Source organism: Flavobacterium pisciphilum, from assembly GCF_020905345.1.
Classification (GTDB): Bacteria; Bacteroidota; Bacteroidia; order Flavobacteriales; family Flavobacteriaceae; genus Flavobacterium; species Flavobacterium pisciphilum.
The window spans coordinates 1,095,757-1,211,099 of sequence record NZ_JAJJMO010000001.1; the positions used below are offsets into that span (position 1 = coordinate 1,095,757).

At 32.5% G+C, this 115,343-nt stretch carries 84 protein-coding genes, 2 other RNA genes and 1 pseudogene (2 of these 87 only partly in view); 30 read left to right on the forward strand and 57 right to left on the reverse strand.

Going from position 1 to position 115,343, the window contains the following annotated elements; translation table 11 throughout:
* From LNQ49_RS04130 to LNQ49_RS04160, 7 genes are all read left to right on the forward strand, one after another.
* Positions 1–508, forward strand: partial view of an acyl carrier protein phosphodiesterase gene (locus tag LNQ49_RS04130; RefSeq protein ID WP_229987454.1) — the 3' portion only. It extends 77 nt beyond the left edge of the window; the window shows 508 of its 585 coding nt (coding positions 78–585); the start codon falls outside the window, past its left edge; its stop codon occupies positions 506–508.
* Entirely contained in the window at positions 505–2,190 is a 1,686-nt protein-coding gene (ggt, locus tag LNQ49_RS04135; RefSeq protein ID WP_229987455.1) for a gamma-glutamyltransferase, read from the forward strand. The genes LNQ49_RS04130 and ggt overlap by 4 nt, the downstream gene beginning before the upstream one ends.
* Before the next feature lie 129 nt (positions 2,191–2,319).
* Positions 2,320–4,104: a chloride channel protein gene (locus LNQ49_RS04140; RefSeq protein WP_229987456.1), complete on the forward strand. Its 1,785-nt coding sequence runs from the start codon at positions 2,320–2,322 to the stop codon at positions 4,102–4,104.
* Between the two features lie 116 nt (positions 4,105–4,220).
* Entirely contained in the window at positions 4,221–7,052 is a 2,832-nt protein-coding gene (uvrA, locus tag LNQ49_RS04145; RefSeq protein ID WP_229987457.1) for an excinuclease ABC subunit UvrA, read from the forward strand.
* Between the two features lie 154 nt (positions 7,053–7,206).
* Complete coding sequence (locus LNQ49_RS04150; protein WP_229987458.1) at positions 7,207–7,935, forward strand: LOG family protein; 729 nt, start codon at positions 7,207–7,209, stop codon at positions 7,933–7,935.
* Between the two features lie 195 nt (positions 7,936–8,130).
* Positions 8,131–10,878 (forward strand): gluzincin family metallopeptidase, encoded by a 2,748-nt coding sequence (locus tag LNQ49_RS04155; RefSeq protein WP_229987459.1) that lies wholly within the window; start codon positions 8,131–8,133, stop codon positions 10,876–10,878.
* 187 nt (positions 10,879–11,065) lie between these two features.
* Positions 11,066–13,471, forward strand: coding sequence for an alpha-ketoacid dehydrogenase subunit alpha/beta (locus LNQ49_RS04160; RefSeq protein WP_229987460.1), 2,406 nt, complete (start codon positions 11,066–11,068; stop codon positions 13,469–13,471).
* Positions 13,472–13,628: 157 nt separating this feature from the next.
* Here the strand turns inward: LNQ49_RS04160 and kdsB are convergent, their stop codons facing one another.
* Positions 13,629–14,363, reverse strand: coding sequence for a 3-deoxy-manno-octulosonate cytidylyltransferase (gene kdsB, locus LNQ49_RS04165; RefSeq protein ID WP_229987461.1), 735 nt, complete (start codon positions 14,361–14,363; stop codon positions 13,629–13,631).
* A 146-nt stretch (positions 14,364–14,509) separates the two neighbouring features.
* Between kdsB and LNQ49_RS04170 the strand changes: the two genes are divergently transcribed.
* Entirely contained in the window at positions 14,510–15,829 is a 1,320-nt protein-coding gene (locus LNQ49_RS04170) for an outer membrane protein assembly factor BamB family protein (RefSeq protein ID WP_229987462.1), read from the forward strand.
* Positions 15,830–16,102: 273 nt separating this feature from the next.
* Here the strand turns inward: LNQ49_RS04170 and LNQ49_RS04175 are convergent.
* Both LNQ49_RS04175 and LNQ49_RS04180 read right to left on the reverse strand, forming a co-directional pair.
* Positions 16,103–16,303, reverse strand: a pseudogene (locus tag LNQ49_RS04175) (4,5-DOPA-extradiol-dioxygenase); the annotation flags it as partial.
* Between the two features lie 26 nt (positions 16,304–16,329).
* The gene (locus LNQ49_RS04180; protein WP_229987463.1) at positions 16,330–17,754 is read right to left on the reverse strand and encodes an ATP-dependent DNA helicase; all 1,425 of its coding nucleotides are present in this window, start codon (positions 17,752–17,754) and stop codon (positions 16,330–16,332) included.
* Between the two features lie 153 nt (positions 17,755–17,907).
* Between LNQ49_RS04180 and LNQ49_RS04185 the strand changes: the two genes are divergently transcribed.
* Complete coding sequence (locus LNQ49_RS04185) at positions 17,908–18,729, forward strand: DUF3822 family protein (RefSeq protein WP_229987464.1); 822 nt, start codon at positions 17,908–17,910, stop codon at positions 18,727–18,729.
* A complete protein-coding gene (locus LNQ49_RS04190) occupies positions 18,726–19,328 on the forward strand; it encodes an RsmD family RNA methyltransferase (RefSeq protein ID WP_229987465.1) in 603 nt (200 codons plus the stop codon). Before LNQ49_RS04185 ends, LNQ49_RS04190 begins: the two co-directional genes overlap by 4 nt.
* 84 nt (positions 19,329–19,412) lie before the next feature.
* Here the strand turns inward: LNQ49_RS04190 and LNQ49_RS04195 are convergent, their stop codons facing one another.
* On the reverse strand, positions 19,413–21,524 hold the full coding sequence (locus LNQ49_RS04195) for an outer membrane beta-barrel family protein (protein WP_229987466.1): 2,112 nt from the start codon (positions 21,522–21,524) through the stop codon (positions 19,413–19,415).
* 139 nt (positions 21,525–21,663) lie between these two features.
* Between LNQ49_RS04195 and LNQ49_RS04200 the strand changes: the two genes are divergently transcribed.
* Together LNQ49_RS04200 and LNQ49_RS04205 are read left to right on the forward strand one after the other, a co-directional pair.
* Positions 21,664–23,025, forward strand: a complete 1,362-nt coding sequence (locus LNQ49_RS04200) for a sensor histidine kinase (RefSeq protein WP_229987467.1) — start codon at positions 21,664–21,666, stop codon at positions 23,023–23,025.
* Positions 23,026–23,218: 193 nt separating this feature from the next.
* Positions 23,219–23,908 (forward strand): response regulator transcription factor, encoded by a 690-nt coding sequence (locus LNQ49_RS04205; protein WP_229987468.1) that lies wholly within the window; start codon positions 23,219–23,221, stop codon positions 23,906–23,908.
* Here LNQ49_RS04205 and LNQ49_RS04210 read toward each other — a convergent pair.
* Together LNQ49_RS04210 and rnpB are read right to left on the reverse strand one after the other, a co-directional pair.
* Entirely contained in the window at positions 23,905–24,837 is a 933-nt protein-coding gene (locus tag LNQ49_RS04210) for a ketopantoate reductase family protein (RefSeq protein ID WP_229987469.1), read from the reverse strand. The genes LNQ49_RS04205 and LNQ49_RS04210 overlap by 4 nt on opposite strands.
* Before the next feature lie 202 nt (positions 24,838–25,039).
* Positions 25,040–25,365: RNase P RNA component class A (gene rnpB / locus LNQ49_RS04215), an RNA gene on the reverse strand.
* A 122-nt stretch (positions 25,366–25,487) separates the two neighbouring features.
* On the opposite strand from rnpB, the gene LNQ49_RS04220 reads away from it, so the two are divergent.
* Positions 25,488–25,781, forward strand: a complete 294-nt coding sequence (locus LNQ49_RS04220; protein WP_229987470.1) for an SH3 domain-containing protein — start codon at positions 25,488–25,490, stop codon at positions 25,779–25,781.
* Positions 25,782–26,136: 355 nt separating this feature from the next.
* Here LNQ49_RS04220 and LNQ49_RS04225 read toward each other — a convergent pair whose 3' ends face one another.
* From LNQ49_RS04225 to LNQ49_RS04255, 7 genes are all read right to left on the reverse strand, one after another.
* Positions 26,137–26,481: a hypothetical protein gene (locus LNQ49_RS04225; RefSeq protein ID WP_229987471.1), complete on the reverse strand. Its 345-nt coding sequence runs from the start codon at positions 26,479–26,481 to the stop codon at positions 26,137–26,139.
* A gap of 683 nt (positions 26,482–27,164) precedes the next feature.
* The gene (locus tag LNQ49_RS04230) at positions 27,165–27,536 is read right to left on the reverse strand and encodes a LysM peptidoglycan-binding domain-containing protein (protein WP_229987472.1); all 372 of its coding nucleotides are present in this window, start codon (positions 27,534–27,536) and stop codon (positions 27,165–27,167) included.
* An 8-nt stretch (positions 27,537–27,544) separates the two neighbouring features.
* Positions 27,545–28,024 (reverse strand): BON domain-containing protein, encoded by a 480-nt coding sequence (locus tag LNQ49_RS04235; RefSeq protein ID WP_229987473.1) that lies wholly within the window; start codon positions 28,022–28,024, stop codon positions 27,545–27,547.
* A 266-nt stretch (positions 28,025–28,290) separates the two neighbouring features.
* Positions 28,291–29,004 (reverse strand): endonuclease/exonuclease/phosphatase family protein, encoded by a 714-nt coding sequence (locus LNQ49_RS04240; RefSeq protein WP_229987474.1) that lies wholly within the window; start codon positions 29,002–29,004, stop codon positions 28,291–28,293.
* 7 nt (positions 29,005–29,011) lie between these two features.
* Positions 29,012–29,455: a GNAT family N-acetyltransferase gene (locus LNQ49_RS04245; protein WP_229987475.1), complete on the reverse strand. Its 444-nt coding sequence runs from the start codon at positions 29,453–29,455 to the stop codon at positions 29,012–29,014.
* Positions 29,456–29,466: 11 nt separating this feature from the next.
* Complete coding sequence (locus LNQ49_RS04250) at positions 29,467–29,883, reverse strand: NIPSNAP family protein (protein WP_229987476.1); 417 nt, start codon at positions 29,881–29,883, stop codon at positions 29,467–29,469.
* 11 nt (positions 29,884–29,894) lie between these two features.
* Positions 29,895–30,461, reverse strand: a complete 567-nt coding sequence (locus tag LNQ49_RS04255) for a DUF4256 domain-containing protein (RefSeq protein ID WP_229987477.1) — start codon at positions 30,459–30,461, stop codon at positions 29,895–29,897.
* A 295-nt stretch (positions 30,462–30,756) separates the two neighbouring features.
* On the opposite strand from LNQ49_RS04255, the gene dnaX reads away from it, so the two are divergent.
* Positions 30,757–31,842 (forward strand): DNA polymerase III subunit gamma/tau, encoded by a 1,086-nt coding sequence (dnaX, locus tag LNQ49_RS04260; protein WP_229987478.1) that lies wholly within the window; start codon positions 30,757–30,759, stop codon positions 31,840–31,842.
* A gap of 13 nt (positions 31,843–31,855) precedes the next feature.
* Here the strand turns inward: dnaX and LNQ49_RS04265 are convergent, their stop codons facing one another.
* Positions 31,856–32,056: a hypothetical protein gene (locus tag LNQ49_RS04265; RefSeq protein WP_229987479.1), complete on the reverse strand. Its 201-nt coding sequence runs from the start codon at positions 32,054–32,056 to the stop codon at positions 31,856–31,858.
* Positions 32,057–32,135: 79 nt separating this feature from the next.
* On the opposite strand from LNQ49_RS04265, the gene LNQ49_RS04270 reads away from it, so the two are divergent.
* Entirely contained in the window at positions 32,136–32,480 is a 345-nt protein-coding gene (locus LNQ49_RS04270; protein ID WP_229987480.1) for a DNA polymerase III, read from the forward strand.
* A 2-nt stretch (positions 32,481–32,482) separates the two neighbouring features.
* Here LNQ49_RS04270 and LNQ49_RS04275 read toward each other — a convergent pair whose 3' ends face one another.
* The 7 genes from LNQ49_RS04275 to LNQ49_RS04305 all read right to left on the reverse strand — a co-directional run bounded on the left by LNQ49_RS04275 (position 32,483) and on the right by LNQ49_RS04305 (position 38,889).
* A complete protein-coding gene (locus LNQ49_RS04275; protein ID WP_229987481.1) occupies positions 32,483–33,061 on the reverse strand; it encodes an NAD(P)H-dependent oxidoreductase in 579 nt (192 codons plus the stop codon).
* A 6-nt stretch (positions 33,062–33,067) separates the two neighbouring features.
* Positions 33,068–34,096, reverse strand: coding sequence for a saccharopine dehydrogenase family protein (locus LNQ49_RS04280; protein WP_229987482.1), 1,029 nt, complete (start codon positions 34,094–34,096; stop codon positions 33,068–33,070).
* A 62-nt stretch (positions 34,097–34,158) separates the two neighbouring features.
* Entirely contained in the window at positions 34,159–34,719 is a 561-nt protein-coding gene (locus LNQ49_RS04285) for a Crp/Fnr family transcriptional regulator (protein ID WP_229987483.1), read from the reverse strand.
* A 43-nt stretch (positions 34,720–34,762) separates the two neighbouring features.
* Positions 34,763–35,359 (reverse strand): TMEM175 family protein, encoded by a 597-nt coding sequence (locus LNQ49_RS04290; RefSeq protein ID WP_229987484.1) that lies wholly within the window; start codon positions 35,357–35,359, stop codon positions 34,763–34,765.
* Positions 35,360–35,381: 22 nt separating this feature from the next.
* Positions 35,382–36,272 (reverse strand): Ppx/GppA phosphatase family protein, encoded by an 891-nt coding sequence (locus LNQ49_RS04295; protein WP_229987485.1) that lies wholly within the window; start codon positions 36,270–36,272, stop codon positions 35,382–35,384.
* A 56-nt stretch (positions 36,273–36,328) separates the two neighbouring features.
* On the reverse strand, positions 36,329–38,407 hold the full coding sequence (gene ppk1, locus LNQ49_RS04300; RefSeq protein ID WP_229987486.1) for a polyphosphate kinase 1: 2,079 nt from the start codon (positions 38,405–38,407) through the stop codon (positions 36,329–36,331).
* On the reverse strand, positions 38,404–38,889 hold the full coding sequence (locus tag LNQ49_RS04305; protein ID WP_229987487.1) for a SixA phosphatase family protein: 486 nt from the start codon (positions 38,887–38,889) through the stop codon (positions 38,404–38,406). Before LNQ49_RS04305 ends, ppk1 begins: the two co-directional genes overlap by 4 nt.
* A gap of 796 nt (positions 38,890–39,685) precedes the next feature.
* On the opposite strand from LNQ49_RS04305, the gene LNQ49_RS04310 reads away from it, so the two are divergent.
* From LNQ49_RS04310 to LNQ49_RS04320, 3 genes are all read left to right on the forward strand, one after another.
* A complete protein-coding gene (locus LNQ49_RS04310) occupies positions 39,686–47,026 on the forward strand; it encodes an HYR-like domain-containing protein (protein ID WP_229987488.1) in 7,341 nt (2,446 codons plus the stop codon).
* A 157-nt stretch (positions 47,027–47,183) separates the two neighbouring features.
* Positions 47,184–48,101, forward strand: coding sequence for a PorP/SprF family type IX secretion system membrane protein (locus tag LNQ49_RS04315; RefSeq protein ID WP_229987242.1), 918 nt, complete (start codon positions 47,184–47,186; stop codon positions 48,099–48,101).
* 11 nt (positions 48,102–48,112) lie between these two features.
* Entirely contained in the window at positions 48,113–50,050 is a 1,938-nt protein-coding gene (locus tag LNQ49_RS04320) for an OmpA family protein (protein WP_229987489.1), read from the forward strand.
* A 308-nt stretch (positions 50,051–50,358) separates the two neighbouring features.
* On the opposite strand, the gene LNQ49_RS04325 is transcribed toward LNQ49_RS04320, so the two are convergent.
* From LNQ49_RS04325 to LNQ49_RS04360, 8 genes are all read right to left on the reverse strand, one after another.
* Positions 50,359–50,868, reverse strand: a complete 510-nt coding sequence (locus LNQ49_RS04325) for a CAP domain-containing protein (RefSeq protein ID WP_229987490.1) — start codon at positions 50,866–50,868, stop codon at positions 50,359–50,361.
* Between the two features lie 171 nt (positions 50,869–51,039).
* The gene (pdxH, locus tag LNQ49_RS04330; RefSeq protein ID WP_229987491.1) at positions 51,040–51,684 is read right to left on the reverse strand and encodes a pyridoxamine 5'-phosphate oxidase; all 645 of its coding nucleotides are present in this window, start codon (positions 51,682–51,684) and stop codon (positions 51,040–51,042) included.
* A gap of 103 nt (positions 51,685–51,787) precedes the next feature.
* Positions 51,788–52,693: a ribonuclease Z gene (locus LNQ49_RS04335; RefSeq protein WP_229987492.1), complete on the reverse strand. Its 906-nt coding sequence runs from the start codon at positions 52,691–52,693 to the stop codon at positions 51,788–51,790.
* Positions 52,694–52,792: 99 nt separating this feature from the next.
* Entirely contained in the window at positions 52,793–53,125 is a 333-nt protein-coding gene (locus tag LNQ49_RS04340) for a ribonuclease Z (protein ID WP_229987493.1), read from the reverse strand.
* Between the two features lie 73 nt (positions 53,126–53,198).
* Entirely contained in the window at positions 53,199–54,125 is a 927-nt protein-coding gene (locus LNQ49_RS04345) for an aspartate carbamoyltransferase catalytic subunit (RefSeq protein ID WP_039112741.1), read from the reverse strand.
* Between the two features lie 53 nt (positions 54,126–54,178).
* Positions 54,179–54,718 (reverse strand): bifunctional pyr operon transcriptional regulator/uracil phosphoribosyltransferase PyrR, encoded by a 540-nt coding sequence (pyrR, locus tag LNQ49_RS04350; protein WP_229987494.1) that lies wholly within the window; start codon positions 54,716–54,718, stop codon positions 54,179–54,181.
* A 187-nt stretch (positions 54,719–54,905) separates the two neighbouring features.
* Positions 54,906–57,650: a fibronectin type III domain-containing protein gene (locus tag LNQ49_RS04355; protein WP_229987495.1), complete on the reverse strand. Its 2,745-nt coding sequence runs from the start codon at positions 57,648–57,650 to the stop codon at positions 54,906–54,908.
* 141 nt (positions 57,651–57,791) lie between these two features.
* On the reverse strand, positions 57,792–58,997 hold the full coding sequence (locus tag LNQ49_RS04360; RefSeq protein WP_229987496.1) for a DUF418 domain-containing protein: 1,206 nt from the start codon (positions 58,995–58,997) through the stop codon (positions 57,792–57,794).
* A 257-nt stretch (positions 58,998–59,254) separates the two neighbouring features.
* Between LNQ49_RS04360 and LNQ49_RS04365 the strand changes: the two genes are divergently transcribed.
* The gene (locus tag LNQ49_RS04365; RefSeq protein WP_229987497.1) at positions 59,255–59,428 is read left to right on the forward strand and encodes a hypothetical protein; all 174 of its coding nucleotides are present in this window, start codon (positions 59,255–59,257) and stop codon (positions 59,426–59,428) included.
* A gap of 61 nt (positions 59,429–59,489) precedes the next feature.
* On the opposite strand, the gene LNQ49_RS04370 is transcribed toward LNQ49_RS04365, so the two are convergent.
* The 9 genes from LNQ49_RS04370 to LNQ49_RS04410 form a co-directional block, all read right to left on the reverse strand.
* The gene (locus LNQ49_RS04370) at positions 59,490–61,106 is read right to left on the reverse strand and encodes an ABC-F family ATP-binding cassette domain-containing protein (RefSeq protein WP_229987498.1); all 1,617 of its coding nucleotides are present in this window, start codon (positions 61,104–61,106) and stop codon (positions 59,490–59,492) included.
* Positions 61,107–61,372: 266 nt separating this feature from the next.
* Positions 61,373–62,146, reverse strand: a complete 774-nt coding sequence (locus tag LNQ49_RS04375; protein WP_229987499.1) for a TlpA family protein disulfide reductase — start codon at positions 62,144–62,146, stop codon at positions 61,373–61,375.
* A 224-nt stretch (positions 62,147–62,370) separates the two neighbouring features.
* The gene (gene chiA, locus LNQ49_RS04380) at positions 62,371–67,203 is read right to left on the reverse strand and encodes a T9SS-translocated chitinase ChiA (RefSeq protein ID WP_229987500.1); all 4,833 of its coding nucleotides are present in this window, start codon (positions 67,201–67,203) and stop codon (positions 62,371–62,373) included.
* A 393-nt stretch (positions 67,204–67,596) separates the two neighbouring features.
* Positions 67,597–69,663, reverse strand: coding sequence for a beta-N-acetylhexosaminidase (locus tag LNQ49_RS04385; protein ID WP_229987501.1), 2,067 nt, complete (start codon positions 69,661–69,663; stop codon positions 67,597–67,599).
* Positions 69,664–69,823: 160 nt separating this feature from the next.
* Complete coding sequence (gene nagB, locus LNQ49_RS04390) at positions 69,824–71,761, reverse strand: glucosamine-6-phosphate deaminase (RefSeq protein ID WP_229987502.1); 1,938 nt, start codon at positions 71,759–71,761, stop codon at positions 69,824–69,826.
* 107 nt (positions 71,762–71,868) lie between these two features.
* On the reverse strand, positions 71,869–73,446 hold the full coding sequence (locus tag LNQ49_RS04395) for a RagB/SusD family nutrient uptake outer membrane protein (RefSeq protein ID WP_229987503.1): 1,578 nt from the start codon (positions 73,444–73,446) through the stop codon (positions 71,869–71,871).
* Between the two features lie 10 nt (positions 73,447–73,456).
* A complete protein-coding gene (locus tag LNQ49_RS04400; RefSeq protein WP_229987504.1) occupies positions 73,457–76,474 on the reverse strand; it encodes a SusC/RagA family TonB-linked outer membrane protein in 3,018 nt (1,005 codons plus the stop codon).
* A 325-nt stretch (positions 76,475–76,799) separates the two neighbouring features.
* On the reverse strand, positions 76,800–78,383 hold the full coding sequence (locus LNQ49_RS04405) for a RagB/SusD family nutrient uptake outer membrane protein (RefSeq protein WP_229987505.1): 1,584 nt from the start codon (positions 78,381–78,383) through the stop codon (positions 76,800–76,802).
* A gap of 151 nt (positions 78,384–78,534) precedes the next feature.
* A complete protein-coding gene (locus LNQ49_RS04410) occupies positions 78,535–81,567 on the reverse strand; it encodes a SusC/RagA family TonB-linked outer membrane protein (protein ID WP_229987506.1) in 3,033 nt (1,010 codons plus the stop codon).
* Positions 81,568–81,844: 277 nt separating this feature from the next.
* Between LNQ49_RS04410 and LNQ49_RS04415 the strand changes: the two genes are divergently transcribed.
* The 3 genes from LNQ49_RS04415 (at position 81,845) to LNQ49_RS04425 (ending at position 85,188) form a co-directional block, all read left to right on the forward strand.
* Positions 81,845–82,879: a sensor histidine kinase gene (locus LNQ49_RS04415; protein ID WP_229987507.1), complete on the forward strand. Its 1,035-nt coding sequence runs from the start codon at positions 81,845–81,847 to the stop codon at positions 82,877–82,879.
* Positions 82,869–83,570, forward strand: a complete 702-nt coding sequence (locus LNQ49_RS04420) for a LytR/AlgR family response regulator transcription factor (protein ID WP_229987508.1) — start codon at positions 82,869–82,871, stop codon at positions 83,568–83,570. The genes LNQ49_RS04415 and LNQ49_RS04420 overlap by 11 nt, the downstream gene beginning before the upstream one ends.
* Before the next feature lie 178 nt (positions 83,571–83,748).
* Positions 83,749–85,188, forward strand: a complete 1,440-nt coding sequence (locus LNQ49_RS04425) for an MFS transporter (RefSeq protein WP_229987509.1) — start codon at positions 83,749–83,751, stop codon at positions 85,186–85,188.
* A 178-nt stretch (positions 85,189–85,366) separates the two neighbouring features.
* Here LNQ49_RS04425 and fsa read toward each other — a convergent pair whose 3' ends face one another.
* From fsa to ffs, 3 genes are all read right to left on the reverse strand, one after another.
* Complete coding sequence (gene fsa, locus LNQ49_RS04430; protein ID WP_039112761.1) at positions 85,367–86,023, reverse strand: fructose-6-phosphate aldolase; 657 nt, start codon at positions 86,021–86,023, stop codon at positions 85,367–85,369.
* Positions 86,024–86,182: 159 nt separating this feature from the next.
* On the reverse strand, positions 86,183–86,986 hold the full coding sequence (locus tag LNQ49_RS04435) for an SDR family oxidoreductase (protein ID WP_229987510.1): 804 nt from the start codon (positions 86,984–86,986) through the stop codon (positions 86,183–86,185).
* Between the two features lie 177 nt (positions 86,987–87,163).
* An RNA gene (gene ffs / locus LNQ49_RS04440) (signal recognition particle sRNA small type) lies at positions 87,164–87,261 on the reverse strand.
* A gap of 88 nt (positions 87,262–87,349) precedes the next feature.
* Between ffs and LNQ49_RS04445 the strand changes: the two genes are divergently transcribed.
* Complete coding sequence (locus tag LNQ49_RS04445; RefSeq protein WP_229987511.1) at positions 87,350–88,405, forward strand: glutaminyl-peptide cyclotransferase; 1,056 nt, start codon at positions 87,350–87,352, stop codon at positions 88,403–88,405.
* Between the two features lie 15 nt (positions 88,406–88,420).
* Positions 88,421–89,659, forward strand: a complete 1,239-nt coding sequence (gene hutI / locus LNQ49_RS04450; RefSeq protein WP_229987512.1) for an imidazolonepropionase — start codon at positions 88,421–88,423, stop codon at positions 89,657–89,659.
* A 599-nt stretch (positions 89,660–90,258) separates the two neighbouring features.
* Here the strand turns inward: hutI and LNQ49_RS04455 are convergent.
* Positions 90,259–91,137 (reverse strand): hypothetical protein, encoded by an 879-nt coding sequence (locus tag LNQ49_RS04455; protein WP_229987513.1) that lies wholly within the window; start codon positions 91,135–91,137, stop codon positions 90,259–90,261.
* Between the two features lie 94 nt (positions 91,138–91,231).
* On the opposite strand from LNQ49_RS04455, the gene LNQ49_RS04460 reads away from it, so the two are divergent.
* Together LNQ49_RS04460 and LNQ49_RS04465 are read left to right on the forward strand one after the other, a co-directional pair.
* Entirely contained in the window at positions 91,232–92,293 is a 1,062-nt protein-coding gene (locus tag LNQ49_RS04460; RefSeq protein WP_229987514.1) for a formimidoylglutamase, read from the forward strand.
* A gap of 87 nt (positions 92,294–92,380) precedes the next feature.
* Positions 92,381–93,634 carry a DEAD/DEAH box helicase gene (locus LNQ49_RS04465; protein ID WP_229987515.1) on the forward strand — a complete coding sequence of 418 codons (1,254 nt, stop codon included), beginning with the start codon at positions 92,381–92,383 and terminating at the stop codon, positions 93,632–93,634.
* Here LNQ49_RS04465 and LNQ49_RS04470 read toward each other — a convergent pair.
* The 3 genes from LNQ49_RS04470 to aroC form a co-directional block, all read right to left on the reverse strand.
* On the reverse strand, positions 93,631–95,853 hold the full coding sequence (locus LNQ49_RS04470; RefSeq protein WP_229987516.1) for a response regulator: 2,223 nt from the start codon (positions 95,851–95,853) through the stop codon (positions 93,631–93,633). The genes LNQ49_RS04465 and LNQ49_RS04470 overlap by 4 nt on opposite strands.
* 131 nt (positions 95,854–95,984) lie before the next feature.
* Entirely contained in the window at positions 95,985–97,280 is a 1,296-nt protein-coding gene (locus LNQ49_RS04475) for a dicarboxylate/amino acid:cation symporter (RefSeq protein ID WP_229987517.1), read from the reverse strand.
* A gap of 58 nt (positions 97,281–97,338) precedes the next feature.
* On the reverse strand, positions 97,339–98,397 hold the full coding sequence (gene aroC / locus LNQ49_RS04480; RefSeq protein WP_229987518.1) for a chorismate synthase: 1,059 nt from the start codon (positions 98,395–98,397) through the stop codon (positions 97,339–97,341).
* 189 nt (positions 98,398–98,586) lie between these two features.
* Between aroC and LNQ49_RS04485 the strand changes: the two genes are divergently transcribed.
* Complete coding sequence (locus LNQ49_RS04485; protein ID WP_229987519.1) at positions 98,587–99,411, forward strand: UDP-2,3-diacylglucosamine diphosphatase; 825 nt, start codon at positions 98,587–98,589, stop codon at positions 99,409–99,411.
* Between the two features lie 128 nt (positions 99,412–99,539).
* Positions 99,540–100,025 (forward strand): hypothetical protein, encoded by a 486-nt coding sequence (locus tag LNQ49_RS04490; RefSeq protein ID WP_229987520.1) that lies wholly within the window; start codon positions 99,540–99,542, stop codon positions 100,023–100,025.
* 48 nt (positions 100,026–100,073) lie between these two features.
* Here the strand turns inward: LNQ49_RS04490 and LNQ49_RS04495 are convergent, their stop codons facing one another.
* From LNQ49_RS04495 to LNQ49_RS04525, 7 genes are all read right to left on the reverse strand, one after another.
* The gene (locus LNQ49_RS04495; protein WP_229987521.1) at positions 100,074–100,499 is read right to left on the reverse strand and encodes a protease complex subunit PrcB family protein; all 426 of its coding nucleotides are present in this window, start codon (positions 100,497–100,499) and stop codon (positions 100,074–100,076) included.
* 22 nt (positions 100,500–100,521) lie between these two features.
* Positions 100,522–101,664, reverse strand: a complete 1,143-nt coding sequence (bshA, locus tag LNQ49_RS04500) for an N-acetyl-alpha-D-glucosaminyl L-malate synthase BshA (RefSeq protein ID WP_229987522.1) — start codon at positions 101,662–101,664, stop codon at positions 100,522–100,524.
* A 381-nt stretch (positions 101,665–102,045) separates the two neighbouring features.
* Positions 102,046–102,528, reverse strand: a complete 483-nt coding sequence (locus LNQ49_RS04505; RefSeq protein WP_229987523.1) for an ABC transporter ATPase — start codon at positions 102,526–102,528, stop codon at positions 102,046–102,048.
* A gap of 95 nt (positions 102,529–102,623) precedes the next feature.
* Positions 102,624–103,415, reverse strand: coding sequence for a (Fe-S)-binding protein (locus tag LNQ49_RS04510; protein WP_229987524.1), 792 nt, complete (start codon positions 103,413–103,415; stop codon positions 102,624–102,626).
* Between the two features lie 139 nt (positions 103,416–103,554).
* Positions 103,555–104,892: a 4Fe-4S dicluster domain-containing protein gene (locus LNQ49_RS04515; protein WP_229987525.1), complete on the reverse strand. Its 1,338-nt coding sequence runs from the start codon at positions 104,890–104,892 to the stop codon at positions 103,555–103,557.
* 9 nt (positions 104,893–104,901) lie between these two features.
* Positions 104,902–105,861, reverse strand: a complete 960-nt coding sequence (locus LNQ49_RS04520) for an MlaD family protein (protein ID WP_229987526.1) — start codon at positions 105,859–105,861, stop codon at positions 104,902–104,904.
* Between the two features lie 50 nt (positions 105,862–105,911).
* Positions 105,912–107,066, reverse strand: a complete 1,155-nt coding sequence (locus tag LNQ49_RS04525; protein WP_229987527.1) for an N-acetylmuramoyl-L-alanine amidase family protein — start codon at positions 107,064–107,066, stop codon at positions 105,912–105,914.
* 83 nt (positions 107,067–107,149) lie between these two features.
* Between LNQ49_RS04525 and LNQ49_RS04530 the strand changes: the two genes are divergently transcribed.
* Together LNQ49_RS04530 and LNQ49_RS04535 are read left to right on the forward strand one after the other, a co-directional pair.
* The gene (locus LNQ49_RS04530; RefSeq protein WP_229987528.1) at positions 107,150–109,867 is read left to right on the forward strand and encodes a putative LPS assembly protein LptD; all 2,718 of its coding nucleotides are present in this window, start codon (positions 107,150–107,152) and stop codon (positions 109,865–109,867) included.
* Positions 109,868–109,913: 46 nt separating this feature from the next.
* Positions 109,914–110,294, forward strand: a complete 381-nt coding sequence (locus LNQ49_RS04535; protein ID WP_229987529.1) for a RidA family protein — start codon at positions 109,914–109,916, stop codon at positions 110,292–110,294.
* Between the two features lie 402 nt (positions 110,295–110,696).
* Here LNQ49_RS04535 and LNQ49_RS04540 read toward each other — a convergent pair whose 3' ends face one another.
* From LNQ49_RS04540 to LNQ49_RS04560, 5 genes are all read right to left on the reverse strand, one after another.
* Positions 110,697–111,071: a methylglyoxal synthase gene (locus LNQ49_RS04540; protein WP_229991314.1), complete on the reverse strand. Its 375-nt coding sequence runs from the start codon at positions 111,069–111,071 to the stop codon at positions 110,697–110,699.
* Between the two features lie 15 nt (positions 111,072–111,086).
* Entirely contained in the window at positions 111,087–111,938 is an 852-nt protein-coding gene (locus tag LNQ49_RS04545; RefSeq protein WP_229987530.1) for an N-acetylglucosamine kinase, read from the reverse strand.
* Between the two features lie 136 nt (positions 111,939–112,074).
* Positions 112,075–113,079, reverse strand: a complete 1,005-nt coding sequence (gene gap, locus LNQ49_RS04550) for a type I glyceraldehyde-3-phosphate dehydrogenase (protein ID WP_195737250.1) — start codon at positions 113,077–113,079, stop codon at positions 112,075–112,077.
* 94 nt (positions 113,080–113,173) lie between these two features.
* A complete protein-coding gene (gene pfkA / locus LNQ49_RS04555) occupies positions 113,174–114,160 on the reverse strand; it encodes a 6-phosphofructokinase (protein ID WP_229987531.1) in 987 nt (328 codons plus the stop codon).
* A 291-nt stretch (positions 114,161–114,451) separates the two neighbouring features.
* Positions 114,452–115,343, reverse strand: partial view of a translocation/assembly module TamB domain-containing protein gene (locus LNQ49_RS04560; protein ID WP_229987532.1) — the 3' end only. The gene runs 3,569 nt beyond the window's last position; the window shows 892 of its 4,461 coding nt (coding positions 3,570–4,461); its start codon lies beyond the right edge, outside the window — the gene reads right to left on this strand; it ends in the stop codon at positions 114,452–114,454.

Consider the following 115,343-nt stretch of genomic DNA (forward strand, 5'->3'; position numbering starts at 1 on the left):
TCGAGGAAAACAATTTGAAAGTTTCCCTTCAGAAATTCAAAAAGGCATAATTTTGCACCGTGCCATAGATACTTATACAGACGCTCACCCTATATTTAGGCAAAGCACCAAAAAGCTTCATGAAAAATACCATCATTATGCTGGTGTTATTATTGATGTGTTTTACGATCATTTCCTAGCCAAAAACTGGAAAGCCTATTCAGATGAAAATCTTGATGATTTCGTTAAAAAATTTTATGATTCTTTAACTGAAAATCACAGTGTTTTAACTGAGAGAACGCAACATCTGATGCCTATTATGTTTAGGGAAAATTGGCTGGTAAGTTATCAAACCATTGAAGGGATTCATCATATCCTGACCCAAATGGATCGCAGAACAAAAAACACTTCAAAAATGCAGTTTGCTAGTACCGAGCTAAAAGAATACTATACCGAATTTGAAACTGAATTCACTGCCTTTTTTGAAGAATTAAAACAACATGTTAATCACAAATTACTTTCATTATGAAAAAGATTGCCTTTTTATGCTACTTTATTTCTCTAACCTCTTTTGCCCAGAGCACAACCAATCAACCAACTGGATTGGTCACCAACAAAGCAATGGTTGTCTCGGCACGAGAAGAAGCATCAAAAATTGGTGCTGATATTATGAAAAAAGGAGGAAATGCATTTGATGCAATGGTTGCTACCGAACTAGCTTTGGCAGTAGCTTTCCCTTATGCTGGAAATATTGGTGGCGGTGGCTTTATGGTATACAGAAAAGCAAATGGCGAAGTTGGTTCTCTTGATTACAGAGAAAGAGCTCCTTTGGCAGCTACTAAAGATATGTTTTTAGACAAAAACGGAAATGTAATTAAAGGAAAGAGTACTGAAACCCCACTAGCAATTGGAGTTCCCGGAACTATTGCAGGAGTTTTTGCAGTACATAAAAAGTTTGGTTCTCTACCAATGAAAACAATTCTTGAGCCTGTTATTGCTCTTGCTGAAAGAGGGGTAATTGTAACCAAAAAACAAGAAGCTAGATTGGATAGTCATCGTGACGCTATTATAGAAAGAAATGGCAAGAACACTTTATTAGCTACTGTATACAAAGAAAATGACACTATCAAATATCCTGCATTAGCTGAAACTCTAAAAAGAATTCAAAAGAATGGCCGTAATGAGTTTTACAAAGGTAAAACTGCTAAAATGCTAGTTGATTATCTTAATAAAAAGGGTGGAATTATCACCATGAAAGATTTAGCATTGTATGAAGCTAAATGGAGAGATCCATTAACTTTTAATTACAAAGATTTAAAAATCACCTCAATGTCTCCTCCTAGTAGTGGCGGAATCTGTTTGGCACAAATTTTAAAAATGATTGAGCCTTATGATATCGAAAAAATGGGACACAACTCTGCTGAGGCTATTCAGGTTATTGTAGAAGCTGAAAGAAGAGCTTATGCTGATAGAAGTTATTATTTAGGTGATCCTGATTTTGTAAAAATCCCATTAAAAGGATTACTTGCTGATAATTATTTAAAACAAAGAATGTCTAGTTTTAGTTTTGACAAAGCCTCTTTATCATCAGACATAAAGCAAGGAGAAGTAAAATATAGCGAAAGTACTGAAACAACACATTATTCGATTGTTGATCAATTTGGAAATGCTATTGCTGCAACAACAACACTTAATGATGGATACGGTTCTAAGTATTACTGTGATGAACTTGGTTTTTTCCTAAACAATGAAATGGACGATTTTAGTGTAAAACCGGGTGAGCCAAATATGTTTGGACTAGTAGGAAACGAAGCTAATAGTATTGCTCCTAAAAAAAGAATGTTAAGTTCTATGACGCCTACAATTGTTGAAAAAAATGGCAGCTTATATATGGTAGTAGGAACTCCTGGAGGATCTACAATTATCACATCGGTTTTGCAAACTATCTTAAATGTACATGAATATAATTTCAGTATGCAAGAAGCAGTAAATGCTCCTCGTTTTCATCACCAATGGTTACCTGACAATGTTATTTTTGAACCGAATGCATTTGACACAAAAACACTTGATTATTTAAAATCTAAAAATTATATCATCAACGAAAAAAATCCTCCTGTAATAGGAAAAGTAGATGCAATTTTAGTTTTACCAAACAAAAAACTAGAAGGTGGCGCTGATTATCGTGGAGATGATGCTGCTGTTGGTTTTTAAATTAAACAACATATAGAACCCTGTTTTTTAAAGCTGTTAATTTCTTTAAGGAGATTAACAGCTTTAAAATTGCTTAGTCTGGGTTCTAAAGGTTAAATTTGCACTATCATATAACTTTTTTAAAACATAATGTTAAAAAAATACTTCAGGAGATTCGAATCAATTATTGCTATGCTGCAATCAATATTGACGCAAAAGCAATTCATATTCATGTCCAGTGTTTTGGTTGGTATTTCCTGTGCCTTTGCTGTAATTGTCTTAAAGACCTTTGCACATAGTGTATTCTCGTTTGCCACTTACATTAATGGAATTTTAAAACTAAGCTTCATCAATAGTATCTTGCCTATCATTGGTATCTTACTTACTGTTTTTGTTGTAAAAAGAGTCTTGGGTGGTACCATTGAAAAAGGGACTTCTCAAATTTTATATACTGTTGCCAAGAAAGCGAGTATTATTCCTAAAAAACAAATGTACGCGCAAATTATCACCAGTTCCCTTACTGTTGGTCTTGGTGGTTCTGCAGGTTTAGAAAGCCCAATTGTGGTTACAGGAGCTGCTTTTGGTTCTAATTATGCACAGAACTATAAATTGCCTTATAAAGACCGAACATTACTTATAGGTTGTGGTGTTGCTGCCGGAATTGCCGCTGCATTTAATGCCCCAATTGCTGGAGTTCTTTTTGCTATCGAAGTTTTATTGGTTGATGTAAGTATTTCTGCATTTACCCCAATTATGATTTCGGCTGCTACTGGTGCTTTGGTTTCTGCAATTGTTTTGGACGAGAATGTTTTATTGTCTTTTAAGCAACAACAAACATTTGATTATCATAATATTTTCTTCTACGTACTTCTAGGGGTATTGACTGGTTTTATAGCTATCTATTACTCTAGAAATTTCCAAAGAGTAGAACATTATTTTTCTAAATTGAAAATGAGTGCTTATAAAAAAGCGCTGTTCGGATCTTCAATGTTAGCAATTCTTATTTTCATCTTTCCAACTCTTTTTGGAGAGGGATACGAAAGTATAAAAACTTTATCAGAAAGTGATCCGGGGAAATTATTAGACAATACCTTATTTGAAAGTTTTAGAAACAATCAGTGGGTTTTATTACTTTTTGTTGGATGTACGATGATGGTTAAAGTTTTTGCATCTGGTTTAACAATTGGTAGTGGTGGAAATGGAGGGAATTTTGCTCCTTCCCTATTTCTGGGTTCTTACATAGGTTATTTCTTTTCAAAATTAATTAGCCTAACTGGTCTTACTCAATTGCCTATTAGTAATTTTACTATGGTAGGAATGGCAGGAATTCTAAGCGGACTATTTCATGCTCCCCTTACTGCGATTTTCCTTATTGCAGAAATTACAGGTGGTTACAGCTTAATGATTCCACTTATGATAGTATCTTCAATTAGTTTTGCTATTTCTAAGCGTTTTGAAAAGTATTCTCTTGATGTAAAAGGATTGGCACAAAAAGGACATGCTTTTACAAGCAATAAAGATTCGAATATTTTATCGACTCTAGAAATTGACTCTATCATTCAAACGGATTATTTAACTGTTTCTCCAGATGAACATCTGAGTAAATTAGTTGATTACATTTCGCACTCCAACCAAGTTGTTTTTGCAGTAATCAATTCAGATTCTGAGTTGGTAGGAATAGTACACTTTAATGACATTAGAGAAATTATATTTAATGTTTACAGGGTAAAATATACCTTGATAAAAGATGTCATGAAGACGCCACCAGCAACTATTTCTTCGATAGATAGCATGGAAACAGTAATGAATAAATTCGAAGCATCTAAAGTGGCATTTTTACCAGTTATAAAAAACGGAAAATATTACGGGTTCATTTCCAAATCTATAGCACTAGAAGCCTATAGAACCAAATTAAAATCGATGACGATAGAATAATTTTAATTTATAATATCTGAATATCCCATTTTTTGTATTTCTTTTTAACACAAACTTCTATAGTGTTGTATCAAAAGAACAAATCAAAATGGTAACTTTGCTTTTTTGCAAAAATTATGTCGGATACAAATAATACTATTGAAGTTCTTGGCGCAAGAGTTCACAATCTAAAAAATATCGATATTTCTATTCCTCGTGAACAACTGGTAGTAATTACCGGTTTATCTGGTTCGGGGAAATCTTCTTTGGCATTTGATACCATCTATGCTGAAGGACAACGTCGTTATGTAGAAACTTTTTCTGCTTATGCCAGACAATTTTTAGGTGGCTTGGAACGCCCTGACGTTGATAAAATCGACGGACTTTCGCCTGTAATTGCTATTGAACAAAAAACAACCAGTAAGAGTCCTCGTTCTACTGTAGGAACAATTACTGAAATATACGATTTTCTTCGTCTATTATTTGCTAGAGGTGCTGATGCCTATAGTTATAATACGGGCGAAAAAATGGTTAGCTATAGTGATGAGCAAATTAAAGATTTGATTATTCATGACTTTAGTGGCAAGCGTATAAATATTCTTGCTCCTGTAATTAAGGCACGTAAAGGGCATTATGCAGAACTTTTTCAACAAATAACAAAACAAGGTTTTATAAAAGTTCGCGTTAATGGCGAGGTTCAAGATTTGGTTTCAGGAATGAAACTAGATCGTTATAAAACACATGATATTGAGATTGTAGTAGACAGAATGGTTATTGAAGATACGCCTGACAATCAAAAGCGATTATCAGAAAGTATTAATACTGCAATGCACCACGGTGAAAATGTATTAATGATTTTAGACCAAGACACCAATGAAGTACGTTATTTTAGTCGTAACCTAATGTGTCCGTCTACTGGAATATCTTATCAAAATCCGGAACCAAATTTATTTTCGTTCAACTCACCAAAAGGGGCTTGCCCTCATTGTAACGGATTGGGAACTGTACATGAAATCAATATCAAGAAAATAATACCTAACCCTAAATTATCTATTAAAGCGGGTGGATTTGTTCCGCTTGGTGAATATAAGTCATCTTGGATTTTTAAGCAATTGGAAGTTATTGGAGAGAAGTTTGGTTTTAAAATCACTGATCCTATCGAGAAAATTTCTGAAGAAGCTATGAGCATGATTTTGCATGGTGGTAAAGACAAATTCACAGTAAATTCAAAAGATCTTGGTGTTGCTAGAGATTATAAAATAGATTTTGAAGGAATATCAAATTTTATCAAGAATCAACACGATGAAAGCGCTTCGACTACAATAAAACGTTGGGCAAAAGACTTCATGGATGAAATAAAATGTCCAGAATGTCATGGTTCTAGATTAAAAAAAGAGGCTTTATTCTTTAAAATAAATGAAAAAAATATCACCGAACTGTGTGATATGGATATATCGGATTTGACTGTATGGTTTATGGATCTACAAAGTCATTTAACCGACAAACAACTTTTGATTGCTTCTGAGGTTGTCAAAGAAATAAAAGACCGTTTGAACTTCTTAATGAATGTTGGTTTGAATTATTTGGCTTTAAGCCGAAGTTCAAAATCACTATCTGGTGGAGAAGCACAACGTATTCGATTAGCAACTCAAATTGGTTCACAATTAGTGGGTGTATTATACATTCTTGATGAGCCTAGTATTGGTTTACATCAGAGAGACAATGAAAAACTAATTCATTCTTTGGAACAATTGCGTGATATCGGAAACTCTGTTATTGTGGTTGAACACGATAAAGATATGATTGAACGTGCTGATTATGTAATTGACATTGGTCCGAAAGCAGGGAAATTTGGTGGTGAGATTATCAGTAAAGGAACTCCTAAAGAAATTTTAGACCAACATACCACAACGGCAATGTACTTGAATGGCGAAATGAAAATTGAAATTCCAGCAAAACGTCGTGAAGGAAACGGAAAGTTTTTGAAACTTACTGGTGCTACTGGAAACAATCTAAAAAATGTTTCGATAGAATTGCCATTAGGAAAAATGATTTGCGTTACGGGTGTCTCTGGAAGTGGAAAATCGACATTGATTAACGAAACGCTCTATCCTATCTTAAATGCTTATTATTTTAATGGCGTTAAGAAACCGCAACCATACAAAAAAATTGAAGGTTTAGAACATATTGATAAAGTTATTGATATTGACCAAAGTCCGATTGGAAGAACGCCACGTTCTAATCCTGCCACATATACTGAGGTTTTTACAGAAATAAGAAATCTGTTTACGATGACTTCCGAAAGTATGATTCGTGGTTACAAGGCTGGTCGTTTTAGCTTTAATGTAAAAGGTGGTCGTTGTGAAACCTGCGAAGGTTCGGGTGTGAGAACTATCGAAATGAACTTCTTACCTGATGTTTACGTTGAATGTGAAACTTGTCAAGGAAAACGTTTTAATCGCGAAACTCTTGAAATACGTTATAAAGGGAAATCTATCTCAGATGTTTTGAATATGACTGTAGATGAAGCGGTTCCGTTTTTTGAAAATATCCCTAAGATTTACAGAAAAGTAAAAACAATTCAAGATGTTGGTTTAGGATATATTACTCTTGGACAGCAAAGCACAACCCTTTCTGGTGGTGAAGCGCAACGTATTAAATTGGCTGGTGAATTATCTAAAAAAGATACTGGAAACACTTTCTATATTCTTGACGAACCTACAACAGGATTGCATTTTGAAGATATTCGAGTTCTTATGGATGTAATTAACAAACTAGTCGACAAAGGAAATACAATCTTGATTATCGAGCATAATATGGATGTCATAAAACTAGCCGATTATATTATAGACATTGGTCCTGAAGGTGGAAAAGGTGGCGGACAGCTAGTTGCAAAAGGTACTCCTGAGGAAATAATTAAAAATAAAAAAAGCTATACGGCGCAGTTTTTGAAAAAAGAATTATCTTAGTATATTGCACCCCGCTTTAAAAAAACAAACACAAATTTTAAGACGAAACCCTAGCCCAGATAGTAGCGGCATCCTTTTGGTTTTTCTTTAAAACCAAAAGATAAAGCGGATAGCTGGAAGGTGCTTCTGAAAAAATAAATTAATACAAAAGAAAATGAGATTAGAAGATTTTGACAATGACGAGGATAAAGTAATCCAAGATAGATTAAAACAAAAAACATGGAATGAAATCAGAACCAATGATAGTTGGGCGATTTTTAAAATCATGGCTGAATTTGTAAATGGATATGAAAATATGGGACGCATTGGTCCATGTGTATCTATTTTTGGATCAGCAAGAACAAAACCGGATGATAAATATTATTTATTGGCTGAGAAAATTGCTTATAAAATCAGTAAAGCTGGCTATGGTGTAATTACTGGTGGTGGTCCTGGAATTATGGAAGCTGGTAATAAAGGTGCTCACTTAGGAGGAGGAACTTCGGTAGGATTAAATATTGAATTGCCTTTTGAACAACACTTTAACCCTTATATTGACCGTGATAAAAACTTAAACTTTGACTACTTTTTTGTACGTAAAGTAATGTTTGTAAAATATTCTCAAGGTTTTGTGGTTATGCCTGGTGGTTTTGGAACTCTTGATGAAATGTTTGAAGCAATCACTTTGATTCAGACTAAAAAAATTGGAAAATTCCCTATTATTTTGGTTGGAACCGAATTCTGGTCAGGATTAATTGATTGGGTAAAAACTGTTTTGGTTGAGAAAGAACATACTGTAAGTCCTGATGATTTAGACCTATTTAAAATCGTTGATTCTGAGGATGAAGTGGTTGAAGCACTGGATAAATTCTACAAAAAATATGATTTAAGTCCAAATTTCTAAAATTTAAAAGCTGTGTAATAACAGCTTTTTTTTTACTTTTTTATATCTATTGGGTTTTATAACTCCACAATTAATAGTATATTTATTTCGTTATTAAACCTTTAAAGATAATCATTGAAGTTACTTTCTAAACTTATTATTTATACTCTTGTTTTATTTAGTTCAATAAAACTATGCGCTCAGCATCATTCTAAAATGACAGTTGCAGTAAATCTCGAGCTAAAAACATTGAACATCAGACAGGATATTACTTTTAACAACGTATCGAATGATACTTTAATTTCGGTTGTTCTTAATGATTGGAACAATTCATTCTCTGATAAAAATACTCCTCTTGCCAAACGTTTTTCGGATGAGTTTTACAGAGGATTTCATTTAGCCAAACCCGAAGAGCGAGGAAATACAACAATTATTAGCTTAACCGATACTCAAGACGGAGCTCTTGCTTGGGAAAGATCTGCTAAAAACCCAGATTATATTATTGTCAAGCTAAACCAGAAACTAGCTCCTAACGAAACAATCTCTCTGCATCTTACTTATATCGTTAAAATCCCTAGTGATAAATTTACGAGATATGGATTTTCACAAAACGGAAGTCTAAACCTAAAAAACTGGTTTTTGAGCCCTGCGCGATTTGAAAACCACCGTTTCATAAAATACAACAATTATAATCTAGATGATATTGCAAATGCAACTACCGATTATGAGGTTGAAATAAAAGTTCCTAATAATTACACTATAACAACCGATTTAGACAAGGTCTCGCAAGAGCAGTTTGAAAAATATAGCAATACCAACTATTCTGGCAATAAAAGAACTGATTTCAGCATGTTTATTGAGCCTAAAAATAGTTTTAAAAATTATAAAATTGGCACATTAGAAGTTGCTACAAATTTAAAGAACAACAATTTAAACGAAATACAGAAGGCACTTGCTATCAACAAAATTGTAGATTACACGAATACCTATATTGGTAAATACCCACATGATAAAATTACTATTTCGCAAATAGATTATGAAAGGAATCCGTTTTATGGCTTGAACCAATTACCTTCATTTATAAATCCGTTTCCTGATACATTTATGTTTGAGATTAAGTTCCTAAAGACTTACTTGAATACCTATCTAAAGAATAGTTTACGTCTTGACCCAAGAAAGGACAACTGGATTTATGATGGCATACAGATCTATGTCATGATGAAATACATTGAAGAAAACTATCCTGACCAAAAAATGATGGGAAGCCTTTCTAAGCTGAAAATTTTAAAAAGCTACAAAATAACAAACCTGAGTTTTAACGAACAGTACAGTTATTTCTATATGCTTATGGCTCGTAAAAACCTAGACCAACCATTGGGCGACCCAAAAAACACGCTAATAAAGTTTAACGAACAAATTGCGAGCAAATACCGAGCTGGACTAAGCCTTAGTTATCTAGATGATTATTTGGGTAACAATAGCGTAAAAACAAGTATTCAGGATTTTTATGAACTTAATAAAATAGAGCAAGTTAGTCGCACCAATTTTGAAAGTTTAATGAGTTATAACGCCAATAAGAATATCGATTGGTTCTTTGATGTTATAATAAATTCAAGAAAAATAATAGATTACAAATTTCACAATGTCTCTAAAACAAAAGACAGCATTACATTTTCTATAAGAAACAAAACCGATACTTACCTTCCTATTCCTGTGTATGGAGTAAAGAAAAAGGACGTAATGTTTAAACAATGGATTGACACAAAAAGCACCGACACTACATTTACTGTAGAGAGAAAAAATGCTGATAAAATTGTTTTGAATTACGAGAATGAGGTTCCTGAGTACAATTTGAGAAACAACTGGAAATCCTTAAAAGGATTTTATCCTACCAATCGTCCTATAAAATTTAATTTTGCTAAAGATTTAGAAGATCCATATTACAATCAGATAATCTATATTCCAACGCTTAACTATAATTATTATGACGGAATTACTCCGGGAATGCGCTTTCATAATAAAACAATATTAGACAAACCGTTTACTTTTGATATTAACCCTGCTTATTCTATAAAAGCAAAAACGATATCTGGCTCGTCTTCTTTCTCTTTTGTTCAAAATTATAGAAATAGCACTTTATATAATGTGAAGTATTCCTTTTCTGAAGCCTATTTTCATTATGCTCCCGACGCAACGTACCTAAAATTAAATCCAATGGTACAGTTACGAATTAGAGCAGAAAATTTTCGTGACAATAGAAAACAGCTTATTACAATGCGACAGGTCATTGTAAATCGTGAGAAAAGCAATTATATTACGGACAATTCTAGTCCGAATTATTCTGTATTCAATGCTCGTTATTTTAATACAAAAACTGAGATTACGAATCATTTTAATTTTATGTCGGAAGTACAATTTGCTAGCGAATTTGGGAAACTTGCCAGTGAAATAGAATTCAGAAAACTGTTTGAAAACAATCGACAAATTAATCTTAGAATGTACGCTGGAGCGTTTTTATACAACAACACCAATTCTGATTATTTTAGTTTCGGTATTGATCGCCCAACTGATTATTTGTTTGACTATAATTATTATGGTCGATCTGAAAGTACTGGTATTTTTAGTCAGCAATATATAATGGCTGAAGGGGGCTTTAAATCCAAATTAATTCCTCAATTTGCCAATCAATGGATAACAACATTAAATGCAAGTTACTCTCTTTGGAACTGGATTGAAGCTTATGGTGATGTTGGTTTTATTAAAAGTAAAGGTCGTTCGGAAACATTTATATATGACAGTGGTATTCGATTAAATTTTGTGCCAGATTACTTTGAATTGTATTTTCCTGTGTATTCTAATAATGGATGGGAAATTTCTCAAGATAAATATGGCGAAAAAATACGATTTGTAGTTACTTTATCCCCTAAAACATTAACCAATCTTTTTACAAGAAAGTGGTTTTAATCAAACATAAATTAAATAAAACATAAATTATTATCACAAAATTACACAAAACAATAAAAATACCATAAAAAAAGCATCCTGTAATACCCATTTAAATACAGATAATTAAATTATATTTTTTTTAACGAATTATGATAATTGCTACTTTTTAAGTAATTTTGTGACCTAACATGACCCTTTCCAGATTATGATAAAAGAAAAAAACAATACTACACTTACTTTCGAAGATTTCAAAACCGAAGTCTTGAACGACTACAGAATCGCTATAATCAGCAGGGAATGTAGCTTAATAGGTCGTAAAGAAGTATTGACAGGAAAAGCCAAATTTGGAATTTTTGGCGATGGAAAAGAAGTCCCTCAATTAGCGATGGCTAAGGCTTTCAAGAATGGTGACTTCCGCTCAGGATACTACCGCGATCAAACTTTTATGATGGCAATTGGAGAATTAACTCCTAAACAATTTTTTGCTGGTTTATACGGGCATACCGATTTAGATTTTGATCCAATGTCGGCAGGAAGACAAATGGGTGGACACTTTGTTACTCATAGTTTAAATGAAGATGGTTCTTGGAAAGATCTAACTAAACAAAAAAATTCTAGTGCCGATATCTCTCCTACTGCTGGGCAAATGCCAAGATTATTAGGACTTGCTCAGGCATCTAAAATATATAGAAATGTTGATGATATAAAAATCAAAGATAATTTCTCGGTTAATGGTAACGAAATTGCTTGGGGAACTATCGGAAACGCTAGTACATCTGAAGGTTTATTTTTTGAAACCATAAACGCTGCTGGAGTACTTCAAGTACCAATGGTAATGAGTGTTTGGGATGATGAATACGGAATTTCGGTTCACGCAAGACATCAAACTACTAAAGAAAATATTTCTGAAATATTAAAAGGATACCAACGCGACGAAAACTCTAACGGATATGAAATCTTTAGAGTAAAAGGTTGGGATTACGCTGAATTAATAGCTACTTATGAAGAGGCAGCTGCTATTGCACGCGAAAAACATATTCCTGTATTAATTCACGTTAATGAATTAACACAACCTCAAGGACACTCTACTTCTGGTTCTCACGAACGTTATAAGAATGCAGCTCGTCTGGCTTGGGAAAAAGATTTTGACTGTATTCGTCAAATGAAATTATGGATGATTGCTATTAATATTGCATCTCCTGAAGAATTGGATGAAATGGAACTTGAATTGAAAAAAGAAGTTCTTGATGCTAAAAAAGAAGCATGGAGTTCTTTTATAGATCCTATTATTCAAGATCAAAAAGAATTACTTTCTTTATTAGAAAGTATTGCTCCAAAAAGCGCAAACAAAGACCTAATATTAAAACTTACAGCTGACTTAAGCGCTATAAAATCACCACTTAAAAAGGAGATGCTTGCTGTTGCACGTAAAGTATTGCGTTTAATTGTAAATGAAGACTGCAGAACCGAGCTATCAAGCTGGATTACTTCTTACATTGCTACAACTCAAGAAAAATTTAGCAGTAATTTATTCTCTGACTCTGATTTAAATGTTTTCTCTGTTGAGAAGGTACTACCTAAATACGAAGCAAATAGCTTAGACGTTGATGGAAGAATGATTGTAAGAGATAATTTTGATGCTTTGTTTACAAAATATCCTGAAACATTAATCTTTGGAGAAGATGTAGGAAACATTGGTGACGTTAACCAAGGTCTAGAAGGTATGCAAGAAAAATATGGAGAACTTCGTGTTGCCGATGTAGGTATTCGTGAAGCAACCATAATTGGTCAAGGAATCGGAATGGCTTTGAGAGGATTGCGTCCTATTGCTGAAATTCAGTATTTAGATTATTTACTATATGCAATCCAAATCATGAGTGATGATTTGGCTACTTTACAATATAGAACTGTAGGTAAACAAAAAGCACCATTAATCGTTAGAACACGTGGTCACCGTTTAGAGGGTATCTGGCATTCGGGTTCACCGATGGGAATGATTATAAATGCTATCCGCGGAATTCATGTATTAGTACCAAGAAACATGACTCAAGCAGCTGGATTCTACAATACTTTATTAGAATGTGACGAGCCTGCTCTTGTAATCGAATGTTTAAACGGATATAGATTAAAAGAAAAAGCACCAAGCAACTATGGAGAATTCAAAACTCCGATTGGGGTTATTGAAACGCTAAGAGAAGGTAAAGATATTACCCTTGTTTCATACGGTTCAACGTTACGATTAGTAGAACAAGCAGCTACTGAATTATTACAAGCTGGTATCGATTGTGAAGTTATCGATTTACAATCTCTACTTCCTTTTGATGTTAATCAAGACATTGTAAAAAGTATCGCAAAAACTAATCGCTTATTAGTAATCGACGAAGATTTACCAGGTGGGGCTTCTGCTTTTATCTTGCAACAAATTGTTGAGCAACAAGACGCCTATTTACATTTAGATAGCAAACCACAAACATTAACTGCTAAAGCTCACAGACCTGCTTATGGTACTGATGGAGATTACTTTTCTAAGCCTTCTACTGAAGATATTTATGAAAAAGTATACAGCATGATGAATGAGGTAAATCCATCGAAATATCCTAATTTATACTAAGAATTTAGTTTCGATTTAAATATAAAAAAAGCTCCAAATTTGGAGCTTTTTTATTTTTTATCAATTTATATTTTTCATTTGTCCGCAAAAGCTACTATAACTTCTTCTTCGTTTAAACAATAAAAAAGAATTCAAAAACAGTAACTAAATCAGTTTGCTACTTCGAATTCAATAATACTTTTGCTCTTTCTAAATCTTCTGGAGTGTCTATACCTATTCCCACATGAGTAGTTTCAACCATTCTAATACGCTTTCCAAACTCAAGGTAACGCAATTGTTCCAACTTCTCTGAAGCTTCAAGAGATTTCATAGGAAGGCTGTAAAAATCTAATAAAGCCTGTTTTCTAAAAGCATAAATTCCGATATGCTGAAAATAACGAACACCTACATCTTTATCTCTAGGATATGGGATTACTGAACGAGAAAAATACAAAGCAAATCCGCTTTGATCTACCACAACTTTTACATTATTTGGGTTATTTATTTCTGCTTCATCTTTGATTTCACGCATTAAAGATGCCAAATCAACTTTTTTATCCAAGTCATTTCTAAACACTTCAATAACCTTTGCCAATGGTTCTGCATCAATAAAAGGCTCGTCACCTTGAACATTAACTACAATATCAACATCTAAACTTTGTATCGCCTCGGCAATCCTATCACTTCCCGATTCATGCTCTTTGACACTCATTATAGCTTTTCCTCCATTCGAGACAATTTCATCGAATATAATATCAGAATCAGTCACAACAAATACATCATCAAACAAGTTGGTTTGCATTGCAGCTTGATACGTTCTTAAGATTACTGTTTTGCCTCCCAAATCTTGCATCAATTTCGCTGGAAATCTTGTAGAAGCGTAACGTGCGGGAATAACTGCTATTATTTTCATTTTTGATAGTATTATTAAAGTTCAATCCTAAAAACAAATATACCTATTCACAATCAGGTTTTAAAAAATTATTTATAACATATTTCCTAAATAATTAAACTTTAATGTATTATAAAATATTTATTTTTATAAGAAAAAATAAATACATGAAAAGATCATTAGCACTTCTCCCTCTCTATTTCTTTTTAGCTATACATAGCTCATTTGCACAAAAAAATGAAGCATCAATTATAAACTCTTTCTCAGATAGAATTTTTCCCGGTCATGGTTATCTGCCATTAGGAGATATAAAATGGAAATTTAAAACTGATGGAAAAATCTTTTCTTCGCCAATAGCAAAAAATGGAATTATATTTATTGGCAGTGAAGATGGATATCTGTATGCTATTGAGGAAAAGTCTGGAAATCTAAAATGGAAGTTTAAAACTAATGGAGCTGTTCATAGCTCACCAAGTATCTACGAAAACACAATCTATTTTGGTAGTTTTGATGGTTATTATTATGCCGTAAATACTAAAACAGGAAAACAAATTTGGAAATTCAAAACTGGAGGCGAAAACTGGTACAGAGAGACTGGAGTTGAGGGGGAAATGGACAATTTATGGGATTATTTTTTATCATCACCTGTAATTTACAAAGACGACAAACAAGCCTCAATTCTTTTTGGAAGTAGCGATGGGAACGTATATTCACTTGATGCAAAAAAAGGAAGCCTAAACTGGAAATTTAAAACCGATGGCCCGATTCATAGCACACCAGTTATAGATAAAAACATATTGTATATTGGCGGATGGGATGCTAATTTATATGCTATCAATTGCACTACAGGAAAAGAAAAATGGAAGTTTTCAACAAGTACTAAAATAGGATTCAAAGGAATTCAATCGTCTGTTGCTGTTGCTGATGGAATGGTCTATTTTGGAGCTAGAGACCCTTACCTTTTTGCTTTAGACTCAGAAACAGGAAAGGAAATTTGGAGATATGATGCCGAAAATTCATGGATTCTTAGCTCGGCAGTACTATTAAACAACATTCTATATGTAGGTACTTCAGACACCTATGCGTTACTTGCATTAGATTCTAAAACTGGAAAAGAACTCTATCGCTTTAAAACCAATGGATACGTATATTCATCGCCTGCAATTGCTGGAAACACTATTTATTTTGGAGACTTTACAGGTAACTTCTTTTCTCTAGATATCCTTTCGGCGGGCAAAATATCAAAGCTTATAAGTACAGATGCAAGAAAAAAACATGCTGGCGAAATACTAAAAAACGATGAGCTAGATTTTATTTACGCAGCCAAAGGCTCAGATTTATCCCAATATAAGGAGAGCAAAAAAGTGATGGATGAATTCTATAAACTTGGACCGATTGTTTCTTCTCCATTCATTAGCAACAATACTGTTTATTTTGGAAGTGCCGATGGGTATTTTTATGCAATTGGCTTAACTTCTTCATATTAAAATTATTTTAGCATGGAATTAAAATCAACCGTAAAGGATGAAAATATTGTGAGATGTAAATTGTGAGATGTCAGATGGAAACTGAGACTGCAAACTGGAAACTAAAATCAACCGCAAAGAACGCAAAGATTTACGCAAGGGACGCAAATACTGTTTTAACAGCAAGATGTAAACTGAGATGAAGACTGGGACTGGAAACTGGAAACTAAAATCAACCGCAAAGAACGCAAAGATTTACGCAAGGGACGCAAATACTGTTTTAACAGCAAGATCCCCTTTGGTATACCAATGTGCCGAAATACACGAAATTGCATTGGGTTGCGGCAATGTCTTCGCTAAGTTTCTAAATCCAGCTACAAACTCATTTTCTTCGATAGCATTCATGGGACTTCCATGCCCTAAAAACAAAACTGGCATTCTATCAGTATTCGAAAAAGTTTGCGAAATAGTATGTAAGTCGTTTAATGTATTCATAATCTAAGCTAAATTTTTCTTATTGATTACTCAACAAAATGTTCATCTTTAAAGCCTATCAGATACAACTTATTTTTTGCTCTTGTCATAGCTGTGTACAGCCAGCGAATGTAATCCCTGTCGATTCCGTTTGGCAAATAAGGCTGCTCAATAAATACCGTATCCCATTGTCCTCCTTGTGATTTATGACAAGTTATTGCATAAGAGAATTTCACTTGTAAACCATTAAAATATTCATTGGCTTTTACTTTTTGGAACTTCTTATACTTTGTAGTTTCACTTTCGTAATCCTTCATTACCTCTTCATACAATCGATTCGATTCTTCGTAGGTCAATGATGGAGACTCGCTTTTAATAGTATCCAACAACAAAACTGTTTCAAAAGGTTTTTGGTTTGGATAATCGACCATTCGTATTTTTACTTTAGCAAATTTAAAACCATATAACTCCTGAATACTGAAGATTTCCAAGATCTCAATAATATCTCCATTGGCAATAAAACCTGCTTCATCTGAATCTTTTAACCAGAAATAATTATTCTTAACCACCATCAAGAAATCTCCCGTAGAAAGATCACTCTCCTTAAATAAGATTTTGGTTCTAATTTGCTCATTGTACTGATTGGCTCTTTTATTAGAACGTACAATAAATGCGGTATCTTCTATACTATAATTACTATAAGCTGAGTTAATCGCATCCTGAATATCGTAACCATCTGTTAATCGTACAATATCCTTGAATTTTTTCACATCAAATCTAAACTCGGTAATAAAGCTCTCTTTTAGCAATTCACGCAATTCAGTAGCATTAAATAATATTCCAGAGTTTTCTTCCTGACGCATTACCTCATCAAGTTCGATATGCTCAATTTCTTTATTATAATGTACACTCAGTGTGTGAATATCAAGGGCTGGACTAATGTCTAAATTTACTGGAGGCAACTGGGCTGTATCTCCCAAAAGAATCATTTTGCAATTGGTTCCCGAATACACATACGAAATCAAATCATCTAATAAAGATCCGTTTTCATATAATTTAGAATCTGAGTTACTATCTGAAATCATCGATGCCTCATCGACGATAAAAATGGTGTTTTTATGTTTATTTTGCTGAATGGTAAACGAAACGCCGCCACCTGAAGCTTTTTTAGGAAAATATATTTTTTTATGAATCGTAAAAGCTGGTTTACTCGAATAATTTGCAATTACCTTAGCTGCGCGACCTGTTGGTGCAAGCAATACATATTTCTTATCAATGTCGATTAAATTATTTACAATCGTCGAAATTACTGTAGTTTTTCCTGTTCCTGCATACCCTTTAAGTACAAAAATAGTCTCATTTGCTGTATCGGTTAAAAATATAGCAATCTTTTGAAAAAAAATATCCTGTTTATATGTAGGAGAAAAAGGAAACTTTCTTTGTAAAAGACTATAAAACAGGGAAGAACTCATAACGATTATTTTAATGTAAAATTATCATCAAATATAGGTATCAAACGCGAGGGAACCACATAAAATCCCAAATGAATAAAAAAAAATTGTAAGTTTGTCATCACGTATAATTCTATCTTGATTCTTAACAAGAATTGAATTCTAAAACCATTTATGCAGTTACAAAATACAAATATAACATCAAAAAAATACAAAAAACTTTCCATTCAGGTTTCCCTGACTGGGCTTTCATTTTGTTGTTTTGATACTTTAAACGATACTATCTTATCTTTGAGTGAGGTTACTTTTGATACGTTTCATAAAACGACCAAAATTGAAGATTTATTTGCTGATGCTTTTAACAAACATCCTGAGCTTAAAGATACTTATGATGAAATAACGGTTATTCATAACAACAATTTGTCAACATTTGTTCCTACTGCCCTTTTTGATGAAAATTTTCTAGGCAGTTATTTACAATATAACACCAAGGTTTTTGAAACCGATTTTTTTGCTTTCGATGTAATTTCTAATTACCAAATGAATGCTGTTTACATTCCGTATGTAAATATCAATAACTTTTTTATTGATCAGTTCGGTTCATTCGAATACAAACATGCTAATAGTATTCTTGCCGAAAAGCTTTTGGATGTATCCAAAAACAATGATGAAAAAACAATGATTGTCAATTTTAATTTTGGCCATTTTGAAATCATTGTAGTGCAAAACAAAAAACTATTATTATTTAATTCTTTTGAATATCAAACTCCTGAGGATTTTATTTATTACTTACTGTTTACCGCAGAACAGCTTAATATGAATCCTGAAATTTTTAAACTTGAATTACTAGGAACGATTTCTGAAGAAGATGATTTTTTTGCAATCGCTTATAAGTATATCCGAAATGTATCCTTGTTTGACGTATCTAATTTAAAAAGAAAAAATTCTTTTACAACAGCTCAAAATCAACAACATTTTATACTTTTTCAATCATGAGAATCATTTCAGGAAAACACAAAGGAAGACGCATTTTTCCACCAAAAAACCTTCCCGTAAGACCTACAACTGACATGTCTAAAGAAGCATTATTTAATGTTTTGAATAACCATTTTAGTTTTGAAGGCTTAAAAATATTAGATTTATTTGCAGGAACTGGTAACATCAGTTATGAGTTTGCTTCTCGTGGATGCACTCCGATTACATCTGTAGATGGTGATTTTGGATGTGTGAAATTCATCAAGCAAATTGCTGCAGAATACGACTTTAATATTGCTGCTACAAAAAGCGATGTTTTTAAATTCTTAGAAAGTAGTAAAACATCTTACGATATTATTTTTGCTGATCCTCCATACGCTATGGATCAAGCTACATTTGAGAAAATTGTAATGCTTGTTTTCGAAAGAGAACTATTGCAAGAAGATGGAATGATGATTATTGAACATTCTAAATACACTAAATTAGATCATTTAAGTAATTTTTCATTCAAGAAAAGTTATGGTGGTTCGTTTTTTAGTTTCTTCGAATTTGATTCATTAGAAGATGAAGAAATAAATAATGAAATCTCTACAAAAAACACTGAAGACGACGAAGGATAATTAAGGAATTAATTACCACAATATAATAAGCCCTCTTGAAATTCAAGAGGGCTTTCTTTTTATTAACTCTTTTCTAGATAAACATTACCTAACTCTATCAGAATCATTTAAGTTTTTTCCTTTAAACTGAGAGTCTTTCATTTTACCAAAAACATACTTCACAGCAATAGAAATTTCATGCCAATCTACTAAATACCTAGCTTTAGAATTTACATGATTAACAACAAACTCTTCTTGCTCAATATTATCATTAAAAATATTATTGCAACTCAATGTACAATCCCAGTTTTTGAAAAAAGTTTTAGAAAGTGCCATGTCTAGGACAAATTTAGTATTTCGTTCAAAGACACCTTTATTCTGTTTTGTCAATCCCCAACCAGTTACAGAAAGTGTAAATCCTTTTGGAAGTTTAAATTGGTTACTTGAATAATAATACAAATAAGGTTTTGAGGCTAGAAACAGAGCGGAGTCCTCTTCTATTTTTTCTAAAATAAAAACCAATGAATTTGTCGTTGTCCAAAATCTATAACTAAAAGGTAGCGTGAAGTCAGCTGAAATTCCTGATTCTCTATCAAAATTGACATCTTTAAAAGTCATTATATTTTGATCTTTATCATAAGTAAAACTATTATAAACGGGATTTGTATTTTGATAATAACTTAACTTTACTGATTTGTCATGATACTGAAAAACTGATGAAATTTCATTGTTTATTGTAGGTTCTAAATTTATATTTCGGGCATATAAAAAGTAAGGATTAATATAGGTTGTTCCCTGACTTAAAGAAGAATAATTAGGCCTAGAAATACTTTTAGAATAATTAAAACTAATGCTTCTTGTACTATCTATCGGAAACGAAAATTCTACTTTTGGAAAAAAATCTGTGTAGTTTTTATCAATTAAAGACTTTAAATCAGTTTTAAATTTCCCATTCACATTAGTATTCTCAACCCTAACTCCAACCGAAAAATCTACTTTGCTAATCTTACCTGACAACTGGCTATATCCAGCTAAATTTTGCTCTTTAAAATCATAATGGCTCAATATGTTTTCATTTTTATCATGATAAAATATATCAAAATCTGACTTTGAATTTGCAGAAGAATATAATCCACCGATTTCAAATTTCATTTCGTTTTTAAACTTTTTCTCAATATCAATTCTTCCTAAAAAAACATCGACTTTGAACTTTTGATCTCGAATTTGTGTCAATCCGAACTCAGTATCATTATAATTATCTTCAACGTTACTGAACAACCCTTGATTAAAAATTGAATGTTGTAAGCCAGTAAAAATCTGTGTATCAATCGACTTTATTTTCTTGGAGTAATTTAAAAATGAATTTACAAAGTCCTTTTTACTACTATTATCACTTAAGGTCAAAACGTAGTTTTCTACCTCGTCTTTTTTATTAAATGTACTTGTATTAATATCAAAAGTATCTTTTTGCAACCTACTATTAATTGTAAACGATAAATAATCATCCTCATTAATTTTATAAAACATGCCACCTCCAAAAACAAATTGTTTCCGCTTTGTATAAGCCTCAACATCATAATCCGAAACAATATTGACATTGGTAATCTGATAATCGATACTATGATTCTCCCAGGGTTGCAGCTGATTATAATTAAAATTAGCTTTCCACTCTAGTTTGTTTTTCTTAAAACTAGAATTAAATCCAAGATAATTATTGTAATCTTTCTTAAAGGAAGCTGTTTCAGACAAAATCGTTTTAAAACCTTCTTTCTTACTAAACTTTCTCGTAATTAAAATTACAGCTCTACCTTCTGCTTCATATTTAGCAGATGGATTCTGAATGATTTCGATATTCTTAATATCATCAACTGAAATAGCATTTAAATCATTCATTCCTACCTTTTGATTATCAATATAAATAAGTGGCGTTCCTTTACCAACAATCGAAATAGTCTCTTTATCAGAACCTATAATGATTCTAGGTAATTTAGATAATAAATCTAGTGTGTTTGGAATAGAATTATAAATAGAATTGGCAACATCAATTTTAATATTACCGTTTTTATTGGTAAATGTTTTTGTCTTAACATCAATAACTACTACTTCTAATTCATTCGGAATGCTATCCTTTGGGGACTTAACTTGTGAATACCCAACTAGAGAGATACAAAAAAACAACACTATGAGAATGATTTTTAAAAGCAAATAAATTTTCATTGTAAACTATAATTTTAGATTGATAGTTTGCAAATGTGCCTCTAAAAAATACCATCGTAAGTTAATCGAAGGTTAATGCAGCGTTAATGCAGAAATTAAAAAATAAAAAACTTATTTTTGAAATGTATTTTTAATAAAAATGAAACAGAGAATCAATCTATTAATCTTTTTTTCGGCTGTCGCTTTAGTGGTCTTGTCTGTTGTACAATGCTATCTGGTAAAAACAACTTATGACTATAAGGTGGCACAATTTCATGCAGAAATCAAGAATGAAATTGCTAATATTACCAATAATTATAGTGATATCGATTCTACCATTGTCAATAAAAAAGAACAGCTTTATAAGCAATTAGCAGAAAACTATATACATGATAAAAAGACAAAATCAGATATTAAAACGGCTTTGCTTCAAAACAAATTTCACAGTGAACTAACTCAAAAATTACAGCAGAAGTTTGAAAGAGACATCCCTAATTTATCCATTGATTTTGCCATAGTACTCAACAAATTCATCATTTATAACAGCTCCAAAAAAGCAGACACCATTTTCTCCGAAAAGCCATTTATAAAAAATAAATTATATGGCAATCTGGCTTCATTAGACAATGCCTTTTTAGTTCGAAATTACGCAAGCACAGCAAGTGTAACAACACAAATGCAAGAGTACAATTTGCTCACTGAAGATTCTATGTATGTTTCTGTCATTGATTGGGAAATGATAATACTAAAAAGAATGAGTATGATTTTATTCTTGTCCTTAGTATCTATTTTAACCTTGATAACTCTTTTTGTAATTGCCCTAAAAGCATTAATAAAGCAAAAAAAAGTAAGTGATATCAAAACAGATTTTATCAATAATATTACACATGAGCTCAAAACTCCGCTCACAACTCTTGCTATATCTACCAAAATACTAGAGCGAAAAGATATTCGTGACAACGAAATTCATTTCACGTCAATTCTTAACACTATTTCACGTCAAAACAACCGTTTACAGAGTTTAATTGACCAAGTGCTGGCTAATTCTCTAGATGAGAATGAAATGGAAATGCAAAAAGAAACCATTATCACCGAGCCATTCTTAAAGGCAATTATTGAAGATTTTAAGATTGCATACCCAAAGGTTACCATTGAAACTCATTTTGCGACAAATGAAACTGTTTTGATATTAGACAAATTTCACCTTACTACTGCTATTTTAAATGTACTCGAAAATGCGGTAAAATATGGTTCAACTACAATTACCATTAAAACAATATTAGACAAAAATCAATTCAATTTAAGCATTCAAGACAACGGAATCGGAATATCTAAAAACAAACATTCCTTACTTTTTGATAAATTCTACCGAGTAGAACAAGGCAATCTACACAATTCAAAAGGACTAGGATTGGGACTTTATTATGTAGACCAAATCATCAAAGCACATCAAGGTTCGATTGCAGTAATGAGCGATTTAGGAAAAGGAGCCAAATTTCACATTAGTTTTCCGTTGAATTAAGTTTTCAGTCACTGTTTCAGTTTTCAGTCGCAAATCTTATAGTCATAAAATATACTTGTCAGTTATGTCGCCTTTAAGCAAAAAAACAGATTTATACGAATCAAACATATTGACACAGCTTTTTTAGATTATTCCATATAAGATTAATGCCAATTCGTGTAATTCGTGGCAAAAAAATATTACAGAAAAAAAAATGAAAAAAATACTTTTAGCCGAAGATGATTCCGATTTTGCAAACGTACTCAAACAGTATCTTGAATTGTATGATTATGAGGTAACTTGGGCAGAGAATGGTCAGGAAGCCTTAATGTTTTTTCAAACGACAACATTCGATATTTGTGTATTTGATGTCATGATGCCTCTTATTGATGGATTTACACTTGCTGAAAAAATCATTAAAATCAATCCCGAAATTCCATTTATCTTCCTGACAGCCAGAAAGCTAAAAGAAGACAAAATTATTGGTTTAAAACTCGGAGCAGACGATTATATCGTAAAACCATTTGAAGCCGAAGAACTTATCTTACGACTAAATAACATATTGAAAAGAAGCCAACAAAAAACGTTTCATTTTGACACATCTGCTGAATTACAAATTGGCACTTATTTGTTCGACACCAAGCGCTTATGTTTAAAAAAAGACAGCATAACACAACAACTTACCGAAAAGGAAGCTGCCCTTATTCATTTCTTCTACACTCATAAAAACCAAATGCTAAAAAGGGAACAAATTCTAAAATCGATTTGGAATAACGATGACTTTTTTTCAGGCAGAAGCATGGACGTTTACATCAGTAAAATTAGGAAATACTTTAAAGACGATTCCCGAATTAGTATTGATAGCATTCGTCATATTGGATTAGAATTTAAAATAACCGATTAGTTACTTTCGTGTTTCGCCAATTTATCCAAAACCATTTGATACGTAGGAGTATCGATTTCATATTTTACCCCTTCATTTACAACAAACGCTGTAAGTGATGAAAGTTCAATTTTTCTTCCAGCCAATACATCACGATGCATAGACGAAGTCGCATCACGAGGTGATTTCTCTAGTTTAATGATTGTTTGCATCACAATATCATTTGGCAAATTCAATCCTTTTACTGCGGCAATCATTGTTATTTCATTTAGCAACGAAACATATAAATTTCTACCAGAGGCACTTTCTAAAATTTCACCAATATTCTGATTTAAATAAGAAGTAGCCGAAGCCAAAGACGAAATAAAAACAAATTTCTCCCAAACTGTATCTTCGATAGCATCTACCAGATAACTTTCGATTTTAGCATTCTGGAAAATAGTTTGTAACGCTTTCATTTTATAAACCGAAGCGCTGTCTGATCCAAAAAACAACTTTTCGTAAATACCTATTTTTTTAATAACTCCAGGTGAAACAATCATTGAAACAATATAAACGCAACCTTGCAGAACTTCGTTGTCAGGAAAAAGGGTGCTAATGCGTTCAGGAGCATCAACGCCATTATATAAAGGCAGAATAACAGTATTCTTAGTAATACACTTTTTTATAGCATCAAGACTTTCTTCAATGTCATAGGTTTTTGTAGCACAAATAAGAAAATCAAGTTTTCCGATTACTTCAGGATCATTTGATACTACACTCGGAAAAACAGTCGTTTCCCCTTCATCAGTACTTATTTTCAAACCAGCTTCAGCAATAACTTCCATTGCTTTTCCACGAGCAATAAAAACAACTTCTACTGCATCAGATCCAGCGTAAGCTTTTGCCAAAAGTCCTCCAAAATAACCACCTACTCCACCCAATCCTAAAATCCCGATTCTTGTTTTCATCCTAATATGTTTTATGCCATAATCAGCTTAATCTACTGCTATTGCACATTATTAATTACCTTTAAAATATGCCATCTGTAATAACAAGTACCAAGAAAAATGAAATTGATAAATAAAACGAAACAAACTTCATTTTGAGTTTTCTGAAATAACTAGAGAAGATACTTTCATGAAAATAAATTGGATACTCTCACAAATATAAAAAAAATGCAGACCTGTAAGCCGGATTCTGTTCTTGTTATTACTAACAATACCTTATCATTTATCTAGACTTACAATTACTCATAAGTTCAAGCTATCTACCCTTCAGCAACGAACGAGAAGCTCTTAAATGCTGATATACTTGATATTTCACCGCATAGAGTTTACCTGGTTTCACTACAGCATTACCTGTACATACTTTCTGTTGCACTTGTCCTAATCCCGATAGTTGTCGGAACCGACGGGTGTTACCCGCTATGCTTCTCTTTGGTGTCCGGACTTTCCTCCCTTTTGATTTCTCAAAACGACGATAAGGCGGTCTGCGTGGCAAATTTAGCGTTTTTATAGGATACTTTCGAACATTACAAAATTTACTTTAACACTCTTTTACAACCTCTTAATTTTAAAATAGTTATCTTTAAACGTTAACCAGTAAAATTTCATTTATCATGATTAGAATGTATCATTACGCAACTGTATCCAAAGCTTTGGATCAATTAAACGAAAAAGGATTTACATATGATTTTAATCTAAATGAAGATGTAATTAAAAAAAATCCCGAAAAATTTGAAATCGTACATGTGTATCGATACGAAGGTGACTCCGATCCTGGAGATGAAGCTGTGGTTTATGGAATAAAATCCACATCTGGCAAAAAAGGTGTTTATGTAGCAGGATTCTCAGCCAATTCTGATTCTGAAACAGCCAAAATATTAAGTGACTTGAGCATAAAAGGAAGATGATTCTCAGGAGCTATTCCTGCTGTCCGCTGTATCTTTTTCTGTTCGTTAAGGCGAACAGAAAAAGATACAGCGGACAGCAGGGCTAAGGTCTTCGTTTTCATAAAAAACTATGGTTAACACAGTATTTCTAAAAGATAAAAACTTCTTAATCCCAAACTATCTTAAGCTACTTTATGTGACACTTCCTTCGTCAGTGTGACAAGATTGAGGTTAAAAATCTGCTTAATCTTCTAAATCTGCGTGCAAAATAACTTTGAACTAATCATTCAAATAAAGAAAAATTATCAAACCACATTGAATCACTTTATGTGACACTTCCTCCGTCAGTGTGACAAGATTGAGAATAAAAATTTGTTTATATTTTATAATCCCTCAACATTTCTTCAGGCACATCATAGCTTGCAGCATACAGAAGTTCTTTATTTTGCTTTTTGAATTCTGAAAACGCTCCCCTGTACCATTTTGGATCAGTTGCTATTGAATTAAACTCTTCAGTAGACATTACATCATAAAACTCACCATGCAACCAAGGTTCAATTCCATTAACTCCAATCTTGAGATTCTCTATTCTATCCAAAACTATTTCAAATTCTGATTCTGAAAAATATTTAATTAATTCAGAATCAAAACCATTACTACGATTTTCGAGCCCATAAAAAACACACTCCTCTAAAAATTTTAATTTTTCAATATGATCCATATTTATTTTTAATTTATCTAATTATTTCATGAGACTTAATCTATTTTTATGTTTTCTGATTACTCTCTTCACATTGACACTTTCATCGTCAAGATAACATAATAAAAAACAAAATCTACTCAATCTCCAAAATCTGCGTGAAAAATAACTTTGAATTAATCATTCAAATAAAGAAAAATTATCAAACCACATTGAATCACTTTATGTGACACTTCCTCCGTCAGTGTGACAAGGTTGAGGATAAAAATCTGCTTAATCTCCTAAATCTGCGTGAAAAATAACTTTGAACTAATCATTCAAATAAAGAAAAATCATCAAACCACATTGAATCACTTTATGTGACACTTCCTTCGTCAGTGTGACAAGATTGAGAATAAAAATCTGCTTAATCTCCTAAATCTGCGTGAAAAATAACTTTGAATTAATCATTCAAATAAAGAAAAATTATCAAACCACATTGAATCACTTTATGTGACACTTCCTTCGTCAGTGTGACAAGATTGAGAATAAAAATCTGCTTAATCTCCTAAATCTGCGTGAAAATTAATTCTGTATCTAATCTTTTATACGAATACCAAATCTCCAAAATATATTAAGACACTTCCTTCGTCAGTGTGGCAAGATTGAGCATAAAAAAAGTCCATCATAAAATGACGGACTTTTAAAACAGCTTATATATTAAATTATGCTGTTGGTATTTTTAATTTCCATCCCACTTGAATCAAGTCAGGATTTTTAATAACATCTTTATTGGCCTCATAGATTGCTTGCCATGAAACACCATGAGCTTTCCCTATTTTTGATAAAGAATCGCCACCTACAACTGTATAATCAGTTGTTGCACCCTCTACAACAGCAATATTCATAACCACATCAGCTGATCTAAAATCAGGGTCTATTTTTCCATAAACAGCCCAAAGTTTTTCTTTATCCTCTGCCGATTTAGCCATACCATCTACATAAAGAACATTATCTTGTTCTCTTACTTGCAAATTAGCAATTCCTAAATTTATTGCTAGATCTGTTAACTCTTTGTATTTATCTTGTAAACTCATAGCATCAATTATTTAATAGTTAACTTATTTTCAACTTTTTTAGGTTTCAATTCTTGTACGCTTTTTATTAAAGCAGGCAATTGGTCTCTTTTAATATTTCCTGAAAGTGTTACCACTCCATCCAAAACTGTAGCACTCACGCCACTATACGTTTTTACTACCTCATTTACAGAAGTATTTAAAACACTATCCGTATTAATTTCTACAGCTGCTGGAGCAACAGTAGGTTCTGGCACGGCAATTTCGCAGTTATTCACCACTGATTTAACCCCTTTAATTCCTTTAATAAGACTTTCAACACTTTGTTTAAAAGCATCATCTTTACATACACCCGAAATAGTAGCTACACCATCCTTCACTGTAACCTCTACTCCTGGAAAGGCACTCACTTTTGCAGCAATCTCTTTTTGAATGTCTGCATCTTTAGGACCACAAGCCACTAATAAAAAAACAAGACCCATTCCTAATAAAATTGATTTAATTTTCATAATACTATTTTTTAAAATTAATTAATCATCTAATTTAACGAATAAATCAATTAAATACTTAAAAAAAAATCCTACAAATTTAATTATTGTTAATTTCTTAAAATTAGTACATAAAAAAAGTCTTGAATTTAAAACTCAAAACTTCATTCATATTTGATAGATTCATACGTACTATGTTTATTAAGAATAAAATTTACTAAATCCATCTTCTCATTGAAATGCATAGAAAAATTTATTTTTCTTTAATACAAATACAACATAACAACTTATATCCTAAACTTAACAATCAAAGGTTTATGATCGCTATACATTTTCCAATCTTCATAACTTCCAACTTCAACGCTTTCTAAAACTTCTATAAAATCATTAGAAGCGAAACAATAGTCAAGATGAAACGGCTTATTTTCATGTCGATACAAAAATAAAGTTGGATGCATTTCTTTTCCTTGTTCTTGATTATAGAATTTATGGTAAACACTAAATATGTTTTTCTCAGCCAATTTACTTACAACTTCAGAATGATTTCCAACTCTTCGAGGTTTGTCCCAAATAGTATTACTATTAAAATCTCCAATTAAAATAGTTTTAGTATTCGAAAGCAATTTTCCGTAGTAATTAATCGCTTTCCAAACCTGCGTTACATACTGTCCGTCTTTATCCTGAGGATTATTTGCCCAGATAGCAAACAAAGTAAAATCAATTTTTCCTTTAGTCACAGTAATTGGCAATACGTTTTTAAAATCAGGATTATGACAATCAATAAGCTCAAAACGGTAATCGCTATAAGAAAAAACTCCAAGTCCTTTATTTTGGTTTGTCCCATACCAAAGCATATCTGTAGGCACTGGAACATCTTTACCAAATTTCAATCGTTCAATATTCTCACATTCAGGAATTACGAGAATATCTGGTTGATGCACCAGTATAAACTCCGCTTTTTTTCTGAAAGCCATATTACAATTCCAAGTTATGATTTTCATTTTACTATTATTCTATTTCCTTATTCAGTTCAAACAAAATATAAGTTCCATTTTCATTATCATTTCTCGCTTTCTCGATAAAACCCATTTTCTTATAAAATTCTACTGCGCCAATATTTTTCTCCACACACTTTAGCATAACAGGAAATGTTGTTTTTTCTAAAGCAGCTTTCAAAAGTTTTTTTCCAATTCCGTGTTTATGAAATGATTCATCAATATATAAATGGTGAATAAAATTATCCCGCATCCAAACGGAAATAAATCCGATTACTTTTTCATTATTCAAAGCTGTCAGGATATATTCGCCTTTAGTTTCTTTATCAAAATCCAATAAATCAAATGTTGCTGGGTTTGCCCAGACGAACGTATCTTTACGAACTTTCAAGAATAATTCACGCAAAGAATCTAAATCACTCTTTCTGAATTCGATAATCTTTATTTTGTCAATCATATTCTAAATTACTAATTTGGAGAATAACTCATTTTTGTCATAACACGGTCTTCAATGTTACCAACTAACTCTCCAAATTTTGCACTGGTCTGCTTTTTAATTTCTATCCATTCTTTATCCGCTCGCAATTGCTCCCAAGCTTTTTTCATTGTAGCCTCATCAGCCCACTCTAGAGTATAAACGAATTCCGTTTTCTTATCTGATTTTGATTCCCAAATAGAGCAAATTTTAAAATTATATTTTTTCATAATACGCATGGCATGCTCACGAAACCTATCATGAAACGCATTCTTGTTATTTTCAAATATTTCATAAACACGTAACTCATAAATAATTTTCACTTTCTCATTACCTGTTTCATTTATAGCTGTTTGTGCTTTCATAGCAAATGTTGTAAATAATAATAAAATCAGAAATTTCAGTTTCATAAATAATAATTTTAAATCCTTAAAGACCCACGAAATCCTCTAACAGCATAATAAGAATCTGCGCCGTTGTGATACACAAAAACAGTATTATAACGAAAATCTGAAAAAAGAGCTCCTCCTAGTTTTCTTATATCTGATGGTGTTATTATCCAACTTGATGTCTTTGTGTCAAATTTCCCAAGTTGCTGTAGCTCTCGATATTCTTTTTCAGTCAAAAGCTCAACTCCCATACTAGCAGCCATATTAATAGCACTGTCTTTTGGCTTATTTTCTTTCCTTTTTTCTAGTGCTTCATGGTCATAACAAATACTTCTACGCCCTTTAGGACTTTCAGCTGAACAATCATAAAAAATATATTCATCTGTTATCTTATCATAACCAACAACATCTGGTTCTCCTTCTGTTATTTCCATTTCATTGAGTGACCATAATTTTTCGGGATTAGCTTCTAATTTCGCTTGTACTTTCCCCCATTCAATAGCTTCATGACGACTCTTATTTTTCTCAAAACGAGTTTTCAATATCTGGAGCAGTGACGAAATTTGTTCTGGTGATAACTCTTTTTTATTATTTTTCATTTTATCTGTTTTTATAAAATTACTATTAAACGGTTCTTCTAAACGACTCAATTAAACAACCTTATAAAAGAATCTATTTATTTTTAGCTAAAATAATTATTTTTTTCATTACAAATTAACATTCTAAAAGTGAATAATTAATTACAAGAATGGAGTTATGTTACAAAAGCTAAACGCAACTATTAAATAGTAATTATTTAAAAATCAATAACTATTAAAACACACGAAATCTTTCAATCTTTAAATTTTTAAATCTTTAAATTATAATCTATCTTTGCTATCCAATAAACAATCTATGGAACAATTTGTAGTATCGGCTCGTAAGTATCGTCCGCAGACATTTAAAGATGTTGTGGGACAAAAAGCCATTACCAACACTTTACTAAATGCCATAGAAAGTAACCACCTTGCTTCGGCTTTATTATTTACTGGACCTCGTGGAGTTGGAAAAACTACTTGTGCACGTATTCTTGCTCGAAAAATAAATCAGCCTGGATATGATGATCCTAATGAAGATTTTGCTTTTAACGTTTTTGAACTTGATGCTGCTTCTAACAACTCTGTAGATGATATTCGTAACTTGATTGACCAAGTTCGAATTCCACCACAAACCGGACAATACAAAGTATATATTATTGACGAGGTGCATATGTTATCATCGGCAGCTTTTAATGCTTTCTTAAAGACATTAGAAGAACCGCCTAAGCATGCCATCTTTATATTAGCAACGACAGAGAAACATAAAATCATTCCAACGATTTTATCTCGTTGTCAAATTTTTGATTTTAAAAGAATCACTGTAAAAGATGCCAAAGAACATTTAGCGGACGTTGCAACAAGTCAAGGTGTCGTTTATGAAGACGATGCACTACACATTATTGCTCAAAAAGCGGATGGTGCAATGCGTGATGCTTTGTCTATTTTTGACCGAGTGGTTTCCTATTGTGGTACTAATTTAACACGTCAGGCAGTTACTGAAAACCTAAACGTTTTAGATTACGAAACATACATATCTATCACCGATTTTATCCTTGAGAATAAAATTCCAGAACTATTAATGGCGTACAATGACATTCTTTCTAAAGGATTTGATGGACATCATTTTATAGCTGGTTTAGCATCACATTTTAGAGATTTATTAGTTAGTAAAACTCCTGCAACATTATCACTTCTTGAAGTTGGTGAACAAGCGCAACAAATGTATGCTGTACAATCTCAAAAAGCGAGTCAAGAATTTCTTTTAAAAGGAATTGAAATTGCCAATGATTGTGATTTAAAATACAAACTAAGTCAGAATCAGCGCCTATTGGTTGAACTTAGTTTAATGCAATTAGCCTCTATCAACTTTGATGGAGAAAAAAAAAAGTTGACCAATACATAATACCGCCTACTTATTATAGAAATCCTACTTTCTCTATCACAGAAGTTAAAGCTCCTGCTGAAAAGAAAGAAGATACTATTGCCCCTACAGCAACTCCTAATACTGCTTCAGAACCAGTAAAACCTGAGGCTCTAGTAACTGAGGCAAAACCAGTAATTCCTAATACAGTAAAACCGGGGATTTCTGCATTTTCATTATCTAGTATTCGTGCCAAAAAAGCTTTAGAAGAAAGCAGTAAATCTTATGTAAAACCTACAACGCATTTACCTACTGAAGATTTTACTGAAACTGAAATGTTACTACAGTGGAATAAATACGCACAACGCTTAGGTGAGAAAGGATTCAAGATAATGGAATCTATATTACTTATAAACGACCCTGTTTTAAATGGAACTGCCATCACTATCGAATTACCAAATGAAGGTTCTAAACTAGATTTTGAAAAAGAACTTAATGGTTTATTAGGGCATTTAAAAGGGCATTTACACAATCATGATATTACAATTGAAGTAATTGTAAATGAGGCTATCGAAAGTAAAAGAAGCTTAAACGACCAAGATCGTTACAACCGTTTATTAGAAATAAATCCAAACATTGAACTTTTAAGAACAACATTTGGATTAGATTTACATACTTAAGCCTACTTATTTTTTAATCCAAAATTATAAACTTTCGTCAGCCATTTTTCTCTTTGGTCGCTCTTAGCTGTTTTAATAACACCAATATAACTGACTTTTACTGGCTTTACACCACAAAATTCCAAAGTTGACTTACGCAATTGATTAACACTTGGTCTTCCAAAAAACAATCTATAATACCAACCTGGTTGATCTAAAGTGGTAATAATATGAGCTGTTTTACCCTTTAGTAGTTTATCCCAAAAAATTGAATTTTCACGATATTGAAATGCCATTCCTGGCAAAAAAAGACGATCTAAAAATCCTTTGGTAATTGCGGGTAAACCTCCCCACCAAACGGGATGAATCCAAACCAAATGGTCTGCTCTTTTTATTTTTTCCCAAGATTCTAATAAATCTGGTTCTAATTCAGTTCTTTTTTGGTAACCAAATTGCAAATTAGGATTGAACTTTAAATCGGCTATTGTAATTGTCTCTACTTTTGCATTTGTTGCTAAAGCTCCTTTTTTATAAGCTTCTGCTAAAGCAAAATTAAAACTTGCGGGGTTAGGGTGTCCGTTGATTATGAGAATCTTTTTCATGTTTAATTAGCTTATTTTTAGATTAATTGTGCTATAACTATTTAATGCTTCATAAACTTCTTTTGAAGAATGCATTTGATGGCTAAAATAAATTCCACTTGCCAAGGTATCATCCAACATCTTTTCAATATGTAAAACTGTAGAAAATGCTGTCAATTCAGCTTGGCCTTTACTACTTTGCAGACTAATTTTTTTTGTTTTATTCTGAGTTTTAATAACGATTTCAAAAACAGCTTGATCTCCATTTCCACTTCCTCCAAACAATAACTTTCTTTCTCTTAAAAACATGATATTAAAAATCTTTAGCGACTGAAAATACCCCATTAAACTAGTAACAAATTTAGAATTATAGGTCATTTTAACCGAAACAGTTGGTATCTTTTCTATCTGATTTAAAATAAACAACTCTGGAACATCAAGGTTATAAACTTGACGTTTTCCTATTCCGAATGAGAAATCAAATTTTTCAGAATTTAGAAAATGCTTGGCATTTTGTGGTTTGTTATTTTTATAGACGATAAATGGCTTACACACATTTTCTGCCAAAAAATCAGCTGAGCTTTTCCCTGCCAGATCTTTTATAGAATAATAAATGAAAAGATTTGCTTCTTGAATTTTATGCTTATCTGGTTCAGCAAAATCCATCAAACTCCCTACAATTCCTCCCATCCAACCTGAACCAAAAACAATATGACTCTTTACATTTTTCTCATTTGCCTTAGCTAAATCATAAGCAGCCGTTAAATCTGGGGTAGGTTTTGTAATATCAATATAATCTATCTTGTTTTGTATTGCAAATTGTAAAACTTCATTATTACTATCTTTTGTGCACAATACAATTAGATCAATTTTATTATGTTTGATACTATCAAAAGTTTGTGGATTAGTAACATCAATAACCAAATCATTGGCAGTATTCCCTAATTGGCGACTACCAACAAACAAATTATAGTTAGGGTTTCTTCCTTGAAATATGCGCAGTATAACCTTACCTACTAATCCTGTCCCTCCGATTACTAAAATATTTTTTCTCATTATTATATATTGTTTTTAGCAAATATAACAACGAGATATCCCTCAGGAACTAGACAAATGTCCTATAAAATGGCTTTTCGAATACGGCTTAGATGCCTTGGAGTAACTCCTAGAAAAGAAGCTAAATATTGCAACGGAATTAGCTGAATATAGTTGGGGTGATTTTTAAAAAGTGTTTCATAACGTTCTTTACCTGTAAATTTCTGAAAAGATAAAATTCGTTGTTCTAAATTAATATATTGTAGTTCTGCTAATACTCGCCCTACTTTTTGCCAATAAATATTGTTTTCATATAGACTCTCAATACTAGCATGGCTTATTACTTCGAGTTCTGTATCAAATAATGCTTGAATATTTTCTTGAGTCGGTTTTTGAGTAATAAAGCTAGCAAAAGCGGCCATAAATTCATCCTCAAATGTAATGCAGTTTGTAATTTCCTCTCCTTCATTGTTGATATAAAATGAGCGTAAGGCACCCGATTTTATCAAAACAATTTCTTTGGATATTTGTGTCTCCTGAATTAAAAAATCTCCCTTTCTTAGTTTCTTTTTGGTGATTAAACTATCCAGTTTATCTAATTCATCTAGAGGCAAAATCTGAAGAGATTGGAATATTGATTTCATTGTATTTTATTATAAATAAAGCCCACATTACAAGAGATCTATCTTAAGAATCAATTGCTTTTTCGGCAGAATTAAAAATTTTCTCTATTCTTTTATCTGGAATTAACCATAAGAAAGCCACTATCAAATAGCAAGCACCTGAAATCCATTCAGTATAAAAAGAAGAAACTATTCCTATAAAGTATAAAACTATTGACACTTTCCCTTTCAAATCTTTTCCTAATGCTTTGGTTAAAGCTGAGTCTTTCCCTTCGTTTAAGGTAATATACTTTTGAAGTATATTATAGGCAATTGCACAAAGCATTAAAATAATTCCATATAATGCCAGTGAAGCTTTTGCAAAATTATGCTCTCCCATCCATCCTGTTGAAACTGGAATAAGCGATAACCAAAAAAGCAAATGCAAATTAGCCCAAAGAATTTTCCCATTTACTTTTGACAATCCATGTAATAAATAATGGTGGTTGTTCCAGTAAATCCCAACGTAAATAAAACTTAATATATAACTTAAAAACTTAGGGATTAGAGGAATTAAGTCTCTAAAACTTTCTTTCTCCGGAACTTTTATTTCAAGAATCATTATGGTAATTATAATTGCCAAAACGCCATCACTGAATGCCTCTAATCTCGTTTTATTCATAAATTATTTAGTTTTAAGTTTATTATATCTTTCCATAATACATTGCTTTCACAATACCATCAGAAAGACCTATTTTGGGAACATAAATTTGTCGTGCTCCACTCCATTTCATTGCATTAAGATAAATTCTCGTTGCTGGAATAATAACATCGGCACGATCGGGATTAAGTCCTAATTCAGCAATTCTCTGATCGTATGTTAGAGAATTTAAAAAAGCGTATTGTGAGTTCACATAAATGTATGACAATGGCTTTTCCTGTTGCTTACCCGACATTTTAAACAATTTATTAATGTTTCCTCCTGATCCTATAAGCGTTACTTCTTCGTATTCTTCTGTATTTGTTTTAATCCATTTTTCAATTTCATCCCATACAACATCGCAAACCATACCATTTAACAATCGTACTGTTCCTGCTTTGAATGACCTTGAAGTAACCATTTTTCCATTAGAGAATAGAGTAAATTCAGTACTTCCACCACCAACATCTACGAAAAGATACGTCTGATCTGTTTTTAATAAATGATGTAAATCTGTTGAAGCAATGATAGCAGCTTCTTTTTTACCATCAATGATTTCAATTTTTATATCTGCTTTCTTCTTAATCAACGCTACTACTTCCTTACCGTTATAAGCTTCTCTCATTGCCGAAGTAGCAAATGCCATATAACGCTCTACTTTATGTACTTTCATCAAAAGATTAAATGCTTTCATTGCATCACACATTCTTTCGATATTTTCTTCAGATATTTCACCAACTGTAAAGGCATCCTGACCTAAACGAATTGGCACACGTACTAGGGAACTTTTATTAAATTGAGGTTCCTTACCCTCTTGTTCTACAACATTGGAAATTAACAATCGCATGGCATTTGATCCAATATCGATTGCTCCATATTTTTTTATTTTAATCATTCTCGCTTATGATTTGAAATTAAGTCTCTTGATATAAAAGGCCATTCATGTATGCTTTAAACAACCTCTTCTATAGCATTTACTTTGTTTTGATAATATTTGTATGTTTCTAATTGTGCTCTAAATACAGCATGGTGATTTCTAGCTTTGTATTTATTATCTAATTTATAAGAATGGAAACGCACTTTTACATTTCCTTTCCAAGCAATATTAAAGTTATCTATTAACTCATTTTTAATTGCTTGATCATAAATTGGACAAGTTACTTCAACTCTTCCATCAAGATTTCTTGTCATAAAATCTGCTGATGATATATATACCTCACTCAACCCTGCATTACCAAAAATATAAACTCTTGAATGCTCCAGATAGTTGTCGACTATACTTATAGCTTCTATATTTTCGCTCATTCCTGGAATTCCTGGAATCAGAGAACAAATTCCTCTTACTTGCAATTGTATTTTCACTCCTGCATTACTAGCTTCATATAGTTTATCTATCATCTTAAAATCTGACAAACTATTCATTTTAAGCTTTATGTATGTTTTACGACCTGCCAAAGCATGTAAAATTTCTCGATCTATTAACTTTACAAATTTGGATCTTGTATAATGTGGCGATACAATTAAATGCTTGTAACGATGAACTCTATAATTGATATCAAAGAATTCAAATATCTTGGATATATCTTTTAGGATTTGCTGATGACTGGTAAACAATGTAACATCTGTATAAATCTTAGCCGTTGATTCATTGAAATTTCCTGTTGAAATAAACCCATATCTTTTGGTTTTCCCCTCATCAACTCTTTCGATTACACATATTTTGCTATGTACTTTTAGCCCTTTAATTCCAAAAATAAGCTCTATCCCTTCCATTTGCATTTGCTCTGCATATGAAATATTTGAAGCTTCATCAAATCGAGCTTGTAACTCTATTTGTACTATTACTTTTTTTCCGTTTTTAGCAGCATTTATTAATGAACTAATAATTTGGGAATTTTTAGCCAAACGGTATAATGTAATCTTGATTGATGCAACTTTTGGATCCAAAGCTGCTTCTCGCAAAAACTTTGTTACGTATGAAAATGACTGATATGGTGCATTTAACAAATAATCTTTTTTACCAATTTTTTCCAAAATACTTCCTTCCATACTCAATCCTGGAATTGGCAATGGTAAATTGGTTTTATACAATAAATCGTATCTCCCCAGATTAGGGAAATTCATATAATCGCGTCGATTATGATATCTTCCTCCTGGAATAATACTATCTGTTGAAATAATTTTCATTTTTTCGAGAAAAAACTGCAAGGTATCTGGCTCTATCAATTGATCGTAAATAAAACGAACTGGCTCTCCTATTCGTCTATCCTTAACTGAGGATGCTATTTTCTCGAGCATACTTTTACTCAAATCACTATCGATATCCAATTGTGCATCACGAGTAATCTTTATCATATGTGCAGAAACACTCTTGTAATCAAAAATGGTAAAGATGCTGCTCAGATTATGCCTAATGACATCATCTATTAAAATAATATAGTTCTTATCATCATTGGATGGCAAGACTACAAATCGATTGATCGTTTTAGGAATTTCAATAACAGCATATCGAACTTCACCAGTATGATTCATCTCTAAACGTACTGCCAAATAACCTAACGTATCTTTTAAAACTGGAAATTCGGCTAAATCATTTAATATGATTGTAACCAATTCTGGACTTAGTTTCTCAATGAAGAAATTCTTTAAATATTCTTCTTGATCTTTTGTAATCTCGTTTTCGGTAATAATAAAGATATTCTCTGTTTCTAACTCAGCTTCTATATTGCTTAATATTCTCAAACTTTCTGATTGCTGTTGAATTACTATTTCAGTAATGTCTTTAACTAATTGTTGAGCAGATATCCCTCCTAAATATTTTTCACCTGAAATCCCTGAAAGACTTAATCTACGGATAGCGGCATAACGAACTCTAAAAAACTCATCTAAATTATTCGAAAAAATTCCTAAAAATCTTAATCTGTCTAAAAGTGGTACTGTAATATCGGCTGCTTCTTGTAATACTCTTGCGTTAAATGCCAGCCAACTTTTTTCTCTATCTATATATTTTTGTTCGTACACTGTATTCATTTTAAATCTTTAGGGAAAATGGTTTTTTGAGTTCTGCCTTTATCAATTTTGTCCCAACTTTCTGTATCAAATTGTAGTGATACAAAACCTGATGTAGGTACATTATCGATGAAAACATCCCCAAATTTATTAACAAAATTTGTAATAGCCTCGTTATGTCCAAAAAGAATAACACTTTCGAAAGCATTATTACACGATTTGATAACCTTTTCTAATTGTTTCTCATCAAAGGTATAAAGATCGTCTTTGTAAATGATACTTTCTATTGGATATGAAATATTTTGTGCAAAAATAAGTGCCGTTTCTACTGCCCTAGCAGCTGTACTACTCCACATCAAAAAAGTCTTAGGTAGAAATTTTGAAATACTAGCTGAAACGTTATGCGCATCATGAATTCCTTTTTTCATCAAAGGTCTATCAAAATCTTTCAAAGGTGCTTCCCAACTTGATTTTGCATGTCTGATTAATATTAAATTTTTCATATTACGGATACTATTTGTTTTACAAGGAATATATTTTCAATTTTCTGACTTGTATATACTTGTTTTTTTGATCTCTTGTAGTTTCAAAAAATTAAACTTTATGATAAAATCGCAAAAACAGTCTTGAAAATTTAGCTACAATTTACAAAAGAATTTCATAAAGACATCTCTTTTATAGAGTTTTTATATTTCAACTTTTATAGTAACAAAATATTTGCGACAAGAAATCATCATAATAAATTCTTAAAAAAACACCTACCCAATTTTGAGATCAATTTTCTCAATTATGAATATTCTTAAAATTTAACTTTTTAAGAGGTTCTAAAAATAATTACACAAAAAAACATGTACTTAATCTATGATAAATGTATTTCGTCGGGATTTTAATTTCAAAAACAAAATAGTCTAATCATCTAAATACCAAGTAGTTGAATTTATTTTTAAAAATTATTTTGAGTGAAAATTTTAAAAAAATTGCTCTAAAAAAAATAAAATTCAAAAAAAAGAGTACTCTTTTTTCAGCTTTTTTTCTTAAAAAAATACATTTCAACGAGTATTTGGGTTGTTTAAAGGAAAAAAAAATCAATTAAAAACAGACTATATAATTTTGATTATGTTAAAAAATTAAAACTTTCACAAAATATAAAGTTAAATATATGAAGGCTAGAAAAAGGAAAAACAAACAGAAGAAATCTATTCGATAGATCTTATTTCGAAACGTCCCAAAATTATATTTAAATAAAATCACAATAGGTTATCACTTTAGAGAAACAATTAATTTTTGAAATTAAAGATTATGAAAAAAATTACTTTATTAACCATTTTAGGATTATTCTTTTTTTCCGCAGGGCTATTTGCTCAAGAAAAAATTATTCCAATTAGAATTGGAAATACACCTAACCAAAGTAAATTCACTGCTAAAAAAAGTGCAAGTGTAAGCGCAGACGCTGTGCAAGCATTGGCAGTAGCAGGATCTATAGATGTTGCCAATCCAGCTGCTGGAAACAATGGATATACAGCAGATCAGCTAGTAAGAAACATATTAACTTCTGGATGTTTGATTGTTAATAATGTTAGGTTTGGATATTACCTAAAAAGTGGAAGTAACTGGAACTGGAATAATCATACTTGGTCAGCAACTGCTGGCGATAGACAACTAGGATATTATAGTAAAGGGACTTCTACATTTGCTATTGATGAAGGTCTTTTAATCTCAACAGGAAAAATAAATTCTGCTATGGGACCTAATTCTTTTACAAATAAGTCTGATGCAATGGTTAATAATGCAAGTGATCCAGATTTGACAAATATTTCTGGAGAAACAATGCATGATGCTGCCATTCTTGAATTTGATTTTATTCCAGATGGAAATCTTGTTGAATTTCAATTTGTATTTGCTTCAGAAGAATATCTTGAATATGTTAATACTGATTTTAATGATGCTTTCGGATTTTTCCTAAGTGGCCCTGGAATCACAGGTACATACACTAATAACGCAGTAAACCTTGCTCAATTACCAAACAATGATGCAGTTACAATAAACAATATACATTCTGCTGGAACTAACGTAAATAATAATGCATTTCCAGCAAAAAATGCAGCTTACTACATAAATAATCCAGCTGGAACAACAGTTATGGAATATGATGGTTTTACAACTGTTCTTACAGCTACTTATGCAGTTACTCCAGGACAAACCTATAAAATTAAAATGGCTATTGCCGATGCATCTGATCAACTTTATGATGCTGGTGTATTTTTAAAAGCAAAAAGTTTTGCAACAAACACTTTAGTAATTACAAATCCTGCTCCAGTATGTTTTCCTAATACAGTAAACCTTACTGCACCAGCTGTTACTGCTGGTAGTACTGCTGGATTAACATATACCTATTGGCAAGATGCCGCAGCTACAATTCCTTACAATACACCAACAGCAGCAACCGCTGGTACATATTACATTAAAGGAAAAAATCTTAGCTCTGGTTGTTCTGACACTAAACCAGTTGTTGTAACAGTGAGTAATGTTGTTGTGACAGAAGCTGTTGCATCACATCTTAATGTGAAATGCTTTGGAGCTGCGACGGGAGCAATTACTGTTAATAACGCTACTGGCGGAGTTGCACCTTACACTTATTCATGGAAGAAAAACGGAAGTCCATATGCAACTACTCAAAATTTAACCAACCTAACATCAGGAAGTTATGAAGTTACTGCAACTGATGCAAATGGCTGTAAAGGAACTAGCACTATTGTTATTACACAACCCTCAACTGCTCTAAGTGTTACTTTAGGCTCTAAAACAGATGTACAGTGTAACAATGATGCCACTGGCGCAATAGACATAAACGTAACAGGTGGTACTGGCGCTTATACTTATAGTTGGACAAAAGATGGAAATCCATTTGCACCAACAACACAAGATTTAACAAACATCTCCTCTGGAGCTTACAATGTAACTGTGACTGACGCTAATGGTTGTCAACAACAATTACCTATAACAATTAATAGTGGGGATTCTACTAAACCAATAGTTAATCCTTTGCCTGCTGCTTCAACTATTAATTGTCCAAATACACCAGTATTTACTCAAGCAACTGCTACCGACAATAGTGGCACTGTAACTTCTCTTACGTTTATTGATGTAAATACTCCTGGTCAATGTCCTGGCACTTACTCAATAACCAGAACATGGACAGCTAAAGATGCTTGTAATAACACCTCACTACCAGTGAGTCAAACAATTACTGTTGTAGACAATACACCTCCAACTTGGACAACTGCTTCTACTGCACTTAATGTAACATTACAATGTAGTGATGCAGCAGGATTAACAGCTGCTCAAAACCAAGCTCCTGTAGCAACTGATGCATGCTCTACTGTAACGTACACTAAAACTAGCGGAACTTTCGCAGTTTCTCCAACTTGTGCCAATGCAGGAACTTATACTAATACTTGGATTGCTAAAGATGTATGTAACAACTCTTCTACCACTTTTACTCAAGTAATCACTATACAAGATACTACACCTCCTACTTGGACTACTGCACCAACAGCGCTTAATGTAACATTACAATGTAGTGATACTGCTGGTTTAACAGCTGCCCAAGCTAGTACACCTGTAGCTACTGATTCTTGTAGTGGAACTGTAACCTATACTAAAACTAGTGGAACTTTCGCGGTTTCTCCAACTTGTGCTAATGCAGGGACTTATACTAATACTTGGATTGCTAAAGATGTATGTAACAACTCTTCTTCAATTTTTACTCAAGTAATCACAATTCAAGATACTACACCTCCTACTTGGACTACTGCACCAACAGCTCTTAATGTAACATTACAATGTAGTGATGCTGCTGGTTTAACAGCTGCCCAAGCAAGTACGCCTGTAGCTACTGATTCTTGTAGTGGAACTGTAACCTACACTAAAACTAGCGGAACTTTCGCAGTTTCTCCAACTTGTGCCAATGCAGGAACTTATACTAATACTTGGATTGCTAAAGATGTATGTAACAACTCTTCTTCAATTTTCACTCAAGTAATCACAATTCAAGATACTACACCTCCTACTTGGACTACTGCACCAACAGCTCTTAATGTAACATTACAATGTAGTGATACTGCTGGTTTAACAGCTGCTCAAGCAAGTACACCTGTAGCTACTGATTCTTGTAGTGGAACTGTAACCTATACTAAAACTAGCGGAACTTTCGCAGTTTCTCCAACTTGTGCCAATGCAGGAACTTATACTAATACTTGGATTGCTAAAGATGTATGCAACAACTCTTCTACAATTTTCACTCAAGTAATCACTATACAAGATACTACACCTCCTACTTGGACTACTGCACCAACAGCGCTTAATGTAACATTACAATGTAGTGATGCTGCTGGTTTAACAGCTGCTCAAGCTAGTACACCTGTAGCTACTGATTCTTGTAGTGGAACTGTAACATACACTAAAACTAGCGGAACTTTCGCAGTTTCTCCAACTTGTGCCAATGCAGGAACTTATACTAATACTTGGATTGCTAAAGATGTATGTAACAACTCTTCTACAATTTTTACTCAAGTAATCACTATACAAGATACCACACCTCCTACTTGGACTACTGCACCAACAGCGCTTAATGTAACATTACAATGTAGTGATACTGCTGGTTTAACAGCTGCCCAAGCAAGTACGCCTGTAGCTACTGATTCTTGTAGTGGAACTGTAACCTATACTAAAACTAGCGGAACTTTCGCAGTTTCTCCAACTTGTGCCAATGCAGGAACTTATACTAATACTTGGATTGCTAAAGATGTATGTAACAACTCTTCTTCAATTTTTACTCAAGTAATCACAATTCAAGATACTACACCTCCTACTTGGACTACTGCACCAACAGCGCTTAATGTAACATTACAATGTAGTGATACTGCTGGTTTAACAGCTGCTCAAGCTAGTACGCCTGTAGCTACTGATTCTTGTAGTGGAACTGTAACCTATACTAAAACTAGCGGAACTTTCGCAGTTTCTCCAACTTGTGCCAATGCAGGAACTTATACTAATACTTGGATTGCTAAAGATGTATGTAACAACTCTTCTACAATTTTTACTCAAGTAATCACTATACAAGATACTACACCTCCTACTTGGACTACTGCACCAACAGCGCTTAATGTAACATTACAATGTAGTGATACTGCTGGTTTAACTGCTGCTCAAGCTAGTACGCCTGTAGCTACTGATTCTTGTAGTGGAACTGTAACCTATACTAAAACTAGTGGAACTTTCGCAGTTTCTCCAACTTGTGCCAATGCAGGAACTTATACTAATACTTGGATTGCTAAAGATGTATGTAACAACTCTTCTACAATTTTTACTCAAGTAATCACTATACAAGATACTACACCTCCTACTTGGACTACTGCGCCAACAGCGCTTAATGTAACATTACAATGTAGTGATACTGCTGGTTTAAATACTGCTCAAGCTAGTGCGCCTGTAGCAACTGATAATTGTAGTGGAACCGTTACTTATACTAAAACTAGTGGTGTTTTCCAAAGAGGAGCATGTGGAAGCACAGGTACCTATACTAATACTTGGATTGCTAAAGATGTATGTAACAATACTTCATCAATCTTTACACAAGTAATAACTGTTCAAGATACTGCTATTCCTACTTGGATTACAGCGCCAACAGCGCTTAATGTAACATTACAATGTAGTGATACTGCTGGTTTAACAGCTGCGCAAAATCAAGCACCAACTGCAACTGCAAATTGTTCAATAGTAACTTACACTAAAACAAGTGGTCAATTTTTGCCATCACAATCATGTTCTAATGCAGGTACTTATACTAATACTTGGGTTGCTAAAGATGATTGTGGAAATACTACAGCTACTTTCACTCAAGTGATTACTATCGAAGATACTACTAAACCAACTTGGACAACTGCTCCAACTGCTCTTAATGTAACTTTACAATGTAGTGATGCTTCTGGTTTGACTACTGCACAAACTAGCACTCCTATTGCAACTGATAATTGTGATAGTGATGTAACCAATATTGTGAAAGTAAGTGGTCAGTTTGTAGCTTCTCAATCTTGCGGCAACTCTGGAACATATACTAACACATGGACTGTTACTGATAATTGTGGTAACCTATCTGATACCTTCACACAAGTGATAACTATCGAAGATACTACTAAACCAACTTGGACAACTGCTCCAACTGCTCTTAATGTAACTTTACAATGTAGTGATGCTTCTGGTTTGACTACTGCACAAACTAGCACTCCTATTGCAACTGATAATTGCGATAGTGATGTAACCAATATTGTGAAAGTAAGTGGTCAGTTTGTAGCTTCTGAGTCTTGCGGCAACTCTGGAACATATACTAACACATGGACTGTTACTGATAATTGTGGTAACCTATCTGATACCTTCACACAAGTGATTACTATCGAAGATACTACTAAACCAACTTGGACAACTGCTCCAACTGCTCTTAATGTAACTTTACAATGTAGCGATGCTTCAGGTTTGACTACCGCACAAGCTAGCACTCCTATTGCAACTGATAATTGTGATAGTGATGTAGCCAATATTGTGAAAATAAGCGGTCAGTTTGTAGCTTCTGAGTCTTGCGGCAACTCTGGAACATATACTAACACATGGACTGTTACTGATAATTGTGGTAACCTATCTGATACCTTCACACAAGTGATAACTATCGAAGATACTACTAAACCAACTTGGACAACTGCTCCAACTGCTCTTAATGTAACTTTACAATGTAGTGATGCTTCTGGTTTGACTACTGCACAAACTAGCACTCCTATTGCAACTGATAATTGCGATAGTGATGTAGCCAATATTGTTAAAGTAAGTGGTCAGTTTGTAGCTTCTGAGTCTTGTGGTAATTCTGGTACATACACTAACACATGGACTGTTACTGATAATTGTGGTAACCTATCTGATACGTTCACTCAGGTGATTACTATCGAAGATACTACTAAACCAACTTGGACAACGGCTCCAACTGCTCTTAATGTAACTTTACAATGTAGTGATGCTTCTGGTTTGACTACTGCACAAACTAGCACTCCTATTGCAACTGATAATTGTGATAGTGATGTAGCCAATATTGTGAAAGTAAGCGGTCAGTTTGTAGCTTCTGAGTCTTGTGGTAATTCTGGAACATACACTAACACATGGACTGTTACGGATAATTGTGGTAACCTATCTGATACGTTTACGCAAGTGATAACTATCGAAGATACTACTAAACCAACTTGGACAACGGCTCCAACTGCTCTTAATGTAACTTTACAATGTAGTGATGCTTCTGGTTTGTCTACTGCGCAAGCTAGCGCTCCTGTTGCAACTGATAATTGCGATGGTAATCTTATCAATATTGTAAAAACAAGCGGTCAGTTTGTAGCTTCTGAGTCTTGTGCTAATGCAGGAACCTATACTAATACTTGGACTGTTACTGATAATTGTGGTAACTTATCTGATACATTCACACAAGTAATTACTATCGAAGACACTACTAAACCAACATTCAACCAAGAGCTTCCTGCTGATATTACTGTATCATGCGATAAAGTTCCTGAAGCTGCTACTATAACAGCATCTGATAATTGTAATGTTGATGTACCTGTAGTTTACTCTGAGGTAAAAAGTAATATCGAAAACGAATGTAGTACAAACTATACTTTGACTCGTAAATGGACCACTAGTGATTGTTCTGGTAACACCACTTCATTTACTCAAGTAATTACAGTTAAAGACACTACCCCTCCAACTGGAACTGCTCCAGCTGATATAACCAACTTGAATAGTATATCAGATATTCCTGTTGCTGATCCTAAGGCTGTAACTGATGCTGCTGATAATTGTAGCCAAACTGTAAATATAACAGTAAGTGATTCTAACAACGGAGGTACTGGTTGCGCAGGCAGCCCTTACATTTTGACAAGAACATATACCTTGTCTGATTGTGCTGGCAATACAACCATACTAGTACAAACAATAACAATTAGCCATGATGTTATAGAGCCAAGGGTGTTCTATCCTTCTCAAGCGTGTAATGCTGATGATTCAACTGTTGATTTATTTGTTCCACTGCCAAGAAATACAACTACTGTAGGTACATGGATAGATACAGATAATACTCATGCCTTACAAGGTAATACTGTTACAACTTACGGGCTTCCTGTTGGTACTTACAATTTTGAATATCAAATACAAGATGAGGTTTGTCCAAGAAGTTTATTTGTAACTCTTGCTGTGAATGATGACTGTAAAGTTCTAGCATGTGGAAACATAGTAGTTCATAATGCATTCTCCCCTAATGGTGACAGCTTCAATAATAAATTTGTTATTGATAATATAGAAGATACAACCTGTTATCCTGACAATTCTGTCGAAATATATAACCGTTGGGGAATACTTGTATTTGAAACTAGAAACTATAATAACACAACAAATGCTTTTGATGGATTCTCAAGAGGAAGAACAACTGTAAGCCAACCATCTGGTCTTCCAACAGGAACTTACTTTTATATTCTAAATTATACTTCTGTTGATGGAAACGGTGCAATTCAAACCAATAAAAAAGATGGATTTTTATATCTAACTAGATAATCAAAAAACAACACAACTTACTGACAACAAATAAACTACATTGTCAGTAAGCTGTTTTTAGGAAAAAAAATCAGTATTTTTGATATACAAATGTATTGACCCACTTTTATCATAAACAAGAAAAACAATTGCAATAATAAAATAATAAATATCTACTATGAGAACAAAATTATTTTCTTTCGTTTTGATGTTTACAGCTATAGTAAGTTACGCGCAACAAGATGCACAATTTACACAATACATGTACAACACCATAAATATCAACCCTGCTTATGCTGGGTCGCGAGGAGCTCTAAGTATTTTTGGTTTATACCGTACTCAATGGGTAGGACTTGATGGTGCGCCTGAGACTAGTAGTTTTTCGGTAAATACACCAATTAACAACAGTAATTTAGGTTTAGGAGTATCATTAGTTAATGACAAAATTGGACCCACTAATGAGAATGATTTATCTGTAGACCTTTCTTATACTATACAAACATCTGTAAATTATAAACTTTCCTTTGGTATTAAAGCCACTGGTAATTTATTCAATCTAGACATCAATAAATTAAATCCAGCGGATCAAGGCGATCCTCAATTTCAGAATTTCAATAGTGTCTTTAGACCAAATATTGGAGCTGGGGTTTATTATCACTCTGATAAAGCATACATTGGTTTATCGGTACCTAACTTTATCGAAACCAATCGCTATAATGATAATGATATTGCTATTTATAAAGACAAAATCAATTATTATGTTATGGCGGGTTATGTTTTTGATTTGGATAAATATGAAGATATCAAATTTAAACCTGCTGTACTTGCCAAAGTAGTAGAAGGTGCACCATTACAAGTTGATGTTTCTGCCAATTTTATGTTCATCAATAAGTTTGTAGTTGGGATAGCCTACAGATGGAGTGCTTCATTAAGCGCTATGGTTGGATTTCAAGTTAGCGATGGACTATATATCGGATATGGTTATGATCGAGAAACTACCAACTTAAACAACTATAATTCTGGCTCGCATGAAATATTCTTGCGCTATGAATTATTCAAAAACAACGGTAAAATTACAACCCCTCGTTTCTTCTAAAAATATTTATTATGAAAAATTTTGCAATCCTATACATAACAATAATAAGTGTTTTTTCATTAAACAGTTATTCGCAACAAGGCAAAATTGCTTCTGGAGACAAGAAGTATGACAACTATGCCTATATAGATGCTATTAAAACCTATGAACGTGTAGCCGAAAAAGGATACAAATCTGTAGATATGTTCAAAAAATTAGGCAACTCCTTTTACTTTAATTCTGAATTTGAAAAGGCTGCAAGATGGTATGGTGAATTGTTTGCCATGAATACCGAGGTTGAACCTGAGTATTATTACCGATATGCACAATCATTAAAATCAACTGGAGATAATGCCAAAGCCAATCAGATACTTGATTTATTTAATCAAAAATCAAAAAAAGATACGCGAGCCAAACTTTATCAAAATGACAAAGATTATCTGGAGCAAATCAAAGAAAACTCTGGACGTTATAAAATTGAAGATGCTGGTGTTAATAGCAAATACTCTGATTATGGAACGGCTTTTTATCTTAACAAAATAGTCTTTGCATCGGCTAGAGATACAGGTAACTTTAACCAAAGAATACACAAATGGACTGGAGAGCACTTTACGAATCTGTATCAATCTGATCTTGATGCTGATTTCAATCCAAATGCTCCAAAAAAGTTTAAATCAAAAATAAATTCTAAATTTCACGAAGCTACTCCGGTTTTTACTAAAGATGGAAAAACGGTGTATTTTACAAGAAACAATTACATTGATGGAAAAAAGGGAAAAGATGAAAATAAAATTACTTTAATAAAAATATACAAAGCTACACTGGTAAATGATAATTGGGATAATATAATGGAGGTTCCTTTTAACAGCAACAATTACAGTACGGCACATCCTGCACTAAGCCCAGATGAAAAAACATTATATTTTGCATCTGATATGCCAGGGACTTTTGGACAATCGGATATATATAAAGTAACAATCAATAACAATGGTGGATTTGGTCCGCCAGAAAATTTAGGACCTGAAATTAATACTGAAGGGAAAGAAACTTTTCCTTTTGTAACCGATGAAAATGAAATTTATTTCTCATCTGATGGGCGTCCCGGCCTTGGGGGCTTAGATGTATTTGTTGCTAAAATAGCAACTGATGGCTCTATAAGTAATATACAAAACGTGGGATCTGATATCAATTCTCCTCAGGATGATTTTGCCTATATTATTGATACCAAATCCCGAAGAGGATTCTTTACATCAAACAAACAAGGAGGACAAGGATCTGACGATATCTATAAATTCCTTGAAACTAGAAGATTGGCTTGTGTTCAGGAATTATATGGTACTATAACCGATTTAGCTACTGGAGAGGTTTTACCTAACGCTAAACTGACCTTATATGACAATAACTTTAATATTGTAAAAACAGGTTATTCGGATCAAAATGGAAATTATACCTTCCCTGTAGAATGTGGTTTAACATACAATCTTAGAGCCGAAAAAGAAAAATATACAACCAAGGAACAAAACGTAGTTATTTTAAAAGAAAATGGAAGAACTCAGTTATCTATTGCTCTTGAAAAATCTGAATGCGTGGTAACAATTGGTGATGATTTAGGCAAATGTTTTGGTATCAAAATGATTTACTTCGATTTAGATAAATCAAACATTCGTCAAGAAGCAGCTCTGGATTTAGAGAAAATCTTAGATGTTTTAAAACAATATCCAACTATGAAACTGGATATCCGCTCGCACACTGATAGTCGTGCAACTCATAAATACAATGAAGCTTTATCTGATAGAAGAGCTAAATCAACTATAAAATGGTTGGTTCAAAATGGTGTTGCTCCAAACAGATTAACTGGTAAAGGTTATGGAGAAACGCAGCTTGTTAATGGTTGCTCTGATGGAGTTAAATGTACCGAAGAACAACATCAAATGAACAGACGAAGCGAATTTATAATTACAGCATTATAACAAAATAAAAACCAAAGAACGTTATCTTTAAACAAATAGAAAACCAAAAACCAGTGAAATTAACTTCACTGGTTTTTGGTTTATAAACATATTCATAATCCATTAATTCCCTTTTTAAAAGACAATAAATTGATCTTAGAGTAATCATTTAAATAAAAAAAAGCTGTCAACAAGGACAGCTTTTACACTACAAATTAAATAGCCGTTATTAATAAAAATAACGGCTATTAACCTCAACTTAAATAAACCAGTAACATAAAAAGGGTTCTTCTATATCTATTTCTCTTATCTAAAAAAATAGATTCAAATTATATTTTTGCGAAAATATTAGTATAATATTTTCTTCCATTTTCAGGATCTATCTTTATTGCCATACCAAAATGTGTATAATCACCTTCGATATTTTTTTTATGTCCAGCACTTGCTAACCATGCTTTTAATACAGCCTCAGGTGTATTATAATTATAAGCTACATTCTCACCAACTTTTATCGCTCCTAAAACTTTAATTATGTTTTCTGAACGAGCAACAAAATCATCATGATTAACTACATTATTAGCAATCATATACATATCATGTTCTTCTGATTTAAAAGAAATATGATTTATTGCTTTCAATTCATTTAATCCAACACTAACTCTATAATCATTAATCAATTTCATTGTCTCAAGTTCCGATTGATTATAGGTATAGTTGGTAACAACTCCTGAAGAAACACCCGATTCTTGTTCTGAGCCTGAATCAACCGAATCAGACGCGCAAGAATTCATAGTAAAAACAATTACTATCAGCGATAGGATATGAATTTTTAGTTTCATAAATCAGTAAGTTTAAGTTTAAAGTAGATTGTGGGGCAAACTCTTTAAAATGGTATTTTTATAAAATTTGTTTCTTATTATTAGTTAAATCTACATATTTTATCGTTAAACTACCAAAAAAAACCGATGAACTACATCATAAAACTTTTTTTAAATGTATTTTTCTTACAATCAAGACGAAAGTCGCTCAATTTTCCATGAATAATCATCTTGAACAACGTATCTAATTCTATCATGTAACCGATTTGGTCTTCCTTGCCAAAACTCAACCTCAACTGGAGTAACAAGAAAACCACCCCAATGTTTAGGTCTTGGAATTGCCTTTCCTTCAAATTCTTTCTCCAATACTTTTAAGTTCTCTTCTAGAAATGTGCGTGATGGAATCACCTCGCTCTGATTAGAAACAATAGCTCCTAGTTTACTCCCATCAGGTCTTGAATCAAAATAACCATCAGAAACTGACTCTGATGTTTTGGCAGCAACACCTTTAATAATTACCTGACGCTCAGAATTAGGCCAAAAAAAAGACAAACAAACATGTGGGTTATTTTGTATTGCTTTTCCTTTTTCAGAATTATAATTAGTATAAAAAATAAAGCCTTCCTCTGAGAATTTTTTCAATAAAACAACTCTCGATTTCGGAAAACCATCTAATCCTATTGTAGATACTGTCATAGCATTTACTTCATCTACACCTCCAAAGTCTTCTACTTCATGAAACCATCTATTAAAAAGATTAATTGGATCTTCTGGAATAGTAGTTTCTAGTAATTCACTTTTCTCGTAGGATTTTCTATAATTACTTAAATCATTCATTTTTTTAGACATTTTAGATTGTAGATTTTAGAATCCTTAAAATTAGGATTTAGGTTATTTAATTCTTAGAAACTTAGCTTCTCAAAATCTTAGAGCCTCTATATTAAAACTCAAAACTTTTCCCATCATCAGCCAATAAGACGTTTGGAAAAATAGTTTCTGCTTCTTCTTTAAACAATTCGATACTTTCATATCTAGTTGAATAATGCCCCAATACCAATTGTTTTGCATTGGCCTTTAACGCTATTGTAGCAGCTTCTTTGGCAGTTGAATGTAGTGTTTTCAAAGCAAGGCTTTCTTCAGATTGTAAAAAGGTACTTTCATGATACAGCACATCTACATTTTCTATAATAGGAATTACAGCTTCATGATAAACCGTATCTGAGCAAAACGCATAACTTTTGGGTGGCAAAGGATCCAATGATAACTTTTCATTTGTAATGATTGTTCCATCATCCAAAGTTACATCTCCCCCATTTTTTATTTTTTGAAAATAACAAGTATCAATATTATAATGCTGAACTGCATCAATATCTAATTTTCTTTCACTTAGTTTCTCTTGAAATAAAAAGCCGTTGGTATATACTCGATGCTTTAATGGTATTGTAGTTACAATAACCTTTTGATCTTCAAAAACAACTTCGCTATTATCAGATTCTAACTCATGAAAAAACAAACCATAGTTTGTCCATGAACTAGATAATTTTAGTTGTAGTAATATAATTTCTTTAATACCTTTTGGTCCATGGATATGCAAATCTGTTGTTCTGCCCAAAAGACTAAATGTAGATATTAATCCAATTAGACCAAAGAAATGATCCCCGTGTAAATGCGAAATAAAAACATGATTAATTTTAGAGAATTTTACTTTGTTTTTACGCAATTGCACCTGAGTACCTTCTCCACAATCAATAAGAAACAATCTGTTCTTAATTTCTAATAGCTGAGAAGTTGGATTTGTAAGTGTTCTTGGAGTGGCGGCATAACAGCCTAATATTGTTAATTTCAATTTTATGTTTGTTTATTCGTTTATTTGGTAAATTGGCTAATCGCTCAAGATTAAAACAGCAAAGTAAATCAATTAAACAGTCAAAAAATTAACCTATTTTTAGAATCCTAAATCTCTTTCGATTTCATCCATTTCTATTATATCATGTGCCTCTAAAATCGAAGGAACAACAATTAAAGCATTTGGTACTGCATTGTAATCTATATCTGAAACTACAATTACAAAAGATTTTTTAGCTTTTTTATATTGTTTTGAAAGAGGCAATAATAATTTAATATCGTTTATAGTCAAATCTTTATGAGCTAACAAATCGATAATAATATTATAATTTTCGAAGGTTTTAAACTGCTGCGTGATTTTATCCAGAAAAGAAGTAAAATCTCCCTGAGTATCTTTAATTATTGTTGTATGTCCTTTTTGATCTACTTTCATTTTTTCACTTGCTTTACATTCATTAATCCTTAAATATATCTTTGGAACAACGAAGGTAGTTTCTTTTTGCAATTTATTGGATTTTTGAAGCCAAAAGATAAATAACTGCCATACGAACAGCTACTCCATTTTCGACTTGATTTAAAATAACCGAATGTTCTGAGTCAGCTACTTCAGATGTTATCTCTACTCCCCTATTTATTGGTCCAGGGTGCATAATTACAATCTCTTTATTTAGAGAATCTAATAATGCTTTATCTACTCCATATTGTTGCGAATACTCTCTTGTTGAAGGAAAGAAATTCACATCCATTCTTTCATTTTGTACACGTAGCATATTAGCAACATCACACCATTCTAATGCTTTACGTAAATTAGGCTCTACTGTAACTCCTAGCGATTCAATATATCTAGGAATTAATGTCTTTGGTCCACATACTTTTACTTCAGCTCCTTGCATTTTCAAAGCATAAATATTAGACAACGCAACTCTTGAGTGCAAAATATCTCCAACGATTACAACTTTCTTTCCAGCTACATCCCCTAGTCTTTCTCTAATAGAATAGCTATCTAATAATGCTTGAGTTGGATGTTCGTGTGCTCCATCTCCTGCATTAACAATACTAGCCTTTACATTTTTGGATAAAAAATAAGCTGCTCCAGGATTTGCATGACGCATAACAACCATATCCACTTTCATAGAAAGGATGTTATTTACTGTATCAATAAGTGTCTCTCCTTTTTTAACTGATGATTGTGCTGCCGAAAAACTAATAACATCGGCTGATAATCTTTTTTGTGCTAGCTCAAATGAAAGTTTTGTTCTTGTACTGTTTTCAAAAAATATATTGGCAATCGTAATATCTCTTAACGAAGGAACTTTTTTAATTGGTCGATTAATAACTTCCTTAAAATGATCGGCAGTTTCAAAAATTAGGTTAATATCATTCTCGTTGATATACTTTATTCCTAACAAATGATTTACGCTTAATTCTTTCATTTTCTTTTACGATTATTATTTTTGAATGGTTGACTTTTAATGAATTTGTCTGTTTAACTAGTTATCAAATAAACAACATCTTCACCATCATTTTCTTTCCAACTCACAATCACTTTTTCATTATTGATAGCATCTACCTGTCTGCCGCGATAATCGGGTTGTATTGGTAAATGTCGGCTAAAACGCCTGTCGATTAACACCAATAATTCAATTTCTGCAGGTCGCCCAAAAGATTGAATAGCTGTTAATGCTGATCGAATACTTCGTCCTGTGAATAAAACATCATCTATGAAAATGACTTTTTTATCCTCTACTATAAAATTGATTTGGGTTTTATTAGCTTCTAATGGTTTATCTGTTCTTCGGAAATCATCTCTAAAAAAAGTAATATCCAAATAACCCAACGTAATCTCGGGTGTATTGTATTCTTTTTCTAATAATTCTTTCAATCGTTCTGCCAGGTAGACACCTCTAGGCTGTATTCCTACCAAAATCGTATCTGAAAAATCAAGATGCTTTTCTATCAATTGACAGGCCAAACGATGTAATATGATAGTAACTTCTTTTGAATTAAGTAATACTTTTTGACTCATAGTAAAGTGTAGTGTTTGGTTGGGCAAAAGTACAATAATTTTATGAATCTTATGTTTTGATTGTTTGAAAAATAAAATATCTATTGTTATACCTATAAAACACAATTCTTAACTTACTCTATATAAACAAAAAAGCCTCTGCAGTTGCAGAAGCTTTTTAAACTAAATAATTTTATTGGCTCTCTAATTATTTCACAATTAGCTTTGCTGTAAACAATTTACGAGAATGAATTTTTAAAATATAAACTCCTTTTGGTAAATCTTGATTTATTAAAGAATACTTATTGTTGTTCACATTTTTTGTAACATATAATAGCTTCCCTTCTATATTATAGATTTCTATTTCATCAATAGGATATTCCGACTGAATAAAAGTTTCTTTATTACTGCTAGTTGGATTTGGATACACCATTAGTCCATTATCAATTTTAAATTCACCATTACCAAGTTTACTGTCAATCACTTCAAATGTAACTCTGTTTGATACTTCATTATAAGAGTCATTGGTGAACATTACTAGAAAATAATTTCCTTTTTCTGTAGGCAACTCGGGAGCAACTATATTTTTAGTCCCTTCAGAAAGACCTTCAAAATAAGTATAACTTACCAATGGTTTGGCGTTAGGATCATCACCTTCATGATAGATTCCTAACCAATCTTTTACAATTCCTGGAGCATCTGTCCATGAAGCTGTAATTTGTTCGCCAAGATCGTACACTGGTTTATTAATCCACAATTCAGTTACAACTGCTCCAATCTTAAAGTAGACTTTATTACCAATAGCATTAAAACTATCTTGTAAATAATACTCGGCATAATAATATCCTTTTGGTAAACCACTAAATGATTTTGCATCTGCAACTGTTGTAACATATTGCCAACTTAATGAAGGAACTCCTGATCCTGGATTAACGCCCATTCTATAAATTCCTATCCAGTCTTTGGCCAATTGCGGTCCATTGGTATAATTAACAATTACTGGTGTACCAATTGAATATTCAGTATTATCAGTAGTCAATACTGGAACTGGTCCTACATAAAAATATTTTCGGGGAGCAATTTCAGTATATCCTCCATTTGAGAATATAACAGCATAATAGCGTCCTTTATTAGCTAATCCTTTTGGAAAATTAATAAATCCGCTTGGACTTCCATTTGTATATTGCCAAGTTAAAGATGGTGTCGATGATCCTGGTGTTTGTCCATCTTTATATAATCCTACCCATGTCGATGTACTCGCTGGAGCATCTGTAAAATCAACTTTAATTGGTGCGTTCAGCGAATAGGTTAAAGCATCAGTTATTATCTCTGTGTTTACAGTATTACTTCCAGTAACAGTAAATGTTTGTGCATCACTCCAAGGAGACCATTCTAGATTGCGGTCTCTATATCTAACTTTTACATAATACTTACCATTAGAAAGCGAATTTGAAGCCAAATCCATTTTGGTAATATCTACACCTAGATTTATATTAACAGTTGAATCTTTTTGAGTACCGTATTTACCATATAAATTCTCAAAATCTCGATATACTTCTTTTTTAACGATATCAAATGTTGGCGTTTGTGAAATCAAAAACTGACTTGTATTTAATAACTCACTTGTTGTAGTGCTATATGCCGAACCATTTACTGTTAGTGGCAATGTAACATTCCCTGTAAAAGTATTGGTGATGGATGGTTTTGCTGGTGCTACTTTATTTTTATATCTATGAAACTCATCCATTAATTGGTTGTTCTTCCATTTATCTACACTACCAATTGAATAACTTTCGATATCCATCTTTCCGTTTATTACATCAATATCAACAATTTGGTAAATCCAATTGCATATTGTTTTTTGTACATCTTCAAAATCTTGCTCTGTAGAAGAACCCCAATATTGATCCCAAGCTGTACCTCCAGAAATAATATTATAAGTAGGCGTATTTTTTAATTGTCCTCTATGATAAAGATGATGGTGTGCCCCAATGTGCATAGAATATTTAGGCGAAGTTACCAACAATGGAACTGCTGTATTACGAACCCAAGTAGAGATATCGCCAACATACTGCTCTGCTTGATAGGGTCTGTGACTTAAAGAAAAAATCCATTCTACCGTATTATCAGTATTCGCAGCAGCGAGAACCTGTTGCAACCAAGTTAACTGGGCTGCACCTGTATGCTCTGAGCTTAAACTAATAAATAAAACATTTCCTGCTTGTTGCGCATAATAATTCTCTGTTCCCGATGAAATTCCTTTATATGAAAGTTCACTAATATAAAAATGATCATAATACGAATTCATTCCAAGTGTTCCATACGTTTCATGATTCCCTACTGTAGTCTGAATCGGTATATTACCCGATAATCCTCTATTCTTTTTAAAATGTACATTTTCATAATGATCTAAAGTACCTACATCCACTTGGTCTCCTACCATAAAAGTCATAGCAATATTATCCTCTGGAGATAAAGTAGCCCCCCATTTTTGTCTTATTTTTCTTTTTGCAGCTGACACTAAAGAATCATAACGCGGTACTGCTTTTAATTGATTATCTCCCATAATCAAAAACCGAATGTGGCCGTCTGCAGTAGCTGCTTGACCCGGATTAGGCAATGTTTTAAACGAATAAACCGAAGACACATCTGCTCCGGTTTTTATTCTGTAATAATATTTAGTATTAGGCGAAAGATTAATCAATTTCGCACTGTGATAGAAATAATTTCCTGGGTATCCCGAATCTGTAAAAACATTCGTATTCCCTGTAACAGTAACATTAAGACTAGACGCTGTTGTTCCGTATTCTACAATAGTCTCTGGATTACTAGATGTTTTCCAGTTAACATAAATAGACGTTGGCGTTGCGTTTTGCAAATAAGGAAATAGATTTTGTGCTTGCGAAGCTAAACCTACACCTAAGAATAGTAGTAAAAAGTAGAGTTTTTTCATAAGTTGTTTTTTCGTTGTTTAGACGAAGCAAAAGTATTCTACCAAAAAGCAAATACTTTTAAGACAACATTACCCTTCTTTTATCTTTACCACTCTTAAATGTAAAGAAGCAGTTAAAATCAACTGATTGTAACCGAATAGTTAAGCGGCAATAGCTTTTTTTTCTTTTCCAAAAGATATCCAAGTCAGTTTATGCCACAGTGCTTCTAATGGTCCTTGTTTATGCGTTTTGAGCCACCATGTACAGAATCCTAGTTGTAATAAAAATAAAACGATACCAATTAACAAACTAAAGGTTGCACCAGTGTATTCAAAAAGTCCTAGACCATAACGATAGTAAATAAACGATCCCACAATTGATTGAGAGAAATAACTTGTCAGACTCATTTTTCCAAAAGGGATTAGTTTTATTAAAACCTTATTTACTGATTCTTTTTGGTACAGCAATACAAATGAGCTGACCAAAACAACCATAAAAGTAACATTTGACCAAGAAGTAAAAATTATCAATAAACTATTTACTAAATCTTTATTTGTAATAAGTTCTGGCAAATAGGTTTTGAATGCAAAAAAAGGAATAAACAATATAATAGCATATTGCAGTGCTTTTTTCCAAAATGCAATACTTGCTGGAGAAGTTACAAAAAGTTGTTTTCTTCCTGCGATCATTCCAAACATAAATAAAGCAGGAGCCTGAAAAAACCTTCCGTTTTCCCATGACCAAAACACTGAAGCCCATCTCCCTATTGATAAATTTCCTACTGAATGATCTACAAATGAATTCCCGCTCAAATAAGTATGCATATTGCCATAATAAGCATTTGATAGATTAAGTGGCAAAATATAATCTGGGTTGTAAAGAATATTAAAAAAATTAAACCATTCCATAGGAAGCATTAACAAGAAAGTAGCAAGTAGCAATACATACTTGGTTTTTAGGTTACAAACAGGAATTAATATCAATCCTAAAATAGCATACATCATTAATATATCTCCTGAAAAAAAGACAGTATTTACCAACCCAAAAACAAATAATATGGCAAGCCTCCAAACATATCTCCATCTAAAATCATTTCCTTTTTTTAATTGATTATCATATTGGATAAAAAAACTAAACCCAAAAAGAAGTGAAAAAATAGCATACGATTTTCCTGCAAAAAGGAAGAACAGAGTATCCCAAATTATCTTATCTAATACTTTGATTGGTTCAGGTAAATATTCGGGTAAATAATAGAAATCAAAATGTTCTAAATTATGAAGTAACATAATCGCCATGATGGCTAAACCACGTAATGCATCTATAACTTCTATACGAGGAGATTTTAAACTAAAAGCATTTTCTGACATAATATCTTAAGGGTTAAATTATAGTTAATAGACTCAAATATAATTTTATTTCACGAAAATTAACAATCCAAATCCTCAATTATATTACCCCCTAACAGCCTAATTTTCAATTATTCTCAACTATTTTTACTAAAATTAAAAATTAAATAATAAAAGATTTTCAAGAAATTATATAACATCCATTTTCTGTTATTTATTAACTTCACAATTAAGATAATGACGATTGTCTTTTTTAATTAATTTAAAAATACAAAATCATGAAAAGCAAATTAACAACAATACTAGTCGCCTTGATATTATCCCTCTCACTTACTAGCTGTGAGGCTATTGAAGGCATTTTTAAAGCAGGAATGGGAGTCGGTGCTTTTGCCGTAATTATAGTAATCGTTTTAATAATTTATCTTATTATTAAAATCCTTGGAAAGAAATAAAATAAAAAAAAATCCCATTTGCTTAAGCAAATGGGATTTTTTAAAAGATATATTTTAAGTATTAAGAATACATTTTTACTCTTAATTCTTGTACTTTTTCATCATCTAAGTATTCATCAAATGTCATATAACGATCGATAACTCCATTTGGCGTAAGCTCTACTACTCTATTACCTACAGTTTGAGCAAACTCATGATCATGTGTTGTAAAAATCACTGATCCTTTAAAGTTTTTCAATGAGTTATTAAATGCTGTAATCGACTCCAAATCTAAGTGATTTGTAGGCTCATCTAGCATTAATATATTAGCTCTTTCCATCATCATTCGAGACAACATACAACGTACTTTTTCTCCTCCTGATAAAACTCTACTTGTTTTTAAAGCCTCTTCTCCTGAGAAAATCATTTTCCCTAAAAATCCTCTAATAAAAACCTCATCACGCTCTTCTTCAGTTTTTGCATATTGACGTAACCAATCTACTAAACTCAAATCGTTTTCAAAGAAAGAATGGTTCTCTGCTGGTAAATACGCTTGATTAGTTGTAATACCCCAATCAAAGGTACCTGAATCTGCCTTTTTATTGTTGTTTAATATCTCGTAGAAAGCTGTAGTTGCACGTGAATCTTTTGAGAAAAGAACGATTTTATCACCTTTTGCCATATTCAAATGCACATCTTTAAACAAAAGATCTCCATCAATTGAAGCGCTTAAGTTTTCAACATTTAAAATTTGATCTCCTGCTTCACGATCTTGATCAAAAATAATTGCTGGATAACGACGGCTTGATGGTTTTATCTCTGAAATATTAAGCTTACTGATCATTTTTTTACGAGAAGTTGCTTGTTTTGACTTTGCAACGTTGGCACTAAAGCGACGAATAAATTCTTCTAATTCTTGTTTCTTTTCTTCAGCTTTCTTGTTTTGTTGCGCACGTTGTTTAGCCGCTAATTGGCTAGACTCATACCAAAACGTATAGTTTCCTGAATAATGGTTGATTTTACTAAAATCGATATCTGAAATATGTGTACAAACCGAATCCAAAAAGTGACGGTCATGCGATACTACAATTACTGTATTTTCATAATTAGCAAGGAAAGTTTCTAACCAAGCGATTGTTTCGAAATCCAAATCGTTGGTAGGCTCATCCATGATTAATAAATCTGGATTACCAAATAAAGCTTGTGCCAAAAGGACACGAACTTTAATTTTTCCTTCTAGATCTCCCATTAATGTATAATGGTGCTCTTCGGCAATACCTAAGTTAGACAACATCGAAGCAGCGTCAGAATCAGCGTTCCACCCGTTCATTTCTTCAAACTGAACTTGTAACTCCCCTATTCTGTCAGCATTTTTATCGTTATAGTCTAAATAAAGTTCATCCATTTCTTTCTTAACAGCGTACAATACCTTGTTACCCATAATTACGGTTTCAAGAACTGTATGCTCATCAAACATGTTGTGGTTTTGATTTAAAACCGACATACGTTTTCCAGGCTCTAAATGAATATGTCCTGAGGTAGGATCCATTTCGCCTGAAATTATTTTAAGAAAAGTTGATTTTCCAGCACCATTGGCTCCGATAACTCCATAAATATTTCCGTGAGTGAAAGTTGTATTTACTTCGTCAAACAAAATTCGTTTGCCAAACTGTACCGATAAATTATTGACTGTTAACATGAATGTCTATTTAATTAATTTTGTGCAAAAGTAGTGAAAAAGGTTCAGAGGTACAAAGAAACTAGGAGCCTAAGTTTTTTTATATCTCTTTTTAAACCAAATGTGTTATTTAAGCACGTTTAAGCCAAAAGAAACTACCTCTCACAAAGAAGCTAAACAGCAGAAAAAAAAGCTTTATATCTTATCTCTTTAATGAAAAATCATCTCTAAGTTATTTTGCCTAAACTTATATTTCCTTAGATAATTTATACTGATTTAAAGAAAAACTAAAGCTTACTTTCTTTGGCTAAAGCCAATTCTAAACTTTCATAATTATTTAAAACTTTAGCAATAATCCCTTCTTTGTTAATTATGAAGTGTGTAGGAAAAGCATTTAATTGCAATGTTTCATTCATATAAATCTTCATATTAGGAATCACTGAATATGACAATGGCTTTCTTTTCAAAAATGCATTTAATTGTTCGGGAGTATCTTCGGCCAAACTCACAAAAATTATATCTTCTCTATTTTTATATTTTTCTACCAATTGATTCACATCAGGAAATTCTTTGATACAAGCTGCACAATGAATATACCAACATTTAATAACTACAATTTTGCCTTTCATAGATTCATTAGTAACAAGGGTACCATTCAAATCTTTAAAAGAGAATTTAGGAAAAATGGTGTTTTCCATTTTGAAATTCTTATACCCATCAAAAGCTTCTTGATTAATAGTTGCCTTTATACTTGTATCTGAATTGAGTGCAATTTTAAATAATTTATAATAACAAACAGTGTCCTCTGATTTTAATCGAATTGGAATATAGCTGCCATTTGCCAATTCATCTAAAAAAGTCTCTTTTGATATTTCTCTCGAAAGAGAATCTAGCGCGACAAAATCTCTTGAAAGCATAATATTTTTACTCTGATATGCCCACCAATCACTGTATGTCTTTTGAATTTTTATAGGATCAACTTCTGGATTTCCGTACTTCGCTTGACCGAAACTTGAAGTAAAAATTAGAAATAGTACAATAAGGCTGTGTAATTTATTCATGAATTTTAATGCAATAATTGGAGTCCAAAAATACTTAAAAAATTAAATAAAAAAACCTGGCACTATGTGCCAGGCTTATAATGATTTCCTCTAGGTAAAAACCAAATAACAAATTACCCAAATTCCATGCATTTGTCCAAAATATGAAAAATCTAATTAAAAAATAAATAACCAAACTCAATTTTAACTGCCCCAATTTTTCATTCTTTTGAAATCTTAAAATCTTAATTTAAAAAGTTCATTACCTTAAATGATTTTCTGTTTCCAGATTTATCAGTCACAACTACTATAAACAATTGCTTTGTTGAGAAACTTCTATTCTCTAGCAACAAATTGTTACTGTTTTGTATATTCTTGTAACTCAATACCGATTGTCCTAGCATATTGTATACCTCAACTTGATCAATACTTGTTGTCTCATTAGAAATTGCCAATGCATTGTCTTTAAAGTAAGCAATCATACCTGTATTACTACTTGCTTCTATTTTATCCTCAGCTTTCATTTTTGCACTTTGAGAAGCAAAATAAGCGGCATACGCTTTAGATAATTCAGATGAATTACCACAAGAAGATGCATCCCAGTTTACAGACCAAGTCATTAAACCTCTTAAAGAAGGGTATGGTCCGCCTGGCTGCATAGTGTAAGTTCTTCCTGAAAAAGTAGTTCCTGTTCTTAGATAATTCATAGCGCTAATTCCTTCTGCAGGCGTTAAATAACCGCTACCTGCTGCACTTGGACAAGCAGGTAATGCAATAAGGACTTTTGAAGCTGGTAGACCATCAAAACGCATTCCTGTTGTAGCAATATTATACCCTTTTATAATCATATCAGTTAGGGCAGTTACCATGTTTGCTTTCTTAGCTGATCCATAATATTGACCATCCAGTCCGTTTTCTCCACCTGTATTATACAATTGAACTGCTAACAAATCTAATTCGTTACGTAAATTTTGAATAATTGGCAGGAAGGAACCAAAAGTATCATTATAGGTAGAATATCCTCCTTGTACGTATTGTGTTTCTGGAGCCGCAGTTAATAAAAATCCAGGTCCATAATACGTTTTTAATTCTTTGAAAGCATCTACTACATTTTTTAATCTTGGATAAGCAGAAATACCAGCATAAGAAATATCTCTTAAAGCTCCTGCGTTAAAATTCATCGATCCGCCTTCAAAATCAATATCAACTCCATCAAATTGATACTCGTCAATAATTGCTTTTAGACCATTAACAAAAATATTTTTTTGAGCTACATTGTCCAAAACAACATGACCATTTTGACCTCCAATAGAGACAATAACAGGAACTCCGCTATCTCTTAAGGATTTTATATCATTTTTCAACAATTGCTTATTGAAAACACCATTGGTCAAATATCTAGTATCATTTGTAGTTAATACTGGTGTATAACCATCACGATTAACTGTTTCTACGAAAGCATAATCAACTACGTTAAACTTACTTCCTACCATTTGAGAAAAATATAAAAATGGAGCACCAGTATTTTCCCAAGAATGTGCATATCCTAAAATAATATTAGATGCTGGAAGCGGAATAAATCTGTTAGTGCTTATCGGAGCAATTTTAATGGTATTGTTTAATGTAGTTACAGCAGCTCTATTATCAGTTGCTTTAATTACAACTGGATAATCCTGATAAGCAGACGGTGTAAAATTATACGTATATGTATTATTTGTACCTGCCGTCATGTTGAACGTACCACCATTTATAGTAATAGTAACTCCTGAAACCGATCCGTCACTATCAACAGCTGTAACCGAAATTGGCACAACTTGGAAAGTACTTTGATTTACAGTAGTATTCGAAGGTGAATTCCAAGTAATTACTGGTAATTGATTTGGACAGTTTGCACCTGAACAATTTAATGTAAAACTATATGTTTTTACATCTGTTGTTCCGTTTGATGCAGTAGCCGTAACGGTTAACGTATGACTAAGCGAAAACTGATTGGCAACTGGTGTCCAAATAGCCGTATAAGTTCCTGATGAATTTGAAGCAGTTAAGCTTTGTCCATCTAAACTAAATACAACAGATGAGATTGTAGTAGCATCAGCAGTACTTAATCCAACACTTGCAACAAAATTAATTGCTGATCCTAAATTTATAGCAATTGCTGAAGCTGTTGGCGCTGTAATCGCAACTACTGGTTTAGTCACAACTGTTGTTTGTGTATTAAAATTATAAACCTGAGGCGTTGTTGGCGTTGCAAAGTTTGCCAAATTGGTTGGATAGTATGTGATATTATTGTTTTCCCAAGCGTTTAATTTTAAACTTAAGATTGTATTATATCCTGCGATAACTGAATTATCGTAGCTAAAAACTCCTTGTGCATCTGTTGTAGCAATAACACTTTTCCAGTTGTGTGTACTATCTGTCCAAGGCACAACTAATTCTACTTTGGCTCCTGATACTGGAGTTGCACCATTCTTAACTGTTCCACTTATTTTAGTATCTGCAGCAAGAGCATTTTGCGTTAAGCTCAATTCTCTATTTGTTACTATTGAAGTATCCAGTTGCCCTTCTTTTTCTGTTGTAACAACTACTGGTGCATTTTCATTTAGTACAACATTCTTTTGTGCAACTGCTGTTGTATTAAAATCATATATCTGAGCTGTTGCTGGAACAGCAAGATTAGTTAAATTAGAAGGTAAATAGGTAACCTCACCATTCTGCCAACTATTTAATTTCAAACTTGAAATAATAGTATATCCTGCAAATACAGCATTATCAAAACTATATTTCCCTTGCGCATCTGTAACAGCCAAAACACTTTTATATGGATGTGTATTATCTGTCCATGGAAGTATTGCTTCTACTTTTGCACCAGCTACTGGTGTAGTACCATTTTTAACAGTACCACTTATTTTATTAGCTGGAGGAGCATTTTGAGTAAAATTCAGAACTTTACTTCCTGTAAGATTATTATAAACTGTAGAAGCTGGAGTGTAAGTCTGTCCTGCTTTTGCTATTGTTACAGTATAATTTGCCCCAGATGCTAAATTAGCAATACTATATGTTCCTGTAGCACTAGAAACTGAAGTAACAGTTCCCGCTGTAGAAGTTACCGTAATCGTTGCACCCGCAACTGGACTTGCACCATTCATAACGCTTCCACTAATCGTATAATATACAGTTTGAGTAAAGTTTAAAACTTTATTATCACTTAAAACTGGGTATACTGTAGTTGCTGGCGAGAATGTTTGCCCCGTTTTTGAAGCTGTAACTGTATAATCAAGTCCTGCTGTTATACTACCGATACTATATGCTCCACTTGCATTAGAAACCGCTGAAAAAACTATAGTTCCTGCTGTTGCTGTAACGGTTGCTCCTGCAACTGCTGTAGTTCCATCAAGAATAGTTCCGCTAATAGTATAAAGAGGTTGTGTTCCATTTATTATAACATTAGCTTGATTCGCAATAAGATTTGTTAGTGTAACTGGTGTAAAAGTATACGAACTTTTTAAAGCTGTTACTGTATAATTTGCTCCAGAAACGACATTATTAAATGTATAATTCCCATCAGGAGATGTTACTGTTTGTACAACAGCATTAGTTGCATCTTTCAGTTGAACTGTTACACTTGGAACTAAATTTGCTCCATTTTTCACAGAACCACTTACAGTCAATGTTCCTATTACTGCAGCACGGAATGTATCATCTACTTGAGTCAGTAATGAATTAGGGATCGCACCTCTTGTATCCTGAGATAACTCCCAAATCATTCCTCCTCCTAAATTTTTAGTTTTAATATATTGTGCTTTTAAATCAATCGATTGTTTATCTTCATAACTAATAAACTGACGTAAACTAGCATTATATAAATAAGGAACTTTTGTAGTATTATCAAAATATCGAACCCATCCTGCAGCTGCTGCAGTTGGCGTTACCAACATCGTATTTGGATCTAAATAAGGATGCGAATTTGTAACTGGGTTGCCCACTAAATCGCAAATTTCGATGCTTCCAGATTTTTCACATGCTGCAGGACCATCCCAAGTTCCAGTTGGATTCTGCGGATTTGTACATCCAGAAACAACATACCTTGGAGCGGCAACAAATAACCCATTGGTTGAATTAGTTGCAACATTATCAAATTTTTTCCCGTAGAAAGGTAATCCCATGATTAGTTTGTTAGCAGGAATACCAATTACATTCAGATATTGGCTCGTTAACTCATCAAGCGATTCTGATTGAGTCGCTCCATATAAAGGATCATTTGGATTCCCACTCGCATATAAAGGTGCATTGTAGCTCGTTTTATCATACCAGTTTCCACCAAGGTCATATCCAAAATAAGTGATATAATCACAATAAGTCGAAATGTCTTCTGTCATTCCATATTGTGCTCTATTGTTTGGCCCTAAATATTGTGCCGATACTTTTCGAACATTGTTTCCAGCTGCAATAGTGATTAATTTATTTGGCATTGCCTGACGCATTGCTTTTAATAAATACACTAAATTTTTATTATCATCTGGACTGTATTTTTGTGGAGGAACTGGAGATCCATTAACAATCTCAGTTCCATCTGTTCCACCAGAAAGAGGATATTCCCAGTCGATATCGAATCCGTCAATAAAAGGATAAGTCACCAAAAAATTAGCCATATCTGCTGCCAAAGCTGCTCTGGCAACTGGGCTTGCAGAAATTGGAGAAAGATCTTGACCTTTTGTCCAACCTCCCACAGAGATTAAAATTTTTAGATGAGGGTACTTTTCTTTAAGCTTCTTCATATCATAAAAATTTCCTTTTACAGGAGCATCCCATGGAATTCCACCTTCAGTGTGTTCAAAATCTGCATAGGTGTCTAAGCATTTTAATTTTGTATTCTCTGGTCGTGCCGGATCAAAAGTTGTTCCGTAAAAAGAATAATTTAAATGGGTCAGTTTGCTACCGTCAATCTTAGGGACATTAAAATCCCTAGCATAGATGGACCATTGCGCATAGTATCCGACAACTTTTTTATTATGTGCTGGTTGGGCAAATAATACAATCGGAAACAGAAATAAAAACAGTAATCTGTAATAATGTTTCATAATTAATAATAGGTTGGTTAATAAAAAATAAAAATCCAATTGCATCAGATGACGGTATTGATAATACAAAAACCAATAATCATTTTAAACAAGTGGTAATCGCAGATTCAATTACATCAAATGCAACGGAATCTTTTTTAAATTAAAACAGATAAACTTGGGGCTTAGCAATCTTAATTGTAAATCTTTATTATATTTTTAAACTTAAATGTCAATTTAATATAGATTCAGATTCGAAAAAAATCCTAACCTAATCACCTTACCATAATCTATCTCTCCTAGAAATTCTAGGAGAGATAATTACTAATTAATTATGGCAACTAAACTTCAACTAATTCAATTATTAATCACTCAATCTTTACTTTACTTTACTTTACTTTACTTTACTTTACTTTATATTAATTTTTTTAAACTTTCATAAACTGCTAATTCTACATCTCCATGATCTTTAGAGTTACATTTCTCTAATAAATCATTTAAAACTGCTGGTGCAACTGTTGCTTTATTATCCAAAACATTTACTAATTGTTGCGATAAATCACTAAGATTAGCCGCAAGAGATAAAATTGGCTGAATTAAAGGTGCATTTTCACTCAAACTTGTTAAGCTTGCTTTTAAACCAATCCATTTATTTAAGAAAGAGGTTACTTTCGCTTTATTGACAGCAGATTTATCTGCTAAATATTCTTTCACAACAGCATCAAAAGCAATTGCATCTGAAGCATCAGGCGCACAAGCATCTGCAAAAAGTGTAAATGGAGAATATGTTTGATATTCAACTCCACCTTTATTTCTCTTATATCCTTTTAAAGGCTCGCATATATTAGCAAAATCAGTTAAGGCAGCAATATTTTGGTTATTTGCAATATTTCTCAAGATCACATCTTTATTTCTAATATGTGTAATTCCTAATTCTTCAAGTCTAAAAGAAACTACTGCTAACCTTTTGCGTAAGCTATTTAAATCAGTAATATCCTCTGCAGACCACAATCTTTCAGCAATTGCTGCTGTTCTAGGCCAAAGTCTTGAATCTATAGTTGTAGGTGTTACAAGTTCTGTCCACATTGTAGCTTCACCACCCAATACTCTTGCTTTTTCTTCAGGAGTAAAATTGGCACTTTTAGGCAATGGGTCATTTAAATAATGAGCTTCTACCCCTTGAACTAAATCAATATAATATCCATTTGATAAAACAGTTTTATATCCATTTTTTACAGCATCTGTCAATGATTTCCCTACTGCAACTCCTTCATTTGGTCCTCTCCATGCGTGAATAATAGCATCTTTAGACATATCTTTTGTCATGATCTCTTCCCATCCCATCAATTGCTTACTGTGTTTCTTAAGCATCGGAACCAATTGCATTGTAAAATAAGTTTGTAAATCATGATTGGTTTTTAACTTATGTTTCTTTTTGAACTCCTGAATCTTAGGATTTGAATCCCAATCTTTACCTTCATTTTCGTCTCCTCCAATATGAAAATATGCTCCTGGAAATAACGGACACGCTTCATCAAAAATCTCACTTAATAATTGGTACGTTTTAGGGTTAGATGGATCTAACGTAGGGCTAAAAATTCCTGCATTACGTTCTATACTATAGGTAGACAGTACTGCTGCTGTTGCACTACCTTCTGCATTTCCACTAGAAACATTAATCACCTTACTACCTATTTCTGGATAAGCTGTTAAAAAAGCAGATGCATGTCCTGGAACATCTATTTCTGGTACTACCAAAATTCCACGCTCATCGGCATATTTTACAATATTTTTAATCTCTTCTTGTGTATAATAAAATCCATCTGAAGCTAGTTCAGTAAGTTTAGGATGTTTTTTTAATTGAATTCTCCATCCTTGGTCATCTACCAAGTGCCAGTGAAAAACATTCATTTTCATAGCTGCTAAAGCATCTAAATTTCTTTTAACAACATCTACAGGTTGAAAATGTCTTGCTACATCCATCATTAAACCTCTCCAAGTAAATCTTGGAAAATCTGAAATTTGAGAAACTGGAAAATAATAAGAGGTACTATTATTTTGTAACATTTGTAACAATGTCTCAAGACCATGTAATGCTCCTAAATCACTAGTTGCATTAATTGTGATTTGATTTTGTTTTATATCAAGATGATAACTCTCGTCTTCATATAAACCAATTTTACCACTTTTAGTGCAATTTATTTGTAATTGTGCTGTAGGTGCCGAATTTAATTTGGTCAAAAAATCTTGTTCAAAAAACAATCCTGTTCTTCCATCTAATCGTCTTAAAAAACGAGTAGCCCCACTAAAAATTCTTGGGTTAGGATTTCCTGTGATGTTTATTCTAAACCCTTTAGTTAAAGCAAATGTACCTTCACTTAAGTTTATAGTCTGTGGCCATGGCATAAGGTTTAATTGCTCTTTTTTGATTTGAGCATTTGCAACTATACCAGAAAATAATAAAATCAATATATACTTCATATTTTTTGTTGTAAAAGAGTCTTTTGCAATCAATAAATATTGACCTAAAAACTCGGGTAAAAACAAAACTCAGAAGAAAACCTAATTGAACCTCTTTATCAGTAAGGTCATCAATCTGAATTTTGTAACTTAAATTATTCTAAATACTCTTTAAAGTCAATTAATAATCAAAACGTTTAAAAGCTTCGATTGCTTCATATTCAGCAAGACCTAAATCATCATATAAAATCGCAGTGTTTTTATTACGATCTTCGGCTCTAACCCAAAACTCTCTTGAGTCATTACCTTGAAACATAACCCTGTCTTTTTGAGATTGGTGATACAAAATAGCGTGACGTTTTAATAATACTTCAGATGGGCTTAACGGAACTGCCATGTCTATTTCATGAATGTCCCATTCGTGCCATGCACCTCGGTACAACCATAACCAGCAATCATCCATATAAGGCTGTGGCTTTAATTCAGCCATTGCAGCAAATATGGCATTCAAGCATACTTCATGAGTTCCGTGTGGATCAGCTAAATCTCCAGCTGCAAACACCTGATGTGGTTTTATTTGTTCGATAATGTCTTTTACGATAGCAATATCTTCAAGACCTAACGGATTTTTCTTGATTTGTCCTGTTTCATAAAACGGAAGATCCAGGAAATGGGTGTTTTCATCTTTTAACCCAATATATCTCGTAGCTGCATACGATTCTCTTCGACGGATAAGTCCTTTTAATTTTCGAACTTCCAAAGAATCGATTTGATTTTCTGATTTGTTGTTCAGAAACTCAATCACAGATTTGAAATTTACTTTTGTATCTGCATCAGTAATAAAATCATTACTTACCTCTGCAAACTTCAATGCCTCATCATCGGTAACCGCAATATTTCCTGAGGTTTGATATACTACGTGTACATCGTGCCCTTGTTTTATTAATTTTGAGAATGTTCCTCCCATTGAGATAACATCATCATCTGGATGTGGGCTAAAAAGAATAATTCTTTTCTTAGCAGGATTAGCTCTTTCAGGACGGTGTGAATCGTCAGTATTAGGCTTACCTCCTGGCCATCCAGTAATTGTGTGTTGCAATACATTAAACATATTTATGTTCAAATCGTAAGCAGAACCTTCTTGAGCCAATAAATCGGACATTCCGTTATTATTGTAATCTCTATCGGTTAATTTTAAAATAGATTGTTTTGTTTTTTGACACAACCAAACAATCGCTTTGCTTTTTAATTCCTGATTCCAAATGCATTCACCTACTAACCATGGTGTTTTAAAACGAGTTAGTTCTGATGCTGCTGATTGGTCCAAGACAAAAGTAGCATTGCCATGATTTTGCAAAAACGTAGCTGGAACTTCTGAGCTAATATCACCTTGAATTGTTCGTTTGATGATATCGGCTTTGTTTTGCCCCCAAGCCATAAGTACTATTCTTTTGGATCTGAGAATTGTAGATACTCCCATTGTAATGGCCCTTTTTGGCACATTATCAATCCCGTTAAAATCGGAAGAAGCATCTACTCTCGTTATATGATCCAAAGTAATAATACGTGTTCCTGAATTTATATGCGAACCCGGCTCATTAAATCCTACGTGACCCGTACGACCGATTCCTAATAATTGGAAATCTAATCCGCCTGCATTTTTAATATTCATTTCATAATCAATACAATATTGATTCAATTCATCGATTGCAACAGTACCATCCGGAATATTTACATTATCTGGATTGATATCAATGTGATTAAATAAATGTTGATGCATGAAATGGTGGTAGCTCTGATTGTTTTCTTTAGTCATCGGATAGTATTCATCCAAATTAAAAGTAATTACATTGCTAAAACTTAATCCCTCTTCATTGTGCATTCTAACTAATTCTTCATATACTTTGATAGGTGAAGAACCGGTGGCTAAACCTAGTACACAAGACTTGTTCTTTTCTTGTTTTGATCTAATTAATTGAGCAATTTCTTGAGCTACAATTATCGATGCTTCGGTAGAATTCTTGAAGATTTCGTTGTGGATTTTTTCAAATCGTGTCTCTTCAAATTTACCAGCACTTTTATAGCTAATGTCTGGTTTAATTTCTATAGCACTTTTCATTTTATATTTTTTATAATATTTATTATAAAGACATCATGTTTAAAAGAGGCATAAGTAATTCTCATTACTTATGCCGCTTACATTCTTTCTTAAAAATCAGTTTTTAATTAGAAGTTAGGACCTGTAGTATCCCACCAAACTCTAGTCCCTCCATTGTCTGGACCTCCTAGTTTGGCAATTCCAGAAGCTACACCTCCAGCGTTAAGTGCTACTTCAGAATCAGCAAAAGGTAATCTTCTTACACCAAATTCAGTCGTAATTAAACCACCACTTCTGTTATTAGATATTGGAAACAATTTTGGATAACCTGTTCTTCTAAATTCAGTCCAAGCCTCTTGTCCTTCTGGATAATTAGCAATCCATTTTTGAGTAATGATTTTTTGCAATTTCACTTCGTTAGTAGCGGCATCATCCCAAGCTACAGTCACCTTATTAACTGCTGCAATATTATTTTGGCTTGCCAAACGGTCAACATAATCTCTAGCCATTTTTGTATTATCAGCCAAATAAGCAGCAGCTCCAGACACTCCAAACTGATCAAAAGAAGCTTTAACCCCCCCTTCATATAAATCTTTAGCAGTTCCTCCCATATTCCATCCTCTTAAAGCTCCTTCAGATCTTAAGAAATAAACCTCGGCAGTAGTCATCCAAACACAATTACCACTTTTGGTAACAACTCCAGTTCTTGAAGTTGCGTTATAAAATACCTTATCTGGATAAATAATACCTGTTCTTACCCCAACATACTCTCCTGGAAATCTTGTAGACGTAGCGAAAAATTTTCCAACTCTAGGATCATTATATCCTAATAACATTGATTCCATATCTGCACTCATATTTAATCCAGCCCAAACATTACTTATTACGTCAATAGGATTAAGATTTTGTGGAGATCTTACGTTCATAACGTCATCATTACTAATCATAACTCCTAATTTATGACTAATTGCTTTTTCCGCTTCAACCTTAGCTAAGGCTGGGCTTACTTTAACAATGTGCATCGCCATTCTTAAACGTAGTGAATTGGCATATTTTATCCATTGTTGGTAACTTCCTTTATAAGTTGTCAAGTCAGTTTTATTAAACTGCTGAGCTTCCCCAGAATCTACTCTAGCAGTTAAATCTGCTACAGCCACATCTAAGTCTTTGAACATTTGAGTATAAACTTGTTCTTGAGAATCATACTCAATAGGAGTTGTAGTTTTTCCATGCTGAGAATAGATAACTGGACCATACATATCGGTCAATCTTTGCATCGATGCTACTTTAAAGATTAATGACCAAGCGTAAAACTGATCTGATTTACCTTTGGCTGCCTCGCCAATTTTTTTAATATTACTCATTAAATTAAGGTAACCATCATCCCAAGGAGTACTAGTCCACCCAGAGTTCAAGGCATAATCATGATTATTAAAAGTTCCAAACGGGATTGGTGTTGTCATATAACCTGACCACATATCAGCATTTAAATTTTGTTGAACCTGATACTGCCAAGTTACATCAACAATTAAAAATCTATTAAACATTGGAGCAAACAAACTTCTAATATCATTATTATCTTGCTTTAATTGCTCTTCAGTAAATCCGTTAGGATTAGTGTTTATATCCTCAAAATTATCGGTACAGCTAAAGGCTGTAAGTAAAGAAAAGCATATTGCCGTTCTTTTAATTTTATTTATTATCATAACTATTAAATTAAAAAATTAAGTTTAAATTAAGACCAATACTTCTTGTAGACGGCAAGCCATAGATATCTACACCTTGTAAGCCTTGACCAGTACTTAATGCAACATTTGGATCGAAAGGAGCGTCTTTATAAATAAAGAATAAATTTCTAGCAATTAATGAAATACTAGCTGATTGTAAAAACGGAAGTGATTTAGGATTAAAAGTATACCCTATAGAAACTTCTCTAACATTTATATTTGTAGCATCATATGTGTACTCACCTGAAACACCATTTCTATCACCTACATTAGAATAATAAGTTTGAGCATCCATTGTAGTTATAGGAGCGCCAGTTACTGCATCAACACCATTAATTTTAACTCCGCCAGCGTTTCTAGCATCTCCTGTTGCTTTAGAAACTCCATTAAAATCATTTATTGCTTCAGTCAAACTTAATACATTACCACCAAAACGACCGTCAATTAATATACTTGCTGTAAAAGGTCCATATTTAAATGTATTTGAAAGACCTAATAAAAAATCAGGATTCGCATTACCAACTTCTTCAAATCCAGTTCTTTGAGGAACTCCATCTTTAATTATTACTCTACCTTGAGCATCTTTTAGTAAATTAATACCTTCGATTACACCAAAAGGTCTTCCTTCAACTAAAGAATATCTGTAAGTATTATTACCTGAAGGAGTCAAGATGATTCTCTTATCATCGGTTGGTATATCTTTAACTACGTTTTTATTTTGAGAATAATTTATAGTTGCATCCCAAGAAAATTTATCAGCTTTAACAATGCCTGCATTTAACATAAGCTCAAAACCTTCATTTTGTATCTCCCCTGCATTAATTGCGAAGTTACTAAAGCCTTGTCCACTTGAAGTCTCAGCAGCTACTTGTACCAATTGATTCTTCGTTTTCGATTTGTAATATGAAAATTCAAATCCAAATCTGTTATTAAACATTCTCCATTCTGTACCTAATTCAATTTCAGATTTTAATTCTGGCTTTAAAGTTTGACCTGCTCTAGGTCCAACTCTAGGTATAGTTACAACACCTCCAATTACTGAATAAGACGGAGCTGTTAATGTCGCAGGAATATCATTACCAACTTGAGCATATGTAGCACGCACTTTACCAAAATTTATAAAGCTAGGCAATGTTGTCATTTCGCTTAAAATAGCACTTAAACCAACAGAAGGATAGAAAAAACTTAAACTTTCTGTATTTACTAAAGTAGATGACCAATCGTTTCTTGCTGCTACATCTAAAAATAAATAATCTTTATATCCAAAAGTAGTAGTAGCAAAAACTGACTGTACTTCTCTACTAGAACCATTTTGTACATTTGAGAAATTATCTGAAAAATTCCCTAATGTAAACCAGTTTGCTTTAGACAAACCATCTCCTCGTCCAGAGTCCCAAACATAACCGTTTGATTTAGAATTATTAATACTAACACCAAATGTAGAATTAAACGAAATGCTTTCAGAAAAACGTGTATCAATTTTCCCTAATAAATCAGCGTATTTTTGAATTGCAACCACATTTGTATTAATATATCTTCCCGTTTCAGGAACAAGTGCAAGATTTGAGGTTGCGAACATTTTTTTCTCAAAACCATTCTCTGAACGATTATAACTGAATCTCGAAGTTAAATTAAACCAATTATTAACTTTATAATCTAAAGCGATAGATCCATTAAAAAAACTACTAACATCCTCTGATTTATTTCTATTAATTAACCAATATGGATTTTGGTAATATTCTGAAACAGGAAAAGGATAATTCTGTTTCATAAGGTTTCTAATAGGATCATAAACTTCAAATGTTTTCAAATTATCAAAGTCATATCCTCTAGGATGCTCATAAACACTCGTTAATGGATTAAAATACAATCCATTAATAGGCCTGTTATCAATATTTTGCACTACATAATTACCTGTTACAGCAACATTCAATCTATTATCAAAAAATGTTGAAGTTTGACGAATACCAAAATTATTTTTCTTAAGGTTGTTTCCTGGCATTACTCCAGAAGCAGTAGTATTTGAATAAGTAAGAGATGTAGATGCACCTTCAGTACCTTTACTAAAACCAAATGAAGTGATTTGAGTAACTCCTGTATCAAAAAAATCTTTCACATGATCCTTCGTTTTTCCTGCAGCCCCCCAAGTAAGAGTAGATCCTGGAACTGCTACATAATCTGTTTGAAATTTTGGTAAATAAGCAGCTGTTTCAATTGTAGTTACTGAATTAGCAGAAAATACTTCTTTCCCAATTTTAGCTTTTTTAGAAGAAAGCAATATAACACCATTAGCACCTTGACTACCATACAACACAGAAGCTGCTGCACCTTTAAGAACGGTTACCCCTTCGTAATCATCAGGATTTATCAAAGATACAACATCTCCTCCATCTTTATTACCACCTGCAATGTCTCCAAAGGCCTCATTTGGCTGACCACCACCTGAATTAGCTAACGGAATACCATCTATTACATAAAGTGGCTGTGTATTTGTAAATGAAGAATTACCTCTAATCAATACTTTAGTAGAACCTCCTGTACCTGCTGAACTTTTAGTAATCGCTACACCTGCAATTTTACCTGTCATTGTATTAACAAGATTCGCATCTCTTACTCTAGTTAATTCCTCAGCTTTTAATTCCTGAGTAGAGTATGTTAACGACTTTTTTGCTTTTTTAATACCCAATGAAGTTACAACAACTTCATTTAAAGCATTAGAGGCTGCATTCTTTAACTGAACGTTAACCGTTGTAGCATCACCTACTACAATATTTTGTGTTTCTAAACCTACATAAGTAAAAACCAAAGTTTGGCCTTTTTGAGCATCAATAGAGAAAACACCATCAAAATCGGTAACAGTCCCTTTTTGTCCCCCTTGTACTGCGACAGAAGCCCCTGGCAAAGGCATCCCATCAGAATCTGTAATCACACCTTTAATATTTTTAACCTGAGCAAGCGAAACTTGCGCCGTAAAAACAATCATAAAGATTAAGAAAATTTTTTTCATGTTTATTTATTTTTGTTAGTTATGGTGTAAATTTATTCTTAAGGGAGTGTTAAAAAAAATAAATTATACCAACAACAACAAACTTTAAACGAACGACACAAAATAATCAATAATACGCTATACGAAAACGTTTTCCTATAGAGATTATGACGTTTTTTATATTTTTTTTTAAAATTTAATGCAAAAAAAATCCCTTTTATCAACTAATAATTGACAATCTAAATAAAAAAATAAAATCTAGACAAAAACAGGCTCTTAAGTATAAAAAAGGGTCATAAGTAATTTCATTACTTATGACCCTTACTTTATTTTAAAATACTGATTATTAGAATTGATTCACTCCTGTATCCCACCAAAGTCTGGTTGCACCTGTGTCAACACCTCCAAGCAGTTGAACACCTTGCGTATAACCTGCTGAGTTGGAAGTTTTTTCCTGAACTGGAAAATTCAGCCTTCTTACAAAAGTTCCAGCAGGAATTTTACCGGAAGAAAAATTATTTGTTGGTAAAAATAATTTTGGATAACCTGTTCTTCTCGTTTCAGCCCAAGCTTCTTGTCCATCAGGAAAAATTGCGAGCCATTTCTGAGTTTGAATTTTTTGAAGTTTAACTTCATTAGATGCAGCGTCAGACCATTTGATCGTAACTAGATTTTGCGCAACAATATTATTAACTGCATTTAAAGGGTCTGTGAAATTTGCAGGCAATAATGTATCATCATTAATATAACTAGTAGCGCTTCCAGCACCATTTTGCGCAAACGAAGTAGCAATACCTGATTCATAGAAAGACTGAGGAGTTCCTCCCATATTCCATCCTTTTAATGCTCCTTCAGCTTTTAAGAAATGAGATTCCGTAGCTGTAAACCAAGGAATTTGTCCATTACTTACAATACTCCCAATTTTAGAGAATTGGTCAGCTTTAGCTGTTCTGTAATCGTCATCAACTAAAGTTCCCATTCTAATACCTTGATAAGTGCCAATAACACTTTTATTAAAATATTGCTCTCTTCTCGGATCATTGTAACCATTCATAATTGATGCAATTGCACCTCCAACATTAATATCAGCCCATTGATTAGTATAAGTATTAACTGGGTGATCTGCCAAATAAAATATATTATCCGCGTTTACATCAATAGTACCAAATCCTGAAATTGCAGCTTCTGCTTCAGCCTTTGCTCTTACTGGATCAACATTCGAAATTCTCATTGCTAAACGAAGACGCAATGAATTAGCAAACTTAATCCAATTTACAACAACTCCTTTTGCAGTAGTACCATCAGTTGGATCTTTCGTGTCTACAAAAAAAGTACTTTTTGCATCAGCAGTAGCAAAAGGAGACAATATATCTACAGCCATTTTCAACTCTTTAAAAAACTGATCATAGACATCTTTTTGAGAATCATACGGTACTGTTGCAGATTCTGAACCAAAAGCAGAATAAACTATTGGTCCATGATAATCTGTTATTTTATGCATTGCATATACCTTTAAAATCAAAGACCATGCATAATACTTAGGTCCTTTTTGCTCAACTAATCGTTTAACTGTTAAAGAATTAACCATTTCTCTTCTATACGCATTTTCCCATGCTGCATTGTTCCATCCATCCAAAAGAACGTAGGTTGAATTGTTATTATTCCCTTCAAAATTGTGAGGGGTCCCCATGTAACCAGAAAAAATATCGGCATTTAGGTTAAATTGAATATCACCTCTCCAGTCGTCTTCAACAAGAATATACATCCATCTTTGCATTGCTCTAATGGGCGCCTTCACATTATTAAAATCTTGCTCTAATTCTTTATTTGTAAAATTATTTTTATTTGAATTAACATCCTCAAAGTCACTGGTACAAGCTCCTAAGGAGAAAGCCAAGACTACACTAAAAATTAATAATTTATTTTTCATTTGTAAATTTTTATTGTTATTAAAATTACCTTTAATCTTATATGATTCAACGTCTTATTATTATTTCAGTTACTCTTTCAAATATTGAAGCTGAAAAAAATTAAAACATCATAAAAAACAAAAAGGTTTTATCCCTTATAAGAAAACACTACTAGAATGTTAAATTCAAGTTCATACCAATACTTCTTGTAGATGGAGCACCAAATATATCGATACCCTGTAATCCCTCACCTGTACTTAACGTTACGTTTGGATCAAATGGAGCATCTTTATAAAAGAAAAATAAGTTTTTCCCAACAAGAGAAAGATTTACTGTTTTAAAAATAGTTTCTTTACCAAAGTCAAAAGTATATCCTAATGAAAGCTCACCTAGTCTAACATTTGTCGCTTTATACATATACTCCCCAGTAGCTCCACTTCTATCTCCTACTACTTCATAATACTTCTCTGTATTGTATAATCCTTGAAATTTAGAACCATCATTATTTACTGCATCTATAGCAACTCCTCCGGCTTTTCTTTGGTCTCCTGATTTTTGAGAAACACCATAATTATCTAACATTGATTCAGTTAAACTCATCACATTTCCTCCAAATCTTCCATCAATAAGCACATTCAAGAAAAACTTTTTGTATTTAAATGAATTAGAGAATCCTAACATAAAATCTGGATTTGAAGTACCAAGCTCAACCCAATCCGTTTTTTGAATTTTTCCAGCATCATCAAGCACAATTTGTCCTTGAGCATTTCTTACAATATTTTTCCCTTCAATTATACCAAATGGCTTTCCTTCAATTAAACGGTATCTATAACTATTTGGATCACCATTTGTCAAAAGAACTCCACTATCTTTAAACTCTTCACCTAAAGATTTTACTAAATTTTTATTTGATGCATAGTTAACTGCTATGTCCCAAGAAAATCTATCAGTAACTATTGCTTTTGCAGATACTGTAATTTCAAAACCTTTATTTTCAATACTACCAGCATTAAAAGCATAATTAGTGTACCCAAAAGGATTTGTTAAAGGAGCAGGTATTGTAACCAATTGATTTTTTGTTTCATTTTGATAGTAAGTAAAATCAAGTCCAAATCTATTATTTACAAATCTCCATTCTGTACCAATTTCAAATGAATTTTGTTTCTCAGGTTTTATAGAACTTCCTGGTCTTGGTCCGGTTACTGGACTAAATACACTACCAAAAGACAGGGTGTTTTTTGGTGAAGTTAAAAAAGGAGTAACATCATTACCTACCTGAGCAAAAGATGCCCTAACTTTTCCATAACTTATTGCTTCAGGCAATGTAACCATTTGACTTACGATAGCAGTAAGACCAACAGAAGGATAGAAAAACCCTAAATTTTCAGTATTAACCAATGTAGAAGACCAATCATTTCTTCCTGTTACATCAAGAAAAAGCATGTCTTTGTAACCAAAAGTAGCGCTACCAAATACAGACTGTATCTCTTTTTCCGCGCCAATAGTTTGGGTATTTGCTGAAGCTGAAACAAAATTATTAAGGTTAAACCAGTTTGCATTAACCAATCCTTTTACTCCTGAATCATTACCTATTGCATCATTAACAGTAGATTTTGTGATACTCGCACCTAAAATAGCATTAAAAGTAAAGTCATTATTAATTTTTGTATTAACAGTACCAATAAAATCACCATACAATTGAGAACTTTCACTTACAGAATAAATATATCTACCCGTGCTTGCTGCTAAAGTTAAATCTGTACCTGCAAAAACTTTTTTCTCATATTTATTGTACATTTTATTGTACCCCCCTCTTGCTTTGAAACTCAACCAATTATTTGCCTTATAAGTCAAAGCAATAGAACCTATAAAAGATTGATTGACATCATTAGATACGTTTCTGTTTTGAATCCAATATGGATTTTGAATTATATCACTAGTTTTATTAGTCCATCTCTGAGTATATAGATTTCGAACTGGATCAAACACTTCAAAATTATTCTTGTAGTCATTAAAATCATTTCCTCTAGGGAACAAATAAACCCCTGTTAAAGGATTATAATATAATGCATTCGTTGGTTTATTTTTAATTTTTTGATCCGCAAAAGAGAAAGCCCCATCTACTGTTAGTTTATCATCAAACAATTTTACACTCTGACGAATACCAATATTATTTTTCTTTAATTCATTTGTTGGCATAACACCTGCAACTTGTGTGTTTGCGTATGTAAGACTTGTACTTGCTTTTTCACTTCCGCTATTAATTCCAACTGAATTTATAAAAGTCATACCTGTATTAAAAAAATCAGGTACATGATTAGGAGAGTCTTTTTCTGCTCCCCAAGTTTTTTCACTTCCTGCTTTTGCAACATAAGAAGTTTGGAATTTAGGTAATGAGATTACATTATCTACAAATAAACTTGAAGTATAATTTGCTGTTACAACTCCTACTTTACCTTTTTTGGTCGTTACAAGAATAACTCCATTTGCTCCCTGACTACCATATAAAGCAGCAGCCGAAGCTCCTTTTAATACAGTCATAGATTCGATATCCTCAGGATTCATCAAAGATACTGCATCCCCACCATCTCTATTACCTCCAGCTTTGTCTCCAAAAACATCATTTCCTTGTGCTGTGGAAGAATTCAATAAAGGAATACCATCAACAACATACAATGGTTGGTTGTTTGAAATTGATGAATTACCACGAATTGTTACTTTGACAGAACCTCCCGAACCAGAAGAACTCCTACCTACAACTAAACCTGAAACTTTTCCAGATAAACTATTAATAAGATTCGCATCTTTTACGCGAGTCATTTCATCCCCTTTTAGCTCCTGGGCGGCATAAGTTAAAGATTTTTTTGTCTTTTTAATACCTAGTGAAGTCACAAGAACTTCATTCAATACATTTGAAGCTGCATTCTTTAACTTTACATTAACAGTAGCAGCATCACCTACAACTAGGTTTTGCGTCTCCAAACCTACATAGCTAAAGACTAAAGTTTGCCCTTTTTGAGCCTCAATAGAGAACACACCGTCAAAATCGGTAATTGCCCCCTTATTCCCTCCTTGAACTGATACTGAAGCACCTGGCAACGGTAATCCATCGGAATCGGTAATCACACCTTTAATATTTTTTACTTGTGCAAGCGAAACCTGCGCCGTAAAAACAATCATAAAGATTAAGAAAATTTTTTTCATGGTTATATATTTTTGTTAGTTAAAGGATAAAATTATTCTTAAATATTTGTTAAGAAAAATAAAATATACCAACAGCAAAAAAATGTAAACAAACGACATAAAACAATCAACAATATGCTATACGAAAACGTTTTCATATAAAAATTATGACGTGTTTTATGTTTTTTTTGAAATTTTATTTAAAAAATAGTTGACTTTAACAACTAATTGTTTAAAGTTGCAGAAAATATCTTCGTCCAAATAAAACCTACTTAAATAATTGAATACAATTAATAAAATGAAATTCGACATTAAGCTTCAAAATCATCTATGGTTTTGGGGGGTTTATTTTACGTTAAATTTCTTAAGATGGGGAGCCTACTTTAATAACTATCAATATTCCTTCAAATCGAATCTTATAGAATTTTCATTACACATACCATTAGTATATTTTAATTTATTTGTTCTAGTACCTCGATATGTATTAAAATCAAAATATATCAAATACACCTTTAGTTTAATATTAAGCTTGTTTGCCATTTACTTAATTAAAACTGCTCTTACCTATTATATAATATCACAAAACATTTGGCCAGAAGCAAATAGAGAATACAGACCATTCGAAATAAATCATATCGTTGCTGTATGTATAGGTGAATTGTATGTACTAGCAATGGCTTCCTCAGTTTATTTAACACTTACATGGTTAAGAGAAAGAGAAAGGAATCGATCTTTGAGAGAAAATCAATTCAAAATAAAATTAAAGTATCTAGAAAATCAAATACAACCCCATTTTTTCTTTAATACCTTAAATAATCTGTACGCATTATCTCTAGAATCATCAGATAAAGTTCCAGATGTGATTATCAAGCTTTCAAGATTAATGGAATATGTTTTATATGACATAAAAGGAACCAAATCTGTTAAATTAATTCAAGAAATAGATTATATCCATAATTATGTTGAAATAGAAAAACTCCGATTTGAAAATGTCGAAGTTAGCATCAATTTGGAGTCAGACATAGATGAAGTCGAGGTTCCGCCATTAATTTTCATCTCATTAATAGAAAATGCTTTCAAACACGGAGGCCTTAATAACCCCAATTTAAAAATAAAAGTAAATTGTAAAATCATCGATAACAAAACTCTGGATTTTGAAGTAATAAATAATTTTGTACATTCACAAAATCTTAAGACAAAGAAAGGGATTGGCTTAGCTAACACCCAAAAGAGACTAAAACTAATCTATAAAAATAATTACAATTTAGAATATAAAACTAAATTCAATTATTACATAATTCGCTTGCAAATACCTATTAATAATGAAGATTAAATGCGTATTGATTGACGATGAACCATTAGCAATCAAAGTTCTACAAAACTATTTTACAAATTTTACCGATTTTGAAATTACCGGTACATTTGTTAACGCACTTGAAGCACTGGACTTTATAAACAACAACAGTGTTGATGCCGTATTCTTGGATATTAATATGCCAATGATGACCGGCTTTGAACTTATTAGCTTAATAGAAAATAAAACTAAAGTTATTATAACTACGGCTTTTAGAGAATTTGCTGCCGAAAGTTACGATCTTGAAGTATTAGATTATTTAGTAAAACCTATTCCATTACCTCGATTTATAAAATGTATCAATAAAATTACTACAGAATACAATTTAAAGAATAATATCAAGGTTGAGAACCATCGTGTGGAACCCCATCTTTTTATCAAAGTAGATAAAAAAATGATAAAGATAAATATTGATGAAATCTTATTTGTAGAGGGAATGAAAGAATATATCAAGGTAGTAACTCTTGATAAAACATACATTACACACAAGTCATTAACCGCATTATCAGACGAGTTACCTGCAGATAGATTTATGCGTATTCACAAATCTTATCTAATTGCTGTCAATAAAGTGAAATCTATTGAAGGAAACCGCATACAAATCCAATCTTTTACTTTGCCAATAGGTAGGAATTATAGCAAAGAAGTAAAAAACAAAATATTAGAATAACCTCCTCACTATCATCAGTTTTACATCATCAAAAAATAACACTTTGTTGAATAATTCATACCGTTGGTATAAATTTAACATTATTTGTCCCGTTTTATTTTTTTTTCATCGAGTTAACAAATATATTTACGCTCGTCAAAAAACAAATAAAAACAAATAAAATTAACCTTATCACATTATGAGTTCAGAAAATGTACAAACAAAATGGGGACAGTTTATCCCTCTAGTTATCGTATTCTTCTTCTGGGGATTCGTTGCGGCTAGTAATGATATACTAATCCCAGTATTTAAAACAGCCTTTAATTTATCACAAGGAGAAAGTCAGTTAGTATCATTGGCATTTTACATAGCTTATACTGTAGGATCATTAATATATATGGGTATTTCTTTCTTAATCAAAGAAGATTTAGTCAACAAAATTGGTTACAAAAACGGATTATCATTAGGACTGGTTATTTCTGCTCTAGGAACACTATTATTTTATCCAGCTGCAAACACAGGTTCATTTCCATTAATGCTATCAGGTTTATTCATCGTTGCATTAGGATTCTCACTACAACAAACAGTTGCAAACCCATTAGCTATCGCCTTAGGCCCTATTTCAACAGGTTCACAGCGTTTAACTCTAGCAGGTGGAATCAACAACCTTGGAACAACAATTGGACCGTTAATTGTAAGCTTTGCAATCTTTGGATCAAGTGTAGATAAAACAACAACTTTAAGCATCGAAAGTGTAAAAATTCCTTATTTAATACTAGGACTTGCCTTTTTACTGGTAGCAATTTTATTAAAATTCTCTTCGCTTCCAGATAGACCAGCTTTAGTGCAGGAAGATGCAGCAATCGAAGGTTCAATTGCAAAAAAATCAGCATTGCAGTACCCACAATTAGTAATGGGGATGGTTGCCATCTTTTTATATGTAGGGGTTGAAGTATCTACAGCTAGTAACTTACCTGCTTATATGGAAACTAAATTAGGTTTCTTAACACATGAAGTTGCACCATATATCTCATTATACTGGGCGAGTTTAATGATTGGTCGTTGGACAGGTGCTGTAGAGGCATTTACAGATGACCTTAGCTTACAAAAAATATTACGTTTCTTGGCTCCATACTTAGCTTTTGGTGTATTCTTAGGAGTAAATGCAATTGCTAAACACGATTTAACTCCATTCTACATCTACGGATTAATTATTTTAGTACTTATTGCTGCAGATATCGCAAGTAAAGGAAATCCAGCAAGAATGTTACTTATATTTTCTACATTAGGAATTATTGCACTGGCAATTGGTATGACAACACACGGTATGGTCAGCGTTTACGCAATTACTAGTGTTGGTCTTTTCTGTAGCACATTATGGCCATGTATCTTTACATTAGCTGTAAGCGGACTAGGAAAAAACACTAGCCAAGGTAGTAGCTTCTTAATCATGATGATTATGGGTGGTGGAGTAATCAGTTGGTTACAAGGTCACGTTTCAGAATCTATAGGAATCCAAGCTAGTTACATCATTGGTGTATTATGTTTTGCTTACCTTGCATTTTATGCTTGGAAAGTAAGCGGAATTCTAAAGAAACAAGGAATCAGCTTCGACAAAAAATTATCAGGAGGTCACTAAAAACCACCTATCTAAATAAAAAAAAGTCCCATTTACGATGGGACTTTTTTTATGCCACAAACCTATCAAACAATCATTTACAATACCTTTACTTGTGTATCCAACAAAACATTTATGGGCATAAAAAAACGCCATGTTTTTGATAAACATGGCGTTTTAAAATTAATTTAAAGGATAATTATTTATTTCCTTTTTCAAAATCAGCAACAAACTGTGCCAATCCGATATCTGTTAACGGGTGTTTCAATAAACCATAAATTGCAGAAAGAGGTCCAGTCATTACATCAGCACCAATTTTTGCACAATTAACAATATGCATCGTGTGACGTACTGAAGCAGCTAAGATTTCAGTTTCATAACCATAGTTATCATAAATCAATCTGATTTCTTCTATAAGTGCCAAACCATCTGTAGAAACATCATCAAGACGTCCAATAAAAGGAGAAACATAAGTAGCTCCGGCTTTTGCAGCCAATAAAGCTTGTCCAGCTGAGAATACTAAAGTTACATTTGTTTTAATTCCTTTATCAGAGAAATATTTAGCAGCCATAACACCTTCTTTAGTCATTGGTAATTTAACCACGATTTGCTCGTGTAAGTCAGCCAATTCCTCACCTTCTTTAATCATTCCGTCATAATCCAAAGCATTAACTTCGGCACTAACATCACCTTCAACAAGATTACAAATGTCAACGTAATGTTTCAAAATATTATTTTTTCCAGTAATTCCTTCTTTCGCCATCAATGATGGGTTAGTAGTAACTCCGTCTAAAACGCCTAACGCTTGTGCTTCTTTAATTTGAGCTAAATTAGCTGTGTCAATAAAAAATTTCATATGTATTATATTTAATTGTGTTCCTATATTTGGGCGTGACCCCATTTTCTAAATGCGCTACTCAAAAACCGCTTATTAGGCGCCTTTCGCAAATCTGGTCGGGCTATCCGCACTACTTCGGTAGTCAGCTCCCATCCCTCACGCAAAACCATTGCAAAATTACAACTTATAATGATTCATTAACATCTTTTCATAAACTTTATCAGGAAGTATACGCTTCAAAACAATCGAAAATTTCTGCATAAATGCACCTACTTTATAATGTCCTTTAGGATGTTTCGTTTGCATAATTTTATAAATTGCTTCAGCCATTTCATTAGGATTCCCCCCTGCATCTACATGCTCATTCATCGTTTCAAGCGTTCTACCATATATCGTCTCATAAGCAGAACCCGATATAACAGGCGCATGATAACGCCCAGCAGCAATATTTGTAGCAAAATCTCCAGGAGCTACATTGGTAATATTAATTCCAAAAGATTTAACTTCCATACGCAACGCTTCAGTAATCAATTCAAGAGCTCCTTTAGAAGCCGAATAAACACTTCTATAAGGCAACCCCATATAACCAGCGATGGAAGTAACATTAATAATCAAACCTGATTTTTGCTCACGCATTTGTGGCAAAACAGCTTTCATTACCTCAATAGGTCCAAAAAAATTAGTCTCAAAGTTATTTTTGATTTCCTCAGTTGGAATTTCCTCCAATGGACCAGTAATACCTACCCCAGCATTATTAATAACAACATCTAAACGTCCTGTAATTTGAATAATTCTTGCAACAGCAGTCTTAATCGACTCCACATTACGAACATCTAAAGCAACTAAAGGAAAAACAGAATTCAAAACCTTCTCAGGAGTTCTACTCGTTCCATACACTACAAATCCTTTGTTATGCAGAAATTCACCAATAGATTTTCCAATTCCCGAAGATCCGCCTGTAATTAGCACTACTTTACTCATATTCTAGATTATATGTTATTGATTAAATATAAAAGTTATGTAACAATGATTACTTGGTTATAGAGCATCCCCTACCTCTAACTTCGTAATGTCCAAAAATAAAAAAATCTCCCCGAAGGAAGACTACATTTAAATTAATTTCAAAAAAAAATCTGAATAAAATTCAGATTAAATAAAAAAAGGCAAGCGACCTACATCGCATCGCTCAACCACTTACCCTTGCTATGTTCCCATCCTGGGGGAGTCTGCAGGAGCAGATCGTGTAGGACTTGCCGGTGCAAATATACAATCTTTTTATATTTTTGCAAGAGCTTTGTGCCTATAAAAATAACATTGTATATTGCCTACTTCAAATTTTAGACTATGAAAAAACATAACATCCTAACTTTCATTTTATTAGGAATCACACTAATCGGATGTAAAGAGACAAAAAAAGGTGAAAATTCTATATTTTCTTTTGAAGATTCAAATTTTCCGGCCCATTTCTACACAAATCAGTCCGTTTCCTTAGGTATTTTGAACCCAGATTCAAAACAAATCGACAGCATTACCTACTTCGTCAACGATAAAAAAGTGGGATCTGTAAAAGGTTTAAATAAAGTAAACTTTGAACTAAAAGATCAAAAACTAGGATACCAAAAACTAAAAGCAGTAGTTTATTTTGGTGGAGAAAACTCAGAAGCCACTTCTAGAATAGAACTAGTTTCAAACGTTCAACCAAAATTATTGAAATATAAAATTGTAAACACCTATCCACACGATGCAAAAGCATTTACTGAAGGGTTAGAATTTTTCAGAGACACTCTTTACGAAAGTACAGGACAAAAAGGAGATTCATATTTTAGAAAATACGATTACAAAACGGGTAAGGTATATAAGGAGATAACTTTGGACAACAAATATTTTGGAGAAGGAATCACCATTATCAACAACAAGCTGTACCAATTATCATGGCAAGAAAACACAGGTTTTATATATGACATCAATACATTAAAACTTATAAAAACCTTCAAATACGATAAAGAAATTGAAGGATGGGGAATGACAAATGACGGGAAATACATCTATCAAGGTGATGGTACCGAAAAGATTTGGAAAATGGATCCAGAAACTCAAAAAATGATTGATTATATCAATGTTTACTCAGGAAGCTCAAAGATAAAAGCGATAAATGAACTAGAATTAATCAACGGGAAATTCTATGTAAATGTATTCCAAAAAGACGCAATAGCAGTTGTAAACCAAACAAGTGGTGCTGTCGAAGGAATTCTAGATATGTCAGGATTACGCAAGCAATTAGCACCTAGTATAACAATTGACGATGTCTTAAACGGAATCGCATACAACCCAAAAACAAAAACAATTTTTGTAACAGGTAAAAACTGGGACAAAATGTTCGAAATCACAGTTTCAGAATAACACAAAAAATAAACTATGACAACCTTAATCATCAACATAAAAGAACTTATACAAGTTCGAGAAACAGCAATTTCAAAAGTTTCTGGAGCCGAAATGGCAATACTTCCAACTATAAAAAATGCCTATTTAGTTTTAAAAGACAACCTAATAGCAGGCTTTGGTACAATGGAAAACCTTCCAGAAATAAAAACCGATTCTATTGTTGATGCGACAGGCAAAATGATTCTTCCAACTTGGTGTGACAGTCATACCCATATTGTGTATGCTGGCAACAGAGAACAAGAATTTGTAGATAGAATAAATGGCCTTTCTTATGAAGAAATTGCCAATCGCGGTGGCGGAATTTTAAATTCTGCCAAAAAACTTAACGAAACCTCTGAAGATGATATTTACAACCAATCCAAAGCCAGACTTGAAGAAGTAATGCGATTAGGAACTGGAGCAGTCGAAATAAAATCGGGGTACGGACTTACAGTAGATGGGGAACTAAAAATGTTAAGAGTTATAAAAAAACTTGCCGAAAATTACCCAGTAACCATAAAAGCAACTTTCTTAGGAGCACATGCATTTCCTTTGGAATTCAAAGAAAATAAAAAAGGGTACATCGATGAGATTATTAATAAAATGTTACCCGAAATAGCCAAAAACAAGCTAGCTGATTACGTTGATGCATTTTGCGAAACAGGCTACTTCTCTGTTGAAGAAACAGAACAAATCATGGAAGCTGGTATTCAAAATGGATTAATACCAAAAATCCATGTCAATCAATTCAATTCAATTGGAGGTATACAAGCTGGAATCAAATACGAAGCCCTTTCTGTCGATCATCTTGAAATAATGAACCCAGAAGACATCCAAGCTTTAAAAGACACTAAAACAATGCCTGTAGCACTACCCTCTTGTTCCTATTTCTTAAGCATTCCATATACGCCCGCAAGAGAGATGATAAAAGCAGGATTACCATTGGCATTAGCCACAGATTACAACCCTGGCTCTACACCATCAGGTAATATGAATTTTGTTGTAGCTACAGCTTGTATCAAAATGAAAATGACTCCTGAGGAAGCAATTAATGCTGCTACAATAAACGGAGCATACGCAATGGGAGTTTCAGATACACATGGTAGTATAACAGTAGGTAAAAAAGCTAATTTTATTATCACAAAACCGATTACTTCATATTACCAACTCCCTTATGCTTTTGGTACGAATTTAATAGAAAGTGTTTTTATCGAAGGCGAAATGTTCAAATAATAAAAAATAAAAGACAGATTACCCTAAAAACCTCTGAAAGAAAACCTTAACTTAGGTTATATGTAAATAATTTAGTATCTTTACTTTTTAACATTATAGCTTTTTTCTCATGAATATGTTGGGCAACATTATAGATTTATGCAAATTTAGTTTGAAACAGAAAGGTTTCAACACTAGCATAATCATGGTTCCTAATATGAGCGTCGTAATTACGTTCCTTAATTCATTTAAATTAAAAATCTTCCCGAATTATTAAGCACCCGCGAGTGTGCTTATTGAATCCTATAAACTTTATTTTATACTCAATCATTCCCAATACAAATTGGACAATGTTACTCGCTATATAAAGTTTTATTTATTTCTATAAATTTTAGGATCACGGTTATTTTAAACTATTTAAATAATTAAAAAAAGAAATCATGGCTAAGGTAAACAACATGAAAGTATCTACTAAAGACTTAAAAGCAAAGAAACAAGAAAAAGCATTAAAGAAACTAGAAGATAGTCAAAATAAGAAAAGGAAATCTAGATAAATAAATTCCTAAAAAAAGGGCAGTAAAACTAAGTTTTACTGCCCTTTTTAATATAAAGTATTTTTACTATCTAAGAGTAAAGCTTGTTTTAGAAACCAATTCGTCATTATCAAAAACATTGATAAAATAAGTTCCTTTTTCAAAGTTTTTACCAGGTAAGTCTTCAGAAACATTAACACTTTTGTTTTCATACTGAACTTTAGTTAAAAAACTGTATGTTAAACTTTTGTCTCCAAAAGATTCTGTTTTTTTATCTCCTAAAACATTGTTTTTGCTATCAATAACCTGTATATAATATGTTTTATCTCCAGATTTAGCGATTTGGTTTTCAGCAATTGTAAAACTAATTTTTAATACATCTGCTCTACTAGCCTTATCAGTTTCAATTTGTTTTCCAGAGCTTCTTAATTTATAAGCTGCTGTTTTTGTATTTAGGATAGATAATTTTGATCCTTTTTCAACAGTTTTAGCCAATTCTTCATTTTGACCAACTAATACTTCATTGAATTTTTTAGATTCTCCCAAAACTACAATTGTACTATCACGTTGAACAGTTAATACACCATTTTGTTTTTTCAACTCATCGTTTTCAGCTACTAAAACTTTCATTTTACCTTGCATAGCCTGAACTTGAGATCTAAACTTAGACACGTCGCCTTTTGTTTTATTCAAATCATCCATTAAACCAACTACTTTGTCTCTTTCTTGAATTAATTCGTCAGACATAGATGTGTTTTCTGCAATTGCAGCATCATAAGTTGCTTTTAACTCTTGTAAATCTTTCATTACAGATTCTTTCTCTGTTAATGTACTAGTAAGCTCATTTTTAACAACTTCTGTATCAGATGTCATTTTAAAAATATAAACTAAGCTACCTACTAATAAAATTGCTAAAACTGCAATTACTGCCTTTAGACTTGAGTTGTTGTTCTTTTGATTTTCCATATTTAAATAATTTTTATAAACAAATTTAATAATTAATATAAGCTAATAACGTAAGTTGCTACAAATATATTATTTTTGGGAAATATATTTTTTTATGGAAAAACTAATCCCTTTTACTGTTAACGATTTAGCTAAAGTTACAAACCACAGAAGTGGTGAAATAAAATTTGGCGAAAAAATGATTATAGTTCCAAAAGGGGCTGACGCAATTGATTTTCTTAAAAATTGCGAAGCTAAGTATGTCCTTTTAGGAATTCCGGAAGATATAGGTATACGCGCCAATTACGGGAGACCCGGAGCAGCATCAGCTTGGAATAGCGCCATAAAAAGCATTGCAAACATTCAACACAACCGATTTTGTAAAGGAAACCACATTGTAGTCTTAGGGCAAATAGATGTGCGACAAGAAATGAAAGAAGTTGAACATCTTGATTTCAACGATATTGATGATAGATCAAAACTAAGTCAGCTGGTAGAGAGAGTCGACAAAGAAGTTTCGCATGTCATATTTAACGTTATCAAAGCAGGAAAAACCCCTATTATTATTGGTGGAGGTCACAATAATGCTTACGGAAACATTAAAGGAGCTGCACTTGCCCACGGAAAACCTATCAATGCCGTCAATTTTGATGCCCATTCTGATTTTAGAATACTAGAAGGAAGACATAGTGGAAATGGTTTTTCATATGCTTATGAAGAAGGATTTTTAAAAAAATATTTCATATTTGGTCTACACGAAAATTACACTTCAAAAAGTGTGTTGGATATTATCAAAAAAATTGAAGACCGCGTTCGCTACAATACTTATGATAGTGTCAAGATTCGAAAAGAAAAAGATTTCAATGCCGAAATGCAATTTGCTTTAGACTTTGTTAAAACTGATATCTTCGGAATAGAAATTGACTTAGATGCTATTCCTAATATCGCGAGTAGCGCCATGACATTAAGCGGGTTTTCTATTGAAGAATTGCGCCAGTTTGTATCTTATTTTGGACAACATCAAAATGCAGCCTACATACATATTTGCGAAGGGGCTCCAGATTTAGGTGAAGAGAAAAACAATCATTTGATAGGCAAATTAATAGGCTATCTCGTTACCGATTTTATAAAATCAAATCACGAAAAGGTCAAATTAATACCTTCATTTACCAAATAAACTTATAATCAAATAAACGATTAGCCGAATAAACCTATCTTTGCACTGAATTTTAGTACTTAAAACTAAATTCTTAATACCGAAAATATGTTATTCGAAGACTTATCACTTTCAAAAAGTATACAAAAAGCCGTATTTGAAGAAGGCTATACAAACCCTACTCCTATCCAAGAACAATCTATTCCGATTGTATTATCAGGAAGAGATTTAATAGGGTGTGCCCAAACAGGTACCGGAAAAACTGCAGCATTTGCTATTCCTATCATACATCAATTACACCGAATTGTAGGTTCATCAAAAAAAGCCAAACAAATTCGAGCACTTATAGTTACCCCAACAAGAGAGTTAGCCGTACAAATTGGTCAAAGTTTTGAAACTTATGCAAAATACACCAACTTAACTCAGCTTACAATTTTTGGTGGAGTGTCACAAAATCCACAAGTAGACACTCTTAAAAAGGGAGTTGATATTTTGGTAGCAACACCAGGAAGATTACTTGATTTACAAAAACAAGGATTTTTAGACTTAGATCATTTACATGTTTTAGTACTAGATGAGGCAGATCAAATGCTAGACATGGGTTTTATAAATGATGTAAAAAAGATTGTAAAACTTACACCAAAAAACAGACAAACATTATTGTTCTCTGCTACAATGCCAATTGCAATTCGTGAACTAGCCGAAATGTTCTTAAAAGATCCTGCAAAAGTCGAAGTTTCTCCTGTATCATCTACAGCAGAAAATGTAGAGCAACGTGTTTATTTTGTTGAAAAAACAGAAAAAAGAAACTTACTATATCATTTAATTAAGAATGAAGAATTATCAAATGTTTTAGTCTTTTCAAGAACAAAACATGGAGCAGATAATGTTGTAAAAGCACTTAGAAAAAATAATATCGCTGCCGAAGCAATTCACGGTGACAAATCTCAAAATGCAAGACAGCGTGTACTTGATGCTTTTAAGAATAAAGAAGTTGGTGTTCTTGTAGCTACAGATATTGCAGCACGTGGTATTGATATTGATCAACTACCGTATGTTATCAACTTTGATCTACCTAATATTCCAGAAACTTACGTACACAGAATTGGAAGAACAGGTCGTGCTGGAAATGGAGGGATTGCAATTTCGTTTTGCAGTAAAGACGAGCACGGATATTGGAAAGACATACAAAAACTAATAAAAGTTGATGTAAAAACGATTAGTGATCATCCTTACCCATGGCATGCTGGAAGTCCAGAAGCAGCTGCAACTGCTAAGCCTAAAAATTCAAACCGAAGTGGTGGGGCGCATAAATCAAGAAAATCAAATGCATCTAAGCAAAATAAAAAACGTTGGTACTAACCAACGTTTTTTGTTTCTACAATAAGGCAATTTATAATCTTAAACAATTTTATCGATTCAAAAGGCTTTATTATAATATCATTTATCCCTGCCGAGATAGCTTCATCAGTAATTTCATCTTTATCAAAAGCAGTCAATGCAACAACAGGTGTTTTTATGCCTTTTAAGCGTATTTTACGTGTTGTTTCGAATCCATTCATCATTGGCATGTTTATATCCATTAAAACCACATCAAAAGACTCCATGTCTAACATTTCCAAAGCAGCGTAACCATCATCTACAACAGTACAGCTATAATTATTCTTTTCTATAATTTTTCTAGTCACAAGTTGATTAATCGGGTTATCCTCAACAACCAAAACCTTAAATACCTGATTAGACGTTAAATCGACTTGAATTTCATTAATTAAATTTTTAGTCTTCTCTGGATCCCATTCGAAAGCTATTGTAAATGTAAATATCGTTCCTTCCCCAATATTACTTTCTAAAGCAATCGAACTACCAAATAACCCTAACAATCGTTTTACAATTGTTAATCCTAAACCAGTTCCTTGGTAATCTTCTTCATTACGACCTACTTGAACAAACTTCTCGAAAATTTTATCTTGATCAACAACAGCAATTCCCATTCCAGTATCTTTTATCTGAAACTCAATAAAATGTGCTTTACCAAGAACTTCAACCAAATTTGCAATGATAAATACTTCTCCATTTTTAGTAAATTTTAAAGCATTACTTACCAAATTCATTAATATTTGAGCAAATCTCAACTTATCACCAATTAAATATTCTGGAATATCCGAATCGATAATTACTGTGATTTGATTGTTGTTTTTCTGAGATAGAAATGACAATGAATTCTTAATCATATTGATTTCGTCAGACATATTAAAAGTCAAACTTTCGAGAACAACTTTGTTTTCTTCAATTTTATTAATTTGCAGAATGTCATTAACTAGAGACAATAGATATCTAGCAGAGAATTTTAAAGAACTCAAATGCTGACTCCTTGCCAATTCTTTATGCTCTTCTAACAGCATATTAGTTATACCAACAACACCGTACAAAGGCGTACGTAATTCATGACTAATTGTAGATATAAATTGTGTTTTAAGTACTGAAGCCTCTTCTGCCTGCTCTTTAGCTTTTATAAGTTCTTCATTTGCAAACAACAACTTGGCATTCGTTTTCTTTTTAAAAATTACATTTTTATACAACGTAACTATCAGAATCAAAAAAATACATGACGTTAGAATAAATAATAAAACTATAATCTTAGACTTTCTTAAACTCAAATCTTGAGCTCCTTTTTCAATCTCTATTTTACCAATTTGTCTTTTATACTCATCTAATTCAAGATTAAAACCAGCCTTTTCTGCTTTCTTTAGCTTATCCTCATTATACAATTTTTCCTTTACCTCATTATGCTTAACAATATTCACATAAGCATTCTTATAATCCCCTATTTTATTCAAAAACTCAGAATACTCAATATACGAATTTAATAAATCAGATTTTTCAATCCCAAGCACTCCATGCTTAATTGCTTCTAAGAAATACGATTTTGCTTTATCTTTATCATTAATATGAGAATAATACATTCCGTTAAGCATATTAAAAATAACAATCGTAGATTCATTGGAGCGTTCTTTATAATACTTATTTATATAATTAAAATATGGCAATGCTAAATTAAATTTACCAATGTCAAAATAAGCCCAAGTAATGTTTAAATTAATTAAATAAACAAGCGAACTGTCTTTCTCTTTCTTACTGTATTCAAGGGATTTTTTATAAAATTCTATTCCTTTTTCGTATTGTCTTTTTTCAAAACAATACATATTACCTAAATTATTATTAATCCTATTTTTTAAAATATTATTAGTCGTTTTATTAGCAAAACAAAGAGCTTTATTATAGTAGAATATCGCCTTGTCAAATTCAGAAAACTCGTTATAATTCGCAGCAATAATATTATAAGAAACAGCTATTAAATTATTATTCTTAACTATTAATGCTTGTTGTAAAGCAACTCGGGAAATGATTAGTGATTTTTCAAAATCAGATTCTTTTAAATACTTAAGCGCTCTATCAGTAATTTTTGAAATTTCTTGCTCAGATGGTAATTCTGTCTTAGCAATTGCTGGTTCGCCAACACAAATCATCCAAAAAAAAATTAAAAGAATACGAATTTTAGGCATAAACAGATGAAATTTCATCAAATATACATTTAAAATCAAAAAAAGGAGCTGTATTCTATAAATAAAATACAACTCCTTAAAATATATTTTTGATAAAAAAGAATGTTATTTTCTTGACAAAAAAATATTCTTCTTTAAATTTCTTTTAATTAACTATTGATATCTTCTGGAACATCAAAATTAATTTCATTATCTCCTTCCCATTTTCCTACTACCGACGTAGCAAGAGCATTACCTAATACATTTGTGGCACTACGAAACATATCGCAAAAATGGTCAATTGGTAAAATTATAGCGATCCCTTCTATAGGAATATCAAACATACCACATGTAGCAGCAACAACAACTAAACTAGCTCTTGGTACTCCTGCAATTCCTTTACTGGTTAACATTAAAACCAAAAGCATTACCATTTGAGTTCCTAAGTCTAAATGCACACCATAGAACTGAGCAATAAAAATACTGGCAAAAGTCATGTACATCATACTACCATCTAGATTAAATGAATAACCCAATGGCAACATAAACGAAACAATTTTGTCTTTAACACCAAATTCCTCTAACTCTTCAGTTAATTTAGGAAAAACAGCTTCACTACTTGTTGTTCCAAATGCAATAGCTACAGGTCCCGTGATGCGTTTTAATAATTCAGTCATTCTTCCTTTAAGGAAAATATACCCCACTACAATCAAAACAACCCACAATGTGCTAATTCCAATTAAGAATGAACCGAAAAATTTAAAATATGTAATGGCTAACTCTCCAGCATCTCTTACAGCAAATACCCCTGCAATGGCTCCAAAAACTCCAATTGGAGCGAAGTTCATTACATAGTTCACCATTTTAAGAACAACGTGTGATACTTTGTCTAAAGCATTTATAACAGGCTTTACAGTACTTCCTAATGAAGCTGCTGCTAATCCAAAAAAGATAGAGAAGACAACGATCTGTAAGATTTCATTAGTCGCCATTGCTTCAAAAATACTTTTAGGAACAATATGCTCAACAAAATTCTCAAATGATAAAGTTGTTGTTTTAGCCGTTACTTCAGTCGCAGCCGACATATCAACATGATCTAGTTTTAAACCTACTCCTGGTTGAAGAATATTTATATAAAATAACCCTATTAATAAGGATACAAAAGAAGCTGTAAAAAACCAAGCCAATGCTTTTCCTCCAATTCTACCTACAGTTTTTATATCTCCTAACTTAGCTATTCCTACTACCAAAGTAGTAAATACTAAAGGAGAAATGATCATTTGTACCAAACGAATAAAAATAGTAGCTAGCATCTTTATTTTATTACTAAACTCTACAGCCGCTTCGTGTGAAATAGTATTATGTAATATAATACCCAATGTAGCACCAAGAAACATTGCAATAAGAATTTGCCCCGTAAGACCTTTGAAAAAAGATGTTTTTTTGATTTCTGTTTTATTATTCATCAAGTGTTTTTTGTATTATTAATTAAATATAAGACGCTCGCATGTCTTACGTATCTCTCTAATATGTTTTGTTTATCAAATGGAAATCTGCAAGAACTATTGCAGCCATAGCCTCAACAATGGGTACAGCACGAGGAACAACACATGGATCATGGCGTCCTTTACCTGTCATCGGTGTAATATTACCTTTATTATCTAATGAATCCTGTGTTTGCATAATTGTAGCAACAGGTTTAAAGGCAACTCTAAAATAAATATCCATTCCGTTACTAATTCCTCCCTGAATACCTCCTGAAAGATTTGTCTTAGTAGTTCCATCAGGATTATATAAATCATTATGCTGACTTCCTTTCATTTCTGAACCTGAAAAGCCACTACCGTATTCAAAACCTTTTACAGCATTAATAGAAAGCATTGCTTTTCCTAATTCAGCATGTAGCTTATCAAAAACTGGCTCACCTAAACCTACAGGAACATTTTGAATCACGCATGACACAACTCCCCCTACAGTATCACCTTGTTTTCTTATATCTCTAATATATTCTTCCATTGTCGCTGCAGCAGCTTCGTCTGGACAACGAACTGGATTACTTTCGGTTTTAGAAAAATCCAATTCCTGATATGGCGTATCTAAATGAATTGGTCCTACCGACGAAACGTAAGCATTAATTTTAATATTAGGTAACATTTGTTTCGCAATAGCACCAGCAACAACTCTACTGGCAGTTTCACGGGCAGAGCTACGACCTCCTCCACGATAATCACGGAAACCATATTTCTTATCATACACATAATCGGCATGACTCGGTCTGTAATTATCTTTTATATGTGAATAATCATCTGATTTCTGATTTGTATTCGGAATAATAAAACCAATTGGAGTACCTGTCGTTTTTCCTTCAAAAACTCCAGATAAAAATTGTACATCATCTGGTTCCTTACGTTGGGTTACTATTGCTGATTGCCCAGGCTTTCTTCTTGACATTTCAAACTGAATTGCCTCAAGGTCCAAGGTTATTCCCGAAGGACAACCATCTATAATTCCGCCTAAAGCTTCCCCATGTGATTCTCCAAATGTTGTAATTTTAAATAGTGTTCCGTAGCTATTTCCCGCCATTGTAATTAGTTTTGAGCAAATGTAAGTTTTATGAATTAAATTAAAAAATTTAAAATTGGTATTATTATCTAAAGGTTAACTTGCATAATCATCACTATTTCTTAAAATTGAAGAGTAATTGATAACTATTTATTAAAAACAAATCAACAGCACATTCTTTAAATTTGTTAAACACCAAATCAAAAACAATTGAAAAAAAGAAATGTTGAAGTTGTAGTAATATCGGATGTTCACTTAGGAACCTATGGAAGCCATGCAAGAGAATTAAGCAACTATCTATCAAGCATTAAACCAAAAATTCTAGTATTAAATGGGGATATAATTGATGCATGGCAATTTAGAAAATCATACTTTCCAAAGTCACATTTAAAAGTAATTCAAAAAATTATTGGCTTCGCTTCCAAAGGAACAAAAGTCTATTATGTTACTGGAAACCATGATGAAATCTTAAGAAAATTCAGCGAAATGACCATGGGAAGTTTTGCTCTGGTCGATAAATTAATTCTTGAATTAGATGGTAAAAAAGCTTGGATTTTTCACGGAGATGTATTTGATGCTTCTGTACAACACTCCAAATGGATCGCAAAACTAGGCGGATTAGGTTACGATTACCTAATTTTAACCAACCGTTTTGTAAACTGGTGCTTATCTAAAATAGACAAAGAACCCTATTCTTTTTCAAAGAAGATAAAAGCCAGCGTAAAAAAAGCAGTAAAACATATTTCAGATTTTGAAACAACTGCAACCGACTTGGCCATAGAAAAAAAATACGATTATGTAATTTGCGGGCACATTCACGAACCAAAAATTATAAAAAAAGAAAACAAAAACGGATCAACTCTTTATTTGAATTCTGGCGACTGGGTTGAAAATTTAACAGCTTTAGAATACCATAAAAAGAGATGGAAATTATTCCATTACTCACAAATGAATTTTCTAGAAGAAGAAAATCTTTTTGAGATGGAAGATAACCTAAGTAACCAATTAATTACGTCACGCTTTATACCTAAGTAAGTTTATTACAGTTCAAGGGCAAAGTTAAGTCAACAAATTAAAAATGTGAATTATGAAACATTTAACATTTTTTTTGTAAATTTAACTTATTATTCATATCATAACTTTGTCTAAATAAACACTTACTTATGAAAAAAATATTTTTGTCAGCGATTATGCTGCTAGGATTAACCTTTGCTGCACAGGCGCAAGATATTTCTAAAAATGCACTTGGTTTGCGTTTAGGAGACAATCACGGATTTGGAGGAGAGATTTCTTACCAAAGAGCATTATCTAAAAATAATAGAATTGAAGCTGATTTGGGTTGGAGAAACAGCAGAGACGTTGATGCATTTAAATTAGTAGGTCTTTACCAATGGGTATGGAGCATAGACCAAGGTTTTAACTGGTACGCAGGTGTCGGTGGTGGTGTTGGTAGCTGGAGCCATGATTACAACCAATATAAAGATGATGGAACTTTTGTATTTGCTGCTGGAAATATAGGTATAGAATATGGTTTTAAAGAAGTGCCTATCCTTCTTTCACTAGATGCAAGACCAGAAATTGGTTCTGGATATTATGACGATGATAATTTTGGATTTGATATAGGATTAGGAATCAAATTTCAATTTTAATAAAACGTATTTATAAAAAAACCTGTCGTTGAAACGACAGGTTTTTTTTTATTTAATGACAATTTCTTTTTTCGAATTTATCTTTACAACTGCATAAGGATAAGTAATCACTTGCATCACCATACCATCTGGAGCAGGAGCAGTTTCTTTAACAGTGATAATAATATTCTTATCTGTCTCTTCTACTTTTTCGACCCCTATAGAATAACCACCAGTGTTTTTCTCTCCCATATTCAGGATAATATAATTTGCTTTACTAATATCACCTTCATCTATTTTTCCTTTCAAGGATTCATCACTTAGCAGCATCTTAATTTCATTGGGCTCACTTAAGATTTCAAAAAAACGAATATTTCCCCCACCATCACTTTGCTGGGTTAAAACTTCATACAAAACCGTACTTTTATCTACAGATTTAGTTGTCCCACAAGAGATTGCAAAGACCAAAATAAACAATACTAGTATCTTTTTCATTTTTAATTATTTTAATTAATAATTACTTTACTTCTTTATAATTATTAATTGCTTTTTGATACAATGCCTCATATTTAGGCAATACATTTTTAATATCAAATTTCTTAGCAACCTCTAAAGCGTTAGCCTTAAACTCATTTAGAGTTGCATCATCCTTAAGAATTTTCAAAGCATTCACAGCCATTTCTTCAACGTTACCAACATCACTTAAATATCCTGAATATCCATCAAAATTTACTTCTGGCAATCCGCCGGAATTACTTGAAATCACTGGAACCCCACATGACATAGCTTCTAGTGCAGCTAAACCAAAGCTCTCTGTTTCTGATGGCAACAAAAATAAATCTGTAAAACATAAGATTTTATCAATCTCATTGCTATTCCCAAAAAAGATTACTTTATCGTAAATCCCTAATTCCTGACATAAAATTTCGGCTTTCTCCTTTTCAGGACCATCCCCAACCATCATTAATTTTGCAGGTATTTCTTTTTGAATATTATAAAAAATCTTAATAATATCTGGAATACGTTTTACTTTTCTAAAATTACTAATATGAGTAATGATACGTTCATTTTCTTTAGCCATTACATAACGATGACAAGGAGCATCTGGATCCTTCTTCACCTTATCCAACTCTATAAAATTAGGGATTACCTTAATTTTATTTTTAATATTGAATAATTTCAAAGTATCATCTTTTAAACTCTGCGAAACCGAAGTCACATAATCCGATTTGTTGATACTAAAAGTTACAGCAGGCTTATAAAACGGATGATTCCCTACTAAGGTAATATCAGTACCGTGAAGCGTTGTAATCATCGGGATATGAATTCCTTCATTTTTAAGCATTTGCTTAGCCATATAGCCTGCATATGCATGAGGAATAGCATAATGCACATGAAGTAGTTCTATCTTGTACAATTTTACCATATCAACCAATTTGCTTGACAAAGCCAATTCATAAGGTTGATAGTGAAACAAAGGATATTCTGGAACGTTTACTTCATGATAATGTACATTAGGATTCAAAAGTGCTAACCTAACAGGCTGGCTATAAGTTATAAAATGAATTTCGTGACCACGTCTTGCTAATTCAAGGCCGAGCTCAGTGGCTACAACCCCACTCCCACCGAAAGTAGGATAACAAACTATTGCTATTTTCATGTATTGATTTTAGTATTACGAAAGTACTCAAAAATAGCGTTTGATAGAAGTGAAAATTAAGTTAAAAAACAATCCATCCAATCCAAATAAGCATCTAAAAGCATTTCAAAGCCACTAAACTAATTTTTATTCTTTTTAGAAGCATAAGTAATTTCATCCAGCAGAACCACTGAACCCGCTGTACACTAAATCTGCGCAGAAAAAGCACGGGATATCGTTTCCATCGGGGCTAGGTTAGAAATTTTGTTTTTCATAACAAACTTTTATTAAACTTTAAAAATCAAATAAAACTCTTTAAAAAAACATATTAATTTCATTCTGAGACACAAAAAAAGGCACAAAATATACATTTTATGCCTTTTAGTATTTTAAAGATACGTTTTAGAAAAATCGACTATGCCAGCTATCAGCTGCAGGCACTTCCCAAGATTCGTTGTATTCTTCTATATTGTTTACTAGATTATTAAAAACAATCGTATTTTCAGATACTGATTTGTCTTTAACCATTTTCTTAAAATCAATTAAAGGCTTGTGTGCAATATGTTCACCTAGTTTAAAAGTAACATTCATTTTATCAAGTAAATCAACATCATACTTTTTTTCTAAACTTTGAATGAACTCAACTGAACTATCAATAGAACAGCCAGTTGCTGCTTGTACATCTTGATTTACTGCTAATATTATAAATCGATTGTACTTTAATTCATATGAAGCCTCTAAACTCGTTCCATGTGCTGCCCAACCTTCTATAAAAGCTTGTAAAGCAGTTTCTATTTCAGAAAATTCCTCATCAGAAAATTTTCTGTTTGATTGATAAATCCAAATTCTGGATTCACCAGGTAAATTTTCAAAAGGGATATACATTTTAATTATTTTAAATTATTTTTATTTTGTTTCAAGTTCAGGATTTCAAGTTCAAAAACTTAGCCTATCAGAACCTCAAAACGTAGTAACTCAGTTTACAAATCCTGAGCATTTGCAATTAACTCTGCAATGTCTAATACTTTTACAGAATCTTCTTTTTCCTGATGTTTAATACCATCAGTTAACATTGTATTGCAAAACGGACAACCCGCTGCAATAATATCAGGTTTAACTTCAAGAGCGTCTTGTGTGCGTTCTACATTAATCTCTTTAGTTCCTGGCTCAGCGTCTTTAAACATCTGTGCTCCACCAGCACCACAGCATAATCCATTTGCCTTAGAACGCTTCATTTCGACCAACTCGATATCAAGTTTCTCAATTAACGCTCTTGGAGCTTCATATACCTTATTTGCTCTCCCCAAATAACATGGATCATGAAAAGTAATACGTTTTCCTTTAAACTGTCCACCCTCAATGGTTAATCGACCATCGTCAAGCAAAGATTTAAGAAATTCTGTATGGTGTACTACCTCATATTGTCCACCTAATTCTGGATATTCATTCTTTAACGTATTGAAACAATGAGGACAGGCTGTAACAATTTTTTTTGCTTCATAAGCATTCAGAACTTCAATGTTCATCATCGCTTGCATTTGAAACAAAAACTCATTTCCAGCACGTTTTGCTGGATCACCTGTACAACTTTCTTCAGTACCAAGAACTGCAAAAGAAACACTTGCACGATTTAATATTCGCACAAACGCTTTTGTAATTTTCTTAGCTCTATCATCAAAACTTCCTGCACAACCTACCCAAAATAAAACTTCTGGTTGTTTCCCTTGGGCTAGCATTTCTGCCATTGTTGGCACAACTAAACTTTCTGACATCTTCTTTTTTTGTTAAATCGGTTAATCGCTAATTTGATTAATCGTTGTAAAAATTAATCTATTTGCTAACATTCACTATAAACCGAAATTTATTTTATTTAAACGATTCAAAAAAATAATCAATTAAACTATAATCGTTTTAATTCTCATTCTTCCAATTCAATCTATCTTGCTGACTGTATTGCCATGGTGCTCCATTATTTTCAATATTTGTCATCATCGCATTTAAAGGCATTGGGGCAGCACTTTGCTCCATAACCAAATAACGACGCATATCCATAATAATTGATAACGGGCTAATATTTACTGGACATTCTTCAACACATGCATTACATGAGGTACACGCCCATAATTCTTCAGGAGTGATATAATCATTCAATAATGATTTATTATCTGGAACAAAAACTCCTTTATTTGTATCTATATTTTTACCTACTTCTTGCAAACGGTCTCTAGTATCCATCATAATTTTACGAGGAGACAATTTTTTACCGGTTTGATTTGCAGGACAAGATGAAGTACAACGACCACATTCTGTACAGGTATACGCATTTAACAACTGAACCCAATTCAAGTCCTGAACATCGCTAGCTCCAAACTTACTTGGTGCTGCATTTTCATCTACAGGAGCTGCTGCAAATGGATCAGCGTTAGGATCCATCATTAATTTAACCTCTTTTGTAACTGATTCTAAATTATCAAACTGCCCTTCAGGATTCAAATTAGCAAAATACGTATTTGGGAAAGCCAATAAAATGTGTAAATGTTTTGAGAAATACAAGTAGTTCATAAAAATCAAAATACCTGTAATATGCAACCACCAAAATGCTTCGCATAATAACATAACCAACTCATTAGACATTCCGTTAAAAATTGGCGCTATAAACTGGCTTACAGGAAAACTCCCTGCTTTATGAAAATGTGAAAATCCTCCTGGAACATTTTGCAAATGCAAATCAGAAGCATTCATCAACAAAAACAATGTCATTAATACTACCTCAAAATATAAGATATAATTTGCATCATTTTTTGGGAATCCATTTAAATCTGGATTAATAAAACGTTTCAATCGAATAACATTTCTTCTTATCCAAAAAACTGTTACTGCTACCAAAACCAATAAAGCCAATATCTCAAAAGAACCTATTAACACGTCATATACTGGTCCTAAATAGGGCGCAAAAACTCTATGAGTACCAAATAAACCATCGATGATGATTTCGAGTAATTCGATATTTATAATAATAAAACCAACATAAACAACAATATGCAATACTCCTGCAATTGGTCTTTTTACCATTTTAGACTGACCAAGAGCAATCATAGCCATGTTTTTCCAACGTGCTTTTGGATTGTCTTTACGATTTACGTCTACTCCTAAATTTATGTTTCGAATAATTTTTTTTACGCTTGAAGCAAAAAAACCAAAACCAACAATAAGAAGAATGGCAAATAAAATATTATCTAAATAACTCATATCTTAAGTTTATTTTTTAGAAATCGAATCGTTAACTGGTGCTACGTATGGTTTGTTTTTCTTTCCGAAAAGCGAAACATTCACATAACGTGTTGGTGATAAACGTACATCTTGTAACAACAACTCTAATTCTTTAGAAGTTGCTTGTAAGTTATTATAAAGAGCCTCATCTTTTAATAATTTACCCATTGTACCTTTACCTGAATTTAATCCTCCCATTATACCATCAACTTTAGCCAATGTTTGGTTTAAATTTCTAACCGTTTTACCTAAATCAGCTTTATTTAAAGAGTCTGACATTTTAGCAAAATTCCCAGACATTTTATTGAAGTTAGTAACAACTCCATTAATTTGACTTTTATTAGTATCCAAAATAGAATTAATACTTCCTGAAGCTTTATGAAATTGCTCCATTGTCTTACTCAATTCAGCTAAACTCTTTTTTAAGTCTTCTTGTCCTTTTTGATCTAGAACATTATTTAATCCTGAAACTAATTTATCAATATTAACTAACATCTTCTCTACTTTGTCCTGAACTGGAGCCAATTTATCTGCCAAACCTGCTGTTAAACCAAGTTTAGTTGTTCCTTTTAATAATTGTCCTTCAACAGCTGGTTCTTTATCATTAAAATTTGGATAAATAGCAATTTGCTTACCTCCTATTAATCCCGGCTCATATATAGAAGCAGTACTTGATTTAGAAATAGGAAAATCAGTTTTTAATTGTAATTCAACTAAAAGCTTCCCTGTTGATTCATTAATTTTTATACCATTGATTTTACCAATTCCTAATCCGTTTAAGGTAACAGGTGCAGATGTAGCTAATCCTTCTACATTATCGTATTCAACATAAAATGTCTTGTAGTTTGTAAAGAGGTCTTTGCCTTTTAGAAAGCTATACCCCCAAATAAATAATAAAATTGATGCAATGACTAAAATAGCCGTTTTAATTTCTCTTGTTAGTTTCAAAATGTAAGTGTTTGTACAAATTTAATATAAAAATATTGAACTTGTAATTATTATTTAAGCGAGTCTTGGATACTAATTTTTTCTCCATTTTTAAATGCAATCAAAAAAGCAGAGTCGTACCCCTTATTTTTTGCTTCTTGCAAATATTTTTTTGCTTGATTATAATCGGCTGTTTGTTGATAGGTATACTTATAAACATTATTCTCATAGACAACAGAAACTCCTGTTAAGCCCTTAAAATTTGATGGTGCTAATGGCGTCTTTTTTATACTAGCCAAAAGTTGTACCTTATATATAGAGCCATCTAAATTCGGTTTTACAGTAGTCTTTTGAGGTGGAGCTGTATTTGTTGTTTTTACAGGAGTAGAATCTTTTGCTGCTTTCTCAATAATCTTTGAAGACGGCTTTTCATCTACAGGATCACTAGATCCAGTACCAAAATATTCTTTCTTATAACTAATAATAGCTCCCGCAATAGCTTTTGCATATTCATTTTGTCCATCTTCTGAATTTAAGATGTCTCCCTCTTCTGGATTAGAAACAAATCCTGTTTCTACCAAAACTCTTGGCATATACGCTTTATGAAGTACCATAAAAGGCGCTTGTTTTACACCTCCACCGCGTAATTTTTTTCCCATTAATCCAAATGCGTCTTCTATTTTACTAGCTAAACCAATACTATAATCTAGATATTCTTCTTGCATCAAAGTCATTCCAATCATAGATTCTGGCGAATTTGGGTCAAATCCTTCATATTTTTGCTTGTAATCTTTCTCCAATGTAATAACCGAGTTCTCATTTTTAGCCACCTCAAGATTAGAAGCAGCTTTATTCATACCCATTACATAAGTTTCAGTTCCGTATGCTGCTGTATTTTTGTTTGCATTACAGTGAATCGATACAAAAATACTAGAATTGGCTCTATTAGCGATATTCGCTCTTTCGATCAAACCAACAAACACGTCTGTTTTACGAGTATATATTACATTAACATTCGGATATGACTCTAATATTTTTCCAACCTTTAAAACTATTGCCAAAGCGATATTTTTCTCAATCCGCCCGCTATAAACCGCTCCAAAATCATGATCACCGTGTCCTGCATCTAACGTTACTTTAAAAACATTAGATTGACTATAGGCACAAAATGACATTATAGTTAGAAAAAAACTAAATATTACCCTATTTTTGTTAAATATATCCATATAATCTAAAAGTTAATTTTAATAAAATACAACTACTATAATTTTTTTAATTGATTATTTTTGACAAAAAATTATATGTAAGTTTGACATGTCAAAAAACAAGCCATATTTTTACAAAAATAGTATTTAAACCTTTGCATACAAACTTATTTAATATCGTTTTATTATCATTTTTCCTAACATTAGGATGTGGTAATATATATTCACAAGACACGAACAAAAAAAAGAAAGCTACAAGCGCTAATAAACAGCCAGATAGCACCAAAATCACAACTATAGACTCCATAAAGGTAGATAGTATAAAGATAGATAGCATAAAACCCAAAAAAGCTTTTTTGGATGGCAAAGTGAAATACAAAGCCAAGGATTATGCTAAGATTGATCAAAAGCGAAAGCTTATTACTTTATATAATGAAGCGGAGTTATACTACCAAGATGTTGAACTAAAGTCAGGCATCATTGTTCTAGATTACGAAAAAAATGAAGTTTACGCAGGTCGTCTAAAAGATTCTGCAGGTGTCTATACCCAATATCCCAATTTCAAACAAGGTCCAAGTGCCGTTGAACCAGACTCTATTCGGTTTAATTTTAAAACACAAAAAGCTTTAATCTGGAATTCTAGATCTGAACAAGGTGAGTTTAGAATAAAAGCTAGCATTACGAAAAAAGAGAATGACTCTGTGTACTTCTTAAAAGGGGCACGTTTCACTACTGCAAAGGATGTTGATAATCCTGAATACTACTTTCAAACAAACAAAGTTAAATTCATACCTGGAAAAAAAGTAATTACTGGCTTAACTAATATGGTAATTGCCGATGTACCTACTCCTATTGCTTTACCGTTTGCTTATTTCCCTATGTCTTCTGAAAAAAGTGTTTCTGGTTTAATTCTACCAAGTTACAACGACTCTAATACCAGAGGATTCTCATTACAAAATGGTGGTTATTATTTTGCTTTAAGCGATAATTATGATTTAACTGTTTTAGGAGATTATTATACTAACGGAAGTTATGCCATGCGATTTGAATCGGCATATGCAAAAAGATATAAATATAGAGGTAACGTGAATGTTCGTTTTGAAAATTTAATATCTAGCGAAAGAGGATATCCTGATTATACTAGACAAAACATATACAACATTCAATGGACGCACTCTAAAGATACAAAAGCAAGTCCTAATTCTAGTTTTTCTGCTTCTGTGAATATGGGTAGTAGTAAATATTTTAAGCAATCTATCAACCAAGCTAATATAGGTTCTAACTTAAACAACACATTAAGTTCTTCTGTTTCTTACAGTAAAACCTTTAATACGTTACCACAAATACGTACTTCGTTAACTGCTACGCATTCTCAAAACACACAAACTGAAGTTATTAATATGACTTTACCAACATTAGAAGCGAGTGTTGATAGAATTTATCCTTTCGTAGGGAAAAATGGAGTTAAAAAAGGATTCATTAAAAACATTAACTTTCAGTATAACCTAAGTGGTAAAAATAGCATTGTAACAACTGATTCTCTATTTTTTAAACCTCAAATGTTTGATGATGCCAAAATTGGAGCTAGACACAGCATTCCTATAAGTACTAACTTTAAATTATTCAAATATTTTAGTGCTAGTACAACTGCAAATTACCAAGAAGTATGGCAAACAAAAACAATCAGTAGATCATACAATACCGAGCAAAGCAAGGTAGTTGATAAGGTTGTAAATGGTTTTGATGCTTACAGAACCTATTCATTTAGCTCTAGCCTTGGTACTACTATTTATGGTACTTTTAATTTTGGTGAAGACAAAAAAATAAAATCTATTCGCCACGTAATGCGTCCGTCTGTTTCTTATGGATATACACCTAGTTTCGAGAAATATTATGACACCTATGCTTCTGATGCTACAGGAACCATAATTAAAGAATACAGCCGTTTTGAAGGAGGTATTTTTGGAGCTCCAGGTAATAGTAACTCTAATATAATAGGATTTGATTTGAGCAATACTTTTGAAGCAAAAGTTACTGATAGAGACAGTACAAAAACAGAACCTAAAAAAATAATGTTACTTAACAACTTAAACTTCTCTACAAGTTACAACTTTAATGCCGATGGGATTTCTTCATTTGCATGGCAACCTTTGAGAGTTAGTGGAGGAACACAGCTTCTTGACAATAAAATGAATGTCAATTTTGGAGCTACATTAAATCCTTACGCTATAGATAATTCTGGAAAACAGATAAATACTTTTAATATTAATAATGGTGGAAGTTTATTTAGAATGACTAGTGCAAATATGACATTGAACTACTCTATTTCTAATAAAGAAAAAAACAAAAAAGACGATTCTAACAACCAAAACACAAGAAATGGTGGTCGTGAAGATGATTTATTCGGAAGAAGCACCGATTTAAATGACACTCGTAAAAGCCAATTTGACGGTTCTGAAGAAGAAGACAATGAAATAACTGAATTCTTCAATGCAAAACTTCCTTGGGATATGACTCTAGCGTACTCCCTAACCTATGGAAATACCGCTAGAGAAAATAAAATCATAGGAAACTCTATCATGATTTCCGCAAATATGGATATTACACCAAAATGGAAAGGTGGTATATCTACTGGATATGATTTTGTACAAAAGGGAGTTACTTTTACCCAACTTCGTTTTGAAAGAGATTTATTAAGCTGGAGAATGGATTTTAACTGGACTCCAATTGGCCCATACTCAAACTGGAACTTCTTTATCGGAATCAAATCTGGAGTTCTTAGTGACATCAAATGGAACAAAAGAAGCACTATCAACAGATAAACAGCTGCCACAAACAAAAACACATTTAATTTAAATTGATACAATCATGAAAAAAATCATATTTACCGAAAATGCTCCAGCTCCAATTGGTCCGTACAACCAAGCTGTTTTAAAGAACGATACTCTTTATGCATCTGGTCAAATTGCAATTAATCCTCAATCCGGAGAATTAATTACAGATAACATTCTTGATGAGACAAAACAAGTAATGCAAAACATAGCTGCTATACTAGAAGCTGCAGATATGACTTTTGAACATATAGTAAAAGCAACCATCTTCATCATGGATATGAATAATTTTGCAGCTATAAACGGTGTATACGGATCTTATTTTGACGAAAAAACGGCTCCTGCTCGCGAAACTGTTCAAGTAGCTTGTTTACCAAAAAACGTAAACGTAGAGATTTCTATAATTGCAATACGATAACAATCAGTATTCATGCCGTAGGTTGCAAATGCCACCTACGGCATATTTACACACTCCACACAAGCATATAACTTTATATATGCCTCTTCCTAAGTCATTCTTTTTTTTTTATAGCATCTGTATAATCATCTTTCATAAAAAAGAAGCTTTTTTTAACTTCTCTTTAATCCTCAATTTTAGTATCTCCTATCTTTTCTCGATACTAGACAATTTATCTTTTAAAACGATTCTTTTCATTAAAAAAAACAGAACTACTCTATCTGCTTTCTTTTCCACTTGAACTTTAATCATAAATTACGACTTACCTCTTCATTAATTAGGAATAAATCAAATACTATATAAAATAAAAAAACCGCCTCAATTAATTGAAACGGTTCGTTATAAGTTTTAAATGTATGATTTTTACAATTCTAACGCGATGGCATTTAATAACAACTGTGCAGAAGCTTCGTTGGTTGCTAACGGTACATTATGTACATCACAAACACGGATTAACATATTAATATCAACTTCATGAGCGTGGCTGGCAAGTGGGTCCTTAAAAAAGAATACCATTTGTGTTTTACCCTCAGCTACTCTTGCAGCAATTTGAGCATCCCCACCCATAGGACCTGAAAGCATTTTTTTAACTTTAAAACCAGCATTTGTGGCCTTACTTCCAGTAGTTCCTGTTGCGATAAGTTTAATATTTTCCTTAAGTAGGAGCGTTTTATTTTTATTTAAAAACTGAACCATGTCTGCTTTCTTTCCATCATGGGCTATAATAGCAATCTCCATACTTTTCATTTACTTTTATTTATTAGAAATATGATATGCAATAAGACCATCGATTGGACGTCTTAAAACATTACCTAATTGCAATTCGTATTTATCAAAAGTCTCTTGCAATTCATCTTTTAAATAGTAAGCAATTGAACCTACAAAATGAATTGGCACTTCTTTGCAATTATCAAATTGTTTGATGTAATTCTTAACAAATGATTTCATCCCTTTAAAGATGATTTTTCTACAAAACTCAGAATCTTTATGTTTGATTAAGAACTTAGCAAAAGTAGCCAAATAAGCATTAGGATTTGGTTCTTTATATAATTTGTTTTTAATAAAATCTGGATCCATATTGTATTCTTTTGCGAATTCAACAGCCAATTCCTGAGGCATTTTATTAAAGTAATACTTTCTAATTAATTCTTTTCCAAAAACATTACCACTACAATCGTCCATAGCAATATAGCCTAATGATTGTACTTTTTGATATAATTGCTTACCATCAAAATAACTACAATTAGAACCTGTTCCTAAGATACTAACAATTGCTTTCTCTCCTTTTGGAGTAGTAGCATATACTGCTGCATATGTATCTTCATGAACTTCAATAATTGCATTAACGAAATATTCTTGAAAAATTTGAGATAGCGTGATTTTCATTCTATCTGTACCACAGCCTGCTCCGTAAAAGAACAAATGTGTAGCTGTATTTTTATTTTGTAAAATATCAAAACGGTCATTTAATCGAGTTACGACTTCGTCACCATCAAGAATTTCAGGATTTAATCCTAAGGTTTGTGTTGTGAATAATATCTTGCCATTATCATCAATTGCTATCCAATCTGCTTTAGTAGATCCACTATCAACTATTAATTTCATTTTATTTTATTTAGTTTTCGGTTTAGTTTTTCATCCTGCAATATTAAGTGTAATTATTCACATTATTGAGAGTCAAACAAAATAATAAAAAATCCCGCTATCTATTCAATAACGGGATTTTGAAATGTATATAAAATTATTTAAGACCTGCGATATGCACAGATAAATCAATTAATTTGCTAGAGTATCCGTACTCATTATCATACCAAGATACTAATTTAAAGAAAGTAGAATTTAATCCAATTCCAGCGTGAGCATCTACAATAGAAGTTCTAGGATCAGAAATAAAATCTTGAGATACTACTAAATCTTCAGTATATCCTAAGATACCTTTCATTGTAGTTTCTGAAGCTTTTTTCAAAACTGCCATAATTTCTTCGTAAGAAGTTTCTTTAGCAACTTTTACAGTTAAATCTACTACAGAAACGTCAGCAGTAGGAACACGCATAGACATACCTGTTAGTTTTCCATTCAATGATGGGATAACTTTTCCAACAGCTTTTGCAGCACCTGTAGATGAAGGAATGATATTTAAGTTTGCAGCACGTCCACCTCTCCAGTCTTTTCTAGAAGGACCATCAGTTGTCATTTGAGTTGAAGTAGTTGCGTGTACAGTTGTCATTAAAGCTTCAACGATTTCAAAATTATCATGGATAACTTTAGCTAATGGAGCTAAACAGTTTGTAGTACATGAAGCATTAGAAACTACAGTATCTGAAGCTTTTGCTGTTTCGTGGTTTACTCCCATTACAAACATTGGAGCATCTGCAGATGGAGCAGAAATAATTACTTTTTTAGCACCACCAGTGATGTGAGCATTTGCAGTTTCGATAGTTGTAAAGAAACCAGTACATTCAGCAACAACATCTACATTTACTTCGTTCCATTTTAAGTTAGCTGGCTCTCTTTCTGCAGTTACACGGATATGATTTCCGTTTACAAAAAGTTTTCCTTCTTTTACTTCTACAGTTCCGTTGAAACGACCGTGAACTGAATCGTATTTTAATAAATAGGCTAAATGATCTACATCAAGCAAATCATTGATTGCTACTACCTCTACATTATCTCTATTGAAAGATTCTCTAAAGACAATTCTTCCAATTCTTCCAAATCCGTTTATTCCTAATTTTACTTTTGACATTTTTTTAAATTTTTATTTATTTTTTGTTTATTCTACTTATTTTCAAAGTCTAATTTCCTCACAATAAACTTCAATTTTATTTTTTATTCTATTTTTATGTAGACATGATATCTGAAACGCGTAGCAATTCTCTATCTATCTCAGTTTTACCTTTAATAGCCTGTTCCAAAGGTGTTAATGTTACTTTGTCACTTTGTAAACCAACCATATAATTTGATTTTCCTTCAAGTAAAGATTCTACCGCTTTTACACCCAATCTACTTGCTAGTACTCTATCAAAACAAGAAGGTGAACCTCCTCTTTGCATATGTCCTAATACAGAAACTCTAACATCGTATTCTGGTAAATTAGCTTCAACATAATCTTTTAATTCGAATACATTTTTACCAATTTTATCTCCTTCTGCAATAACAACAATACTTGATGATTTTCCTGAAGCTTTACTTTTTTGAAGAGATTCTAATAATCTTTCTAAACCTAAATCTTCTTCTGGAATAAGAATTTCTTCTGCTCCTGCACCGATTCCAGCATTAAGAGCGATATGACCAGCATCTCTTCCCATTACCTCTACAAAAAACAAGCGGTTATGAGAACTCGCTGTATCACGTATTTTATCAATACAATCCACAACTGTATTTAGAGCCGTATCATATCCTAAAGTATGACTCGTTCCAAAAATGTCATTATCTATAGTTCCTGGGATTCCCATGATTGGGAAATTATATTCTGAGTTGAATAATAGACCTCCGGTAAAACTTCCGTCACCTCCTATTACTACAAAAGCATCAATTCCTGCTTTTAGAAGATTTTCGTGTGCTTTCTTTCTACCTTCGGGAGTCTTAAATTCCAATGAACGAGCCGATTTTAAAATCGTTCCTCCTTTATTTACAATATTATTTACACTTCGAGGTCCCATCTCTTTGAAGTCACCTTCAATCATTCCTTGATAGCCTCTATAAATTCCGATACATTCGATGTTATGATAAGCACAAGTTCGAACTACTGATCGAATGGCTGCATTCATTCCTGGTGAATCTCCTCCTGATGTAAGAACACCAACTTTTTTTATTGTTTTTGGCATTATTTAAGTATTAAAGTGTAAAATTAACAAACATTCACCACTATTCGGGCTATATTTATAATAAGTTAATAAAATCTGTTAAATTCAAACGTTTTCGTTAATAAGTTTTCGGATACCAAAAAAAATCAATAAAATAAAAAAAGACATTTATTTTAATTGATAATTTAAAAATAACAATACCCGATTGAAGTGTTACAAAATTTGAATACAATCAAATTTAAAGATAAGGAAAATAAGAGGCTTAAAAATAAAGATTAACAAAACTAAAACACATTAACAAAAGTTAGTGTGCTAATCTTCTTCAGGAACTAATCCCTGATTGTTTGGTTTTACCTTTTCTTTTTCTTTTTTATCCGTTTTTTTTGATTTTGAGAAATCAATATAATCAGGATTTATAGACGAATCCTGAAAATCATCATGGGAGTTTGACCCCTTGATAGCACGTTCTAATTTATGACTTTTAAAGATTTTATTCACTAACTCTTTAAAAGTATCAAAATCAACTTCATAAGAAATACCCATACCTTGAGTATAACCAACTCCTTGACCTATATAATTAATATCATTTTCTCTATTAAACAGACGCAAGTTCATAGTTCCGTCTTCATTAACTCTATATTGTACCTCGACATCTCCAACAATTGCCGATTCGTTAATTCCTCCTACTGGTACTCCTACCTTTCCGTTTATGGTAATTCTCTCATTTATTTGAGATGAAATTGTTGCTGCAAATTGACCGTCAGCCTCCTGACCAAGCCTTCTGTCGGCTGAAGTATATGTAAAGCCAATATCAATCTTATCGCTATCTGAATGAATTATCCCTCCTAATAAATTACTAGCTGTTTCAAACAAACTGCTCGAAAAATCAGATTGACTAACCCCCTCAGGACTCAAGAACCCTCCTGAAGACAGCAAATAAAGCGCTTGTGTTTGTCGAACATCTTTATCTACTAATTTATATTGAATCTCAGACTTCAACACATTACTTACTGTTGGGAAATCGATATTAAAGTCAGGTTCTGGGCTTGTTAAATCCCCACGAATACCAATAACCACCTCTACAGGTACTTTTTTACTAAAAGAAGAATTCTCTAACAATACTGCTGGATTTGCAGATGTTTTATAAACTGCTTCAAGATTTAACTGCGCTTTCATAGGGTTACCTTCCCATGTAATCGAACCT

Excerpts from the sequence above, each read along its gene's own strand:
- LNQ49_RS04210 (WP_229987469.1), bottom strand. The coding sequence starts at position 24,837 with ATGAAAACAAGAATCGGGATTTTAGGATTGGGTGGAGTAGGTGGTTAT.
- LNQ49_RS04220 (WP_229987470.1), top strand. The coding sequence starts at position 25,488 with ATGATTAGAATGTATCATTACGCAACTGTATCCAAAGCTTTGGATCAA.
- LNQ49_RS04285 (WP_229987483.1), bottom strand. The coding sequence starts at position 34,719 with ATGAAATCAATATTCCAATCTCTTCAGATTTTGCCTCTAGATGAATTA.
- ppk1 (WP_229987486.1), bottom strand. The coding sequence starts at position 38,407 with ATGAATACAGTGTACGAACAAAAATATATAGATAGAGAAAAAAGTTGG.
- LNQ49_RS04525 (WP_229987527.1), bottom strand. The coding sequence starts at position 107,066 with ATGGATATATTTAACAAAAATAGGGTAATATTTAGTTTTTTTCTAACT.
- LNQ49_RS04455 (WP_229987513.1), bottom strand. The coding sequence starts at position 91,137 with ATGGAAAATCAAAAGAACAACAACTCAAGTCTAAAGGCAGTAATTGCA.
- LNQ49_RS04290 (WP_229987484.1), bottom strand. The coding sequence starts at position 35,359 with ATGAATAAAACGAGATTAGAGGCATTCAGTGATGGCGTTTTGGCAATT.
- LNQ49_RS04170 (WP_229987462.1), top strand. The coding sequence starts at position 14,510 with ATGAAAAGATCATTAGCACTTCTCCCTCTCTATTTCTTTTTAGCTATA.
- LNQ49_RS04540 (WP_229991314.1), bottom strand. The coding sequence starts at position 111,071 with ATGGAGATTGCTATTATAGCCCATGATGGAAAGAAAGCAGACATGGTT.
- LNQ49_RS04270 (WP_229987480.1), top strand. The coding sequence starts at position 32,136 with ATGTTACTACAGTGGAATAAATACGCACAACGCTTAGGTGAGAAAGGA.
- LNQ49_RS04475 (WP_229987517.1), bottom strand. The coding sequence starts at position 97,280 with ATGAATAATAAAACAGAAATCAAAAAAACATCTTTTTTCAAAGGTCTT.
- ggt (WP_229987455.1), top strand. The coding sequence starts at position 505 with ATGAAAAAGATTGCCTTTTTATGCTACTTTATTTCTCTAACCTCTTTT.
- aroC (WP_229987518.1), bottom strand. The coding sequence starts at position 98,397 with ATGGCGGGAAATAGCTACGGAACACTATTTAAAATTACAACATTTGGA.
- LNQ49_RS04515 (WP_229987525.1), bottom strand. The coding sequence starts at position 104,892 with ATGAGTTATTTAGATAATATTTTATTTGCCATTCTTCTTATTGTTGGT.
- LNQ49_RS04275 (WP_229987481.1), bottom strand. The coding sequence starts at position 33,061 with ATGAAAAAGATTCTCATAATCAACGGACACCCTAACCCCGCAAGTTTT.
- LNQ49_RS04510 (WP_229987524.1), bottom strand. The coding sequence starts at position 103,415 with ATGTCAGAAAGTTTAGTTGTGCCAACAATGGCAGAAATGCTAGCCCAA.
- LNQ49_RS04435 (WP_229987510.1), bottom strand. The coding sequence starts at position 86,986 with ATGAGTAAAGTAGTGCTAATTACAGGCGGATCTTCGGGAATTGGAAAA.
- pyrR (WP_229987494.1), bottom strand. The coding sequence starts at position 54,718 with ATGAGTCAAAAAGTATTACTTAATTCAAAAGAAGTTACTATCATATTA.
- LNQ49_RS04200 (WP_229987467.1), top strand. The coding sequence starts at position 21,664 with ATGAAACAGAGAATCAATCTATTAATCTTTTTTTCGGCTGTCGCTTTA.
- LNQ49_RS04465 (WP_229987515.1), top strand. The coding sequence starts at position 92,381 with ATGTTATTCGAAGACTTATCACTTTCAAAAAGTATACAAAAAGCCGTA.
- LNQ49_RS04140 (WP_229987456.1), top strand. The coding sequence starts at position 2,320 with ATGTTAAAAAAATACTTCAGGAGATTCGAATCAATTATTGCTATGCTG.
- LNQ49_RS04360 (WP_229987496.1), bottom strand. The coding sequence starts at position 58,997 with ATGTCAGAAAATGCTTTTAGTTTAAAATCTCCTCGTATAGAAGTTATA.
- hutI (WP_229987512.1), top strand. The coding sequence starts at position 88,421 with ATGACAACCTTAATCATCAACATAAAAGAACTTATACAAGTTCGAGAA.
- LNQ49_RS04345 (WP_039112741.1), bottom strand. The coding sequence starts at position 54,125 with ATGAAAGAATTAAGCGTAAATCATTTGTTAGGAATAAAGTATATCAAC.
- nagB (WP_229987502.1), bottom strand. The coding sequence starts at position 71,761 with ATGAAAAGTGCTATAGAAATTAAACCAGACATTAGCTATAAAAGTGCT.
- LNQ49_RS04425 (WP_229987509.1), top strand. The coding sequence starts at position 83,749 with ATGAGTTCAGAAAATGTACAAACAAAATGGGGACAGTTTATCCCTCTA.
- LNQ49_RS04245 (WP_229987475.1), bottom strand. The coding sequence starts at position 29,455 with ATGATTGACAAAATAAAGATTATCGAATTCAGAAAGAGTGATTTAGAT.
- LNQ49_RS04445 (WP_229987511.1), top strand. The coding sequence starts at position 87,350 with ATGAAAAAACATAACATCCTAACTTTCATTTTATTAGGAATCACACTA.
- LNQ49_RS04255 (WP_229987477.1), bottom strand. The coding sequence starts at position 30,461 with ATGAAAAATAATAAAAAAGAGTTATCACCAGAACAAATTTCGTCACTG.
- LNQ49_RS04235 (WP_229987473.1), bottom strand. The coding sequence starts at position 28,024 with ATGAAAATTAAATCAATTTTATTAGGAATGGGTCTTGTTTTTTTATTA.
- LNQ49_RS04315 (WP_229987242.1), top strand. The coding sequence starts at position 47,184 with ATGAGAACAAAATTATTTTCTTTCGTTTTGATGTTTACAGCTATAGTA.
- pdxH (WP_229987491.1), bottom strand. The coding sequence starts at position 51,684 with ATGAATGATTTAAGTAATTATAGAAAATCCTACGAGAAAAGTGAATTA.
- fsa (WP_039112761.1), bottom strand. The coding sequence starts at position 86,023 with ATGAAATTTTTTATTGACACAGCTAATTTAGCTCAAATTAAAGAAGCA.
- kdsB (WP_229987461.1), bottom strand. The coding sequence starts at position 14,363 with ATGAAAATAATAGCAGTTATTCCCGCACGTTACGCTTCTACAAGATTT.
- LNQ49_RS04230 (WP_229987472.1), bottom strand. The coding sequence starts at position 27,536 with ATGAGTTTACAAGATAAATACAAAGAGTTAACAGATCTAGCAATAAAT.
- pfkA (WP_229987531.1), bottom strand. The coding sequence starts at position 114,160 with ATGCCAAAAACAATAAAAAAAGTTGGTGTTCTTACATCAGGAGGAGAT.
- gap (WP_195737250.1), bottom strand. The coding sequence starts at position 113,079 with ATGTCAAAAGTAAAATTAGGAATAAACGGATTTGGAAGAATTGGAAGA.
- LNQ49_RS04420 (WP_229987508.1), top strand. The coding sequence starts at position 82,869 with ATGAAGATTAAATGCGTATTGATTGACGATGAACCATTAGCAATCAAA.
- LNQ49_RS04305 (WP_229987487.1), bottom strand. The coding sequence starts at position 38,889 with ATGAAAAATTTAATATTAATCAGACATGCAAAATCAAGTTGGGAAGCA.
- LNQ49_RS04310 (WP_229987488.1), top strand. The coding sequence starts at position 39,686 with ATGAAAAAAATTACTTTATTAACCATTTTAGGATTATTCTTTTTTTCC.
- LNQ49_RS04250 (WP_229987476.1), bottom strand. The coding sequence starts at position 29,883 with ATGAAACTGAAATTTCTGATTTTATTATTATTTACAACATTTGCTATG.
- dnaX (WP_229987478.1), top strand. The coding sequence starts at position 30,757 with ATGGAACAATTTGTAGTATCGGCTCGTAAGTATCGTCCGCAGACATTT.
- LNQ49_RS04320 (WP_229987489.1), top strand. The coding sequence starts at position 48,113 with ATGAAAAATTTTGCAATCCTATACATAACAATAATAAGTGTTTTTTCA.
- LNQ49_RS04370 (WP_229987498.1), bottom strand. The coding sequence starts at position 61,106 with ATGTTAACAGTCAATAATTTATCGGTACAGTTTGGCAAACGAATTTTG.
- LNQ49_RS04400 (WP_229987504.1), bottom strand. The coding sequence starts at position 76,474 with ATGAAAAAAATTTTCTTAATCTTTATGATTGTTTTTACGGCGCAAGTT.
- LNQ49_RS04160 (WP_229987460.1), top strand. The coding sequence starts at position 11,066 with ATGATAAAAGAAAAAAACAATACTACACTTACTTTCGAAGATTTCAAA.
- chiA (WP_229987500.1), bottom strand. The coding sequence starts at position 67,203 with ATGAAACATTATTACAGATTACTGTTTTTATTTCTGTTTCCGATTGTA.
- LNQ49_RS04490 (WP_229987520.1), top strand. The coding sequence starts at position 99,540 with ATGAAAAAAATATTTTTGTCAGCGATTATGCTGCTAGGATTAACCTTT.
- LNQ49_RS04240 (WP_229987474.1), bottom strand. The coding sequence starts at position 29,004 with ATGAAAATCATAACTTGGAATTGTAATATGGCTTTCAGAAAAAAAGCG.
- LNQ49_RS04195 (WP_229987466.1), bottom strand. The coding sequence starts at position 21,524 with ATGAAAATTTATTTGCTTTTAAAAATCATTCTCATAGTGTTGTTTTTT.
- LNQ49_RS04225 (WP_229987471.1), bottom strand. The coding sequence starts at position 26,481 with ATGGATCATATTGAAAAATTAAAATTTTTAGAGGAGTGTGTTTTTTAT.
- LNQ49_RS04295 (WP_229987485.1), bottom strand. The coding sequence starts at position 36,272 with ATGATTAAAATAAAAAAATATGGAGCAATCGATATTGGATCAAATGCC.
- LNQ49_RS04180 (WP_229987463.1), bottom strand. The coding sequence starts at position 17,754 with ATGAGTTCTTCCCTGTTTTATAGTCTTTTACAAAGAAAGTTTCCTTTT.
- LNQ49_RS04405 (WP_229987505.1), bottom strand. The coding sequence starts at position 78,383 with ATGAAAAATAAATTATTAATTTTTAGTGTAGTCTTGGCTTTCTCCTTA.
- LNQ49_RS04395 (WP_229987503.1), bottom strand. The coding sequence starts at position 73,446 with ATGATAATAAATAAAATTAAAAGAACGGCAATATGCTTTTCTTTACTT.
- LNQ49_RS04470 (WP_229987516.1), bottom strand. The coding sequence starts at position 95,853 with ATGAAATTTCATCTGTTTATGCCTAAAATTCGTATTCTTTTAATTTTT.
- LNQ49_RS04205 (WP_229987468.1), top strand. The coding sequence starts at position 23,219 with ATGAAAAAAATACTTTTAGCCGAAGATGATTCCGATTTTGCAAACGTA.
- LNQ49_RS04460 (WP_229987514.1), top strand. The coding sequence starts at position 91,232 with ATGGAAAAACTAATCCCTTTTACTGTTAACGATTTAGCTAAAGTTACA.
- LNQ49_RS04535 (WP_229987529.1), top strand. The coding sequence starts at position 109,914 with ATGAAAAAAATCATATTTACCGAAAATGCTCCAGCTCCAATTGGTCCG.
- LNQ49_RS04155 (WP_229987459.1), top strand. The coding sequence starts at position 8,131 with ATGACAGTTGCAGTAAATCTCGAGCTAAAAACATTGAACATCAGACAG.
- LNQ49_RS04340 (WP_229987493.1), bottom strand. The coding sequence starts at position 53,125 with ATGAAAGTAGATCAAAAAGGACATACAACAATAATTAAAGATACTCAG.
- LNQ49_RS04410 (WP_229987506.1), bottom strand. The coding sequence starts at position 81,567 with ATGAAAAAAATTTTCTTAATCTTTATGATTGTTTTTACGGCGCAGGTT.
- LNQ49_RS04385 (WP_229987501.1), bottom strand. The coding sequence starts at position 69,663 with ATGAAGTATATATTGATTTTATTATTTTCTGGTATAGTTGCAAATGCT.
- uvrA (WP_229987457.1), top strand. The coding sequence starts at position 4,221 with ATGTCGGATACAAATAATACTATTGAAGTTCTTGGCGCAAGAGTTCAC.
- LNQ49_RS04415 (WP_229987507.1), top strand. The coding sequence starts at position 81,845 with ATGAAATTCGACATTAAGCTTCAAAATCATCTATGGTTTTGGGGGGTT.
- LNQ49_RS04365 (WP_229987497.1), top strand. The coding sequence starts at position 59,255 with ATGAAAAGCAAATTAACAACAATACTAGTCGCCTTGATATTATCCCTC.
- LNQ49_RS04355 (WP_229987495.1), bottom strand. The coding sequence starts at position 57,650 with ATGAAAAAACTCTACTTTTTACTACTATTCTTAGGTGTAGGTTTAGCT.
- LNQ49_RS04325 (WP_229987490.1), bottom strand. The coding sequence starts at position 50,868 with ATGAAACTAAAAATTCATATCCTATCGCTGATAGTAATTGTTTTTACT.
- LNQ49_RS04150 (WP_229987458.1), top strand. The coding sequence starts at position 7,207 with ATGAGATTAGAAGATTTTGACAATGACGAGGATAAAGTAATCCAAGAT.
- LNQ49_RS04280 (WP_229987482.1), bottom strand. The coding sequence starts at position 34,096 with ATGAGAAAAAATATTTTAGTAATCGGAGGGACAGGATTAGTAGGTAAG.
- bshA (WP_229987522.1), bottom strand. The coding sequence starts at position 101,664 with ATGAAAATAGCAATAGTTTGTTATCCTACTTTCGGTGGGAGTGGGGTT.
- LNQ49_RS04190 (WP_229987465.1), top strand. The coding sequence starts at position 18,726 with ATGAGAATCATTTCAGGAAAACACAAAGGAAGACGCATTTTTCCACCA.
- LNQ49_RS04545 (WP_229987530.1), bottom strand. The coding sequence starts at position 111,938 with ATGAAATTAATAGTTGATAGTGGATCTACTAAAGCAGATTGGATAGCA.
- LNQ49_RS04495 (WP_229987521.1), bottom strand. The coding sequence starts at position 100,499 with ATGAAAAAGATACTAGTATTGTTTATTTTGGTCTTTGCAATCTCTTGT.
- LNQ49_RS04375 (WP_229987499.1), bottom strand. The coding sequence starts at position 62,146 with ATGAATAAATTACACAGCCTTATTGTACTATTTCTAATTTTTACTTCA.
- LNQ49_RS04505 (WP_229987523.1), bottom strand. The coding sequence starts at position 102,528 with ATGTATATCCCTTTTGAAAATTTACCTGGTGAATCCAGAATTTGGATT.
- LNQ49_RS04185 (WP_229987464.1), top strand. The coding sequence starts at position 17,908 with ATGCAGTTACAAAATACAAATATAACATCAAAAAAATACAAAAAACTT.